Origin of the sequence: Micromonospora sp. WMMD736 (assembly GCF_049179015.1) — a bacterium.
Lineage (GTDB): Bacteria > Actinomycetota > Actinomycetes > Mycobacteriales > Micromonosporaceae > Micromonospora.
The window spans coordinates 3,229,751-3,344,091 of the sequence record NZ_JBMHMI010000001.1 but is presented as its reverse complement, the minus strand read 5'-3'; the positions used below and the strand labels follow the sequence as shown (position 1 = coordinate 3,344,091).

The 114,341-nt window shown below is 71.8% G+C and carries 104 protein-coding genes, 1 tRNA gene and 2 pseudogenes (2 of these 107 running past the window's edge); 71 read left to right on the top strand and 36 right to left on the bottom strand.

Features of this window, described 5'->3' with window-relative positions:
- Positions 1 to 558 carry the 5' portion of a hypothetical protein gene (locus tag ACN269_RS14625; protein ID WP_421472971.1) on the bottom strand. Its footprint begins 87 nt before the window's first position, so the window shows 558 of its 645 coding nt (coding positions 1-558); its start codon is at positions 556 to 558; its stop codon lies beyond the left edge, outside the window.
- 151 nt (positions 559 to 709) lie between these two features.
- Here ACN269_RS14625 and ACN269_RS14620 point away from each other — a divergent pair, with 151 nt between their 5' ends.
- From ACN269_RS14620 to ACN269_RS14580, 9 genes are all read left to right on the top strand, one after another.
- On the top strand, positions 710 to 1,483 hold the full coding sequence (locus tag ACN269_RS14620; protein WP_421472970.1) for a GNAT family N-acetyltransferase: 774 nt from the start codon (positions 710 to 712) through the stop codon (positions 1,481 to 1,483).
- Positions 1,480 to 2,412 carry a lysophospholipid acyltransferase family protein gene (locus tag ACN269_RS14615; RefSeq protein WP_421472969.1) on the top strand — a complete coding sequence of 311 codons (933 nt, stop codon included), beginning with the start codon at positions 1,480 to 1,482 and terminating at the stop codon, positions 2,410 to 2,412. The genes ACN269_RS14620 and ACN269_RS14615 overlap by 4 nt, the downstream gene beginning before the upstream one ends.
- A gap of 287 nt (positions 2,413 to 2,699) precedes the next feature.
- Positions 2,700 to 3,524 (top strand): DUF4097 family beta strand repeat-containing protein, encoded by an 825-nt coding sequence (locus tag ACN269_RS14610; RefSeq protein WP_421472968.1) that lies wholly within the window; start codon positions 2,700 to 2,702, stop codon positions 3,522 to 3,524.
- On the top strand, positions 3,521 to 4,132 hold the full coding sequence (locus ACN269_RS14605) for a PadR family transcriptional regulator (RefSeq protein WP_421472967.1): 612 nt from the start codon (positions 3,521 to 3,523) through the stop codon (positions 4,130 to 4,132). Before ACN269_RS14610 ends, ACN269_RS14605 begins: the two co-directional genes overlap by 4 nt.
- Before the next feature lie 74 nt (positions 4,133 to 4,206).
- The gene (locus ACN269_RS14600) at positions 4,207 to 4,908 is read left to right on the top strand and encodes a response regulator transcription factor (protein ID WP_355052798.1); all 702 of its coding nucleotides are present in this window, start codon (positions 4,207 to 4,209) and stop codon (positions 4,906 to 4,908) included.
- On the top strand, positions 4,905 to 6,461 hold the full coding sequence (locus ACN269_RS14595; protein WP_421472966.1) for a sensor histidine kinase: 1,557 nt from the start codon (positions 4,905 to 4,907) through the stop codon (positions 6,459 to 6,461). The genes ACN269_RS14600 and ACN269_RS14595 overlap by 4 nt, the downstream gene beginning before the upstream one ends.
- A gap of 62 nt (positions 6,462 to 6,523) precedes the next feature.
- A complete protein-coding gene (locus ACN269_RS14590) occupies positions 6,524 to 8,116 on the top strand; it encodes a trypsin-like peptidase domain-containing protein (protein WP_421472965.1) in 1,593 nt (530 codons plus the stop codon).
- Between the two features lie 168 nt (positions 8,117 to 8,284).
- The gene (locus tag ACN269_RS14585; protein WP_421472964.1) at positions 8,285 to 8,944 is read left to right on the top strand and encodes a BON domain-containing protein; all 660 of its coding nucleotides are present in this window, start codon (positions 8,285 to 8,287) and stop codon (positions 8,942 to 8,944) included.
- Positions 8,945 to 9,085: 141 nt separating this feature from the next.
- Complete coding sequence (locus tag ACN269_RS14580) at positions 9,086 to 10,141, top strand: glycosyltransferase family 4 protein (protein ID WP_421476350.1); 1,056 nt, start codon at positions 9,086 to 9,088, stop codon at positions 10,139 to 10,141.
- Positions 10,142 to 10,156: 15 nt separating this feature from the next.
- Here the strand turns inward: ACN269_RS14580 and ACN269_RS14575 are convergent, their stop codons facing one another.
- Positions 10,157 to 11,650, bottom strand: a complete 1,494-nt coding sequence (locus ACN269_RS14575; RefSeq protein WP_421472963.1) for a serine/threonine-protein kinase — start codon at positions 11,648 to 11,650, stop codon at positions 10,157 to 10,159.
- A gap of 165 nt (positions 11,651 to 11,815) precedes the next feature.
- Here ACN269_RS14575 and ACN269_RS14570 point away from each other — a divergent pair, with 165 nt between their 5' ends.
- The 7 genes from ACN269_RS14570 to ACN269_RS14540 all read left to right on the top strand — a co-directional run bounded on the left by ACN269_RS14570 (position 11,816) and on the right by ACN269_RS14540 (position 20,077).
- The gene (locus ACN269_RS14570; RefSeq protein WP_421472962.1) at positions 11,816 to 12,649 is read left to right on the top strand and encodes a patatin-like phospholipase family protein; all 834 of its coding nucleotides are present in this window, start codon (positions 11,816 to 11,818) and stop codon (positions 12,647 to 12,649) included.
- Positions 12,649 to 13,653: a 1-acyl-sn-glycerol-3-phosphate acyltransferase gene (locus tag ACN269_RS14565; RefSeq protein WP_421472961.1), complete on the top strand. Its 1,005-nt coding sequence runs from the start codon at positions 12,649 to 12,651 to the stop codon at positions 13,651 to 13,653. The genes ACN269_RS14570 and ACN269_RS14565 overlap by 1 nt, the downstream gene beginning before the upstream one ends.
- A 37-nt stretch (positions 13,654 to 13,690) precedes the next feature.
- A complete protein-coding gene (gene cutA / locus ACN269_RS14560; RefSeq protein ID WP_421472960.1) occupies positions 13,691 to 14,011 on the top strand; it encodes a divalent-cation tolerance protein CutA in 321 nt (106 codons plus the stop codon).
- A 48-nt stretch (positions 14,012 to 14,059) separates the two neighbouring features.
- Positions 14,060 to 17,494: an SCO7613 C-terminal domain-containing membrane protein gene (locus ACN269_RS14555; protein WP_421472959.1), complete on the top strand. Its 3,435-nt coding sequence runs from the start codon at positions 14,060 to 14,062 to the stop codon at positions 17,492 to 17,494.
- 136 nt (positions 17,495 to 17,630) lie between these two features.
- Positions 17,631 to 18,683: a fatty acid desaturase family protein gene (locus tag ACN269_RS14550; protein WP_421472958.1), complete on the top strand. Its 1,053-nt coding sequence runs from the start codon at positions 17,631 to 17,633 to the stop codon at positions 18,681 to 18,683.
- Between the two features lie 69 nt (positions 18,684 to 18,752).
- Positions 18,753 to 18,926, top strand: a complete 174-nt coding sequence (locus ACN269_RS14545; protein ID WP_421472957.1) for a hypothetical protein — start codon at positions 18,753 to 18,755, stop codon at positions 18,924 to 18,926.
- Positions 18,923 to 20,077, top strand: a complete 1,155-nt coding sequence (locus tag ACN269_RS14540; protein WP_421472955.1) for an FHA domain-containing protein — start codon at positions 18,923 to 18,925, stop codon at positions 20,075 to 20,077. Before ACN269_RS14545 ends, ACN269_RS14540 begins: the two co-directional genes overlap by 4 nt.
- Positions 20,078 to 20,207: 130 nt before the next feature.
- Here ACN269_RS14540 and rocD read toward each other — a convergent pair whose 3' ends face one another.
- The 3 genes from rocD to ACN269_RS14525 form a co-directional block, all read right to left on the bottom strand.
- On the bottom strand, positions 20,208 to 21,422 hold the full coding sequence (gene rocD, locus ACN269_RS14535; protein WP_421472954.1) for an ornithine--oxo-acid transaminase: 1,215 nt from the start codon (positions 21,420 to 21,422) through the stop codon (positions 20,208 to 20,210).
- Positions 21,419 to 22,234, bottom strand: coding sequence for a dimethylargininase (gene ddaH / locus ACN269_RS14530; RefSeq protein WP_421476349.1), 816 nt, complete (start codon positions 22,232 to 22,234; stop codon positions 21,419 to 21,421). The genes rocD and ddaH overlap by 4 nt, the downstream gene beginning before the upstream one ends.
- A 509-nt stretch (positions 22,235 to 22,743) precedes the next feature.
- Complete coding sequence (locus ACN269_RS14525) at positions 22,744 to 23,577, bottom strand: thrombospondin (protein WP_421472953.1); 834 nt, start codon at positions 23,575 to 23,577, stop codon at positions 22,744 to 22,746.
- 163 nt (positions 23,578 to 23,740) lie between these two features.
- On the opposite strand from ACN269_RS14525, the gene ACN269_RS14520 reads away from it, so the two are divergent.
- On the top strand, positions 23,741 to 24,550 hold the full coding sequence (locus tag ACN269_RS14520) for an Fpg/Nei family DNA glycosylase (protein ID WP_421472952.1): 810 nt from the start codon (positions 23,741 to 23,743) through the stop codon (positions 24,548 to 24,550).
- Positions 24,551 to 24,559: 9 nt separating this feature from the next.
- Here ACN269_RS14520 and ACN269_RS14515 read toward each other — a convergent pair.
- Positions 24,560 to 25,425 (bottom strand): annotated as a pseudogene (locus ACN269_RS14515) (aminoglycoside phosphotransferase family protein).
- Positions 25,426 to 25,493: 68 nt separating this feature from the next.
- Between ACN269_RS14515 and ACN269_RS14510 the strand changes: the two are divergent.
- The 4 genes from ACN269_RS14510 to ACN269_RS14495 all read left to right on the top strand — a co-directional run bounded on the left by ACN269_RS14510 (position 25,494) and on the right by ACN269_RS14495 (position 29,257).
- On the top strand, positions 25,494 to 26,375 hold the full coding sequence (locus tag ACN269_RS14510) for a fructosamine kinase family protein (RefSeq protein ID WP_421472951.1): 882 nt from the start codon (positions 25,494 to 25,496) through the stop codon (positions 26,373 to 26,375).
- Positions 26,376 to 26,388: 13 nt separating this feature from the next.
- Positions 26,389 to 26,814: a nucleoside deaminase gene (locus tag ACN269_RS14505; protein ID WP_421472950.1), complete on the top strand. Its 426-nt coding sequence runs from the start codon at positions 26,389 to 26,391 to the stop codon at positions 26,812 to 26,814.
- Positions 26,815 to 27,041: 227 nt separating this feature from the next.
- Complete coding sequence (locus ACN269_RS14500; RefSeq protein ID WP_421472949.1) at positions 27,042 to 28,307, top strand: AGE family epimerase/isomerase; 1,266 nt, start codon at positions 27,042 to 27,044, stop codon at positions 28,305 to 28,307.
- Positions 28,304 to 29,257, top strand: coding sequence for a carbohydrate kinase family protein (locus tag ACN269_RS14495; RefSeq protein ID WP_421472948.1), 954 nt, complete (start codon positions 28,304 to 28,306; stop codon positions 29,255 to 29,257). The genes ACN269_RS14500 and ACN269_RS14495 overlap by 4 nt, the downstream gene beginning before the upstream one ends.
- Positions 29,258 to 29,523: 266 nt before the next feature.
- Here ACN269_RS14495 and ACN269_RS14490 read toward each other — a convergent pair whose 3' ends face one another.
- The 3 genes from ACN269_RS14490 to ACN269_RS14480 all read right to left on the bottom strand — a co-directional run bounded on the left by ACN269_RS14490 (position 29,524) and on the right by ACN269_RS14480 (position 33,104).
- Entirely contained in the window at positions 29,524 to 30,492 is a 969-nt protein-coding gene (locus ACN269_RS14490; protein ID WP_421476347.1) for a LacI family DNA-binding transcriptional regulator, read from the bottom strand.
- A gap of 72 nt (positions 30,493 to 30,564) precedes the next feature.
- Entirely contained in the window at positions 30,565 to 31,944 is a 1,380-nt protein-coding gene (locus ACN269_RS14485; RefSeq protein WP_421472947.1) for an FAD-dependent oxidoreductase, read from the bottom strand.
- 23 nt (positions 31,945 to 31,967) lie between these two features.
- Positions 31,968 to 33,104 (bottom strand): carboxylate-amine ligase, encoded by a 1,137-nt coding sequence (locus ACN269_RS14480; RefSeq protein WP_421472946.1) that lies wholly within the window; start codon positions 33,102 to 33,104, stop codon positions 31,968 to 31,970.
- Positions 33,105 to 33,277: 173 nt separating this feature from the next.
- Between ACN269_RS14480 and ACN269_RS14475 the strand changes: the two genes are divergently transcribed.
- Together ACN269_RS14475 and ACN269_RS14470 are read left to right on the top strand one after the other, a co-directional pair.
- Positions 33,278 to 33,571 (top strand): DUF6412 domain-containing protein, encoded by a 294-nt coding sequence (locus ACN269_RS14475; protein ID WP_421472945.1) that lies wholly within the window; start codon positions 33,278 to 33,280, stop codon positions 33,569 to 33,571.
- 102 nt (positions 33,572 to 33,673) lie between these two features.
- Positions 33,674 to 34,432, top strand: a complete 759-nt coding sequence (locus ACN269_RS14470; protein WP_421472944.1) for a YidC/Oxa1 family membrane protein insertase — start codon at positions 33,674 to 33,676, stop codon at positions 34,430 to 34,432.
- Positions 34,433 to 34,450: 18 nt separating this feature from the next.
- On the opposite strand, the gene ACN269_RS14465 is transcribed toward ACN269_RS14470, so the two are convergent.
- Together ACN269_RS14465 and ACN269_RS14460 are read right to left on the bottom strand one after the other, a co-directional pair.
- Complete coding sequence (locus ACN269_RS14465) at positions 34,451 to 35,122, bottom strand: DedA family protein (RefSeq protein WP_421472943.1); 672 nt, start codon at positions 35,120 to 35,122, stop codon at positions 34,451 to 34,453.
- A 94-nt stretch (positions 35,123 to 35,216) separates the two neighbouring features.
- Complete coding sequence (locus ACN269_RS14460) at positions 35,217 to 35,831, bottom strand: DUF1349 domain-containing protein (RefSeq protein WP_421472942.1); 615 nt, start codon at positions 35,829 to 35,831, stop codon at positions 35,217 to 35,219.
- Between the two features lie 68 nt (positions 35,832 to 35,899).
- On the opposite strand from ACN269_RS14460, the gene ACN269_RS14455 reads away from it, so the two are divergent.
- Together ACN269_RS14455 and fabG are read left to right on the top strand one after the other, a co-directional pair.
- Positions 35,900 to 37,552, top strand: coding sequence for an alpha-amylase family protein (locus ACN269_RS14455; RefSeq protein WP_421476345.1), 1,653 nt, complete (start codon positions 35,900 to 35,902; stop codon positions 37,550 to 37,552).
- Between the two features lie 43 nt (positions 37,553 to 37,595).
- On the top strand, positions 37,596 to 38,354 hold the full coding sequence (gene fabG / locus ACN269_RS14450) for a 3-oxoacyl-ACP reductase FabG (RefSeq protein WP_421472941.1): 759 nt from the start codon (positions 37,596 to 37,598) through the stop codon (positions 38,352 to 38,354).
- A gap of 33 nt (positions 38,355 to 38,387) precedes the next feature.
- On the opposite strand, the gene ACN269_RS14445 is transcribed toward fabG, so the two are convergent.
- Together ACN269_RS14445 and ACN269_RS14440 are read right to left on the bottom strand one after the other, a co-directional pair.
- A complete protein-coding gene (locus tag ACN269_RS14445; protein WP_421472940.1) occupies positions 38,388 to 38,804 on the bottom strand; it encodes a hypothetical protein in 417 nt (138 codons plus the stop codon).
- Positions 38,797 to 39,189: a hypothetical protein gene (locus ACN269_RS14440; protein ID WP_421472939.1), complete on the bottom strand. Its 393-nt coding sequence runs from the start codon at positions 39,187 to 39,189 to the stop codon at positions 38,797 to 38,799. The genes ACN269_RS14445 and ACN269_RS14440 overlap by 8 nt, the downstream gene beginning before the upstream one ends.
- 807 nt (positions 39,190 to 39,996) lie before the next feature.
- Here ACN269_RS14440 and ACN269_RS14435 point away from each other — a divergent pair.
- Positions 39,997 to 40,899, top strand: a complete 903-nt coding sequence (locus tag ACN269_RS14435) for a Gfo/Idh/MocA family protein (protein ID WP_421472938.1) — start codon at positions 39,997 to 39,999, stop codon at positions 40,897 to 40,899.
- 146 nt (positions 40,900 to 41,045) lie between these two features.
- Here the strand turns inward: ACN269_RS14435 and ACN269_RS14430 are convergent, their stop codons facing one another.
- Complete coding sequence (locus ACN269_RS14430; protein WP_421472937.1) at positions 41,046 to 41,237, bottom strand: DUF2795 domain-containing protein; 192 nt, start codon at positions 41,235 to 41,237, stop codon at positions 41,046 to 41,048.
- Between the two features lie 100 nt (positions 41,238 to 41,337).
- Here ACN269_RS14430 and ACN269_RS14425 point away from each other — a divergent pair, with 100 nt between their 5' ends.
- Positions 41,338 to 42,594: an erythromycin esterase family protein gene (locus ACN269_RS14425; RefSeq protein ID WP_421472936.1), complete on the top strand. Its 1,257-nt coding sequence runs from the start codon at positions 41,338 to 41,340 to the stop codon at positions 42,592 to 42,594.
- A gap of 57 nt (positions 42,595 to 42,651) precedes the next feature.
- On the opposite strand, the gene ACN269_RS14420 is transcribed toward ACN269_RS14425, so the two are convergent.
- Positions 42,652 to 44,856: an MMPL family transporter gene (locus ACN269_RS14420; RefSeq protein WP_421472935.1), complete on the bottom strand. Its 2,205-nt coding sequence runs from the start codon at positions 44,854 to 44,856 to the stop codon at positions 42,652 to 42,654.
- Positions 44,856 to 45,443, bottom strand: a complete 588-nt coding sequence (locus ACN269_RS14415; RefSeq protein ID WP_421472934.1) for a TetR/AcrR family transcriptional regulator — start codon at positions 45,441 to 45,443, stop codon at positions 44,856 to 44,858. The genes ACN269_RS14420 and ACN269_RS14415 overlap by 1 nt, the downstream gene beginning before the upstream one ends.
- 192 nt (positions 45,444 to 45,635) lie before the next feature.
- On the opposite strand from ACN269_RS14415, the gene ACN269_RS14410 reads away from it, so the two are divergent.
- The 3 genes from ACN269_RS14410 to ACN269_RS14400 all read left to right on the top strand — a co-directional run bounded on the left by ACN269_RS14410 (position 45,636) and on the right by ACN269_RS14400 (position 49,565).
- Entirely contained in the window at positions 45,636 to 46,595 is a 960-nt protein-coding gene (locus ACN269_RS14410) for a DNA polymerase domain-containing protein (protein ID WP_421472933.1), read from the top strand.
- Between the two features lie 104 nt (positions 46,596 to 46,699).
- Positions 46,700 to 47,149, top strand: coding sequence for a helix-turn-helix transcriptional regulator (locus tag ACN269_RS14405; protein ID WP_421472932.1), 450 nt, complete (start codon positions 46,700 to 46,702; stop codon positions 47,147 to 47,149).
- 34 nt (positions 47,150 to 47,183) lie between these two features.
- The gene (locus tag ACN269_RS14400; protein ID WP_421472931.1) at positions 47,184 to 49,565 is read left to right on the top strand and encodes an ATP-binding cassette domain-containing protein; all 2,382 of its coding nucleotides are present in this window, start codon (positions 47,184 to 47,186) and stop codon (positions 49,563 to 49,565) included.
- Between the two features lie 616 nt (positions 49,566 to 50,181).
- Here ACN269_RS14400 and ACN269_RS14395 read toward each other — a convergent pair.
- From ACN269_RS14395 to ACN269_RS14380, 4 genes are all read right to left on the bottom strand, one after another.
- Positions 50,182 to 50,253: transfer RNA gene (locus ACN269_RS14395), tRNA-Arg, on the bottom strand.
- A 92-nt stretch (positions 50,254 to 50,345) separates the two neighbouring features.
- Positions 50,346 to 51,038, bottom strand: a complete 693-nt coding sequence (locus tag ACN269_RS14390; RefSeq protein ID WP_355052838.1) for a winged helix-turn-helix domain-containing protein — start codon at positions 51,036 to 51,038, stop codon at positions 50,346 to 50,348.
- 1,066 nt (positions 51,039 to 52,104) lie between these two features.
- The gene (locus ACN269_RS14385) at positions 52,105 to 52,773 is read right to left on the bottom strand and encodes a DUF305 domain-containing protein (RefSeq protein WP_421472930.1); all 669 of its coding nucleotides are present in this window, start codon (positions 52,771 to 52,773) and stop codon (positions 52,105 to 52,107) included.
- Positions 52,774 to 52,781: 8 nt separating this feature from the next.
- Positions 52,782 to 53,582 carry a DUF3105 domain-containing protein gene (locus ACN269_RS14380; protein WP_421472929.1) on the bottom strand — a complete coding sequence of 267 codons (801 nt, stop codon included), beginning with the start codon at positions 53,580 to 53,582 and terminating at the stop codon, positions 52,782 to 52,784.
- A 98-nt stretch (positions 53,583 to 53,680) separates the two neighbouring features.
- On the opposite strand from ACN269_RS14380, the gene argS reads away from it, so the two are divergent.
- The 11 genes from argS to prfA all read left to right on the top strand — a co-directional run bounded on the left by argS (position 53,681) and on the right by prfA (position 70,115).
- Complete coding sequence (gene argS, locus ACN269_RS14375) at positions 53,681 to 55,348, top strand: arginine--tRNA ligase (RefSeq protein ID WP_421472928.1); 1,668 nt, start codon at positions 53,681 to 53,683, stop codon at positions 55,346 to 55,348.
- A 1-nt stretch (position 55,349) separates the two neighbouring features.
- Positions 55,350 to 56,735, top strand: a complete 1,386-nt coding sequence (lysA, locus tag ACN269_RS14370; RefSeq protein ID WP_421472927.1) for a diaminopimelate decarboxylase — start codon at positions 55,350 to 55,352, stop codon at positions 56,733 to 56,735.
- A gap of 8 nt (positions 56,736 to 56,743) precedes the next feature.
- Positions 56,744 to 58,054 carry a homoserine dehydrogenase gene (locus tag ACN269_RS14365; RefSeq protein ID WP_421476343.1) on the top strand — a complete coding sequence of 437 codons (1,311 nt, stop codon included), beginning with the start codon at positions 56,744 to 56,746 and terminating at the stop codon, positions 58,052 to 58,054.
- Between the two features lie 159 nt (positions 58,055 to 58,213).
- Positions 58,214 to 59,263 (top strand): threonine synthase, encoded by a 1,050-nt coding sequence (gene thrC, locus ACN269_RS14360; protein ID WP_421472926.1) that lies wholly within the window; start codon positions 58,214 to 58,216, stop codon positions 59,261 to 59,263.
- 118 nt (positions 59,264 to 59,381) lie between these two features.
- On the top strand, positions 59,382 to 62,663 hold the full coding sequence (locus tag ACN269_RS14355; RefSeq protein WP_421472925.1) for an efflux RND transporter permease subunit: 3,282 nt from the start codon (positions 59,382 to 59,384) through the stop codon (positions 62,661 to 62,663).
- A gap of 149 nt (positions 62,664 to 62,812) precedes the next feature.
- Complete coding sequence (locus ACN269_RS14350) at positions 62,813 to 63,628, top strand: polysaccharide deacetylase family protein (RefSeq protein WP_421472924.1); 816 nt, start codon at positions 62,813 to 62,815, stop codon at positions 63,626 to 63,628.
- Positions 63,629 to 63,639: 11 nt separating this feature from the next.
- Positions 63,640 to 64,884, top strand: a complete 1,245-nt coding sequence (locus tag ACN269_RS14345) for an MFS transporter (protein WP_421472923.1) — start codon at positions 63,640 to 63,642, stop codon at positions 64,882 to 64,884.
- A 66-nt stretch (positions 64,885 to 64,950) separates the two neighbouring features.
- Positions 64,951 to 65,895 (top strand): homoserine kinase, encoded by a 945-nt coding sequence (thrB, locus tag ACN269_RS14340; RefSeq protein ID WP_421472922.1) that lies wholly within the window; start codon positions 64,951 to 64,953, stop codon positions 65,893 to 65,895.
- A 295-nt stretch (positions 65,896 to 66,190) separates the two neighbouring features.
- Positions 66,191 to 68,290 (top strand): transcription termination factor Rho, encoded by a 2,100-nt coding sequence (rho, locus tag ACN269_RS14335; protein WP_421472921.1) that lies wholly within the window; start codon positions 66,191 to 66,193, stop codon positions 68,288 to 68,290.
- Between the two features lie 397 nt (positions 68,291 to 68,687).
- Complete coding sequence (rpmE, locus tag ACN269_RS14330) at positions 68,688 to 68,912, top strand: 50S ribosomal protein L31 (protein WP_007464546.1); 225 nt, start codon at positions 68,688 to 68,690, stop codon at positions 68,910 to 68,912.
- A 114-nt stretch (positions 68,913 to 69,026) separates the two neighbouring features.
- Positions 69,027 to 70,115, top strand: a complete 1,089-nt coding sequence (gene prfA / locus ACN269_RS14325) for a peptide chain release factor 1 (RefSeq protein WP_421472920.1) — start codon at positions 69,027 to 69,029, stop codon at positions 70,113 to 70,115.
- 114 nt (positions 70,116 to 70,229) lie between these two features.
- Here prfA and ACN269_RS14320 read toward each other — a convergent pair whose 3' ends face one another.
- A complete protein-coding gene (locus ACN269_RS14320; protein ID WP_421472919.1) occupies positions 70,230 to 71,777 on the bottom strand; it encodes a diguanylate cyclase domain-containing protein in 1,548 nt (515 codons plus the stop codon).
- Between the two features lie 73 nt (positions 71,778 to 71,850).
- Here ACN269_RS14320 and prmC point away from each other — a divergent pair, with 73 nt between their 5' ends.
- The 4 genes from prmC to ACN269_RS14300 all read left to right on the top strand — a co-directional run bounded on the left by prmC (position 71,851) and on the right by ACN269_RS14300 (position 76,278).
- A complete protein-coding gene (gene prmC, locus ACN269_RS14315; protein ID WP_421472918.1) occupies positions 71,851 to 72,798 on the top strand; it encodes a peptide chain release factor N(5)-glutamine methyltransferase in 948 nt (315 codons plus the stop codon).
- On the top strand, positions 72,798 to 73,445 hold the full coding sequence (locus tag ACN269_RS14310; protein ID WP_421476341.1) for an L-threonylcarbamoyladenylate synthase: 648 nt from the start codon (positions 72,798 to 72,800) through the stop codon (positions 73,443 to 73,445). Before prmC ends, ACN269_RS14310 begins: the two co-directional genes overlap by 1 nt.
- The gene (locus tag ACN269_RS14305; protein ID WP_421472917.1) at positions 73,446 to 74,057 is read left to right on the top strand and encodes a phosphotyrosine protein phosphatase; all 612 of its coding nucleotides are present in this window, start codon (positions 73,446 to 73,448) and stop codon (positions 74,055 to 74,057) included.
- Between the two features lie 106 nt (positions 74,058 to 74,163).
- Positions 74,164 to 76,278: a transglycosylase domain-containing protein gene (locus tag ACN269_RS14300; protein ID WP_421472916.1), complete on the top strand. Its 2,115-nt coding sequence runs from the start codon at positions 74,164 to 74,166 to the stop codon at positions 76,276 to 76,278.
- Positions 76,279 to 76,437: 159 nt separating this feature from the next.
- Here the strand turns inward: ACN269_RS14300 and ACN269_RS14295 are convergent, their stop codons facing one another.
- Positions 76,438 to 77,901 (bottom strand): SDR family oxidoreductase, encoded by a 1,464-nt coding sequence (locus tag ACN269_RS14295; RefSeq protein WP_421472915.1) that lies wholly within the window; start codon positions 77,899 to 77,901, stop codon positions 76,438 to 76,440.
- Positions 77,902 to 77,936: 35 nt separating this feature from the next.
- Between ACN269_RS14295 and ACN269_RS14290 the strand changes: the two are divergent.
- A pseudogene (locus ACN269_RS14290) lies at positions 77,937 to 78,113 on the top strand (serine hydroxymethyltransferase); the annotation flags it as partial.
- Positions 78,114 to 78,643: 530 nt separating this feature from the next.
- On the opposite strand, the gene ACN269_RS14285 reads toward ACN269_RS14290, so the two are convergent.
- Entirely contained in the window at positions 78,644 to 78,934 is a 291-nt protein-coding gene (locus ACN269_RS14285; RefSeq protein ID WP_421472914.1) for a hypothetical protein, read from the bottom strand.
- A 466-nt stretch (positions 78,935 to 79,400) separates the two neighbouring features.
- On the opposite strand from ACN269_RS14285, the gene glyA reads away from it, so the two are divergent.
- From glyA to ACN269_RS14220, 13 genes are all read left to right on the top strand, one after another.
- Complete coding sequence (gene glyA, locus ACN269_RS14280; RefSeq protein ID WP_421472913.1) at positions 79,401 to 80,714, top strand: serine hydroxymethyltransferase; 1,314 nt, start codon at positions 79,401 to 79,403, stop codon at positions 80,712 to 80,714.
- Positions 80,707 to 81,129 carry a hypothetical protein gene (locus ACN269_RS14275; protein WP_421472912.1) on the top strand — a complete coding sequence of 141 codons (423 nt, stop codon included), beginning with the start codon at positions 80,707 to 80,709 and terminating at the stop codon, positions 81,127 to 81,129. Before glyA ends, ACN269_RS14275 begins: the two co-directional genes overlap by 8 nt.
- 189 nt (positions 81,130 to 81,318) lie before the next feature.
- The gene (locus ACN269_RS14270; protein ID WP_421472911.1) at positions 81,319 to 81,555 is read left to right on the top strand and encodes an AtpZ/AtpI family protein; all 237 of its coding nucleotides are present in this window, start codon (positions 81,319 to 81,321) and stop codon (positions 81,553 to 81,555) included.
- A gap of 11 nt (positions 81,556 to 81,566) precedes the next feature.
- Entirely contained in the window at positions 81,567 to 82,364 is a 798-nt protein-coding gene (atpB, locus tag ACN269_RS14265) for a F0F1 ATP synthase subunit A (RefSeq protein ID WP_421472910.1), read from the top strand.
- Positions 82,365 to 82,427: 63 nt separating this feature from the next.
- Positions 82,428 to 82,670 carry an ATP synthase F0 subunit C gene (locus tag ACN269_RS14260; protein ID WP_357246371.1) on the top strand — a complete coding sequence of 81 codons (243 nt, stop codon included), beginning with the start codon at positions 82,428 to 82,430 and terminating at the stop codon, positions 82,668 to 82,670.
- A 27-nt stretch (positions 82,671 to 82,697) separates the two neighbouring features.
- The gene (locus ACN269_RS14255) at positions 82,698 to 83,237 is read left to right on the top strand and encodes a F0F1 ATP synthase subunit B (protein WP_421472909.1); all 540 of its coding nucleotides are present in this window, start codon (positions 82,698 to 82,700) and stop codon (positions 83,235 to 83,237) included.
- On the top strand, positions 83,237 to 84,058 hold the full coding sequence (locus ACN269_RS14250; RefSeq protein ID WP_421472908.1) for a F0F1 ATP synthase subunit delta: 822 nt from the start codon (positions 83,237 to 83,239) through the stop codon (positions 84,056 to 84,058). The genes ACN269_RS14255 and ACN269_RS14250 overlap by 1 nt, the downstream gene beginning before the upstream one ends.
- Before the next feature lie 141 nt (positions 84,059 to 84,199).
- Positions 84,200 to 85,852 (top strand): F0F1 ATP synthase subunit alpha, encoded by a 1,653-nt coding sequence (gene atpA, locus ACN269_RS14245; protein WP_421472907.1) that lies wholly within the window; start codon positions 84,200 to 84,202, stop codon positions 85,850 to 85,852.
- 4 nt (positions 85,853 to 85,856) lie between these two features.
- A complete protein-coding gene (locus tag ACN269_RS14240) occupies positions 85,857 to 86,786 on the top strand; it encodes a F0F1 ATP synthase subunit gamma (RefSeq protein WP_421472906.1) in 930 nt (309 codons plus the stop codon).
- Positions 86,786 to 88,222 (top strand): F0F1 ATP synthase subunit beta, encoded by a 1,437-nt coding sequence (gene atpD, locus ACN269_RS14235; RefSeq protein WP_421472905.1) that lies wholly within the window; start codon positions 86,786 to 86,788, stop codon positions 88,220 to 88,222. Before ACN269_RS14240 ends, atpD begins: the two co-directional genes overlap by 1 nt.
- Before the next feature lie 223 nt (positions 88,223 to 88,445).
- The gene (locus tag ACN269_RS14230; RefSeq protein ID WP_421472904.1) at positions 88,446 to 89,588 is read left to right on the top strand and encodes an LCP family protein; all 1,143 of its coding nucleotides are present in this window, start codon (positions 88,446 to 88,448) and stop codon (positions 89,586 to 89,588) included.
- An 89-nt stretch (positions 89,589 to 89,677) separates the two neighbouring features.
- The gene (locus ACN269_RS14225) at positions 89,678 to 89,959 is read left to right on the top strand and encodes a F0F1 ATP synthase subunit epsilon (RefSeq protein WP_421472903.1); all 282 of its coding nucleotides are present in this window, start codon (positions 89,678 to 89,680) and stop codon (positions 89,957 to 89,959) included.
- 12 nt (positions 89,960 to 89,971) lie between these two features.
- The gene (locus ACN269_RS14220; RefSeq protein WP_421472902.1) at positions 89,972 to 90,427 is read left to right on the top strand and encodes a DUF2550 domain-containing protein; all 456 of its coding nucleotides are present in this window, start codon (positions 89,972 to 89,974) and stop codon (positions 90,425 to 90,427) included.
- A 401-nt stretch (positions 90,428 to 90,828) separates the two neighbouring features.
- On the opposite strand, the gene ACN269_RS14215 is transcribed toward ACN269_RS14220, so the two are convergent.
- On the bottom strand, positions 90,829 to 91,401 hold the full coding sequence (locus tag ACN269_RS14215; protein ID WP_421472901.1) for a cob(I)yrinic acid a,c-diamide adenosyltransferase: 573 nt from the start codon (positions 91,399 to 91,401) through the stop codon (positions 90,829 to 90,831).
- Here ACN269_RS14215 and murA point away from each other — a divergent pair.
- Positions 91,400 to 92,842 (top strand): UDP-N-acetylglucosamine 1-carboxyvinyltransferase, encoded by a 1,443-nt coding sequence (gene murA, locus ACN269_RS14210; RefSeq protein WP_421472900.1) that lies wholly within the window; start codon positions 91,400 to 91,402, stop codon positions 92,840 to 92,842. The genes ACN269_RS14215 and murA overlap by 2 nt on opposite strands.
- Before the next feature lie 24 nt (positions 92,843 to 92,866).
- Here the strand turns inward: murA and ACN269_RS14205 are convergent, their stop codons facing one another.
- Entirely contained in the window at positions 92,867 to 93,415 is a 549-nt protein-coding gene (locus ACN269_RS14205; protein ID WP_421472899.1) for an RNA polymerase sigma factor, read from the bottom strand.
- Between the two features lie 44 nt (positions 93,416 to 93,459).
- On the opposite strand from ACN269_RS14205, the gene ACN269_RS14200 reads away from it, so the two are divergent.
- Positions 93,460 to 94,905, top strand: a complete 1,446-nt coding sequence (locus tag ACN269_RS14200; protein WP_421472898.1) for a serine/threonine-protein kinase — start codon at positions 93,460 to 93,462, stop codon at positions 94,903 to 94,905.
- Here the strand turns inward: ACN269_RS14200 and ACN269_RS14195 are convergent.
- A complete protein-coding gene (locus ACN269_RS14195) occupies positions 94,896 to 95,522 on the bottom strand; it encodes a hypothetical protein (protein ID WP_421472897.1) in 627 nt (208 codons plus the stop codon). The two genes, ACN269_RS14200 and ACN269_RS14195, sit on opposite strands and share 10 nt — an antisense overlap.
- Before the next feature lie 168 nt (positions 95,523 to 95,690).
- Between ACN269_RS14195 and ACN269_RS14190 the strand changes: the two genes are divergently transcribed.
- Positions 95,691 to 96,539 (top strand): 3-hydroxyacyl-CoA dehydrogenase family protein, encoded by an 849-nt coding sequence (locus ACN269_RS14190; RefSeq protein WP_421472896.1) that lies wholly within the window; start codon positions 95,691 to 95,693, stop codon positions 96,537 to 96,539.
- A 44-nt stretch (positions 96,540 to 96,583) separates the two neighbouring features.
- Here ACN269_RS14190 and ACN269_RS14185 read toward each other — a convergent pair whose 3' ends face one another.
- Both ACN269_RS14185 and ACN269_RS14180 read right to left on the bottom strand, forming a co-directional pair.
- Entirely contained in the window at positions 96,584 to 97,429 is an 846-nt protein-coding gene (locus tag ACN269_RS14185; protein WP_421472895.1) for an ABC transporter permease, read from the bottom strand.
- Entirely contained in the window at positions 97,426 to 98,277 is an 852-nt protein-coding gene (locus tag ACN269_RS14180) for an ABC transporter ATP-binding protein (protein WP_421472894.1), read from the bottom strand. Before ACN269_RS14180 ends, ACN269_RS14185 begins: the two co-directional genes overlap by 4 nt.
- Positions 98,278 to 98,428: 151 nt before the next feature.
- On the opposite strand from ACN269_RS14180, the gene ACN269_RS14175 reads away from it, so the two are divergent.
- Positions 98,429 to 100,429 carry a protein meaA gene (locus tag ACN269_RS14175; RefSeq protein ID WP_421472893.1) on the top strand — a complete coding sequence of 667 codons (2,001 nt, stop codon included), beginning with the start codon at positions 98,429 to 98,431 and terminating at the stop codon, positions 100,427 to 100,429.
- 16 nt (positions 100,430 to 100,445) lie between these two features.
- Here ACN269_RS14175 and ACN269_RS14170 read toward each other — a convergent pair whose 3' ends face one another.
- Positions 100,446 to 100,742, bottom strand: a complete 297-nt coding sequence (locus tag ACN269_RS14170; protein WP_421472892.1) for a DUF1540 domain-containing protein — start codon at positions 100,740 to 100,742, stop codon at positions 100,446 to 100,448.
- Positions 100,743 to 101,425: 683 nt separating this feature from the next.
- Between ACN269_RS14170 and ACN269_RS14165 the strand changes: the two genes are divergently transcribed.
- On the top strand, positions 101,426 to 101,989 hold the full coding sequence (locus ACN269_RS14165) for a hypothetical protein (protein ID WP_421472891.1): 564 nt from the start codon (positions 101,426 to 101,428) through the stop codon (positions 101,987 to 101,989).
- 159 nt (positions 101,990 to 102,148) lie between these two features.
- Here the strand turns inward: ACN269_RS14165 and ACN269_RS14160 are convergent, their stop codons facing one another.
- Complete coding sequence (locus ACN269_RS14160) at positions 102,149 to 102,766, bottom strand: DUF4126 domain-containing protein (RefSeq protein WP_421472890.1); 618 nt, start codon at positions 102,764 to 102,766, stop codon at positions 102,149 to 102,151.
- A gap of 71 nt (positions 102,767 to 102,837) precedes the next feature.
- On the opposite strand from ACN269_RS14160, the gene nucS reads away from it, so the two are divergent.
- A complete protein-coding gene (nucS, locus tag ACN269_RS14155) occupies positions 102,838 to 103,497 on the top strand; it encodes an endonuclease NucS (RefSeq protein ID WP_421472889.1) in 660 nt (219 codons plus the stop codon).
- Between the two features lie 6 nt (positions 103,498 to 103,503).
- On the opposite strand, the gene ACN269_RS14150 is transcribed toward nucS, so the two are convergent.
- Complete coding sequence (locus ACN269_RS14150) at positions 103,504 to 104,163, bottom strand: methyltransferase domain-containing protein (protein WP_421472888.1); 660 nt, start codon at positions 104,161 to 104,163, stop codon at positions 103,504 to 103,506.
- A gap of 79 nt (positions 104,164 to 104,242) precedes the next feature.
- A complete protein-coding gene (locus ACN269_RS14145; RefSeq protein WP_421472887.1) occupies positions 104,243 to 105,739 on the bottom strand; it encodes an aldehyde dehydrogenase family protein in 1,497 nt (498 codons plus the stop codon).
- Positions 105,740 to 105,996: 257 nt separating this feature from the next.
- Between ACN269_RS14145 and ACN269_RS14140 the strand changes: the two genes are divergently transcribed.
- The 5 genes from ACN269_RS14140 to ACN269_RS14120 all read left to right on the top strand — a co-directional run bounded on the left by ACN269_RS14140 (position 105,997) and on the right by ACN269_RS14120 (position 110,802).
- Positions 105,997 to 106,413, top strand: a complete 417-nt coding sequence (locus ACN269_RS14140) for an FHA domain-containing protein (RefSeq protein WP_421472886.1) — start codon at positions 105,997 to 105,999, stop codon at positions 106,411 to 106,413.
- A 93-nt stretch (positions 106,414 to 106,506) separates the two neighbouring features.
- Entirely contained in the window at positions 106,507 to 107,607 is a 1,101-nt protein-coding gene (locus ACN269_RS14135) for an alpha/beta fold hydrolase (RefSeq protein ID WP_421472885.1), read from the top strand.
- Between the two features lie 120 nt (positions 107,608 to 107,727).
- Positions 107,728 to 109,518, top strand: a complete 1,791-nt coding sequence (locus tag ACN269_RS14130) for a 3-hydroxyacyl-CoA dehydrogenase family protein (protein WP_421472884.1) — start codon at positions 107,728 to 107,730, stop codon at positions 109,516 to 109,518.
- 62 nt (positions 109,519 to 109,580) lie between these two features.
- A complete protein-coding gene (locus ACN269_RS14125; RefSeq protein ID WP_421472883.1) occupies positions 109,581 to 109,904 on the top strand; it encodes a hypothetical protein in 324 nt (107 codons plus the stop codon).
- 100 nt (positions 109,905 to 110,004) lie between these two features.
- Positions 110,005 to 110,802 (top strand): alpha/beta hydrolase, encoded by a 798-nt coding sequence (locus ACN269_RS14120; RefSeq protein WP_421472882.1) that lies wholly within the window; start codon positions 110,005 to 110,007, stop codon positions 110,800 to 110,802.
- Between the two features lie 27 nt (positions 110,803 to 110,829).
- Here the strand turns inward: ACN269_RS14120 and ACN269_RS14115 are convergent, their stop codons facing one another.
- From ACN269_RS14115 to ACN269_RS14105, 3 genes are all read right to left on the bottom strand, one after another.
- The gene (locus tag ACN269_RS14115) at positions 110,830 to 111,924 is read right to left on the bottom strand and encodes an AI-2E family transporter (RefSeq protein ID WP_421476339.1); all 1,095 of its coding nucleotides are present in this window, start codon (positions 111,922 to 111,924) and stop codon (positions 110,830 to 110,832) included.
- Positions 111,925 to 112,046: 122 nt separating this feature from the next.
- On the bottom strand, positions 112,047 to 112,235 hold the full coding sequence (locus ACN269_RS14110; RefSeq protein WP_421472881.1) for a DUF397 domain-containing protein: 189 nt from the start codon (positions 112,233 to 112,235) through the stop codon (positions 112,047 to 112,049).
- Positions 112,226 to 113,005 carry a helix-turn-helix domain-containing protein gene (locus tag ACN269_RS14105; protein ID WP_421476337.1) on the bottom strand — a complete coding sequence of 260 codons (780 nt, stop codon included), beginning with the start codon at positions 113,003 to 113,005 and terminating at the stop codon, positions 112,226 to 112,228. Before ACN269_RS14105 ends, ACN269_RS14110 begins: the two co-directional genes overlap by 10 nt.
- Before the next feature lie 344 nt (positions 113,006 to 113,349).
- Here ACN269_RS14105 and ACN269_RS14100 point away from each other — a divergent pair, with 344 nt between their 5' ends.
- The gene (locus tag ACN269_RS14100) at positions 113,350 to 113,679 is read left to right on the top strand and encodes a hypothetical protein (protein ID WP_421476335.1); all 330 of its coding nucleotides are present in this window, start codon (positions 113,350 to 113,352) and stop codon (positions 113,677 to 113,679) included.
- Positions 113,680 to 113,771: 92 nt separating this feature from the next.
- On the opposite strand, the gene ACN269_RS14095 is transcribed toward ACN269_RS14100, so the two are convergent.
- Positions 113,772 to 114,341, bottom strand: partial view of a hypothetical protein gene (locus ACN269_RS14095; RefSeq protein WP_421472880.1) — the final stretch only. Its footprint extends 1,602 nt past the window's final position; only the last 570 of its 2,172 coding nucleotides appear in the window; its start codon lies beyond the right edge, outside the window — the gene reads right to left on this strand; the stop codon is at positions 113,772 to 113,774.

The following is a 114,341-nucleotide window of genomic DNA, read 5'->3' as shown; positions in this document are numbered from 1 at the left end:
GTCGACACCGATCAGCGCGCCGGTCACCACGCACTCGTCGCCGGGCGCCGGCCGGGCCGTGACCACGGCGGCCATCCGGCCCAGCAGGTACGGGCGCTCCGGCGCGAGCACCGTCCAGCCGCCGGGGCAGTCCAGCGCGGCCCAGACGGTGGCCTCGTCGACCCGCGCGGGCGCGCGGAACGGCGCGGCGGTCCGGCCGTCCGGCAGCCGTCCGGGGAAGATCCGCAACCCGTCGGTCCGGCTCGGACCACAGACGAAACACCCGGGGTACGGGTGCGCGACGAAACCGGGGTAGCGGGTGGCCGCCTCCGCCGCCACCTCGGCGTCGACAGGCGGTACGACGGCGTCCACGGCACCTGTCGGGCGGACCTCGGCCACTAGGTCGCCGGCCGGGTCTCGGACCTCGCCGTCGACGAGGGTCAACTCCGTGTCCAGCGGCGGTGGCCGGCGCAGCGTCACCTCGACCGGTCCGGGCCCCGCCGCGGTGGCGAAGAGCCCGGCGCTCCAACCGCCGTTGCCGGAGCCGGTGGGCCCGTTGTAGCGGGACTCGACGCGCATGGGTGACCTCCGTGGGGCGTGGCCCGGCGTCGTCGCCGGCCCGTCCCGCAGCCTCGCACGGAGACAGCCCGCGAGCATCCGCCGGCCGGCGTTCACCCGTCCGACACCAGCGGTGCCCGCCGATGGCACCCGGGGCCCTTACACAGATCCCATGGCCGTTCTGCATGTCGCTGGCACGCCACTGACGACCAGCGGATACACCCTGCTGATCGCCGACGACCCCACCCAGGTCGCGGCCGCGCAACGCCTGCGCCACGAGGTGTTCGCCACCGAGTTGGGCGCCACCCTCGCACCCGGCGCGGCCGGGTTGGACGTGGACCCCTTCGACGCCCACTGCGACCACCTCATCGTCCGGGAGGACAGCACCGGGCAGGTGGTCGGCACGTACCGGCTGCTGCCGCCGGGGCGTACCGACCGGCGGTACGCCGAGAGCGAGTTCGACCTCGCCGCCCTGGACCCGCTGCGCGACGACCTCGTCGAGACGGGCCGGTCCTGCGTGCATCCGGACCACCGCTCCGGCGCGGTGATCAACCTGATGTGGGCGGGGCTCACCCGCTATCTGCACCTGCGCGGCTCCCGCTGGCTCGGCGGCTGCGCCTCGGTGCCGGTCGACGACGGCGGTCGTACGGTCGCCGCGGTGTGGGCCCAGGCCGAGGCCCGGCACCTGTCGCCGCCGCCGCTGCGGGTCCGGCCGCTGCGTCCGTGGTTCGCCGAGCCGGCCGCCGCCCTGGCTCCCGCCGCCGATCCGGCCGCCCGGGTGGCGGTCCCGCCGCTGCTGCGCGGTTACCTGCGCCTCGGCGCGTGGATCTGCGGTGAGCCGTCGTACGACCCCGACTTCGGGTGCGCCGACTTCTACGTGCTCTTCTCCCTCGACCGGATGAACCCCCGCTACCTGCGCCACTTCCTGGGCGGGGACGAACGGTGAGCGTCGCGGCGCACGACCTGTGGCGGCCCTCGTCGGGCTGCGACGACGACTGCCTACCGGCGACCGGCGAGGTGCCCACGGTGCCGGTGGCCCGCCGGGTGCTCCGGCTGGTCGCGGCGGGCGGCATGATGCTGGCCGGGGTGGGCGTGGCGGTGCTGCTGCCCGTGCTGCCGGCGCCGGAGCGGCAGGCGTTGCTGCGCGGCTGGGCCCGGGGCACCGTGCGCGCCTTCGGCGTCCGGCTGGTGATCAAGGGGCGGCTGCCCCGGCGGCGCGCGCTGCTGGTCGCCAACCACGTGTCCTGGCTGGACATCCTCGCCGTCCTGGCCGTCGCGCCCACCCGGATGGTGGCGAAGCGGGAGATCCGGTCGTGGCCGGTGGTCGGGCTGCTGGCCGCCGTCGCGGGCACGGTCTTCGTGGACCGGTCGCGCCCGCGCGCGCTCCCGGCCACCGTGCGCCGGCTCGCCGACGCGCTGCGCGCCGGCCGGTCGGTCGCGGTCTTTCCCGAGGGTACGACCTGGTGTGCCGGGGACGGCGCGGCCGCGTGTCGCCCCGGGGGCGGGTTCCGGCCGGCCATGTTCCAGGCGGCCATCGACGCGGGTGCTCCGGTGGTGCCACTGCGGCTCGGGTACCGGATCGCGGACGACGGGGCGTGCACCACGGTCGCCGCGTTCCTCGGCGCGGACACCCTGCTGCGTTCGGTGGCCCGGGTGGTCGCGGCCCGGCATCTGGTGGTGTCGGTGACGATCGCCGCCGCGCTGCACCCGGGGCAGGACGCCGACCGGCGGTTGCTGGCCCGGGCCGCCGAGTCGGCCGTACACCTGGTGGCGGCCGTTCCGGCGCGGACCCGGCTGCGGCCGGTCGCCACTTCGCTCCCGACGGTCCCGACGCCGACGGCGCACCCCGGCCGGGAGTTGGACCTGGCCGCCTGACCCGGCGCCGCCGCGCCCGGCGTGCCGCGCGTTTGCTGGCCGTCCGCGTCAGCCCGCCGCGCCGCGTCCGTCTACCCGCGCCGTGCTCGGGCGGGAACCCGTCAAGATCCGCGCAAAAACAGGGATGTTGCTGCTTCCGGTGCGCCTGAGGCAGCAACATCCCTGAAGTTGCGCGGATCTTGGCGGGTGTCGCCCACATCTCGCGACAGTCTTGTCGTATCGCGATGTATCGCGTTACTGTCTCCTCGGGAGGCGCGCTGCGGCGTGCCGTCGAGAGGAGCGCAGCCATGGCCGGATGGACGGTCGAGAGACCGCAGCGGCTCACCCTGGACGGCCCGGTCGACCGGCTGGACGTCCGCCTCGTCAGCGGGCGGCTCAACGTGGTCGCCGCCGACGGGCCGACCCGGATCGACGTCACCGAGGTCGGCCGCCGGCCGGTCCTGATCGACCATTCGGACGGCCGCCTCAGCATTCGCCAGGAGCGCGAGTGGGGCTGGTCGGGCTTCCTGCGCGGGCTCCGCGCGATCCACCGCTTCCCCCGGGTGGACGTCTCGGTGGCTGTGCCCGCCGACGTGCTCGCCGATCTGGGCCTGGGCACGGGCTCGGTGGTCGTCTCGGGGCTGCGCCGGCAGACCACCGTCGACCTCGCCGCCGGTCAGATCACCCTGATGGGGCTGCGCGGCACCACCTCCGCGAAGATCACCTCGGGGCCGGTGGAGGCGCTGGGCGTTCGCGGCGACCTCACCCTGGAGACCGTCTCCGGGGAGGTGATCCTCGCCGACAGCGCCGCCGAGCGGGTGCGGGCGCAGACGGTCTCCGGTGCCATCACCTGCGACCTTGGTGGACGCCGGCACAGCGACATCCGGCTCTCCACGATCTCCGGCAGCATCACCGTCCGGGTCCGCGAGGACAGCGACCTCTCCGTGCGGTTGAACACCGCCGCCGGCCGGATCACCAGCGGCTTCCCGCAGGTACGCAGCGCGACGTACCCGCTGCCGAGCAGCGAGGGGGTGCTCGGCAACGGTGACGGTAAGCTCTGGGCCTCCGCGACCTCGGGCAGCATCGCTCTGCTCGCCCGCGCGGTCGACGACGATTCCGAGGAGCTGCCGTGACCGCCGTGTTCAGCCACGGACGGCTCCGGCTCTACCTGCTCAAGCTCCTGGACGACGGTCCCAAGCACGGCTACGAGCTGATCCGGCTCCTGGAGGACCGGTTCCTCGGGCTGTACGCGCCCAGCGCCGGCACCATCTATCCCCGGCTGCAACGGCTGGAGGCCGAAGGGCTGGTCAGCCACACCGCCGCCGGTGGCCGCAAGACGTACGCCATCACCGACGCCGGCCTCGACGAGCTGCGCCAACGCGCCGGTGAGCTGGCCTCGTTGGAGGCGGACATCGCGGCCTCGGTGGCCGACCTCTCCACCCTGGCCGGTGAGATCCGCAGCGAGGTGCGCGGCTCGACGCGTGACCTCAAGCGGGAGCTGAGCGAGGCCGCCCGGCAGACCCGGCGGGCGCGGTGGGCACCCGCCGCGTCGTCGCATCGACCGCCGCCGCCCGGCGCGCCACGCGCCACCCTGCTCGACGAGTTCGACGAGCGGCTCACGTCGTTCACCGCCGAGGTGAGCCGCCTGGCGCGCGGGCGGCAGTTCAGCGACACTCAGCTGCGCACGGCGATCCGGCTACTCGACGGGGCCCTGGACGGGCTGCGCCGGCTGCTGCGCTGACCGTTCGGCGACTCACAGGATTTTTCCAGGGAGTGTCCAGCGTCGGTGCAGTGAGGTCACCGATGATTGGGCCCATGCCCGCTACCCAGACCGAGGCGCGACTTCTCGTCGTCGAGGACGACCCCAACATCCTCGAACTGCTCTCCGCGAGCCTGCGCTTCGCGGGCTTCGACGTGGCCACCGCGACCAGCGGCAGCGCGGCCCTGAACGCCGCCAAGGACCACCGGCCCGACCTCGTCGTGCTCGACGTGATGCTGCCGGACCTGGACGGCTTCGAGGTCATCCGGATGCTACGGGAGGGCGGTACGCGTACCCCGGTGGTCTTCCTGACCGCGCGGGACGCCACCGACGACAAGATCCGCGGGCTCACCCTGGGCGGCGACGACTACGTCACCAAGCCGTTCAGCCTGGAGGAGTTGACCGCCCGGATCCGCGCCGTGCTGCGGCGCACCACCACCGGCGAGCAGGCGCCGTCCCGGCTCACCTTCGCCGACCTGGAACTGGACGAGGAGACCCACGAGGTGCACCGCGCCGGGCAGCGGGTGCAGCTCTCCCCGACCGAGTTCAAGCTGCTGCGCTACCTGATGCTCAACGCCAACCGGGTGCTGTCCAAGGCGCAGATCCTCGACCACGTCTGGAACTACGACTTCCGGGGCGACGACAACATCGTCGAGTCCTACATCTCCTACCTGCGCCGCAAGGTCGACACCGGTCAGCCCCGGTTGATCCACACCCTCCGTGGCGTGGGGTACGTGCTGCGCAAGCCGGCGGCGTGAACCCGGTCCAGCAGGCGAAGGTGCGGGTCCGCAGCGTGCCGCTGCGGCTGAAACTGGTCACCTCGGTGCTCACGTTGGTCGCCGTCGCGCTGCTGGTGATCAGCTCGCTGACCGCCTACTTCCTGCGCAACTACCTGCAGGGCCAGGTCGACGGGCAGGTCAGGTCGACCGCCCAGGGCCTCGGCCAGTTGCTCCCGAAGCTGCGCAGCGGTGAGGTCGGCGCGATGCTGCCCAGCGACTACGTCGTCATCGTGGCCGACGAGCAGCAGGTGTACCAGCCCAAATACGACGACCGCAGCTACGACCCCGACCAGCTGCCCGCGTTCCCCACCAGCCGGGCGGGCTTCGAGGCGCAGGAGGGCGAGCCGCAGACCGTCCTGTCCCACAACGGCTACACCCGCTGGCGGGTGTACTACGCCCCGCAACCGGACGGCTCCGTGCTGGCCGTGGGCCAGCCGCTGACCGACGTGGACCGGGCGGTGAAGCAGCTCGTCTGGATCGACCTGCTGGTCGGCGGCGCGGTGCTGATCATGCTGGCCTCGGTGGGCGCGGCGATCGTCCGGACCAGCCTCAAGCCCCTCGTCGAGATCGAACAGACGGCCGCCGCCATCGCCGGTGGCGACCTCACCCGCCGGGTGCCCGACCCCGAGCCCGGTCAGGAGTATCCGACCTCCGAGCTGGGCCGGCTCTCCCGTGCGCTGAACGCGATGCTCACCCAGATCGAGGCGGCGTTCACCGCTCGCGCGGCATCCGAGACGGCCGCCCGGTCGGCGGAGTTCAGCGCCCGGGACGCGGCCGCCGCCGCCCAGGCGTCCGAGGCGCGGGCGCGGCGCTCCGAGGAGCGGATGCGGCAGTTCGTGGCGGACGCCTCGCACGAACTGCGGACCCCGCTCACCACCATCCGTGGCTTCGCCGAGCTGTACCGGCAGGGCGCGGCCCGCGCACCGGAGCAGACCGCCGGTCTGCTGCGCCGCATCGAGGACGAGGCGGCCCGGATGGGTCTGCTGGTGGAGGACCTGCTGCTGCTGGCCCGGCTGGACCGGGAACGCCCGCTGTCGCTGGCCCCGGTGGAGCTGCCGGTGCTCGCCTCCGACGCGGTGCAGGCGGCCCGCGCGATGGCCCCGGACCGGCGGATAGACCTGGACATCGAGCCTGGGTCGGGTCCGCTCGTCGTCTTCGCCGACGACGCGCGCCTGCGCCAGGTCATCGGCAACCTCGTCACCAACGCCCTCACCCACACCCCGCCGGACGCCGAGGTTCTCGTGCGACTGCGCGCCGAGACGGGCAACCTCGCGGTCATCGAGGTCGCGGACACCGGCCCGGGGCTCTCGCCGGAGCAGGCGGAGCGGGTGTTCGAGCGGTTCTACCGGGCCGACGCGGCGCGGACCCGACGCGCCGACGGCAACACCGGCACCGGGCTCGGCCTGGCCATCGTGGCGGCTCTGGTGACCGCCCACCACGGCTCGGTCGAGGTGGCCGAGACGCCCGGTGGCGGGGCCACCTTCCGGGTCCGGCTGCCGCTGCTGCCGCCGGACGAGGGAAGCGGCGAGTGACTTTCAGCCAACTTCCAGGACGGTTCCAGCTTGATCGCAGTGCCGAGGGAGAAGGTAGGGACATGACCGAGTTCGAGTCCGACCCGCAGCGCCGGCCGGCCCCCACCGACGCCGAGCCGTCGCACCCCACCGCCGAGCTGCCGCGCGACGAGCGCGCGCAGTCCGACTCTCCGACCACCCCTGTGCCGGCCGGCGGCGACGCGACGCCGACCGCCGCCAGCCCGGCCGCCGACGACGCGCCGACCGCGCCGGTCGCGCACGTCGGCCAGCCCACCGGGTACGAGCAGCCGACCGCCGGGTACCAGCCGGCCGCCGGTCAGCCCACCGGGTACGAGCCCCCGGCCGCTGGCTCGTCCGCGCCGCCGTACCCGGTCTCCGGCCACCCGACGTCCGGCCAGCACGGCTACCCGCAACCGGCCGACGGCCGCTACCCGGGTGCCCCCTGGTACGCGGGCCAGCAGTCCGGCTGGGCCGGCGGGGGCCAGCCGGGCGGGGCCTACCCGCAGCACCCGGGTCAGCACGCCCAGCACGCCCAGCACCCGGGACAGCCCGTGCCGCCCTGGGGCCCGCAGGTCACGCCGCCGGGATCCGGGCCCCGGCCGAGCCGGATCGCCAAGTTCGCCGGTGCCGGTGTCGCGGTGTTCGCCCTGATGCTCGGCTCCGGCGTGGCCGGTGGGGCGCTCGCGCTCGCCCTCGACGGCGACCGCGGTGGCGTCACCCGCACCTACACGGCCGCCCCGGTGCTCAACAGCGCGGACCTGCCGAAGATCGCCGCCGCCGTACAGGACAGCGTCGTCTCCATCGCCACCGACAGCGGTGAGGGCTCCGGCGTGGTGCTCACCGCCGACGGGTACGTACTCACCAACAACCACGTGGTCGCCTCCGCGAGCGGGGACACCGTGCAGGTGGTCTTCGCCGACGGCAGGAACGTCCAGGCGAAGATCATCGGCACCGACCCGAAGACCGACCTGGCCGTGGTCAAGGCCAACGGGGTGAGCGACCTCAAGCCGGCGAAGTTCGGCGACAGCGACGCCATGCAGGTCGGCGACCAGGTCCTCGCACTGGGCAGCCCGCTCGGCCTCCAGGGCTCGGTGACCGCCGGCATCCTCAGCGCCCGGGACCGCACCATCCGGGCCGGTGAGGGCCAGCAGCAGGACCCGAGGCAGCAGGGTCAGGCCGTCAGCTCGATCTCCGGCCTGCTCCAGACCGACGCGCCGATCAACCCCGGCAACTCCGGTGGCGCGCTGGTCAACACCCGGGGTGAGGTGATCGGCGTCAACACCGCCATCGCCACCTCCGGGCAGAGCACCGGCAACATCGGCGTCGGCTTCGCCATCCCCAGCAACAAGGCCAAGGACGTGGCGGGCAAGCTCCAGCGCGGCGAGAAGGTCAGCCACCCGTCGCTCGGGGTCGGCGTCAACCAGGCCGAGGGCGGCGGCGCGCTGGTCGCCTCGGTCACCCCGGGCAGCCCCGCCGAGAAGGCCGGCCTCCAGCAGGGCGACGTGGTCACCCGCTTCGGCGACAAGCCGATCAACGACTCCGACGACCTGGTCGGCGCGGTGCAGGCCGGCAAGGTCGGTGACCGGGTCGAGCTGCACTTCAAGCGCAACGGTGCGGAGAAGACGGTGACCGTGACGCTCGCCGAGACGTCCTGACCGACACCAGAACCTGCCTCCCTCCGGCGGCGGGTGGCGGAGCCAAGGGGGTTGGCTCCGCCACCCGCCGCTTTTTCCACGGCGGTTCACCCCGTTCGGGTGAACCGCCGTCACCTGGGTGCCCGGCAGGCTCGGCGGGCGAGCCGGCGAGCGTACGGGGGTGGACCGATGAGCGGGGTGGACGATCAGCGGATCCAGCGGGACGTCCTGGCCGAGCTGGCCTGGGATCCGCAGGTGCTGCCGAACGAGATCGGGGTGACCGTCGACCAGGGGGTGGTGACCCTCAGCGGGTACGTCGACGGCGCTGCCCGTGGCTGGGCAGCCACCCGCTGCGCCCAGCGGGTGCGGGGCGTACGCGCGGTGGCCGACGAGATCGAGGTACGGCTACCGGGGACGCCGGGGCGTACCGACGGTGACATCGCCCTCGCGGCGTCCCGCGCCCTCGAATGGGACAGTTTCGTGCCCGCCGAGCGGCTGGACGTCAGCGTGGCCGACGGCTGGCTGATACTGCGCGGCGAGGTCGAGTTCGGCTGGCAGCGCCGGGCCGCCGAGGGGGAGTTGCGCAGGCTGGACGGCGTACGGGGGATCACGAACCTCGTCGAGGTGCGACCGTCGACGCCACCGCCGGACGAGCGGACGCGTCAGGAGGTCCTGCGCGCGCTGACCCGGACGCTCGGCGGCGAACGGGTGACGGTGGAGGTGGACGGTGACACGCTGGTCCTCGCCGGGGTGGTCCGCTCGTGGTGGGAACGGGACCAGGTGGAGCGGGTGGCGTGGTCGACGCCGGGTGTGCGGGTCGTGCACGACCAACTCCTGGTCGGCGGGTGAGCGTCCGTCTTGTCCGGTTTAGCGGAGGGCCTGGGGGGAACCCGCCGCGAACCATGCCGACCGGGGGACCAACGGGGAGGACTCGTGGCCGTCAACCACCCGCCCGCCGACCGCCCACCGGAGCGGTCGTTGCGCATCGCGATGGTGGTCCCGCCCTGGCTGTCCGTGCCGCCGCCCGGCTACGGCGGTCTGGAACAGGTGGTGGCCGGTCTGGTGGACGCGTTGACCGCGCACGGACACGCGGTGACGTTGTTCGGCGCGGGTGAACAGCACGGCACCGCCGCCACGGGCTTCGTCTCCACGGTGCCGGAGGTGCAGTACGAACGACTCGGCGAGTCACTGCCGGAGTTGGCGCACCTGGCCCGGGTGAACCGCCTGATCACGCCGGCCGACTTCGACGTGATCCACGACCACAGCACGATCGGTCCGCTGGTGGCCGGCCGGCGCTCGGTGCCGACGGTCGCGACCGTGCACGGCAACCCGGTGGGGGAGTACGGCGACGTGCTCGGCGACGTCGACGAGGACGTCGCCCTGGTGGCCATCTCGCACGCTCAGCGTCGACTCAACACGGACCTGCCCTGGGCCGGTACCGTGCACAACGCGCTGGACCTGCGGGGTTTTCCGCGCAAGACCGAGCCGGGCCCCGGGCCGGTGCTGTGGCTGGCCCGGTTCAGCCCGGACAAGGGCCCGGACGTCGCCATTCGTGCCTGCCGGGAGGCCGGCCTGCCGCTGGTGCTGGCCGGCAAGTGCAACGAGCCCGCCGAGCGGCGGTACTTCGAGCAGGTCGTCGCGCCGCTCGTCGACGAGGACGTGACGGTCGTCCTCAACGCCGACCGTGCCGAGACCCTGCGGATGCTCGTCGACGCCCGCTGCCTGATCATGCCGATCCAGTGGGACGAGCCGTTCGGCATGGTGATGCTGGAGGCGATGGCGACCGGTACGCCGGTGGTGGCGCTGGACCGGGGAGCGGTGCCGGAACTGGTACGGCCGGGACGAACCGGGCTGGTCTGCCGCGGGCCCGAGGAGTTGCCGGCGGCGTTGCTGGCCGTCTGGGAGCTGGACCCGCGCGACTGCGTCGAGCACGTGGCCGAGAACTTCTCGGTCGAGCGGATGGCGTACGGCTACGAGGAGGTCTACCAGCGTTTCGCCCTCGGCCGGCGGGACGTCCGACACACGGTCCCCGTCGCGGTGCGCTGACCGGTTCGCCCCGCGTCAGACCCGGGCCGCGCCCAGCTCGGCGATCGCGGCGTCGAGCCGCTGCGCGTACGCCGGGCTGATTCCCCCCTCGCCGAGCCGGACGGCGACCTTCGCGCGCAGCTGGGCCACCGACGGTGCCAGCTCGTCCCGGCCGGAGCTGACGGCGGCCAACATGTTGCCCAGCGCCTGGCGTAGGTCGAGGCCGACATCGCTGCGGATCTCCCCGTCGCGCACCCCGTCGTCGACGAGCCTGTTGACGCGAAGGCCGGCTTCGGCGAGGGTGCCCGGCTCGGCGGTGGACGCGACGGTGGGCGGCGCCGACGAGGGCGCCGGTTGGCGCGGTGCGGTTGTCGGCGGATCGGTCGGCGGAGCACTGGGTGCGGGCGTCGTCGGGCCGGCCGTGGGTTGGGCCTGACGGCCCGGCTGGTCGTCGGGGAGCAGGGCCACGCCGGCCAGCGCCACGGCGACGGCCAGGACCACGGGGATCAGCAGCAGCGCCGGACGTCGGAGCGACCGACCGGGACGGTCGCCGGGTGGCGTCAGCGGCCGGGGCACGTCGTCGGCGCGGACCGCCGTCACGACGCCGACGGCCGCGCCCGGAGCCGCACTCGGCGGTGGCGGCTGTGCCGGCAGGGCCGGGACCGGCACCGTGATCGCGGCGGTCGGCGGTTCGGGCGTCAGCAGGTGGCCGCGCAGCACGGTGGCGACCTGCCGGGCCGTCGGCCGGTCGGCCGGGTCGCGGGCGAGGCTGCGCAGGCAGATCCGGGCGACCTCGGCCGGCAACTCCGGCATGCCGGCCAGCGTCGGCGCGGGGCCGTCGGCGAGCGCGGCGCTGAGCTGTTCCCAGGTGTCCGCCGGGTACGGCACCCGCCCGGTCAACGCCTCGTACAGCAGGACGCCGAGCGAGTAGACGTCGGTGGCCGGCTGGGCGGGCGCGCCGTCGAGGCGTTCCGGGGCAACGTACGCCGGGGTGCCGAACGTGCCGCCGTCCTCGTCCTCGTCGGGCGCGCCGATCCGGGTGGCGATGCCGAAGTCGAGGACCTTGACCCCCATCGCCGTCATCATGACGTTGGCCGGGGTGATGTCCCGGTGGACGATGCCCAGCCGGTGCGCGGCGGCCAGCGCGTCGGCGACCTGGGCGCCCACCTCGACGGCCTCGGGCCACGGCAGCGGCCCCTCGGTGAGCCGCAGCTCCAACTCCTCGCCGCTGAGCAGCTCCATCACGACGAACGAGGTGATGGAGCCGTCCGGGTCGACCGTCTCGCCGTAGTCGTGCACCGACGTCACGTGCGGGTGCACCAGCTGTGCGGCGGCGCGCGCCTCCTCCCGCACCATGTCGCGGAACCGCGCGTCGGCGGCCAACGAGGCGGCGAGCACCTTGAGCGCCACGAAGCGGTCGAGCACCTCGTCCCGTGCGCGCCAGATGACCGACATGCCGCCGGCACCGATCTGGTCGATGAGTCGGTACCTGCGGGCCAGCAAGCGGCCCGGATGGAGCGCTGCCTTCACGGATCGCACCTGCCCTCGGGGTGGGAGCGGTATCAGGTTGCGCGAATGTGTCCACCCTGTCAACGCCGACGGTTCGGATCGTCGGCGGACGGTGGCTGGGGTGCGCCGACCGTCCGTTGGCGGCGGCCCGTGGGGTGGGCGGCGGGCCCGTGCCAGGATGAGGACATGGCTCCGGGACCGGTGGCGTTCGTACTCGGCGGCGGCGGGGTGCTCGGCGCCGTCGAGGTGGGCATGCTGCGCGCCCTGTTCCGCGCCGGCATCAAGCCCGACATGGTGCTCGGCACGTCGATCGGCGCGGTCAACGGCGCGCTGGTGGCCGCCGACCCGTCCGAGGCGGTGACCGACCGGCTGGTCCGGCTCTGGGCGTCACCCGAGGCCAGTGAGGTGTACGGCGACTCGGTCGCCCGACAACTGCGTCGCTTCGCCGCCCGTACCCATCTGCACTCGCCCCGGCCGCTGCGCCGGCTGCTGGAATCCGAGCTGGGCGTGGACACCACCTTCGCCGACCTGCGGGTGCCGTTCCGCTGCTGCGCCGCCCACATCGAGCGGGCCGCCGAGCACTGGTTCACCAGCGGCCCGGTCGTGCCGGCGGTGTTGGCGTCGGCGTCGGTGCCGGGCCTGCTTCCGCCCACGGAGATCGACGGCGCGCACTACATCGACGGTGGCATCGTCAACTCCATCCCGATCGGCGAGGCGGTGGCCGCGGGTGCCGGCCAGGTCTTCGTCCTCCAGGTGGGTCGGATCGAACGGGAGCTGACGCCGCCGCGTCGGCCGTGGGAGATCGCGCAGGTGGCGTTCGAGATCTCCCGCCGGCACCGCTTCTTCCGGGAGATGGCCGCGCTGCCCGAGGGGGTGGAGGTGCACGTCCTGCCGACCGGAGGGTTGAATCCGCGCGACGACACGCCGTGGGCGTACCGGGACATGGCGGCGGTGGGCCGCCGGATCAGCCGGGCGTACACCGCTTCCCGTCGTTACCTCGCCACCCACGTGGAACGCTGATGCCGCTGCCTCCCCGGTGGCTGCGGCGGCTGCTGATCGCTCCCGGCGTGGTGCTGCTGGCGTTTCTCGTGGTGACCACGCTGCCGGTGTGGGCGCTGCTGGCCGCGGCCGCGTCGCCGCTGGTCCCGGGCCGGCTGCGCCCGCTACGGCTGCTCTGGATCGGTTGCGTCTACCTGGTCTGGGACGCCGCCGCGCTGCTCGCGTTGTTCGTGCTCTGGCTGGCCTCCGGCTTCGGCTGGCGCAGCCGGTCGCCGGGGTTCCAGCGCGCGCACTACGTGCTGGCCGGCTGGTTCCTGCGGGTGCTGTTCTGGCAGGCCCGCTGGTCGCTGCGGTTGAACATCGACGTGGTCGGCACCGACCCGGACACTGCGCTGCCCGGCCGGCCCGAGCTGGTGCTGTGCCGGCACGCCGGGCCGGGCGACTCGTTCATCCTGATCCACGGGCTGGTCAACTGGTTCAAGCGGGAGCCCCGGATCGTCCTGAAGGACAGCCTCCAGTGGGACCCGGCGATCGACGTGCTGCTCAACCGGCTGCCCAACCGGTTCATCGCCCCCACGGCGGAGCGCGGCGAGGAGACCGTACGCCAGGTCGGGCACCTGGCCTCCGGCCTGGACGACAACGACGCCTTCGTGATCTTTCCTGAGGGCGGCAACTTCACCCCGAAGCGGCGACTGCGGGCCATCGCCCGGCTGCGCTCGCTGGGCCTCGAACGCATGGCGCGGCGTGCCGAACGGATGCGCCACGTGCTCGCCCCGCAGCCCGGCGGGGTGCTCGCCGCGCTGGACGCCGCACCGGACGCCGGGGTCATCTTCGTCGCCCACACCGGTCTGGACCAGCTGCTGACCGTCGGCGACGTGTGGCGGGAACTGCCCATGGACAAGCGGATCGTGATGCGGTTCTGGTCGGTGCCGCCGGAGGAGGTGCCGACCGAACGGCAGCAGCGCATCGACTGGCTCTTCGACTGGTGGGCGCAGATCGACACGTGGATCGCCGCCAACCGGTGAGCGGGCTCAGCACCTCGTCGCCGCGTAGGGTGCGCTCGTGGACCAGATCTGCGTGGTGACGACGGTGGTGGATGCGCGTTCGGTCGCGGACGTGCTGGCGGCCGCGGCCGTCGCCGGGCGGCTCGCCGCCTGTGCCCAGGTCGGCGGTCAGGTGGACAGCACCTACTGGTGGCGTTCCGGGGTGGAGACCAGCACCGAGTGGTCGGTGCAGTTCAAGACCGCGCCGGACCGGTTGGCCGCGCTGGTCGACCAGATCCGGGCCAGCCACCCGTACGAGGTTCCGGAGATCCTGGTGTCCAGGGTGGAGTGCGGTGACCCCGGGTACGCGGCCTGGGTACACGACCACACCCGCCCCTAGGTACGCCTACTCTGGGCGGTGCCCCACCGGCTTGTCGATGATGGCCGGGTGGACGACACCCGCTATCCCTGCCCCGCCTGCGGCGGCCCGGCCGATCTGAACGCCGGGTGCGCCGGATGCCAGCGCCCACCGGACCCGACGGCGGCCGAGGTGGTACGACTCGGCCGGGAGGTGGCTCGGCTCGAACCGGAGGTCGAGCGGGCCCGCCGGACGTACACCGAGTTGGCGGGCCTGCTGGCGGCGACCTCGCGGCGACGCGCCGAGCTGGCTGCCGTCGTGCGGGCACAGCGGGCGGCGGCGACCCCGGTCGTGCCGGCGACGCCGCTCGCCGCGTCGACGCCAGCGGTGGTTTCGCCGCCGCCCGGTGCGGCGGAGGCCTCGACCCGGACCGTCCAGGGGTTGCTGTTCGTCCTTGGTGGACTCCTACTCGGTACGGCGGCGGTGGTCTTCACGGCGGTGGCCTGGGCGGCCGTGGGGGTCGGTGGCCGGGCGATGATCCTGGCGGCGGTCACGGCTCTGGTCCTGGCCGTCCCGTTGCTGGTGGTCCGGCGGGGTCTACGGGGGACGGCGGAGACGTTCGCCGCGGTGGGCCTGCTGCTGGTGCTGCTCGACGGGTACGCCGCCTGGTCGGTGAACCTGGGCGGGGTGGCCGGTTGGCCGGGCACCCGCTACGCCGCGCTGGTCGGGGGGAGCAGCGCGGTGGTCGCCGTCGCGTACGGGCGGCTCAGCGGGTTGGTCGGGCCCTGGTTCACCGCGCTGGTGGCGGCCCAGCCGGTGCTGCCGCTGCTCGCGGTGGAGGCCGAGGTCGGCGCGTCCGGCTGGGCGCTGGTGCTGCTCGGGGTGGCCCTGCTCGACCTGGTGGTGCTGGTCGCGTTGCGCGACGGCGTGGCCGGCGCCCGGCTTGCCGGTCGGGTGCTCGCCGGAGTGGGTCACGTCGGCGCGCTGGTCGCCGCCGCCGCGTGTGCGCTGGTGCCGTTGTCGATCGGGCGGGCGGCGGGTACGCCGTTGCTGGCCGGGGGACCGTTGCTGCTGGTCGCGGTGACGGGGGTCGGTGCGGCGTGGCTGGTCGGTGGCGCGGCGCTGCGGACGGTGGCGGCCGGCCTGCTGGTTCCGGTGCTCGCCGCCGCGCTGCTGCGCCCGGTGGGTGAGCTGCGGCCGTCGCTGCTGCTGCTCGCGGCGTCGGCGGTGGCGGTCGTCCTGGCGGGGGTGGTGCGGCTGCTGCCCGCCGGTTGGCGTGCCGGGCCGCGTGCCGGCGCGCTGCTGGTGGCCGCCGGTACGGCGCAGATCGCCGCGCTGATCACCGGTGCGCTGGCGGTGGCCGCCGCCGCCCGGTCGCTGCCGCCGTGGCACGGTGCCGGTTGGGGGCCGGACCTGAGGTGGGGCTGGCAGGTGGCGCCCGCCGTGGCGTTGGCGCTGGCCGGGACCGCAGCACTGCTGCCTCGACGCGGGTGGGCGACGCTCGCCTCGGCCGTCGCGGTGGTGGTGCTGCTCGCCGTCCCGGCCGGCTGGACGGCGTCGTGGGCGTCGGTGGTGGCCGTGGACCTGGTGGGTGGGTCTCTGCTGCTGCTCGCCGTGCTGGCGCGTCCGACGAGCCGACCGGCGCTCCTGCTCGGCTGGGCGTCCGGCGGCGCGGTCCTGCTCGGGCACGCGCTGCTGGTGGCGCTCGCCGATCCGGTCGGCGTGGCGGTGGCGCTGGGCACCACCGGGGTGCTCGGGGTGGCGTTGGCGGCGCGGCGGGGGGTCGGGGCGTACCGCCGGGTGGCGGGTGTGGGCGTGCTGGTCGCGCAGCTCACGCTGCCCGGCGTCGCCGCAGTCGCGCTGTTCGCGGCCGGCGTGCCGCCGTGGTGGCAGGCCCGCGCGGCCCTGGCCGCCGCCGGGCTGTCGCTGGTCGCGGCGCTCGCGGTGCGCCGCCACCGGGTCGACCTCATCGGGTACGCGGTGACGGGCGCGGTGGTCGCCGTGTTGGCGGCCGGGGTCGCGCCGCTGGTGGCGGCGGGGGACGAGCCGGTCACCTGGTACGCCGCGCTGGCGGCGCTGGGTGTCGCGCTCGTCGTCCGCTGGGGCGGCCTGTCGACGACCGGTGCCGAGCCGGTCGGCCCGGGGGAGCGGTCGACGGTCGGGGGGCCGTCGGTGGTCGGCGCGTCGGGTGTGCTGGTGGCGGCGGGGGCCGTGCTGGCGGGGGTCGCGGTGCTGGCCGCGGTGCCGGCGGTGTGGGGGGCGCTGTTCGCGCCGTACGGCATCCCCGGGCCGGTCTGGTCCGGCGCGCCGACCGTCGTCGCCGACCGGGGGCTGCTCCCCGCCGGGTTGGCGCTCGTCACGCTGGCGCTGGCGGCGGTGCTGGCCGGTCGGCGGGTACGCCCACCGCTGCTGACCGCTGTGCCGTTCGCCGGTGCCGCGCTGCCGGTGCTGCTCGTCGCGGTGGGCGCGCCCTGGCCGGTGCTGCCGGCGGCCACCCTGCTCGTCGGGGTGTCCGCGCTGCTGCTCGCCGCGCTGCTGACGCCGCGGCGGGCGCTCGTGTCGCTCGTCGTACCCACGGGGGCGGTGCTGGTCGTGGCCGGGGTGACGGGGTTCCTGGCCACCCGGTCCGGCACGCTCGTGGCCGAGAGCACGCTCGTCGTGACGGCCGTGGTCGTCGGCGTCGGGGCGCGGGTGGCCGGGGTCCGCGTGGCCGGCAGCGTCGCGGCGGTGGCGGCGGCGTGCGCGTTGGCGGTGTCGGCAACGCTCGCCGGTGGGCTGCCGGTGCGGGCGGCGGCGTACCCGCTGCTGGGGGTGGCCGTGCTGGTCCTCGCCGCAGCCGCCGCCGCGAGCGGTCGACGGGCGCTCGTGGGGCGGGTGCTGGACGCCGCCGCGCAGGCGGTGGCGCTGGTGGCGGCGGTGCTCGCCGTCGAGTCGGCCCGGCATCTCGCGACCGTCTGCGTGCTGTGGGGGGCGGCCGTGGCGCTGCGGCTGCTGCGGCGTGGCGAACCGGCCGCTCGACGGTGGCGGTTCGCGGCCGTCGCCGCCGGCAGTGAGCTGCTCGGGGCGTGGGTGCTGCTGGCGGCGGGTGGGGTGACCGTGCTGGAGGCGTACACCCTGCCGGCGGCGGCGCTCGCCGTCGGGGCCGGGCTGCTGGCGTTGCGGACCCGGGCGGGCCTGACCAGTTGGCCGGCGCTCGGTCCGGGGCTGGTCGCGGCGCTGGTGCCGAGCCTGGTGTCGGTGCTGGCCGGGTCGGAGCCGCAGCCGTGGCGGCGGTTGCTGCTCGGGGCGGCGGCGCTGGGCGTCGTGTTGGCCGGGGCCCGCCGCCGCTGGCAGGCGCCGGTGGTGGTCGGGGGCGCGGTGCTGGCGGTCCTGGCGCTGCACGAGTTGGCCCGGGGCTGGGACCTGCTGCCCCGGTGGATCTACCTGGGCGTCGGCGGGTTGGCGCTGATCGGGCTGGCCGCGAGCTACGAGCGGCGGCGGCGTGACCTGGCCCGACTGCGTGCCGTGGTGGCCCGGCTGGGCTGACACCGAACCGGGGGTAGGGCGTGCCCTACCCCCGGTTCGGGGGTTTCCAGGGTTACTCAGCGCAACGGTTCCGGCGAGAGTTGACAGTGCGCCCGGACCAGCCGGTGTGGGCCCAACGTCGAACGGGGGAACAGCGATGGCGCTCGGAGCGGTGGCGGAACGGCCCGTACGACGGCGGGGTAGTGACTACGCACAGTTGTCCCGACGGATCAGTCAGGCCGGTCTGCTGGAGCGGCGGCCCGCCTCGTACGTGGCTCGGATCGTGCTCACCCTCGGCGCGTTCGTGGCCGGCTGGGTCGCCGTGGCCCTCGTCGGCGACTCCTGGTGGCAGGTGGCGCTCGCCGTCGTACTGGCGGTCGCCACCACCCAGGTCGCGTTCCTGGGCCACGACGCCGGACACCGCCAGATGTTCCGTCGTCGCCTTCCCAGCGAGCTGGTCGGGTTGGTCGCCGGCAACGCGGCGGTGGGGCTCAGCTACGGCTGGTGGGTCGACAAGCACAACCGGCACCACGCCAACCCGAACCACGAGGACGAGGACCCGGACGTCGGGGCGGGCGCCCTGGTGTGGACGCACGAGCAGGCGTCGGGCACCCGGGGATTCGGCCGGTGGTTGGCGCGACGGCAGGCGTACCTGTTCTTTCCGATGTTGCTGTTGGAGGGCCTGAACCTGCATGTGGCGAGTATCCGGGCGATCGTCGGTCGAGGGCCCGACGGCCGGTACGCCACCCCGATGCGGCACCGCGCGGTCGAGGCGGCGCTGCTCGTGGCGCACACCCTCGGCTACGGGGCGCTGCTGCTGGCGGTCATGTCGCCGGGCAAGGCGCTGCTCTTCGCCGCCGTGCACCAGGGGCTGTGGGGCCTCTACATGGGCTGCGCGTTCGCGCCGAACCACAAGGGCATGCCGATGCCGACCGCCGAGGACGAGTTGGACTTCCTCCGCAAGCAGGTGCTGACCTCGCGCAACGTGCGGGGTAGCCGGCTGGTCGACACCGCGCTGGGTGGGCTCAACTACCAGATCGAGCACCATCTGTTCCCGAACATGCCCCGGGCCAACCTGCGCCGGGCCCAGCCGATCGTCCGCGCCTACTGCGCCGAGCAGGGCATCTCGTACGCGGAGACACCTCTGGTGGAGTCGTACCGGCAGGCGCTCGCCCACCTGCACGAGGTGGGCCGGCCGCTGCGCGGCTGACGCGTCCCACCGTGCCGTCCACCGATGGCGCGTCCGACCCGACGGACGCGCCACCGGTAGGGTCTGGTCATGGCAGACCTGCTCACCGCGGACGCGGTGCGAGAAGAGCTGGGCGGGTTGTCCGACTGGTCGGGCGACCCGACCGGCATCGGCCGTACCGTCCAGCTCGGCAGTTTCCCGGACGCCATCGCGGTGGTGGACCGGGTGGCGCGGATTGACGACATCGTCCGGAGTGCGGCATGAGATTCGAGATCAGCAAGGTGCTCGACGCCATCGAGGGGCGGGTCTGCACGGACCCGTCGCTGGCCCGGGCGGTGCTCGACCTGGCCGAGATCATTCGTTACCAGGACATCGACGGTGGCCGGCCGGCGAGCCTGCTGCGCCTCGGCATGGTCATCGACGCGCTCTCCCGCGAGTTGGAGGAGGACAGCGTCCAGGTGTACGCGGTGGTGCACCGCGCGCTGCTCTCGGACGCCGACCTGACCTCCAACGAGCGGATGGTGGTGCGCCGCTGGGCGGACGACGGGCTGGTCGAGGTGCTCGACAATCCCGGTGACCGGATGCTGGAGGTGGCCGACCTGCTGGGCGTGCCGGTGCTCACCCGGGTGCGCTTCGACGGGTTGCGCGGGCGGTTCCCGTGGCTGGTCGAGCAGCCCGGCCGGGTGGTCGCCCCGGTGCCGGGCGCGGGTGGCCCGGTGTTCATCGCGCACGTCGGCGGCGGGCACGCCCCGGTCGCCGGCAAGCGCTCGCCCACCGGGGCGAAGCTGCTGGCCCGTCAGTGGCGGTGCCCGGAGTCGGGGTGCGCGCTGTTCGGCGGCGGTGGTGGGGGTGGCGCGTTCGCCGACCTCGCCGGCGGCGCGGACCGTAGCCCGGCCGCGCAGGCGCCGCCCTCGCTGCGCAACGGCGTACCGACCTGCCCCCGGCACGGCGCGCGGCTCGGTGACGTGGGCCCGCGTCCGCGTACGGAGGTGCTCGCGGTACGGGTCGGCGGCCTGGTTCGGCGGCGGTTCGTGCTGAGCGAGGAGCAGCCGGTGGTGGCCGGCCGGGCACCCGAGCAGGAGGGCGGGATCATGCTCGGGCAGTGGCTCAACGACGAGGCCCGGCGGTGGATCAGCCGTGGTCACGTCCACTTCGAGCTGCGGGTCGGCGAAGTCATCGTCACCGACATCAGCACCAACGGCTCGGGCATCCGGCCGGCCGGGTCGATGGCCGAGTCGGACCGGATTCCGCTCGCGCCGCAGCAGTCCCGGGTGCTCGGCGAGAACGACATGATCGAGCTGTACCCCGGCGTGCAGATCGGCCGCGCCGAGGAACTGCCCACCGGCGCCCCGTTCACCCCCACCTCGGTGATGGCCGAGGCCCCCACCATGGCGATGCGCCTACCCCGCCCCTGACCCACCCCGCGCCGACCGGGCGTCGCGCCCGGGAGCCCCGCGTCGATCATGAAGTTATCGCCACGACACGCCGATGTGGCGGGCAATAACTTCATGATCAACGCGGGGCGGCGGGGACCGGGAGCGCGGGTTACGCGGTCAGGACCTCGGCTAGCGTCGTCAGCGCCCGGTCGATCTCGGCTTCGGTGATGACCAGGGGTGGAGCCAGGCGGATGGTGGAGCCGTGGGTGTCCTTGGCGAGGATGCCGCGCGCCATCAGGCGCTCGCACGCCTCGCGTCCGCTCATCAGCGCCGGGTCGATGTCCAGACCGGCCCAGAGACCCCGGACGCGTACGCCGACCAGGCCCTTGCCGAGCAGCCCTTCCAGGCCGGCGCGCAGCCGCTCGCCCAGCTCGGCCGAGCGGCGCTGGAACTCGCCCGTCGCCAACAGCCGGACGACCTCGGTGGCCACCGCACAGGCCAGGGGGTTGCCGCCGAAGGTGGAGCCGTGCTGGCCGGGCTGGAGCACGCCCAGCACGTCGGTGTTCGCGGCCACCGCGGAGACCGGCACGATGCCGCCGCCGAGCGCCTTGCCCAGCAGGTACATGTCCGGCACGACGCTCTCGTGGTCACAGGCGAAGGTCCGGCCGGTACGCCCCAGACCCGACTGGATCTCGTCGGCGATGAACAGCACGTTCCGCTCGGTGCAGACCTGGCGTACGCCGGGCAGGTAGCCCTCCGGCGGGATCACCACGCCCTGCTCGCCCTGGATCGGCTCCAGCAGCACGGCGACGGTGTTCTCGTCGATCGCGGCGGCGAGGGCGTCCAGGTCGCCGTACGGGACCACCGTGAACCCCGGGGTGTACGGCCCGAAGTCGGCGCGGGCGTCCTCGTCGGTGGAGAAGCTGACGATGGTGGTCGTCCGCCCGTGGAAGTTGCCCTCGGCCACCACGATGTTCGCCTGACCGGCCGGCACGCCCTTGACCTGGTAGCCCCACTTGCGGGCCACCTTGATCCCGGTCTCCACGGCCTCGGCGCCGGTGTTCATCGGCAGCACGAGGTCCTTGCCGCACAGCTCGGCCAGCTCCCGGCAGAAGCCGGCGAACTGGTCGTGGATGAACGCGCGGCTGGTCAGCGTCAGCCGGTCGAGCTGGGCGTGCGCGGCGGCGACGAGCTGCGGGTGCCGGTGGCCGAAGTTGAGCGCCGAGTAGCCGGCGAGGCAGTCCAGGTAGCGCTTGCCGTCCACGTCGGTGAGCCACGCGCCCTCGGCCGACGAGATCACCACCGGCAGCGGGTGGTAGTTGTGCGCCGTCCAGCGCTCGGCGTCCCGGACCGCTCCCGGCGTACGCAGCATGTCGTCGATCACTTGCTTGCCTTTCCCTGACGGAGTCGCAGCGTGCAGCACTTCGGTCCGCCGCCGGCCTTGCGTAGCTCGGAGAGGTCGACCCCGATGGTTTCGTAGCCCCGGTCGCGCAGCTTGGCGGCTAGGTCGGTGGCCTGCGCGGACAGCACCACGTGCCGTCCGTCGCTGACCGCGTTCAGGCCCAGCACCTCGGCGTCGGCCATGGTGGCGTGTACGGCGTCGGGGAAGAGCCGGCGCAGCACGGCCTGGCTGCCGGGGGAGAACGCCTCCGGCAGGTACGCCACGGTCCGCTCGTCGAGGACGGTCAGCGCGGTGTCCAGGTGGTAGAAGCGCGGGTCGACGAGCTGCATGGTGATCACCGGGTAGCCGAAGACCTCCTGCAACTGGGCGTGCGCGGCGTGGGCGGTGCGGAAGCCGGTGCCGGCCAGCAGGCGGTCGCCGGCCAGCAGGACGTCGCCCTCACCCTCGTTGACGTGCTTCGGGTCGTACATCTCGAAGCCGGCGGCCTCGAACCAGGCCCGGTAGGCCGGCGCCTCGTCGGCGCGCTGCGGGTCGCGGAACTGCACGGCCATCGCCTTGCCGTCGATCACGGTGCCACCGTTCGCGGCGAAGACCATGTCCGGCAGACCGGGCACCGGAGTGATCTCCTCGACGGTGTGACCCAGGTCAAGATACGTCTGGCGAAGCTGCTCCCACTGCCGGACGGCCAGCGCGGCGTCGACCGGCGCGCTCGGGTCCATCCAGGGGTTGATGGCGTAGTCGACGGCGAAGTACGTCGGCCGGCACATCAGGAGGCGCTGGCTGGTGGCGTCCATCGTCATTGTCCTGCTCCCAGGGGTCGGGCGCGCCCGGCCACCGTGGCCCACGGGCTGGCGCCGTTGCTCAACGTTATGCGGCGTCAGCGGCAGGATCCACCACCGAGAGTTGCGCAGACCGTAGATCCGTTGCGTCTGGAGTCGGATCGGCCGCGATTCGTTGCGCCGACCGGCAGGTGAGGGGTGCATCAGGCGACCGGCGGGCGGGGGCGGTGGGTGGGTGCACGTCCTTTGCTCTGCTTCAGCGGGCGCAACACTTGCTGTCCGGTAATCGGACGCAGGGTGTTGCGTGGGGTGAAGCAGAGCAAAGGACGCGAGGGGAGGGGGGAGGGCGGAGGGCGCAAGGGAACGCCGGGCGCCAGGGGAGAGGGGACGGACCCCGGACACACTTCAGGGGCGGCGAATCGCCGCCCCTGAAAGGGTGTCGCCCTGCTGGTGAACCACCGTCGGGCTGCCGGCGAACCGCCGGCTTCTCGCCGGTGCACCACCGGCGAGCCGAACAGTGCCCGCTAGAAGCGGTCCACAAACTGTGAGTCAAGCCACTCTCGGAGACGCTGCACCCAGTCGCCGTCCGTGGTCGGCCAGACGAACTGGCCGGTCATCGCGAGCACGCCGACCACCACGGCCGCGAGCCCGATGAGGATGCCGAACAGCGCGTCGGTCTTGCCGGCGACGTGCCGGCGGCGGGTCGCCATCAGACCGAGCACCGAGAGCACCGCACCGACCGCGCCGAGCCCGATGCCGTACCCGGCCAGGGTGCCGCTCAGCACGAACAGAGCGCCGACGACGGAGACGATCAGGCCGAGGGTGGCGAGCAGGCTGGCCCGCGGCTTCGGGCCGCGCGTCACCGGGGTCGGCTCGGTGTCGCGAGCGGGGGTCGTGTCGACCGGCCGGTCGGTCACGTCGGGCCGCCGGGTCGTCGTCCGGTCGAGGTCCGTGTCGCGCTCCGGCCGTCCGGTCGTACCGTCGATGCTCTTGTCGCGTTCGATGGTCGGGGCCGCGACCGTCGCGGCGGCGGCGGACCTGGTCTCGCCCTCCGTCGCGCGGGCGGTGGCGGCGCCGGTCTGCGGCGTGCGACTGGCGTCGGACCGGGTCTCGGTCTCCGACGACCGGGCGGTGGCGGCGCGGGCCACGGCCGCGCGCTCCGCGGCCCGCCGCTCGGCCTCGCCGGTCCGTCCGGCGGTCGCGGTGGCGTCGCTGGTCGCCGTGCTGCTGGGGTACGTCGTCTGGTCGCCGTCCCGGTCGGTCAGCGGTGTATCACGGCCGTCGACCCGGCCGTCGAGGTTCTCGTCCCGTGTCGGCGTCTGCTCGGACCGCCGGGACAGCGAAGGAATCCTGACCACTACACACCTCCTGTTGAATGCGTGGTGGCCGATGTTCAGGGGTGGCACCCACGCGCTACGACCCCGAAATACCCACCTGGGCGTTTCCTGACACCGATTCCGGGTACGGCCGCCGATTCCGGCGTGGTGGCCGCCCCGGCGCGGCTGACTATCCTTGGCACCCGTGCCAGAGGGACACACCATCCACCGCCTGGCGGCCCGGCACGCCGAGCTGTTCGCCGGTGACAAGCTGCACGCTGCCAGCCCGCAGGGCCGCTTCGCCGAGGGCGCCGCGCGGCTCTCCGGCACCGTCCTGGACAGCACCGAGGCGTACGGCAAGCACCTGCTGCACCACTTCGCCGACGAGCTGACCCTGCACGTGCACCTCGGGCTGTACGGCAAGTTCACCGATGGTTCGGGGACGCCACCCGATCCCGTCGGCCAGGTGCGGCTGCGGCTCGCCAGTGACCGGCACTGGCTGGACCTGCGCGGCCCGACCGCCTGCGAACTGCTCACCCCACCCGAGGTCGACACCCTGCGGGCCCGCCTCGGCCCGGATCCGTTGCGCGCCGACGCCGACCCCGAGCGGGCGTACGCCCGGATCTCCCGCAGTCGAACGCCCCTCGCGGCGCTGCTGCTGGACCAGTCGGTGGTGGCCGGCACCGGCCTGATCTTCGTGACCGAGGCGCTGTTCCGGGCCGGGCTGCCGCCCACGATGCCCGGTCGGGCGCTGACCCGCCCCGGTTGGGACGCCCTCTGGGCCGACCTGGTCGCGTTGATGCGGCTCGCCCTGGAGCACGGTCGGATCGACACCGTCCGCGACGTCCACCTGCCCGAGGCCATGGGTCGGCCGGCGCGCGTCGACCGCCACGGCGGCGAGGTGTACGTCTACCGCCGCGCCGGCGCTCCCTGCCACATCTGCGGCACCGAGGTCAGTCGCGGCGAGTTGGTCGGCCGCAACCTCTACTGGTGCCGTACCTGCCAAGCGGGCTGATCGTCGGCGTCAGTCGCCGTCCAGCAGCCAGCGGACCACCTCGACCTGGTGCCCAAAGACGACCTGGTCGGCGATGCTCCAGGCCAGGCAGTGGGCGATCGTCCAACCCCGGACCCGCTCGACGTCCAGCCCGAGGTCGGTGCTGAGCCGGTCGAGCCGGTGCCGGACGACGGCCGGCGAGTGACCCAGCTCCGGACCGCGAACGCGTGGCACCACCGAGAACTCCCGCTCGCCGATCAGCGGCTTGGGGTCGATCGCCAGCCAGGGGAGCGCTCGGCGGCGAGCACGTTGCCGGCGTGCAGGTCCTGGTTGACGAGCACCTGCTCGCCCTGGCTCGCCGACAGGTCGACCAGGAGTGCGCACGCGGCGTCGAGGAGCCGCCGCTCGTACGGCCGGCCGGCCCGTTCCCAACTGCGCGGCATCCGGTCGAGCCAGCCGGCAGCCTCCTCGGTGACCGGGGTGAACGGCGCTCCGGCCGGCCGCCAGAGTCGGGGGAGCAGGTCGACCGCCGCGTCCAGCGCCCGGTCCATCGGCAGCTCGTGCAGGGGCGTACCGGGTCGGCAGCGCTCCACCAGCAGCGCGCGCCGTTCGACGTCGTGGGCGAGCAGCCGGATCGCGCCGTCACCGGCCCAGTGGGCGAGCGCGCGGGCCTCGTACCGACTGTCCTCGTCCGGAAACTGGATCTTGAGTACCGCCGCCGTGCCGTCGGGCAGGTCGGCGGGGAGTGCCAGCGAGGCGTACGCGTACCGGAACGGCGGACCGATCCGCAGCGACCACTGCTCGGCACACTCCGCCACCAGCGTCGGCAGCGCGGTCAGCCAGGCCCGGCCCGCCGCTGACGCTCGTACCCAACCAAGCCCCTCGGGCAGTTCCATCCCGTCATCCTGCCCGGAGCGCGACAGATGGGGTGGACACCGGATCGGGCATCCAGGAGCCTGTCCTGATGCGACGGGGGCCGTTCCTACGGGAGAGCTTGCTGCGCGCCGGGATGCGCGACGTCGTCGCCGTCGAGCCGACGGACGGTGGGCTCGCGGCGCTCGCGGGCATCGCCACCCGGCGGGACGCGCCGTCGGTGTTCGTCAAGGCGTTCGCCGAGACGCCGGCCGACGACGTCTTCCCCGCGGAGGCCGACGGGTTGGCCGCGCTGCGCGACCTGGGCGGCGTGGCGACGCCCGACGTGATCCTCGCGGACCGGGACGTGCTGGTGCTGTCGCTGCTGCGGCCGAGGCCGAGCAGCGAGGAGTTCTGGGAGCGGTTCGCGCATCTGTTGGCCCACCTGCACCTGAGTACGACCCATCCGCGCTTCGGGTGGCACCGGGACAACTGGCTGGGGCGTCGTCGGCAGGTCAACACCTGGCACGACGACGGGTTCGCCTTCTTCGCGCAGCACCGGCTGCTCCGCTGGCTCGGTGAGCCCCGGGTCGACGCCGCGCTCGACCGCGACGACCGGGCGGCGCTGGAACGGCTCTGTTCGCGGCTCCCCGAGCTGCTGCCGGCTCGGCCGGCGTGCCTCACGCACGGCGACCTGTGGGCGCAGAACGTCCTGGCCACGCCGGACGGGGAGCCGGCGCTGATCGACCCGGCGGTGTCCTACCTGTGGGCCGAGGTCGACCTCGCCCACGTCTGGACGACGTCGCCCCCGCCCGAGGCGCGGCGGTTCTTCGACGTCTACGCCGAGCTGACGTCGCTCGACGACGGTTGGCAGGCCCGGATGCCGATCGTCCAACTGCGACAGCACCTCGCGGTACTGGCCCAGTTCGACGACGATTGGGGCGCGGGCGATCAGATCCGCGCCACGCTCGCACCGTTCCGCAGCAGGACGTGACCCAGGAGGCCGTGTGACACCGGACGACGAGAAGTTCCTCCGCCGCGCCGTGGAGATCGCCAGTCAGGCCGGGGCGTCCGGCGAACGCCCGTTCGGCTCGTTGCTGGTCGACGCGGACGGTGTCGTCCTCGTCGAGGACCACAACACCGTGGTCTCGGAGTCGGACATCACCGCCCACCCGGAGTTGAAGTTGGCCCGCTGGGCCGCCCGGGAGCTGTCCGCCGAAGTGGCCGCCGGCAGCACCATGTTCACGAGTTGCCAGCCCTGCCCGATGTGCGCGACGGCGATCGACCGTTCCGGCCTCGGCCGGGTCGTGTACGCGCTCTCCAGCGAGCAGTTCGAGGAGGTCAAGCGGGCCACCCCGGCGCTGCCCCCGGTGCGCTACGAGGGGCCGGCCCTGTTCGAGGAGGCGCGTCGCCCGATCGACGACCACTACTGATGGTCTGGGCGCGAATTGACAGTGAGCCAGCCGTCGGAGCAGGGTTGGAGGGGTGACAACGATGTCAACGGGCAAACGGGATGATGTTCCTCATGATCCTTCTTGCGCTGCATCCCCTTCGGTCGACCGGCTCCGGGCGTACCGTTAGCGGGTTTTCCGGCGCGGACCCGGTCCGTCCGCCGATCCTTGCCGTATGCCCCTTCGCTCCTCGACGGTGACCAGCTGAGATGACCGACGCGCCCCGCTCCGACGCCGAACCGACCCCTGCCCCGGCAGGGGTGCCCGACCTGCCCGACCTGGACGGGTTCCTCGCCGACCAGACCCGCACGCTGCTCGACACGGCCCGCCGCTCGGTCCGGCCCGAGGGTGGCTTCTGGTGGCTGACCGACGACCGCACCCCGGACCGGGGCGAAGCCGTCTACACCTGGATCACCTGCCGGATGACCCACGTGGCCGCGCTCGCCCACCGCAACGGCGACCCGGACGCCGCCGCCATCGTCGACCACGGCATCGCCGCGCTCGACACGCTGCTGCGCGACGACCGGTACGGCGGCTGGTTCAACGCGGTGGACCAGCAGGGCACCCCGATCGACGAGCGCAAGGCGGGTTACGACCACGCGTTCGTGCTGCTCGCGGCGTCGAGCGCCGCACGGGCCGGGCGACCCGGCGCGGACCGGTTGCTCGCCGACGCGCTCAGCGTGGTTCTGGACCGGTTCTGGGACGACGAGGCGGGCGCGGTCCGCGAGTCGTGGAACCGGGACTGGACGGTCACCGAGGACTACCGGGGCGCGAACAGCAGCATGCACATGGTCGAGGCGTTCCTCGCCGCTGCCGCCGCCACCGGCGACACGAGCTGGACCGACCGGGCGCTGCGGATCGCCACCCACCTGGTGCACACCGAGGCAGCCCGGCACGACTGGCGGCTGCCCGAGCACTTCACGGCCGACTGGACGCCGCTGCTCGACTACAACCGGGAGCAGCCCGCCGACCCGTTCCGACCGTACGGCTCGACGATGGGCCACTGGCTGGAATGGGCCCGTCTGCTGCTCGAACTGGAAGCCGTGCTGCCGCAGCCGCCGGGCTGGCTGTTCGCCGACGCCCGTACCCTCTTCGCCGCCGCCCTGCGACGCGGCTGGGCGGTCGACGGCGCGGACGGCTTCGTCTACACGATCGACTGGGACGACCGGCCCGTGGTCCGCTCCCGGATGCACTGGGTGCTGGCCGAGGCCATCGGTGCGGCGGTCACCCTGCACCGCCGCACCGGGGACGCCGTCTACGCCGACTGGTACCGGGTCTTCTGGGCGTACGCGCGCCGCTACCTCATCGACGGCACCGGCTGGCGGCACGAGCTGGACCCGCGGAACCTACCCGCCGACACGGTCTGGCACGGTCGACCCGACGTGTACCACGCGTACCAGGCGGTGCTGCTGTCCCGCTCGGCCGACGCCCTCGGTGGCCCCGGCCCGCTCGCCCCGGGCACGGTGACCGCATGATCGTCGTGGCGGGGGAGGCCCTCATCGACCTGGTGGTCACCGCCGACGGGCAGCGGGCGGTCCCCGGCGGATCTCCGGCGAACGTGGCGGTCACCCTGGCCCGGCTCGACCAGCCGGTACGGCTGCTCGCCCGGCTCGGCCCCGACGAGTACGGCCGGCAGATCGCCGACTACCTGGCGGCCAACCAGGTGGACCTGCGGTGGGCCGTCCGCGCGTCCGAGCCCACCTCGGTGGCGGTCGCCACCCTGGACGCCACCGGCCAGGCCAGCTACGAGTTCCGGCTCGACGGCGCGGCGGACTGGCAGTGGACGCCGCAGGAGCTGCCCGACCTCGCCGACTCGTCGGCGACGGCCCTGCACACCGGATCTCTCGCCCTCGCGCTCGCCCCCGGGGCGCAGGCCCTTGAGGGACTGCTCGCCCGCGAACGCGACCGCGACGGGCTCACCCTCTCGATCGACCTCAACCTGCGCCCGAGCATCGTCACGGACCGGGCCGCCGAGCAGGAGCGGGTACGCCGACAGGTGCCCCTCGCGCACCTGGTCAAGGCCAGCGACGAGGATCTGGCCTGGCTCTACCCGGACCGGTCGGTGGGCGACGTGATGGCCGAGTGGCGCGAGGCCGGAGTGTCCTGTGCGGTGGTGACCCGCGGCGGTGAGGGCGCGTGGCTGCTCGCCCCGAACGGAGTGCTGCACGAGCAGCCGGCCGTACGCACCACGGTGGTGGACACCGTCGGCGCGGGCGACTCGTTCACCGGTGGCCTGCTCGCCGCGCTGGCCGACATCGACGCGCTCGGCGACCGGCCCGCCGACCGGCTCGCCGTCGTGACCGAGCAGCAGTGGTCGGCGGTGCTCCGCCAGGCGGCCACGGTGGCCGCCCTCACCTGCGCCCGCCGAGGCGCCAACCCCCCAACCCAAGCCGAACTAAAAGCCCTCCTAACACCCCCGCACTAATCCAGCCCCGCCCAGCCCGCCCCGCCCAGCCCCGCCCCGCCCGGGTCGATCATGAACTTGTAGTGGGCGTTCCGTGGTGTTTTGGGTGTGGGCGCGTGCACATCGCTCACCCCCGCGATCTTGCGCTTTCTGCTGCGACAAAGGGTGCATTTGTGCACAGATCAACGACAGGAAGTGCAAGATCGGCGCGGGCGCGGGCGCGGGCGCGGGCGCAGGCGCCGGCGCGGGGGCGGGCACGGGCCGGGGGCCAGGGGCGCGGGGGTTGGTTACGGGAGGCCTCGGGGTAGGAGGCGGGTGGGGAGGACCGTGGTCGACGGGGGAGAGTCGTCACCGGCGATGCGTTGGAAGAGGCGCTCGGTGGCTACCCGGGCCAGTTCGCGCGTGTCGTAGGCGACGACGGTCAGCGGGCGGGGCATCAGATGCGCCAGTTCGAAGTCGTCGAAGCCGACCAGTGCCGCGTCGTTGCCGCGGCGGTGCAACTCCTGCAACGCGCCCACGGTGAGCCGGTTGTTGCCGCAGAAGAAGGCGGTGGGCGGGTCAGGGGAGTCGAGCAGCCTGCCGACCGCCCGCCCGGCGTCCTCGGGGGCGATCAGGCGGTCACAGACCAGTGACTCGTCCGACGCGATCCCGGCTGCCGCCAGGGCCGTCCGCGCGCCGACCAGCCGCTCACGCATGGTGGGCACGCTCGGCGCACCCAGCAGGAGAGCCACCCTCCGGTGTCCCTCGCCGAGCAGGGCCTCGACCCCGGCCCGACCGCCACCGGAGTTGTCCAACAGCACGGTGTCGGCCAGCAGACCCTGCGGTGGCCGGTCCAGGAAGACCACCGGCATGCCCAGTTCGACCTCGCGGCGCAGGAACGAGTGGTCCGGGCCGGCCGGCACGACCAGCAGCCCGTCGACGCGGCGCTGGGTGAAGTCCTGCAGGACGGCGCGTTCGCGTTCCGGGTCCTCCTCGGAGGAGGCGGTGATCAGCATCGTGCCGTGCGCGGCGGCGATCTCGGCGGCCACGCTCGCGATCGTGGCGTAGAACGGGTTGGCGATCTCCTCGATCAACAGCCCGACGGTGGCGTTGAGCTGCCGCGAGCGCAGGTTGCGCGCGATGTCGTTGCGCCGGAAGCCCAACTCGGTGATGGCGGCCAGCACCCGGCCGAGCAGTTCCTGACCGACCGGCTCGTCGTTGACCACCCGGGACACCGTCTTCAGGCTTACTCCGGCGTGCCGGGCGACATCGACCATGGTCGGTCGTCGGCGCGCGGCGGACCTGGTCGGGGTCTGGGTCACGGGGTGGACCTCCACGGCGGGCGCGGTTCAGCGATCGAGCGCGGCGAGCGCGTCGACCGCCTTTCGGGCGGCGATCAGCACCGGATCCCAGACCGGCGCGTACGGCGGAGCGTAGCCCAGGTCCAGTGCGGTCATGTCGTCCACGGTCATGCCATTCCACAACGCGACGGCCAGAGTGTCGATCCGCTTGGCCGCCTCGGACCAGCCGACGATCTGCGCGCCGAGCAGCCGGCCGCTGGGTCGTTCGGCGATCAGCTTGACGGTCATCGGCCGGGCGCCCGGGTAGTAGCCGGCCCGGTTGGTCGATTCGGCGATCACCGAGACGAAGTCGAAGCCGGCCGCCGAGGCGTCCCGCTCCCGCAGGCCCGTGCGACCGACCTCGAGTTCGCAGACCTTGGTCACGGCCGTGCCGATCACGCCGGTGAACGTGGCGTACCCGCCGCCGATGTTGACGCCGGCCACCCGGCCCTGCTTGTTGGCGTGGGTGCCCAGCGGGATGTACACCGGCATCCCGCTGACCCGGTGCAGGGTCTCCACGCAGTCGCCGGCCGCCCAGACTCCGGGGAAGCCGGGTACCCGCATCCGCCGGTCCACCCGGATCGCGCCGGTCGGACCGAGGGGCAGCCCGGCGGCCTCCGCGAGACCGACGTTGGGGCGTACGCCCAGGCCCAGGACCACGACGTCGGTCGGGATCGGCCCTTCGGCGGTGACCACGGCGGACACCCGGCCGTCCCGCTGGTCGAGGCCGGTCACCGGCAGGCCGCTGCGGATGGTGATGCCCAGGCCGCGCATGGCCTCGGCGACGAGTTCGGCCATGTCCTCGTCCACCGTCGACATGGGTTGCGCGGCCTGCTCGACGAGCGTGACGGACAGGCCCCGCTGGATCATCGCCTCGGCCATCTCCACGCCGATGTAGCCGCCGCCCACCACCACCGCCCGGCGTGGCTGTGGTTCGGCGTCCAGCCAGTCGCGCAGCGCCGCGCCGTCGTCGAGGGTCTGCATGCCGAACACACCCGCGATGTCCGTCTGCGCCCACGGGGGTTTGGTGGGCGTCGCGCCGGTCGCGTACATCAGCTCGTCGAAGCGTTCGGAGACCTCGTCGCCGTTGTCCAGGTCCCGGGCGGTCACCTCGCGCCGTTCGAGGTCGATGGCCGTCACCTCGTGGCGCATCCGCACGTCGATGTCGAACTTGGTGCGGAACACCTCGGGGGTACGGGCGATCAGATGCTCCGGGCCGGGCACCAACCCCGAGATCCAGTACGGGATGCCGCAGGCCGAGTACGAGGTGAAGTGGCCCCGCTCGAAGACCACGATCTCCAGGTCGTCCCGGCCGCGGCGGCGCCGTGCCTGGGACGCCGCCGACATGCCGGCGGCGTCCCCACCGATGACGATCAGTCGTTGCGCCACGCGATCATCCTGTCACGCGGCGCTCAGCCGCGGGTCTGTCGCGCCACGTCCTGCACGACGTCGACGAGCCGTCCGGTACGGGCGTACACGGCGCGCTGCCGGGCCGCGCCGGTGCCGTGGCGGCGCAGCCCGCCCAGCAGGTCGGACACCTCGGCCCAGTCGCCGTGCCGCTCCAGCGCCGGCCGCAGCCGTTCCACGAACCGGTCTAGCAGCTCCCACGCGGGACGCACCTCGCCGGTGGTGACGTCGACTCCGTCGCCCTCCAGGCCGTCGTGCGCGGCCCGCCAGTGCGCGCCGACCAGCAGGTGGTGGTCGGTCCGCAGCGCGGGGCGGCCGGCCGCGACGTCGTCCATGGCGGTGGCCACCAGGGCCCGGACCAGCGCGGCGACCAGCACCGCGTCGTCCACCGTCGGGCAGACGTCGCCGATCCGCAGCTCGACGGTCGGGTACTTGGCCGACAGCCGGGCGTACCAGTAGAGCATCCCCTCGTCGAGCATCACCCCGCTGGAGATCAACTGACGGATCAGCCGCTGGTAGTGCTCGTGCGACTCCAGGAACGGCGTCGGCGCCACCGACGGCCAGCGCTCCCACTCCACCGACCGCCAGCTCGCGTAGCCGGTGTCCTCGCCACCGGCGAACGGCGAGTTGGTGGTGACGGCGTGCAGCGTCGGCAGCCACGGCCGGACGTGGTTGAGCACCTGCACGCCGGTCTCCGGGTCGGGGACGCCCACGTGCACGTGCATGCCGTTGTTGCCGGGGCCGGGTACGAGCAGCCGGAAGCGTTCGATCATCCGGTCGAACCGGGGCTTGTCCACGACCGGCGGCACCGGGCCGCCCACCGGGCCGGTGCCGATGGCCAGCAGCCGCACGCCGGCCCGCTCGGCCGCGTCGGCAAGAGCTTTACGGAGTACGCCGAGAGAGTGCCGGATGGAGGACAGCTCCAGCCCGGGCGGCGAGCCGATCTCGATCTGGCTGGTCTGGAACTCGCGCTCCACCTGACCGCGCAGTTCGGCCGGTACCTGTTCCAGCACGAGGTCGACAGCGGGCACCGCGGCGCCGGTGTGTGGGTCGACGAGCAGGAACTCCTCCTCGACGCCCACGGTGAGCATGTCGGTCCCCGCGGTCGTCCCGCCGGGCGCCTCCGCCACCTGCCCCGTCATCGCGCACCACCGTCCGTTTCTGCCGCTCGCGGTCCGTCCGCGCCGGTCGGACGAGTGGTTACCCACGGTGGTAACGCCCGGAAACGTGGTGACGGCACGGCGTCCCCGCGTGTCGGCCCCGGGCCGTCAGCGATCCGGCCGGGAGACGTGACACCGGGTCCTATGCTGAGCCCGTGCCGGTGCTGCTGGGATTCCTCTGGGCCACGTGGATGTCCGCGTTCGCCCAGCTCGGCGTGCTCGCCGCCCGTCCGGCCGACCTGCTGGCCGGGGCTGCCCTCACCGCCCTGGTCCTCGTCGCCGCGCTGCTCGCCGCGTACCCGCTCGACCCGTCCCGCGCACCCGGTGTCGCGCGCCGCTGGGCCGGGCTGCGCGCCCGGGCCCGGAGCCGCCGGACACCCCGCCAGATCGATCCGGACGCCGCCGGACGACCCCGCCCCCGCGCACCGGGAGACCTCCTCGCCGCGTAGCGACACCTCGCCGCGCGGCCGATCCCAGCGTCATCGGTCCTTCGTGCCCTCCGCTACGGCTGCGGCGCAAGGACCCACCGGAATCGGACCGAGGGGTTTCCCATGCTCGCCTTCGCACCACTGCACACCGTCGTCGGCGTCGCCGGCACGGCGTTGTCCTGGCTCACCGATCTGCTCGAACCGCTGGCCGGTGGCGCGGCGACCGTCGCCGCCATCGTGCTGCTCACTGTCGCCGTCCGGCTGCTGATCACACCGTTGACCGTCGCGCAGGTCCGCGGGGAGCGACGCCGCGCGGCGCTCGCCCCGCAGGTCCGCGAGCTACAGCAGCGGTACGCCGACGACCCGGCGACCCTCCAGCGCGAGGTGTTCGCGCTGTACCGCTCGGCCGGCGCGAACCCGGTCGCCGGCTGCCTGCCGCTGCTGATCCAGGCGCCGTTCCTCCTGGTCCTGTACCGACTCTTCGCCACCGACGAGGGCGGTACCGGACTGCTCGACGAGCGGCTGGCCGGCGTACCCCTGGGTCATCACCTCGGCGACGGCCTGGCCGGCGCGGCCGGACCGCTCTTCGCCGGTCTGCTGGTCCTGCTGCTGGCGTTGGCCTGGTGGTCGTCGCGGCGGGCACGTCGTGCGTCAGCGGCGGTCGGCACGGTGGCCGGCACGCCCACCGAGGGGCCGGGCGCGGCCACGCTCGGCCGGCTGCTGCCCCTGCTGCCGTTCACGAGCGTGCTGGTGGCGCTGGTGCTGCCGCTCGCCGCCGTGATCTACCTGGTGACGACGACGGCGTGGTCGGCGCTGGAACAGGTGGTGCTGCGCCGGCCGCAGGCGGCGCCGACACCGGTCGCCGGGCAACAGGTGCCCTGATCGCGGCGCGGACGCGGATCAGCGACCGGCGGTCACCGACCGCCGGTCGTCGCGTTGCCGGCGGCGGCGGATCTTGCGGGCCACCCAGCTGACCACCATGACGACGAAGACCGCGCCGATGGCGTAGTTGAACCAGTCGCTGTACCGCTCGACGTTCTGCCACCGACTGCCCAGCGCGTAACCGGAGCCGACGATCAGGGCGTTCCACACGCCGCTGCCGATCGTGGTGAGCAGGACGAACTCACCGAGCGGCATCCGGTTGGCCCCGGCCGGGACGGAGACCAGACTGCGGACCACCGGTACCACCCGGCCGATCAGCACCGCCCAGCGGCCGTGCCGCTCGAACCAGCGGTCGGCCTTCTCCAGGTCGTCGCTGTCCACCAGCGGGATGTGGTCCAGCCAACGCTTGAGCCGTTCCTCGCCGAGCGCCGCGCCGAGCCAGTAGAGCACCAGCGCGCCGATCAGCGAGCCGACCGTCGCGGCGACCACGACGAGGACGACGTTGAACTGACCCTCGTGGGCGAGGAAGCCCGCCATCGCGAGCACGATCTCGCTGGGGATCGGCGGGACGATGCTCTCCAACGCGACCAGCAGGGCCACGCCGACCGGACCCATCGCCTCGATGACGGACGCCACCCACCCGGTCAGGCCGGTGAACTCGGACGGGTCGCCGGTCTGGGCGTACGCCATTGGTCGTCCTTCCGGAAGTGGCCGACGAGAGGATCGGACTGTCTTACCCAATGATCGGCGCGGCACACCTGCGGGTGAGCCGCGCCACGACGGCTCAGTCCTCCGGGTGCAGCGCGGTGTCGGCCGGGCCCTGCCGCCAGGCGGTGAACGTCACCGTGAGGCCGCCGCGCGTCGGCGCGCAGCAGAACGGGCCGGCCGTCGCCTCGGCCGCCGGGTCCAGCGGGGCGAGTCGGACCAGCCGCCACGGCGCGTCGCCCACCCGCGCCCGTACGGTCAGCGCGTCACCGGCCCGACTGACCCGTACGGTCACCTCCTGACCCGCCCACCCCGGCACCGGGGCCACCGACCAGTCGGAGAACTCCCGGGTCACCACGGCGCCGAGCTGCGACTCGCCGTCGCTAACCTCGACACCCGCCTTGACCCAGGTCCGCTCGTCCACCCGGACCAGCGCGCCGGCCTGGTCGAACTGCGCGGCGAAGTCGAGCACGAAGCTCACCTCCATCGCCACGCCGACGGGTAGCGGCGCGAGCAGCGCCGGCCCGTTGTCGTGGACGAAGCCGTAGCTGGTCCGCCGCCAGAAGTCGGTCTCCGCCCCGGCTTCGACGATCAGCTCACCAGCGGGGCCCTGCTCGGCGCGTACCGGCGGGTGCAGCCACTCGCCCCGGGACCAGTCCAACTCGTCGCTCGGCGGTACGAGATCGATGTCCATGTCGGGCAGGGTACCGATCGCCGTCCGTGAGGTTTGCCATGGAGATCAACTGGAGAGTTTTTCGCGGCATGGGTGACCGTTGGTATTCCGAAGCCGTCGTCTACTGCCTCGACATCGACACGTACGCCGACTCCGACGGCGACGGTGTGGGCGACATCCGTGGTCTGATCGGCCGGCTGGACTACCTGGCCCGGCTGGGCGTGACGTGCCTGTGGCTGCACCCGATCCACCCGTCGCCCAACCGCGACGACGGGTACGACGTCACCGACTTCTACAACGTGGACCCCCGCTTCGGCACCCTCGGCGACTTCGCGGAGCTGCTGCACCAGGCACAGAACCGTGGCATCCGGGTGATCATCGACCTGGTGGTCAACCACACCTCGGACGAGCACCCCTGGTTCCAGTCCGCCCGTTCCTCGCCCGACTCGCCGTACCGGGACTGGTACGTCTGGTCCGACACCGAGCCGGACGACCGCCACCAGGGCATGGTCTTCCCGGGTGAGCAGAAGGAGACGTGGAGCTACGACCGCACCGCGAAGGCGTGGTTCTACCACCGCTTCTACAAGTTCCAGCCGGACCTGAACTTCGCCAACCCTCAGGTCCGGGCCGAGGTCAAGAAGATCATGTCGTTCTGGCTCCAGCTCGGGGTCTCCGGCTTCCGGATGGACGCCGTGCCGTTCATCATCGAGCTGACCGAGCCGGGCAACCCGGACTCCCCGAAGGACTTCGAGTTCCTCACCGAGATGCGCCAGCACGTGCAGTGGCGGCGCGGCGACGCCGTCCTGCTCGCCGAGGCCAACGTCGAACCGGACCAGCTCCCGACGTTCTTCGGCGACGCCAGCGGCTCCGGCAACCGGATCCACATGCTCTTCGACTTCATGCTCAACGGCCGGCTCATGCTCGCCCTGGCGCGGCAGGACCCGGAGTCGCTGATCGAGGCGTTGCGGGACACCCCGAAGCTCCCCGTCGGCGGGCAGTGGGCCACCTTCCTGCGCAACCACGACGAGATCGACCTGTCCCGGTTGACGACCGAACAACGCAACCAGGTGTACGCGGAGTTCGGCCCGGACGAGAACATGCGCATCTACGACCGGGGCATCCGCCGCCGGCTCGCCCCGATGCTCGGCAACGACCGACGGCGCATCGAGCTGGCGTACGCCCTGCAGTTCTCCCTGCGCGGCACTCCGGTGCTGCGGTACGGCGAGGAGATCGGGATGGGCGAGGACCTGTCGCTACCCGGGCGGGAGGCGATCCGTACGCCGATGCAGTGGTCGTACAAGCCGAACGCCGGCTTCTCCACGGCGGATGCGGAGAAGCTGGTCCGGCCGGTGATCGACAAGGGTGAGTTCGGCTACCAGAACGTCAACGTCACCGCCCAGCGCGGCGACCCGAGGTCGCTGCTCGGCTGGTTCGAGCGCATGATCCGTACCCTTCGGGAAGCCCCCGAGATCGGGTCCGGCTCCACCACGCACATCGACGTGGCGATGCCGCCCGGGGTGCTGGCGCACCGCGCGGACGGGCCGACCGGCACGATGGTCTTCCTGCACAACCTGGGTACCGACGACGTCGAGGTGGACCTGAGCAGCCTCGAAGCGGAGGCCGACCTGCCGATCGACGTGCTCACCGATCGTGGCTACGGCGAGCTGGACAAGCTCGGCGCGGTGAAGGTCTCCGGGTACGGATACCGGTGGATTCGCCTATGCCGGGGCCGGGGGTTCTGAGGCTAAGCTCCTCCGATCACCCCAAAGTTACCCGGAGGTAATCATGTCGGAGGAGCACCGCATCGCCATCGTCACCGGAGCCGCACGCGGTATCGGTGCCGCCACCGCCCGGCGGTTGGCGGCTGACGGGATGGCAGTGGCGGTCGTCGACATCGACGAGGCAGCCACCAAGGAGACGGTGGACGCCATCTCCGGTGCGGGCGGCCGCGCGCTCGGCGTGGGTGCCGACGTGTCCGACCGCGACCAGGTCGAGGCCGCCGTGGAGCGGGTCGCCGCCGAACTGGGCGCCCCCACCGTCCTGGTCAACAACGCCGGTGTGCTGCGCGACAACCTGCTGTTCAAGATGACCAACGCCGACTGGGACACGGTCATGGGCGTCCACCTGCGGGGCGCCTTCCTGTTCAGCCAGGCCACCCAGAAGCACATGGTGGACCGCAAGTGGGGGCGGATCGTCAACCTGTCCAGCACCTCCGCGCTGGGCAATCGGGGGCAGGCGAACTACGCCGCCGCCAAGGCCGGCCTCCAGGGCTTCACCAAGACGCTCGCCATCGAGCTGGGGCCGTTCGGGGTGACCGTCAACGCCGTCGCGCCCGGCTTCATCGTCACCGACATGACGGCGGCCACCGCCGCCCGGATGAAGGTCGACTTCGAGGACCTCCAGAAGCACGCCGCCGCCGAGATCCCCGTGCGCCGGCCGGGACGCCCGGAGGACGTCGCCCACACCATCTCGTTCCTGACCAGCGAGGGTGCCGGCTTCGTCTCCGGTCAGGTCATCTACGTCGCCGGCGGCCCACGGGCCTGAGCGCTGTCACCCGCGCCCCGCGGCCCGGTCGCCTCAGGCCGGGTCGCGGCGGGTGCGCCAGAGCCAGAGGAGGCCCAGCACCGGCAGGACGAGCGGGATGTAGCCGTACCCGCTCCCGAACTGCGACCACACCGTCTCGTCGGGGAAGAGGGCCTTGTCGGCCAGGCTCAGGATGCCGACCGCGACGACACCGACCAACTCCACCGAACAGCACGCCAGCGCCACCCGCCGACCGGTGTGCCCGGCCCGGGCCAGACCCACCGCGGCCACGATGTAGATGAGCGCGGCCAGGGCGGAGAGCAGGTACGCCACCGGCGCCTCGTCGAACTTGGTGGCGATCTGAAGGCCCGCCCGGCTGGTCGCCGCGACGGCGAAGAGCAGGTAGACGGCGATCAACAGTCGGCCGGGGCCGGAGTTCGTGCGTTGCCGGGCGGGCCGTGTCTCAACCACCGAGGACCTCCCAGGTCTGCTGCAACCGCACCACCACGACCGGCGTCACCAGGCAGACCGCGCAGACGATCGCCGATCCCCACCGGGTCGGTTCCATCCGGGCCAGCACCCAGGCCAGCGGTGGCAGGCAGACCAACGTGACCAGGTAGCCGAAGAACGCGCCGGGCTCGCCCGGCCGGTCGCCGCCGCCGACCGCCACCAGCGCCAGCACCCCCAACACGAGCAGAAGCACCTCGAGTACGGCCAGACCGGCGTACTGCACCCGGTCCGGCGGCCGGTGGCGTACCGCCGCGACCAGCGCCCACACGGCGACGAGCAGCGACAGCACTATCGACGCCGTCGCGAGGAGCCCGTCCACCGGCGAGCCGGCCGCCGCGCTGGTCATCGGCCCCACCTGGTCGTCGCCTCGGTCACCGGCACAGCCTACTAACCGTCGTAGTACCCGCCGCGCGCTGCCCGGCCGACGGGCCCGGCGGGTCCCGGCTGACGGGTCCGGCGGGTCGGGTCGTGCGCCCGGCTGGTTCTGGCCGGCGGGTCCGGCGGGTCGGGTCGTGCGCCCGGCTGGTCCCGGCCGACGGGCTCGGTTGGTCCGGGCGCGCGGCCGTGTGCGTCCGGGCGGCCGGCTGCCCGAGGGGTGCGCAGGCACTGTCGAGCTGCCCCAGAAATGGGGCAACGCAATCCCGGATCCTGCGTCGGCCGTGGGGCGGTGCGTCGGGTGTCGCGTGTCTAGGGCTGCGTCGCGTGTCTAGGGCTGCGTCGCGTGTCTAGGGCTGCGTCGCGTGTCTCGCGGTGCGTCGCGTGTCTTGCGCTGCGTCGCCTGTCCCGCGGTGCGTTGCGTGTCCCGCGGTGCGTTGCGTGTCCCGCAGTGCGTCGCGCGTCTCGGGCTGCGTCGCGTGTCTCGCGCTCGTCGCGTGTCTCAAGGTGCGTCGGCCGTCTCGGGGTGCGTCGGGTGTCTCGGGCTGCGTCGGGCGTCTCGTGGGGTACGGGGCGTCGGGCGGAGCGTCGGAGGTCGGGTAGCGCGCCCCGGATCTGGGGCAGCTCGACAGGCACCGGTCGGACCATGGCCACCCCCAGCTGGCGCAGCACGCGGGCTGCTCCGGTTGGCGACCCGCCGCCGACGGACCTGCTGGGGCGACTAGCGTGGATCACGTCCGTGGGGTCGCCACGGTGGGGGGAAACAGCGGAGGTACACGTGCTGCGGTTCGGCTTGTTCGGCACCGGTCACTGGGCGATCGAGACGCACGGGAAGGCGCTGCACGCACACCCGGACGCGGAACTGGTCGGGGTGTGGGGGCGCAACCCGGAGCGGGCTTCCGCGCTGGCCGAGCGGTACGGGGTGCCCGCCTATGCCGACGTCGACGCCCTCATCGAACAGTGCGAGGCCATCGCCGTCGCGCTGCCGCCGGACGTGCAGCCCGACATCGCGGTCCGGGCCGCCAATGCGGGCCGGCACCTGCTGCTGGACAAGCCGTTGGCGCTCAGCGTGGACGACGCCGACCGGGTGGTCGCCGCCGCCGAGGCGTCGGGAGTGGCCTCGGTGGTGTTCTTCACCCAGCGGTTCCTGCCGAACGTCACCGCGTTCCTCGCGTCGGCCGCCGCCGCAGGTGGCTGGCAGCACGGCCGCACCACCGCGTTCGCGTCGATCTTCCAGGATGGCAGCCCGTACGGCGGCTCGCTGTGGCGTCGCGAGCACGGGGCGCTCTGGGACATCGCCCCGCACGCGCTCTCGATCCTCCTGCCCGTGCTGGGGAAGGTGACCCAGGTGGCCGCGATGGACGGCCCGAGCGGGATGGTGCACCTGCTGCTCACCCACGAGGGCGGTGCGACCAGCAGCGCCTCGCTCTCCCTCGACGCGCCGACCGAGGCGATGACCAGGGAGTTCGTGTTCTACGGGGAGAACGGCATCGAGACCGTGCCGCGCGGCGAGAACGACCCCGTGACGGCGTTCGGTGTGGCGATCGACCAGCTCGTGGAGCAGGTCCAGAGCGGTGCCCGCGATCACCGCTGCGACGTCCGCTTCGGCCGCGAGGTGGTCACGATCATCGCCGCCGCCGAGAAGGCCCGCCAACAATCCCGCACCATCCCCCTCCCGTAACCCCCTGCCCCGCCCAGCCCCCGCTTCACCCGGTCGATCATGAAGTTATTGCCATCGATAGCGGCGTGTCCTGGCAATAACTTCATGATCAACGGGGATGGGTGTGTGGGGGAGGGGGGAGGGGGGAGGGAGGGAGGGTGGGGCGGTTAGGTGGGGGTTGTTAGGGCTTCGGTTAGTTCTTCGGGGGTTTCGAACTGTTCGGGTTGTAGGGCCTGGAGCAGGTGCAACGTGGCCGTGCTGGCGCCGTTCTCCTGCGCCCAGCGGACCAGGTCCGCACGGGAGACCGGGTAGTCGAGCCCGGCCAGATACTCCTGCAACTGCACGCCCGACACGGTCATGTCGACGGGCTACCCGGTCAGGTGAGGCGTACACCCCCACGGCGTGTCGGCTCGCGACGCGCCGACGGTTTGTCGGCGCGAGCGTCGGGTAGCCGCTGCCATGCTGGTTCAGCGGCTCGGCGCACCGAGCGACTTCGACCCGTTGCTGGAGCGCGTCCGGGACGCCCGGGTGGTGATGATCGGCGAGTCGACGCACGGCAGTTACGACTACTACCGGCTACGGGAGCAGTTGACCCGTCGGCTGATCGCGGAGTGCGGCTTCTCGTTCGTGGCCGTCGAGGGCGACTGGCCGGACTGCGACCGGGTGCACCGCTCGGTCACCGCCGCCCCCGGCGGGGCGCTCGATCCGCAGAGCGCGCTGGAACGCTTCGAGCGGTGGCCGACGTGGATGTGGGCCAACGCCGAGGTGGCACGCTTCTGCCGGTGGCTGCGGGCGTGGAACCTCCAACGGCCGGAGGACGAGCGGGCCGGCTTTCACGGGCTCGACGTCTACAGCCTCTGGGAGTCGATGCAGGCGATCTTCGACTACCTGGGGGAGGAGGACCCGACCTCGCTGGAGGCGGCGCAGGACGCGTACCGGTGCTTCGAGCCGTACGGCAAGCGGGTCGAGGAGTACGGCGCGGCGAGCCGGTTCGTCTCCGCCCGGTGCGAGGAGGAGGTGGTCCGGCTGTTGGCGCGTACCCGGGAACAGGCCATGTCGGACGGCCCGGACCGCTTCTCGGCCTGGCAGAACGCGGAGGTGGTGGCCGGCGCGGAGCGCTACTACCGGGCGATGGTGGCCGGCGGCCCGGACTCGTGGAACATCCGCGACACCCACATGCAGGACACTTTGGACCGGCTGCTGCACCGCTACGGCCCGGACGCCCGAGGGATCGTCTGGGCGCACAACACGCACGTGGGGGACGCGCGGGCCACCGACATGGCCGCCGACGGGATGGTCAACATTGGTCAGTTGGCCCGCGAACGGCACGGTGACGACGCGGTGGCGCTGATCGGGTTCGGCACCTACCGGGGCACGGTGATCGCCGCTCCCCGGTGGGGTTCGCCCTCAGAGGCGATGGTGGTGCCGCCGGCACGGGAGGGCTCGGTGGAGCGGCGGCTGCACGAGTTGATGCCCGAGCGGGCGGTGCTCGTGTTCGGCGGCGACGACCAGCCGGGCTGGGTCACCGAGCCGGCGGACCACCGGGCGATCGGGGTGGTCTACGACCCGTCGTTCGAGTCCTGGGGCAACTACGTGCCGACGCGCCTGGGCGCGCGCTACGACGCGCTCATCTGGTGCGACGAGACGACGGTCCTGCATCCGCTGGCCGTCCCGGCCGCTCCCGGCGAGATGGAGACGTACCCGGCCGGTGTGTGACGGTCACGAAGAAGGTGCGGTGCCCGCAGCGGGCACCGCACCTTCAGATGGTGGGTCCTAGACCCGCGTCGGCTCCTGCGCCGTCAGGTGGTCGCGGAGGCCTTCGCCTTCGATGTCGACGTTCGGCAGGGCGCGCGACAGCCAGCGGGGCAGCCACCAGGCGCGGTCACCGAGCAGGGACATCACGGCCGGGACGATCGTCATGCGGACCACGAAGGCGTCGATGGCCACGCCGATGGCGAGCGCGAAGCCCATCGACTTGATCACCGGGTCGTCGAGGAAGACGAAGCCCCCGAAGACCGACATCATGATCAGGGCGGCGGCGGTGACCACCCGGGCGCCGTGCCCCATGCCGCTGATCGTGGCCGCCCGGGCGCTCTCGCCGTGGACGAAGTCCTCCCGCATCCGGGACACCAGGAACACCTCGTAGTCCATCGCGAGCCCGAACAGGATGCCGATGAGCAGGATCGGCAGGAAGCTGATCAGCGGGCCGGGCGTGTCCAGGCCGACCAGGTCGGCGAGGTGCCCCTGCTGGAACACCGCCACCGTGATGCCGAACGTGGCGGCGACGGTGAGCAGGAAGCCCAGCGCGGCCTTGATCGGGACCAGCAGCGAGCGGAACACCAGCATCAGCAGCAGGACCGACAGCCCGACCACCAGTAGCAGGTAGATCGGTAGCGCGTCGGAGAGCTTCTCGGAGACGTCGATGCCGATCGCGGTGACGCCGGTGAGCAGAACGTCCGCGCCACGGATGCCGCTGACCGAGTCGCGGACGTCGTGCACCAGCGTCTCGGTGGCCTCGTCGGTCGGGCCGGTCTTGGGCACCACGCCGAGCAGCGCCGTCCGGCCGTCCGGGCTGAGCTGCGGCGGCGCCACCGCGAGGACGTTCTCGGTGCGTTGCAGCAGCGCGGTGACCTGCGGTACGGCGGCTGCGGTCGCCTGTGCGTCGTCGCCCGCGACGACCACCGCGAGCCGTCCGGTGAAGCCCGGGCCGAAGCCCTCGACGGTCAGGTCGTTCGCCACCCGCGCCGGAGAGCCGACGGCGGCCGTCGCCGCGCCCGGCAACGCCAGCCGCATGTCGGGCGTGGGCAACGCGAGCAGCCCCAGGCCGAGCAGCCCGACCAGGATCACGGGTACGCGGAAACGGGTGACGAACCGGGCCCAGCGGAAGCCGAACGCGGACCGGTCCTCGGTCGGGGCCGGCCGGTCGACGTCCGCGTCGGTGCCCGGCGTGCCGTCGGTGCCGACCGCCCGGAGCCGGCGGGGGAGCACTCGGCGACCGGCGAAGCCGAGCAGGGCCGGCTGGAGGGTGATGGCGACGAGGACGGCCACGGTGACGGTGCCGGCGGCGGCGAGACCCATCACGGTGAGGAACGGGATGTCCACCACGGCCAGTCCGGCGAGCGCGATGACGACGGTGGCGCCCGCGAAGACCACGGCGGAGCCGGCGGTGCCCACGGCCCGGCCGACCGCCTCGTCCGGCGGCAGGCCGTCGAGCAGGTTCTGCCGGTGCCGGGAGGTGATGAACAGCGAGTAGTCGATACCCACGGCGAGGCCGAGCATCAGCGCGAGGATCGGCGCGGTGCTGGTCAACTCGATGACGCCGCTCAGCGCGAACAGGCCGGCCATGCCGACGCCCACACCGATCAGCGCGTTGAGCATGGTCATGCCGGCGGCCACCAGCGAGCCGAACGTGATGATCAGGACGATCGCGGCGACCAGGACGCCGAGCGCCTCGGTCGAGCCGACCTCCGGCTCCCCGCCCAGCACCTCACCGCCCGGGGCGACCTGCCAGCCCTTCGCCTTGGCCGCCGCGCCGACCTCCTCGTACGCGGTCTTCTGCGCGTCGGTCACCTCGTCCGCCCCGGTGGCGAACTGGACCTGCACCAGCGCGTACCGGCCGTTGGGCGAGACGGCACCGACCTGGAGCGGGTTGACCGCGCCGACGACGCCGGGCAGCGTCCCGGCCTGCTGGACCAGCTCCTGCACCACGGCCTGGCCCTCCGGGGTGGCCAGTTGGCCGTCCGCGGGCGCCTTCAGCGTGATCGTGCCCGTGGCGCCGCTGGCTGCGGGAAACTGCTCGGCGAGCAGGTCGAGCGCGCGCTGGCTCTCGGTTCCGGGCATGGTGAAGTTGCTCGCCGTCGGGCCGCGCAGGGTCGCCGCGGCCAGGCCGGCGCCGACGAGTACGACGAGCCAGAGCGCGACGACGAGCCGTCGCCGGCGCAACGCGCCCCGGCCGAGCCGGTAGAGCAGGGTGGCCATCAGGAGTCCTTGTCCTCGGTCGTGGGTGGTTGGGGCAGGGGTGTCCCGACGGGCTCGACGGCCCGCCGGACGAGGGTGAGCAGGGCGGGACGCAGCTCGTCGTCGGGGATGTCGACGAACTCGGCGCACGCCTCGGAGATGCCGGCCAGCAGCACCAGCGCGGCGATCCGGGCGCCCGGGCGGTCGGAGTGGCCGGCCAGCGCGTCGCGGAGCCGCTCGGAGATCTGCTGGATGTGGGCGAAGGCCGGCTGGCACAGCAGTTCCGGGAACTCGCCGCGCAGGACGGCGATCTCGCGTCGGAACCGGACCGCGAGGTCGACGAAGCCGACCGCGGCGACCTCCTGGGCGGCCGCGCCGGTCAACCCGCTGAGCTGGTCGTCGAGGTTCGTCAGCACCGTGATGGCCGGTGCCATCAGCTCGGCGAGCAGCGCTTCCTTGTTGGCGAAGTGGTAGAGCACGGTGGCCTTGGAGCAGCCGACCTCGCGGGCGATGTCCTGCAACGAGGTGCCCCGGTAGCCGGTCACCGCGAACCGTCGCGCCGCCGCGGCGAGGATCTCGCCGTGCGTCTCGGACACCGCTCTTGCCATCACCGGTCCACCTCCGTGAACCAGCATGCCTGACCGATCGGTCAGACCCTGACCGATCGGTCAGACGAACGGGGTGGCGTTCCCCACACCCGTCGCTCGTTTAGTCCGCGTGCTCCGTGTCGTACCTGGTCCGCGCCCCGGCGATGGCCGCGTCCGGTTGACCGAGGACGGCGAGGGCGCGAGGGTGATCGGGTGACCGAGGCTGACGAGACCCGCGACGGTGTGGCCCTGAGCAACCTGGACCAGCCGCTGTCCGACCGTGACGACGCGACCAAGCGCGACCTCGTCGACTACCTCGACGCCGTGCGGGAGCCGATCATCGGGCAGCTCCGGGACCGCCCGCTGTCGGTGATCCGGGTCCGCCCCGGCCAGCCGCCGTTCATGCAGAAGAACCTGCCCCGCTACACCCCGGACTGGGTACGCCGGACGCCGGTCTGGGCCGAGGCGTCGCACCGGGAGATCTCGTACGCCCTCTGCGACGACCGGCGGACCCTGCTCTGGTTCGCCAACCAGCGCGCGGTCGAGTACCACCCGACCCTGGCCACGGTCGCCGACCTGCACCGACCGACCCACCTGGTGCTCGACCTGGACCCGCCGGAGGGCGACGGGTTCCGCGCGGCGGTCGACGCGGCGTTGCTGGTCCGCCAGGCGCTCGCCGACGCCGGCCTGGTCGGGGCGGTCAAGACCAGCGGCGCCAAGGGCGTGCACGTCTTCGTCCCGGTCACGGGCGACGCCACCGCCGAGGAGTTGGCCGCCGCCACCAGGGCGCTCGCCGTCCGCGCCGAACGGCTCGACCCGGCGCTCGCCACCACCGCGTACATCCGCGAGGACCGGGGCGGCAAGGTCTTCGTGGACGCCACCCGTTCCGGCGGGGCGACGGTCGTCGCCGCGTACAGCCCGCGACTGCGGCCGGCGATGCCGGTGTCCTTCCCGGTCGACTGGGCCGACCTGACCCGGGTGACCCCGGCGGACTTCACCATTCGGACGGTCCCGGCGCTGCTCGCCGGGACCGACCCGTGGGTCGCGCTGCTGCCGGAACCCCAGCAGATCCCCGCCGACCTGGTCGCCGAGGGCCGCACCATCCCGGTGGCCCGCGTGCAGGCCATGCACGAGGGCAAGCGCCGGGCCCGCGCCCGCCGCGAAACCACCTGACGGTACGCCCCAGACGACTGCCCCACCCACCGCCGCGCGGCTCGGGTCCGCCTCGGCCGTCCGGCGGTCCTTTCTTGTCGGGGTTCTGTGGCACGATTTTCCGGGTGACCAGCCGATCGACCGAGAGTCAGCGCCTCAGCGACCTCGCGCGGCTGCGTCGCGTCCGCGACCGCATCGACCGGGAGTACGCGCAGCCCCTCGACGTCGAGGCGCTCGCCCGGGGTGTGCACATGTCGGCCGGGCACCTCAGCCGGGAGTTCCGGCTCGCCTACGGCGAATCTCCGTACAGCTATTTGATGACGCGGCGCGTGGAGCGCGCCATGGCCCTGCTGCGTCGTGGTGACATGAGCGTCACCGATGTATGTTTCGCGGTCGGCTGCTCCTCGCTCGGCACCTTCAGCACCCGCTTCACCGAACTGGTCGGCATGCCGCCCAGCACCTACCGGCGGGAGGCGGCGCTGTCGACGGTGGGGCTGCCGTCCTGTACGGCGAAGCAGGTCACCCGACCCGTCAGGAATCGAGAAGCGCAGGTCACGCCGCCACCCGTAGCGTGATCCGGGCCCGCCCACCCGAGCAGATGGAGAGACGATGAGCAAGGCCACGGACTCGCCCGCGGCACACGTCGCCGACCGCCACGACCTGATCCGGGTGCAGGGCGCTCGCGTCAACAACCTCAAGGACGTCACGGTCGAGCTACCGAAGCGCCGGCTCACGGTGTTCACCGGTGTCTCCGGCTCGGGCAAGAGCTCGCTGGTGTTCGGCACCATCGCCGCCGAGTCGCAGCGGATGATCAACGAGACCTACAGCGCCTTCGTCCAGGGCTTCATGCCGACGCTGGCCCGGCCCGAGGTCGACGTGCTGGCCGGGCTCACCACCGCGATCATCGTCGACCAGGAGCGGATGGGGGCCAACGCCCGCTCCACCGTCGGCACCGCCACCGACGCCAACGCGATGCTGCGCATCCTGTTCAGCCGGCTCGGGCAGCCGCACATCGGCTCACCGAACGCCTTCTCCTTCAACGTCCCGTCGGTCCGGGCGACCGGCGCGATCACCGTGGAACGCGGCGCGGGCAAGACGAAGACCGAGAAGGCGACCTTCAACCGTCTGGGCGGCATGTGCCCGCGCTGCGAGGGGATGGGCGCGGTCACCGACTTCGACCTCTCCGCGCTCTACGACGACAGCAAGTCGCTCAACGAGGGCGCGATCACGATCCCCGGCTACAGCATGGAGGGCTGGTACGGCCGGATCTACCGGGGCTGCGGCTACTTCGACCCGGACAAGCCGATCAGCAAGTACACCAAGCGGGAGTTGCAGGACCTCCTCCACCGGGAGCCGACGAAGATCAAGGTCGAGGGCATCAACCTGACGTACTCGGGCCTGATCCCGCAGATCCAGAAGTCGTTCCTCTCCAAGGACATCGACACGTTGCAGCCGCACATCCGTGCCTTCGTCGACCGGGCGGTCACGTTCACGACCTGCCCCGACTGCGACGGCACCCGGCTCAGCGCCGAGGCCCGCTCGTCGAAGATCGCCGGCAAGAGCATCGCCGACGTCTGCGCCATGCAGATCAGCGACCTCGCGGCCTGGGTCCGGGGCATCGAGGAGCCGTCGGTCGCGCCGCTGCTCAGCGGGTTGCAACACCTCCTCGACTCGTTCGAGGAGATCGGCCTGGGCTACCTGTCGCTCGACCGGCCGTCCGGCACGCTCTCCGGTGGCGAGGCGCAGCGCACCAAGATGATCCGTCACCTCGGGTCGTCGCTCACCGACATCACGTACGTCTTCGACGAGCCGACCATCGGGCTGCACCCACACGACATCGCCCGGATGAACGGCCTGCTGCTGCGCCTGCGCGACAAGGGCAACACCGTCCTGGTCGTCGAGCACAAGCCGGAGGCCATTGCCATCGCCGACCACGTCGTCGACCTCGGTCCCGGCGCCGGCACCGGCGGTGGTGAGGTGGTGTTCCAGGGCACCGTCGACGGACTGCGCGCCAGCGACACCCTGACCGGGCGGCACCTCGACGACCGGGCCGCGCTGAAGTCGTCGGTGCGTACACCGTCCGGCACGCTCGCTGTGCGCGGTGCGAACACCCACAACCTGCGCGACGTCGACGTCGACATCCCGCTCGGCGTGCTCGTGGTGGTGACCGGTGTGGCCGGTTCGGGCAAGAGCTCGCTCATCCACGGCTCGGTGTCCAGCACCGACGGCGTGGTGTCGGTCGACCAGAGCGCGATCCGCGGCTCCCGGCGGAGCAACCCCGCGACGTACACGGGTCTGCTCGACCCGATCCGTAAGGCGTTCGCGAAGGCCAACGGTGTCAAGCCCGCGCTGTTCAGCGCCAACTCCGAGGGCGCCTGCCCCGGCTGTAACGGCGCCGGTGTCGTCTACACCGACCTGGGCATGATGGCCGGTGTCGCCGCCACGTGCGAGGAGTGCGAGGGACGCCGGTTCCAGGCGTCCGTACTGGAGTACCGGTTCGGCGGCCGCGACATCAGCGAGGTGCTCGCCATGTCGGTGACCGAGGCGGAGGCGTTCTTCGGCACCGGCGAGGCGCGTACGCCGGCCGCGCACGCCATCCTCGCCCGGCTCGTCGACGTCGGGCTCGGCTATCTCAGCCTCGGTCAGCCGTTGACCACCCTGTCGGGCGGCGAGCGGCAGCGGCTGAAGCTGGCCACCCGGATGGCCGAGAAGGGTGGCATCTACGTCCTCGACGAGCCGACCACCGGCCTGCACCTTGCCGACGTCGAGCAACTGCTCGGTCTGCTGGACCGGCTCGTCGACTCCGGCACGTCGGTCATCGTCGTCGAGCACCACCAGGCGGTCATGGCGCACGCCGACTGGATCATCGACCTCGGTCCGGGTGCCGGCCACGACGGCGGCCGGATCGTCTTCGAGGGCACCCCGGCCGACCTGGTAGCCGCCCGCAACACCCTCACCGCAGAACACCTAGCCCAATACGTCAACCCCTGACCCACCCCCACCCCACCCCCCGCCCCTCTCTGCTCCGCGCTCGGCCCCTCTCTGCTCCGCGATCTTGCACTTTCGTTGGCGACAAAAGGCGCATCCCGCCTACAACGACAACCGAAACTGCAAGATCGCGGAGCAAGGGGTTCGGAGTCAGGGGCAGAAAGGCCCGGAGCGGTTCGACGCGACCGGCGCGCTGGCCGGTGCGTCCGGCCTGCCGGCCCGCTGGGTCGCCCCGCTGCGCAACCGGCTGGGCAGCAGCATCGCCGGGTTCGACGGGATCGGCTTCGACGGGGGTTCGACGCGAGCTGGCACCGGGGAGCGTGGGGTCCGGGGCTCGGGCGGGGAGGGGTTCGACGCGAGCTGGCGGCGAGGGCGTGGGTCACAGGCTCGGGCGGGGAGGGGTTCGACGCGAGCTGGCGGCGAGGGCGTGGGTCACAGGCTCGGGCGGGGAGGGGTTCGACGCGAGCTGGCGGCGAGGGCGTGGGTCACAGGCTCGGGCGGGGAGGGGTTCGACGCGAGCTGGCGGCGAGGGCGTGGGGTCCGGGGCTCGGCCCCGGAGCAGAAATGACAAGCGCCCCAGGTCCGCGTTCTTCAGCGGACATGGAGCGCGAAAAGCTTGTGCCCCCGGCAGGATTCGAACCTGCGCCCCCGCCTCCGGAGGGCGGTGCTCTATCCCCTGAGCTACGGGGGCTCAGCGACTGGAGAAGACTAGCAAACCTCCCCCGCGTACGCCGAATCGGTATCGGGTGGGCCGATCGTGTCGGCGACCGGCCCACCCGATACTCAGGCCGCGACCGCCCGCCCGCAACTGGGCAGCGGGTGCAGGACGATCCGCCGGGGCAGCCGGCGCGGCCACTCGTTGCGGGGCCAGGAACCGTCCACGATCAGGTGCACGGTGCGCTGTTCCTCGCCACTGAGTCGCAGTACGAAGTCGCGGGGAAGCGGCGGATCGACCGTCGGCGTCGTGATCATGAAGCGCACCCGGCCCCGGGACGACACGGCGGAGATCACGTCGGCGGCCGGCATGGTGCCCCGCAGCCGGACCCGTCCGATCCAGTAGACCTCGGCCAGGTGCTCCTGGGCCGTCCGGGTGATCGCCGGGTACTCGCTGCGTACCCACCGTTCGACCGCGCTGACGCAGAGCCCGCAGGCGCGCTCGCGCGGCTCGCGCGGACCCAACCCCCAGGCCCGCAGGTACGCCCCGACGGCCCCCACGTCCAGCGGAAGGTCGAACCGGCGCTGGATGAGCGTGGTGAGGCTCTGCCGCGTCCACAGCTCCTCGTCCAGGCCGAACTCGTCGGGGTGGACGCCCCGGAGTGTGTCGATCAGTTCGAGTTCCTGCTCGCGGCTGAGCATTCCCGGCTCGCCCTGCCGCTGTCCGCGACGGACGGCTGCCACCGCCCCGTCACCGCCGATGGTGTGGCGTCGGCACCAACTGGTGACCGAGCGCCGTGCGTCTCTGAGTGCAACCCCCACGTCTTGCGCAACGAGCCCGAATCACAACTGGTCACGATATGTGTGGAGAAAACTCTCTAAGCAACGTAATCGCCTGTCCAACGCAAAACGCCCATAGACAATGAATCGGCAGGTATGGGACATGGCGGCCTTCGGGTGGGCGCTGCGGCCTCGGCAGGCAGCGCGGCTCGATAGGCAGCGCGGCTCGGCAGGCAGCGCGGCTCGGCGTCGACGCACCGCGGTGCTCGATCAACTCGAACTCGACGGGCCGGACGTGATCCGTCGCCAGCTCGACGGGCTTGACGCGATCCGCGGCCGTCGCCAACTCGCTGCATGGGGCCGCGATGGTCGCCAGCTCGCCGATCTGGCGGTATCCGCACGCCACGACACCGCGACATCGCCGACCTCGTGTGGATCATGGGCATCCGACGGCGTGGGTTGCCGTGATCGACTCGGGTTCTTGAAAGCCGGGGTGTCCCGGTCGCGCCGATAGCCCTCTTTGCAGGAACCCGAGTCGATCATCGAGCCCGCGCCCCCGCCCCGCGCCGCCGCCCGCCCCCCGCCCCGCGCCGCCGCCCGCCCCCCGCCCCGCGCCGCCGCCCGCCGCCCCGCCACGGCCGCGCCCCGCCCGCCGCCCGCCACGGCCGCGCCCCGCCCGCCGCGCCGCCCGCCGCGCCGCGCCGCCCGCCCGCCGCTCCGCCCCGCCGCGCCGCGCCGCCCGCCCGCCGCTCCGCCCCGCCGCGCCGCGCCGCCCGCCGCGCCGCGCCGCCCGCCCGCCGCTCCGCCCCGCCGCGCCGCGCCGCCCGCCGCGCCGCGCCGCCCGCCGCGCCGCGCCGCCCGCCGCTCCGCCCCGCCCGCCGCTCCGCCCCGCCGCTCCGCCCCGCCCGCCGCTCCGCCCCGCCGCTCCGCCCCGCCGCTCCGCCCCGCCGCTCCGCCCCGCCCGTCGCCCCGCCCGCCACGGCCGCGCCGCGGCCGCCGCGCCCCGCACGCCCGCCCGTCCCGGGCGGGGTGGCGGCCGGATACGGGTCGGGCCCGCGTCCCGCCCAGGTGCGGCGGTGACGCGGGCCCGGTGTGCCCGTGGAGTGGATCAGCCCTTGGCCTGCGCCTGGAGCTGCCGGAGGTTGTTCAGCTCGGACTGCTGGGTGGACTTCATGGTCTCGGCCACGCGGACCACCTCGGCGTTGTCGGTCTCGGCGAGCGCCGCGTCGATCATGTGGATCCCGCCCAGGTGGTGGTTGTACATGAGGGCCAGGAACTCGCGGTCGACCTCGATGCCCTTGGCGTCGCGCAGGGCGGCCATCTGCTGCGGCGTGGCCATGCCCGGCATCAGTCCGTCCTTGACGGTGGCGCCGTCGGACATCCACGACATCGGCGGCTGCGAGCCGGTCGGGCTCAGCCCCCATTCGCGCAGCCAGGTCTGCATGGCGCCGATCTCGCCCTGCTGGCCGGTGGCGATGTCGACGGCGATCTGGCGGACCTCGGGCAGCGTCGCCGACCGGTACGCGATCAGGCTCATCTCCACGGCCTGGGTGTGGTGGGTCGTCATGTCCCGGGCGAAACCCGCCTCGACCGAGGCGTCACCGGGGCGGGTGAGTCGGGGGGTGAGCAGACCGCCGGCGTACCCGAGCAACAGCCCCACCACCAGCAGGACGGTCAACGCGAGCAGCCCGTAGCGCCGTGCCGGCGCCCGGCCGTCCTCGTCCGGGACGGCCTGGGTCTCGTCGTACTCGCTGTCGGTGGTGGTGGGGGCTGTCATCGACGTCCTTACTGGGTGGGCGGCTGCTGCTGGAGCTCACGCGGGGTGGTGCCGGTGGCGGTGACGCCCTGGTTGCAGAGCGCCGTGGGGCCCTCGACCGAGGCGTTCACCCGCAGGTCCTTGATGAACTCGTCGATCCGCTTGTCGTCGGCGTTGTCGAGCTTGAGCTGGTAACCCCACGCCTGGAGCGAGATCGGCTTGTCCAGGCCCTCGTACGGGCTCATCAGCATCTTCTCGACGCCACGCACCTTGCCGGCGAGCTTGTCGACCTGGTCCTTGGGCAGGTCCGGGCGGTAGGTGATCCACACCGCGCCGTGCTCCAGGCTGTGCACGGCGTGCTCGCTGGCGATCGGGGCGTCGTACACGTCGCCCATGCAGTTCTGCCAGGCGGCGTTGTGCACGCCACCCACCGGCGGCGAGTACTTGTAGGTCAGCGGGCCGGACTTGTGCGACTCGTAGTCGAGGCTCGTCTTGTCGGTCTTGCGGATGTTGACGATGCCGTCGATGGCGTTGGCCCGCTTGTCCCACGGCTTGGAGCCCTGGAACGCCGCCCAGGCGCCGTACCCGATGATGCCGGCGGCCAGCACGCCCACCGCGACGAAGAGCGCGATGGGACCCCACGCCCGGCCCTGGCTCACCTTGACCGGGGCGACCGGCTTGCGCGGACCCTTGCCGCCGGCCCGGGGGGAGCCCGTCGGCTTGCCGGAACCGGCCTTGGCGCCGGACGTCGGCCGGCCCGCAGCCGGCTTCTTGCCGGTGCTGACCACGGTCGGGCGGCGCTCCGGGCCACCCGGGGTGCTGATGCTCATCGTGCCTCGTCAAGTCGGTCGGTCAGGGGAGATGGCGGGCCGGTTGACGCGCAGGGTAGCCGCCGAGTGCCCGAGTCTACCCCCGATAACATGGTTGGGTGACTCCTGCAGAACTCGCCTCGGTCGTCCTCACCGCCGCCCACGCCGTCTTCACCGACCGTGGCCTGGATCACGCCGCGCTTCCGGAGCGCACGGTGGTGGAGCGACCGCGCAACCCCGAGCACGGCGACTACGCCTCCACGCTCGCTCTGCAGTTGAGCAAGAAGGTGGGCGTCCCGCCGCGTGAGCTGGCCAGTGCGCTCGCCGACGAGCTGGGCCGCGCGCCCGGGATCAAGTCGGTGGAGATCGCCGGGCCGGGCTTTCTCAACATCCGGCTGGACGCCGCCGCCGCCGGCCAGCTCGCCCGGGTGATCGTCGAGGCCGGCGCGGAGTACGGCCGCAGCGACCGGCTCGCGGGCGAGAAGATCAACCTGGAGTTCGTGTCGGCCAACCCCACCGGCCCGGTGCACATCGGCGGCGTCCGCTGGGCGGCCGTCGGCGACGCGCTGAGCCGGCTGCTGCGGGCCACCGGCGCCGACGTCGGCACGGAGTACTACTTCAACGACGCCGGTTCGCAGATCGACCGGTTCGCCCGGTCACTGCTGGCCGCCGCGAAGGGCGAGGCCGTGCCGGAGGACGGCTACGGCGGCGCGTACATCGCCGAGATCGCCAATGAGGTGCAGGCCCGCCGGCCCGACGTGCTCGGCCTGGATGACGCCGCTGCCCAGGAGGTGTTCCGCGTCGAGGGCGTCACGCTGATGTTCGACGAGATCCGCTCGTCGCTGCGGGACTTCGGCGTGGAGTTCGACACCTACTTCAACGAGAAGGACCTGCACGACCGGGGCGAGCTGGATCTCGCGCTGGCGCGGCTGCGCGAGCAGGGCCACCTGTACGAGTCCGAGGGCGCGACCTGGCTGCGGACCACCGACTTCGGTGACGACAAGGACCGGGTGCTGCGCAAGTCCAACGGCGAGTGGACGTACTTCGCCGCGGACTGCGCCTACTACCTCGACAAGCGCGAGCGGGGCTTCGAGCGGGTCGTGATCATGCTGGGCGCCGACCACCACGGCTACATCGGCCGGATGAAGGCGATGGCGGCGTGCTTCGGCGACGACCCGGACCGCAACCTGGAGATCCTCATCGGGCAGCTGGTCAACCTGCTGCGCGACGGCGCCCCGATGCGGATGAGCAAGCGGGCCGGCACCGTGATCACCCTGGAGGACCTGGTCGAGGCGATCGGCGTGGACGCCTCCCGGTACGCGCTGGCCCGCTACTCCAGCGACTCCCCGATCGACATCGACATCGAACTGTGGACGCGGGCGACCCGCGACAACCCGGTCTACTACGTGCAGTACGTGGCCGCGCGCACGGCGGGCGTGGCTCGCAACGCCGCCGAAGTGGGCCTGGTTCCGGGCGACGCCGACGCGTTCCGCCCCGAGCTGCTCGACCACGAGAAGGAGAACGAGCTGCTCAAGGCGCTCGCCGAGTTCCCGGCGGTGGTGGCCACGGCCGCCGAGCTGCGCGAACCGCACCGGGTGGCCCGCTACCTGGAGGAGAGCGTCGCCGCCTCCTACCACCGGTTCTACGACAACTGCCGGGTGCTGCCGTTGGGCGACGAGGAGGTCACCGACCTGCATCGCGCCCGGCTCTGGTTGAACAACGCCACCCGCACGGTGATCGCCAACGGTCTGCACCTGCTCGGCGTCTCCGCTCCCGAGAGGATGTGACATGCGGGCTCACGAAGCCGGCGCGCTGCACGCGGACATCAGCAACCAGGGGCCGGCGTGGCTGCGTACCCCGGCCGACGTCAACGCCCTCGTGCCGGCGCTGTGGCCGCGCAGCGTGGCGCGCGGCGCGGACGGCGCGGTCGCCGTCGCGGGCCTGAGCGTCCGCGACATCGCGGCCGAGTTCGGGACCCCGGTGTACGTCCTCGACGAGGCCGACCTGCGCTCGCGCTGCCGCGACTTCCGGGCGGCGTTCCCGACCGAGGACGTCTACTACGCGGGCAAGGCGTTCCTCTGCCGGGCGGTGGTCCGGATGATCGCCGAGGAGGGCCTTTTCCTCGACGTCTGCACCGGCGGCGAGCTGGCCACCGCGCTGTCGGCCGGGATGCCTCCGGAGCGGATCGGCTTCCACGGCAACAACAAGTCGGTGGCCGAGCTGGGCCGGGCGCTGGACGCCGGGGTGGGCCGGATCATCGTCGACTCGTTCACGGAGATCGACCGGCTCACCGCGCTGGCCCGTGAGCGCGGGGTCCGGCCCCGGGTGCTGGCCCGGGTCACCGTGGGCGTCGAGGCGCACACCCACGAGTTCATCGCCACCGCCCACGAGGACCAGAAGTTCGGCTTCTCGTTGGCCGGTGGGGCCGCCGCGAACGCCGCGTTCAAGATCCTCGACGAGGGCGTGCTGGAGCTGCGCGGTCTGCACTCGCACATCGGCTCGCAGATCTTCGACGCCAGTGGCTTCGAGGTCTCGGCCCGTCGGGTGCTCGCCCTGCAGGCGCAGATCCGCGACGCGCGCGGGGTGGAGCTGCCCGAGCTGGACCTGGGCGGCGGCTTCGGCATCGCGTACACCACCCAGGACGACCCGGCGACACCGCAGGATCTGGCCAAGCGGCTGCGCAAGATCGTCGACTCGGAGTGCGCGGCGGAGAACCTGGCCGTGCCGCACCTGTCGATCGAGCCGGGCCGGGCCATCGTCGGTCCCGCCGTGTTCACCCTCTACGAGGTCGGCACGGTCAAGGATCTCGACGGCATCCGGACGTACGTGAGCGTGGACGGCGGGATGAGCGACAACATCCGTACCGCGCTTTACGACGCCTCGTACTCGGCGACCCTGGCCTCGCGCGCCTCGGACGCGGCGCCGTTGCTCGCCCGCGTGGTGGGAAAGCACTGTGAGTCCGGGGACATCGTGGTGAAGGATGAATTCCTGCCCGCCGACGTGCAGCCCGGAGATCTTGTCGCGGTGCCCGGCACCGGCGCGTACTGCCGGAGCATGGCCAGCAACTACAACCATGTGCCCCGGCCGCCGGTCGTCGCGGTACGTGACGGCCAGGCGCGCCTGATCGTCCGGCGGGAGACCGAAGAGGACCTGCTGGCATTGGATGTGGGATGACGTCACCTGTGCGCTTGGCTCTGCTCGGCTGCGGCACGGTCGGCCAGGAGGTGGTCCGGCTGCTGCACGAGCAGTCGGCCGACCTGGCCGCCCGCATCGGCGCTCCACTGGAGATCGCCGGCATCGCCGTCCGCCGACTCGGCCGCGACCGGGGTGACCTGCCGGTCGACGAGAGCCTGTTCACCACCGACGCGCTCGGGTTGATCAAGCGCGACGACGTGGACGTGGTCATCGAGGTCGTCGGCGGGATCGAGCCGGCCCGGAGCTGGCTGGTCGAGGCGCTGCGCGCCGGCAAGAGCGTGGTCACCGCCAACAAGGCGTTGCTCGCCGAGGACGGCGTCGCGCTGCACGAGGCGGCCGCCGAGGGTGGCGGGGACCTCTACTACGAGGCGTCCGTGGCCGGCGCCATCCCGTTGCTGCGTCCGCTGCGCGAGTCGCTGCACGGCGACCGGATCAACCGGGTCACCGGCATCGTCAACGGCACCACCAACTTCATCCTGTCCGCGATGGACGCCACCGGCGCCGGCTTCGCCGAGGCCCTGGAGGAGGCCACCGAGCTGGGGTACGCCGAGGCCGACCCCACCGCCGACGTGGAGGGCTTCGACGCGGCGGCCAAGGCCGCGATCCTCGCCTCGTTGGCGTTCCACACCCGGGTCGGTGCCGCCGACGTGCACCGCGAGGGCATCACCGAGGTGACCGCCGCGGACATGGCCAGCGCCCAGGCGATGGGCTGCACGATCAAGCTGCTCTGCATCGCGGCCCGGGGCGTCGACGCGGCCGGTCAGGAGACGGTCAGCGTCCGGGTGCACCCGGCGATGATCCCGCGCAGCCACCCGCTGGCCAGCGTCGGCGACGCGTTCAACGCGGTCTTCGTCGAGGCCGACGCGGCCGGGCAGCTCATGTTCTACGGCCGGGGCGCGGGCGGCGCACCGACCGCCAGCGCGGTGCTCGGCGACGTGGTGGCGGTGTCCCGCAACCGGCTCGCCGGTGTCCGCGCGGCGAGCGAGAGCGCGTACGCCGACCTGTCGGTGCGGCCGATGGGTGAGGCGCTGACCCGCTACCACGTCAGTCTGGACGTGGCCGACCGGTCCGGTGTGCTGGCCGCCGTGGCGAGCGTGTTCGCCCGGCACGACGTGTCGATCGCGACCGTGCGCCAGGGCTCGGCGGGTGGTGCCCCCGGTCGGGACGGCGACGCCGAGCTGGTCATCGTCACCCACGTGGCGCCGGACGCCGCGCTCGCCGCGACCGTCGAGGAACTGCGTGGGCTGGACATCGTCCGGTCGGTGACGAGCGTGCTGCGGGTCGAGGGCGGCGCCTGAGTCGTTGGACCATCGGGGGTGCGGGTGTCCCGCCAGGTGGGTAACCCGGGGTGTGCCATCGATGGCTGCGGCAGGGTGGTCCAGGGTGACCGGGTGCTCGGGTCGGTGCTGAGGTAGCGGCTCGGGTCGGTCCGGCGACGGAGAGGCGAGGAGAGCGACATGTGGCGGGGTCTGATCGAGGCGTACCGGGATCGGCTTCCCGTCACCGCGGCCACGCCGGTCGTCACGTTGCACGAGGGGAACACCCCGCTGCTGCCGGCGCCGGTGCTCTCGGCCCGGCTGGGTTGTGACGTCTACCTGAAGGTGGAGGGAGCCAACCCGACCGGCTCCTTCAAGGACCGGGGGATGACCCTCGCGGTGTCGAAGGCGGTCGAGGCCGGCAACAAGGCGATCATCTGCGCCTCCACCGGAAACACCAGCGCGTCCGCCGCGGCGTACGCGGCCCGGGCCGGGCTGACCTGCGCGGTGCTGGTGCCGCAGGGCAAGATCGCGCTGGGCAAGCTGGCCCAGGCGTTGGTGCACGGAGCGAAGCTGCTCCAGGTCAGCGGCAACTTCGACGACTGCCTGGCGCTCGCCGCCAAGCTGGCCCAGGACCACCCGGTCGCCCTGGTCAACTCGGTCAACATCGACCGCCTGCACGGGCAGAAGACGGCCGCGTTCGAGATCGTCGAGGCGCTCGGCGACGCGCCGGACATCCACTGCCTGCCGGTCGGCAACGCCGGCAACATCTCCGCGTATTGGATGGGGTATGCGGAGGAGCAGGCTGCCGGCGCCACCACGCGCGCGCCCAAGATGTACGGCTTCCAGGCGTCCGGCGCGGCGCCGATCGTGACCGGCCAGGTGGTGCCGGAGCCGTCCACCATCGCCACCGCGATCCGGATCGGCAACCCGGCGAGCTGGACGAAGGCGCTCGACGCGCGGGAAGCCTCCGGCGGCCTCATCGCGGCGGTGACCGACCGGGAGATCCTGTCGGCGTACCGGCTGCTCGCCCGTGAGGTGGGCGTGTTCGTCGAGCTGGGCAGCGCGGCCAGCGTGGCCGGTCTGCTCCAGCAGGCTGCTGCGGGCGCGGTGCCGGCCGGTTCGACGGTGGTCTGCACGGTGACCGGTCACGGCCTGAAGGACCCGGAGTGGGCGATCTCCACCGCGCCCGCCCCGCTGACCATCGGCAACGATCCGCTGGCCGCGGCCCGCGCCCTCGACCTGGCCTGAGCGCGTCGCCGCCGCCGGCGGTGGGGCCGCCCTGGGGGCGGCGGGGGTTCCGGTGATCGAGTCCGGCACACTTTCACGTATCCCCGCCCGCATTCTCTTTCAGGAGTGAGCCAGGCCGATGTCGCTGCTCGCCAGATTCAGCCTCGCCAACCGAGGGCTGGTCGCCCTCATCGCGGTGGTGACCACGGCGTTCGGAGCGTTCGCCGTGCCGTCGCTGAAGCAGCAACTGCTGCCGTCGCTCGAGTTCCCGGCCGCGTTCATCGTGGCCGCCTACCCCGGCGCCGGACCCGAGATCGTCGAGTCGCAGGTGACCGAACCGATCGAGAACGCCCTGCAGGGCATTCCGGGGCTGGACAAGGTCACCTCCACGTCCCGCGAGGGGTCGGCCACGGTCCAGGTCGCGTACGAGTTCGGCACCGACCTGGACGGCGTGGTCAACAAGATGCAGACCGCGCTGAGCCGGATCGACGCCCAGTTGCCGGACAGCGTCGATCCGCAGGTCATCGCGGGCAGCACCGACGACCTGCCGGCGGTGGTGCTGGCCGCGGCCGGTGGCGCGGACGAGCGGGCGCTCGCCGAGAAGCTGCGCGCCACGGTGGTGCCGGAGCTGGAGGGCATCGAGGGCGTCCGCACGGTCGAGGTGACCGGCACCCGCGACGACGTCGTGGTGGTCACCCCGGACCCGGCGAAGCTGGCCGCTGCGAAGCTCGCGCCGACCGCGATCGGCGCCGCCCTGAAGACCAACGGCGTCGCCATCCCGGCCGGCGCGGTGGCCTCGGGCGGCCTGGCCCTGCCCGTGCAGGTCGGAACGCCGGTCGCCACCCTGGACGACCTGCGCGGCATCGTCGTCGCGCCCGGCGCGGCGCCGGTGCGCCTCGGTGACGTGGCGACGGTCGAGCAGCAGCTCGCCCCGGCTACCGCGATCACCCGGACCAACGGCAAGGACAGCCTCGGTATCGCCGTCACCGCTTCGCCGGACGGCAACGCGGTAGAGATCTCCCACGAGATCCGCGACCGGCTGGCCGACCTGAAGAACGCCTCCGGCGCGGACCTGACGGTGGTGTTCGACCAGGCGCCGTTCGTGGAGAAGTCGATCGAGTCGTTGACCACCGAGGGACTGCTGGGCCTCGTGATGGCGGTCATCGTCATCCTGGTCTTCCTGCTGTCGGTGCGCTCGACCGTGGTCACCGCGGTCTCCATCCCGCTCTCCGTGCTGGTCGCGCTGATCGCCCTCTGGATCGGCGACTACTCGCTCAACCTGCTCACCCTCGGCGCGTTGACCATCGCGGTGGGCCGGGTGGTGGACGACTCGATCGTCGTGCTGGAAAACATCAAACGGCATCTGGAGTACGGCGAGGAGAAGCAACACGCGATCATCACCGGCGTCCGTGAGGTGGCCGGCGCGGTGACCGCGTCCACCCTCACCACGGTGGCGGTGTTCGCCCCGATCGCGCTGGTCGGCGGGTTCGTGGGGCAGCTCTTCGCGCCGTTCGCGATCACCGTGACGGTGGCCCTGCTCGCCTCGCTGCTGGTCTCGCTGACGGTGATCCCGGTGCTGGCGTACTGGTTCCTCAAGCCGCGCGGGGGCACCCCCGACGACGAGGCGGTGCGTCGTGCGGCGGAGGAGAAGGAGCTGCACAACCCGTTGCAGCGGGCGTACCTGCCGGTGATCGGCTTCGCCACCCGTAAGCGGTCGACCCGCTGGATCACGGTCGGGCTCGGCCTGCTGGTGCTCTTCGCCACCTTCGGGCTGGCGCAGAAGCTGGAGACGAACTTCCTGGACGATTCCGGCCAGGACACGCTCAGCTTCCGGCAGGAACTGCCGGCGGGCAGCAGCCTGGCCACTACCGACGCGGCGGCCAAGCAGGTCGAGGCGGTCCTCGGCCGGACCGACGGGGTCGAGACGTACCAGGTGACGGCCGGTGGTGGCGACACGCCGTGGGCGGGCGGCGGCGGTAACAACATCGCGAGCTGGTCGTTGGCGCTCGGCGGCGACAAGGACGCCAAGCAGGTACGCGAGGAGCTGCGCCGGGAGTTCGACAAGATCGGCGCCAGCCTGGGCGAGGTCAGCTTCAGCGGCGGCCAGGACGCGTCGACCAGTCAGCTGGAGGTGATCGTCCAGGCCAGCGACCCGGAGGTGCTGACCCGCGCCGCCGAGGCGGCCCGTACGGCGATGGACGGCGTCCCGGACGTCGAGGACGTCACCACGAGCCTCGCCGCGCGCGTGCCGCGGGTGGACGTGACCGTCGACCGGGTCGCGGCCGGTCGGGTCGGTCTCACCGAGGCCGCCGTGGGTCAGCTCGTGTCGCAGGCTTTCCGTGGCGCTCCGCTGGGTCAGGTGGCGCTCGACGGGCGTCAGCAGGACGTGGTGCTGCGGCTGAGCGCGACCGCTCCGGTGTCGGTGGAGGAGCTGCGCGCCCTTCCGGTCGGGCCGGTGAAGCTGGACGACATCGCGGACGTCACGCAGGCCGAGGGGCCGCAGCAGGTTACCCGGATCGACGGTGAGCGCAGTGTCTCGGTGACGGGCGCGGCGACCGGTTCCAACCTGGGCGCGACCACCAAGGAGCTGCAGAAGCGGCTGGACGGCATCGACGTTCCGGGAGCGACCTTCACCATCGGTGGGGTCAGCGCCGACCAGTCGGACGCCTTCGGCGACCTGGGCCTGGCGGTGCTCGTCGCCATCGCGATCGTGTTCCTGATCATGGTGGCGACGTTCCGCAGCCTCACCCAGGCGTTGATCCTGCTGATCTCCATCCCGTTCGCGTCCACCGGCGCGATCGGTCTGCTGCTGATCACCGGGACGCCGCTGGGCGTGCCGGCGTTGATCGGTGTGCTGATGCTGGTCGGCATCGTGGTGACCAACGCGATCGTGCTGCTCGACCTGATCAACCAGTACCGGGCGCGGGGCATGGGGGTCCAGGAGGCGGTGGTCGAGGGTGGCCGGCGTCGGCTGCGACCGATCCTGATGACCGCGGTCGCGACGATCTTCGCGCTGCTGCCGATGGCGTTCGGGCTGACCGGCGAGGGTGGCTTCATCTCGCAGCCGCTGGCGGTCGTGGTGATCGGTGGCCTGCTCAGCTCGACGCTGCTGACGCTGATCCTGGTGCCGACCCTCTACTCGATGGTGGAGCACACCAAGGGGTCGCTGCGGGAGCGGCGTCGTCGGCGGCGCTCCGGCGACGCCACGCCGAGCGGGCCGGCGGACGTCGAGCCGGATGGCCCGAACCAGGTGGCGGTGCCGACGGGCGCACCGGCGGCTCCGTCGGCCGAGGGCGCGCAGCCGTCGGCGACGCGCCCCGCGCCGTCGGGTGCGCTGGTGGACGGCACGGACCAGTTCGAGGTGTTGCGACTGCCGCGCAGCCGCAGGTCGCCGCTGCCTCCGTCGGAGCCGACCGAGTAGTCGACCGACGTCACGGGCAGCGCCCCCGGCAGGGTTTCCTGTCGGGGGCGCTGCTCTTCGTGCCCGCCGATCGAACGACCTGACCTCGGCTTTGCGTCACGTCTTGCATACTCCTGGTAGATATCGGCGGTGACGAGCGGGGCAGGCGGATGACCGAGGGCGCGCGCGGGTGGTCCCGGCGCGACCTGCTGCGCCGAAGCGCCCTGCTGGTGACCGGAGCGGCCGCCGGGGCGGGTGTGACCGACATCTGGTTGACCCACCGGCGGCTGCCGCTGGCCGGCGGTCCGGCCAGCGCCACCGTCGGCAACGGAGCGCAGGACGTCGGCGCAGGCGTCCTTCCGGTCGTCTGGTCGGGATCGACCACCCAGCGGCTGGTCGCGCTCACCTTCGACGACGGCCCGGCGCCACAGTGGACGCCCATGGTGCTGGACACTCTCGCCCAGCACCGGGTGCCCGCCACGTTCTTCCTGGTCGGTAGCCAGGTTCGACAGCACCCCGACCTCGTCCGCGACCGGCTCGCCGAGCACGAGGTCGGCAATCACAGTTGGGCGCACCGGGATCTCGCCCAGTTGGACGCCGCGGCGGTGTACGACGACCTGAGCCGCACCCACGACGCGATCACCGAGGTGACGGGCCGGGCGCCCCGGCTGGTCCGCCCGCCGTACGGCCACCTGGGCGGGGCCGTGCTGCACGCGGCCGCCCGGTTGAACTATCGGCTGGTGCTCTGGTCGTTGCAGATGGTCGAGCGGGAGTTTCCCGACGACCCGGCCGGTCATGCCCGGCGGATCGTGGACGGCGTCCGGCCCGGGACGATCCTGCTCGGGCACGACGTCGGTCAGCGGCGGCGCCTGGTCGCGCTGCGCGGCCTTCCCGACATGATTCGCGGACTCCGGGAGCGCGGGTACACCTTCGTCACCGTCTCGGCGCTGCTGGGAGCGGGTGTGGCCGCCACGCCCACCGGGTAGGGTGCCGGTCCGTGGCGTCCACCCTTTCGGTCCTTACCGGCAATCGGAGCTTCCGTAACCTCTTCCTCGCCGAGCTGGTGGTCTTCGGGGCCGACTGGTTCGTCATGGTGCCGCTGCTGGTGCTGCTGCCCCACCTCACGGGAAGCGGCGTCTGGGGCGCCCTGGTGCTGGCGGTGGACACCGGCATCGTGGCGCTGCTGCTGCCGTACACCGGCACCATCGCCGACCGGTTCGACCGACGCAAGATCATGATTGTCGCGAACGTGGCCGCGCTGGCCGGTGTGTTGCTGCTGCTCGGTGTCCGCGACCGTGGCACGGCCTGGTTGGCGCTGGTGGCGATCGGGGCCGTCGCGGTCGCCAAGGCGTTCTACTCGCCCGCCGCCCAGGCCGCGCTGCCCAACGTGCTGGAGCCGCACGAACTGGCCGCCGGCAACGCCGTGGCCGGCTCGGCCTGGGGCACCATGACGGTGGTGGGCGCCTCACTGGGTGGAGTGCTCAGCTCGGCCGCCGGCCCGTACGCCTGCTTCTGGGTGGCGGCGGCGGGCCTGGCGCTGGCCGCGGGCCTCGCCACGCGGATCCGCCGGCCGTTGCAGGCGGCCCGCGACCCGTTGTTGCCGGCGCAGCGGACCTGGTCGGCGGTCCGCGAGGCGCTCGGCTACATCGGGCACCGACCTCGGGTGCTGGCGCTGGTGACGGTCAAGTCGGCGGTCGGCCTGGGCAACGGGGTGCTGACCGTGTTTCCGCTGCTCGCCGGCTTGTACGGGGTCGGCTCACTGGGCGCGGGTCTGCTCTTCGCGGTACGCGGCGCGGGTGCGTTGGTCGGGCCCATCCTGATGCGTCGGGTGTTGACCAACCGGTCCTGGCTGCTGCCCGGGCTCGCGCTGTCCATGTCGCTCTACGGTCTGTCCTATGTGGGCACGTCGGTGGTCCGCTGGTTCCCGCTGGTGCTGCTGCTGGTGTTCGTGGCGCACTTCGCGGGCGGCAGCAACTGGGTGATGTCGAACTTCGCCCTCCAGGGCGAGGTGCCGGACCGGCTGCGCGGACGCGTGTTCGCCACCGACATGATGCTCGCGACGCTGGCCATCTCGGTGAGTCAACTGGCGGTGGCCCTGGTCGTGGACGTGGTGGACGAGCGGGTGGTGCTGGCCGGCTGCGGGCTGGTCACCGTCGTGTACGCGGTCGGTTGGCGGATCGCCACCCGTCGTCTGTCGCTGACCGATCCGGCCGCCGAACCGGTCCCCGACGCCGCCGGCTGAGACCGGGCCGGTCCCACGGTGCGGGCGAGCGGCCGGATCGTCGGTGTCGGGTCCTAGCATGAGCGCGTGCCGACGAACTTCACCGCCGGGCCGGTCCGGGTCCGGGTTCCCGCGACGAGTGCCAATCTCGGTCCGGGCTTCGACGCGCTGGGGCTCGCCCTCGGGCTCTACGACGACCTGGCCGCCGAGGTGTCGTCCGGCGGGGTCCGGGTGACGGTGACCGGTCAGGGCGCCGGTGAGCTGCCGGCCGACGATCAGCACCTGGTGGTGCGGGCCATGCGTGCCACGTTCGACGTCCTCGGCGTGCAGCCCACGGGTCTGCGCGTGGAGTGCGTCAACCGGATACCGCAGGCGCGCGGCCTCGGTTCGTCGTCGGCTGCCATCGTCGCCGGGGTGCTGCTGGCCCGTGCCCTGGTCGCCGACGGCGATGAGCGGCTCGACGAGCCGGCTCTCCTCCGGCTGGCCGCCGAGATCGAGGGCCATCCGGACAATGTCGCGCCGTGCCTGCTCGGCGGCTTCACGCTGGCCTGGACCGAGACGGATGGCGCTCGTGCGGTGTCCCTGCCGGTCGCCGACGCCGTACGCCCCACGGTCTTCGTGCCCTCCGAGCGCGGCCTGACCGCGACCGCGCGGGCGGCCCTGCCGGCCACCGTGCCCCACGCCGACGCCGCGTTGACCGCAGGACGGGCGGCGTTGCTGGTGCACGCGCTCACCACGGACCCGGCGCTGCTGATGCCGGCCACCGTCGACCGGCTGCACCAGGATTACCGCGCGGCGGGGATGCCGGGCACATCGGCGCTGGTCAGCGCGTTGCGAGAGGCCGATGTGGCGGCTGTGGTCTCCGGGGCCGGGCCGAGTGTGCTGGCGTTCGGCGAGCCGCCAGCGGGCTTCGACGCGGGAACAGACTGGCAGATCTGGAAGTTACCGATAGACGTCAGCGGTGCCCGGGTCGCCCGGGGTAGACTTGGACACGCCGAGCGGGACCCTGTTGCCGCAGGTCGGAAGAGTTGATTACGCTCTAGACCTAGCACAGCCGCGAAGCACGCGATCTCCTGCGGGGCGGCGCACCCCCGAAGCTCTCGGCGGTCAGCCCGTCACCCCTGCCAAGGCCCACGCCGCACCGCAGTTTCCACAGGTCGCCGCAGACGGCGAGACCTGCCCACCGACGTTTGGTGGGTCGGGAAACCACCGGCTGCTGTGTCACAGACTCCCGCGACGCGTCCTTGCGAGGCGGGTGCACCGAGGCCGCCCGGCCACCTGAGTTCCGACTCCGGGCAGTCCCGGCCTTATCGAGGGAAGGAATCCATTGAGCGACACCACCGACGTGACGTCGGATGTTTCCAACGTCGCTGGCGATGCCACCGCTGCCGCTCCCGCCCGTCGTCGGCGCAGCGGTACCGGTCTGTCGGCGATGCTGCTGCCAGAGCTGCAGAGCCTGGCCGCGTCGCTCGGCATCTCCGGCACTGCTCGCATGCGCAAGGGTGAGCTGATCGCCGCGATCTCCGAGCGGCAGGGCGGCAACGCGGCCGGAACCCCTCGACCGCGGGCCGAGGTCGCCGCGGCGGCCGCTCCGGCCCGTGAGGAGGTGCGGGAGACCGTGGACCGCCCGGCGGCCGAGGGTCGCAGCACCGACCACGCGCCGGCCGAGCCGGCCACCGAGACCGAGAGCCGCGGTCGTTCGCGGCGCAGCCGGACCGCCGCTGCGGAGGCCCGTACCTCCGAGGTCGGCACCTCCGAGCCGCGTGCCGCCGAGGCCCGCACCGACGAGGTCGAGAGCGGCGAGCGATCCGAGCGTGGCGAGAACCGCCGTGACCGGGCCGAGCGCAACGACCGCTCCGAGCGTGCCGAGCGCAACGACCGTTCCGACCGGGGCGAGCGCAACGATCGGGGCGAGCGCGGTGAGCGTGCCGAGCGCAACGACCGGGGCGAGCGTGCCGAGCGGGGCGAGCGGGGCGAGCGCAACGACCGTGCCGAGCGGGGCGACCGCAACGACCGTTCCGACCGGGGCGAGCGTGCCGAGCGCAACGACCGGGGCGAGCGTGCCGAGCGGGGCGACCGTAACGAGCGGGCCGAGCGCAACGACCGGGGCGACCGCAACGACCGTGGTCAGCGCGTCGAGCGCGACAGTGACGACGACGACGGCGAGGGCGGCGGTCGGCGTGGCCGGCGCAGCCGCTTCCGGGACCGTCGGCGTGGTCGTGGCGAGCGCGGGGAGACCGGCGGGGACACCGGCGGCGGCCGTGAGCCGCAGGTCGGCGAGGACGAGGTCCTCGTCCCCGTGGCCGGCATCATCGACGTGCTCGACAACTACGCCTTCGTGCGGACGACCGGCTACCTGGCCGGCCCGAACGACGTCTACGTCTCGATGTCCCAGATCAAGAAGTACGGCCTGCGTCGTGGTGACGCGATCACCGGCGCCGTGCGGGCGGCCCGCGAGGGCGGCAACAGCGGCGACCAGCGGCGGGACAAGTACAACCCGCTGATGCGGCTGGACACGATCAACGGGATGGAGCCGGAGGAGGCGCGGCGTCGGCCCGAGTTCTACAAGCTCACGCCGCTCTACCCGCAGGAGCGCCTGCGGCTGGAGACCGAGCCGCACATCCTGACCACCCGGGTCATCGACCTGGTCATGCCGATCGGCAAGGGCCAGCGGGCACTCATCCAGTCGCCGCCGAAGGCGGGTAAGACGATGGTGCTCCAGGCGATCGCCAACGCGATCACCCGCAACAACCCGGAGTGCCACCTCATGGTGGTGCTGGTCGACGAGCGGCCCGAAGAGGTCACCGACATGCAGCGGTCGATCAAGGGCGAGGTCATCGCGGCCACGTTCGACCGTCCGCCGCAGGACCACACCACGGTGGCGGAGCTGGCCATCGAGCGGGCCAAGCGCCTGGTCGAGCTGGGGCACGACGTCGTCGTGCTGCTCGACTCGGTGACCCGGCTCGGTCGGTCGTACAACCTGGCGGCGCCGGCCAGCGGCCGGATCATGTCGGGTGGTATCGACTCCACCGCGCTCTACCCGCCGAAGCGTTTCCTCGGCGCGGCCCGCAACATCGAGAACGGCGGCTCCCTGACCATCATCGCCACGGCGCTGGTGGAGACCGGTTCCATGGCGGACACGGTCATCTTCGAGGAGTTCAAGGGCACCGGTAACGCGGAGCTGAAGCTGGACCGGAAGATCGCCGACAAGCGGACCTTCCCGGCCATCGACATCAACCCGTCCGGCACCCGTAAGGAAGAGGTCCTGCTCGCGCCCGAGGAGCTGGCCATCATCCACAAGCTCCGCAAGGTCCTGCACTCGCTGGACTCGCAGGCGGCGATGGACCTGCTGCTGGACCGCCTCAAGCAGTCCCGCACCAACATCGAGTTCCTGATGCAGATCGCGAAGTCGACGCCGGGGGAGTGAACCTCCGTCGCTGACCAGCCGACGAGAAGAGGCGTGGCCGTTACGGCCGCGCCTCTTCTCGTTCCCCGCCTCAGCCGGACGTCACCCCGTCCCACCCCGTCTGCGCGCCACACGGTGGCGAAGGGGAGGCTGGTGGGGTCGGTGAGGGCACAGCCGTGCTCCGGGCGGGCACGCGCCGGCCCGGACGAATGCCCGCCCGGACGGCGGGAATGCGGACAGGGAGACCTGTGTTGACGATGCCGGACGAGGTGTGCGGCCCGCTTGCCGGGCCGGCTCAGGCCCATGGCACACTGGTCAATCGGCCACACCGGTTCCGGTTCACGCCCGAGCCCGTCGCGTACGGCGCGACGAGTGATGACGGCGACCCGGCGACCACCAACGAGAGGACCGAGGCGAGATGAAGGCAAACATCCACCCGGAGTACGTGACCACCGAGGTCAGCTGCTCCTGCGGTAACACGTTCACGACCCGCAGCACCGCCAAGGGCGGCGCGATCCACGTCGAGACCTGCAGCGCCTGCCACCCGTTCTACACCGGTAAGCAGCGCGTTCTCGACACCGCCGGTCGGGTCGCGAAGTTCCAGCAGAAGTACGCCAAGGTTCAGGCCAAGAAGGCCAAGTAACTCCCCGTTCGGCGCCCGTGTCCGGTTTCGTACCGGACACGGGCGCCGTCCGCGTTTCGCCCGCCAACACCCTCGGCCCTCCCGGTGCCGCGTCGTCGAAGGAGCATCCGCAGCATGAGCAGCGAGCGTCTGGCCGGACTCCTCGACGAGTACGCGGAGCTGGAGAAGCGGTTGGCCGACCCGGCCATCCACGCCGACCAGGCCACCGCGCGCCGGGTGGGTCGCCGGTACGCCGAGCTGGTGCCGCTGCACAAGGCCGCCGGTGAGCTGGAGCAGGCCCGCGCCGATCTGGCCGCGGCCCGCGAGCTGGCCGACGAGGACCCGTCGTTCGCCGCCGAGGCGGACTCCATCGCGTCGTCCCTGCCGGCCCTGGAGGAGCGCCTCGCCGAGTTGCTCATCCCGCGTGACCCGCACGACGCCAAGGACGTGATCGTCGAGATCAAGGCCGGTGAGGGCGGCGAGGAGTCGGCGCTGTTCGCCGGTGACCTGCTGCGGATGTACACCCGGTACGCCGAGCGGCACGGCTGGGTCACCGAGGTGATCGACGCGCAGGATTCCGACCTCGGCGGGGTCAAGGACGTGTCGCTGTCGATCAAGACCAAGGGTGTGCCGGACGGCGGGAACGGTGTCTGGTCGCGGCTCAAGTGGGAGGGCGGCGTGCACCGGGTGCAGCGCGTTCCGGTGACCGAGTCGCAGGGCCGGATCCACACCAGCGCGGCCGGGGTGCTGGTGCTGCCGGAGGCCGAGGACGTCGACGTCACCATCGACCAGAACGACCTGCGCATCGACGTGTTCCGGTCGTCCGGGCCGGGCGGCCAGTCGGTGAACACGACCGACTCGGCGGTACGGATCACGCACGTACCGACCGGCATCGTGGTCTCCTGCCAGAACGAGAAGTCCCAGTTGCAGAACCGGGAGCAGGCGATGCGGATCCTGCGGGCGCGGCTGCTCGCCGCCGCCCAGGAGCAGGCCGACGCCGCCGCCTCGGACGCCCGCAAGGCGCAGGTACGCACCGTGGACCGCTCGGAGCGCATCCGCACCTACAACTTCCCGCAGAACCGGATCACCGACCACCGGATCGGCTACACCGCGTACAACCTGGACCTGGCGCTCGCCGGCGACCTGGACGGTGTCCTGGACGCCCTCGCGGAGGCCGACCGCGCCGCCCGCCTGGCCGGCGACACGGAACTGACCCGCCGCTGACCGTCCGCCCGCCGGTCCCTTGTCGATCATGGAGTCGTGGTGGGTGGATTGTCCCGTCTAGAGCACTTTGTGCGGCACCACAAGTCCATGATCGACCCGAAACGGGGGCGGGGGTCAGCTCGCGCGGGGGCGGGACTTCGCGCGCAGCATCTCCCGGTCGGCCTGCTCGAAGGCGACGCTGAGCGCGTCGCGTAGCCCGCTACCGCCGGATACCTCGGCGAAGCCGATGCTCACCCCGACCGGAGTGCCGGGCACCAGCGACTCCCAGTCCTCGTTGCGTACCGCTGCCTCGATCCGGCGGGCCACCTCGGCGGCCTCGGCCATCCCCGTGTCCGGGAGCACCACGACGAACTCGTCGCCGCCGTAGCGGGCCACGAAGTCTCCCCGGCGCATCACCCGGTTGATCACCCCGGCGATGCGTTGCAGCACCAGGTCACCGGAGTGGTGGCCGTGCCGGGTGTTGACCGCCTTGAAGCCGTCCAGGTCGCAGACGCCAATGACGACCCGCTCGCCCCGGGTGACGACGGCGGTGATGTACCGCTCCAGACGACGCCGGTTCGGTAGGCCGGTGAGCGGGTCGGTCAACGCCTCACCCTCGTACCGTGCCGCCTCCCGGCGCATCTCCTCGTGGTCGATCCGGGCGGCGATGCCGTCGATGTAGACGTCGCGCAGCCGGTCGTTGCGCTGGGCGGCGAGCCGGAACGCCAGCCGGTCCGCCCGGTGGGCCGCGACATGGTCGCCGGCGCGGGCGAGCGCGATGCTGCGCAGCCGGGCCGGCTCGGCCGCCCCGAGCGTCTCGGTGGACACCCGGATGGTGTCCAGCCGGGCGACCGCCTCGATGGGCCGACCGTCCGCGACGGCCAGGCAGACCATGCCGAGTTGCCGCAGGTCCCGCGCGCGGGCGCTGTCACCGCCGTGGGTGAGCAGCCGGGACGGGACGGCGTCCCCGATCGGTTCCAGGGTGTCGCCGAGCGCGGCCTGCCGGGCCGCCGAGTACCCGTACGCGGCGAGGCTGCTGGGACGTAGTCGCCCGGCCCGGCCGCTCTGCACGAACTGGGCCAGGTCGGCCGCCACGTCCCGCAGCACGCGCAGGCAACCGTCGCTGTCACCGTTGTGGTCCAGCGCCACGGCGTTGCGCAGCCGGATGCCCGGCGCGGCGAACGCCTCCTCCGGAATCCCGGCGGTCAACCCGAGCTGCCGTGCGCGTTCGATCGCGCCCAGGGCGTACCCGTGGAAGCTGAGGTAGCTGTAGGCCATCGCCAGGTCGTGCCAGCCCCAGGCGGTGTCCCGGTCCGGGTCGTCCACGGCGTTCAGGGCCCGCGCTGCCTTGACGAGGTGGGTGACGCAGCGGTCCAGCGCGCCCTGGTGGTGGGCGGCGAGCGCGGCCAGCGCGTTGAGGTGCCCGTGCAGGTAGGGCTCGGCGAGGTCACGGACGGCCGCCGACGCCTCCTCGATGGCCCGGGTGAACTCCGCCGTCCGGCCGAGATTGATCAAGGCGGAGAGACGCTGGACCATGGCGTCCGCGCGGGCCGCAGGGTCCGACGTGGTGCGGATCACACGCTCCAACAGGGTGTACGACTCCGCGGAGCGACTTGCTTCCTGCAAAGCGCGGGCGTGCGAGAGAGTGTCAACCTGGTCATGGACCCGGTCGAGCCAGCCCACCCACAACCTCCTGTCGTGTGCGCCTCGACGCACCCGTTCGTGGCGTCACCCCGCGACGCCCCATGATTATCGTGTGACCACTCTGCCGCAACACCCCCCCGAAGGGACAGGTCGTACCCGTCCGTCCGCCGCGGTGGCCCGGGCGGCCCGCGTACTCGCCGCGGCCGGCGTGGGGCCCGCGCGCGTGGAGGCCGAGTTGCTGACGGCGTACGTGCTGGACGTGCCCCGGGGTCGGCTGGTCCTCGCCGACGACCTGGACGACGCGCAACTGGCCCGACTGGACGACCTGGTCGGGCGTCGCGCCGGCCGGGAGCCGTTGCAGCACCTGACGGGTCGGGCGGGTTTTCGGCACCTGGAGCTGGCGGTCGGTCCGGGCGTCTTCGTGCCCCGCCCGGAGACGGAGTTGCTGGCCGGATGGGGTGTCGAGCAGGGGCGGGGCAGATCCGAGCCGCTGGTGGTGGACCTGTGCAGCGGCACCGGCGCGATCGCGTTGGCGGTGGCGCAGGAGCTGCCGGGAGCGCGGGTGGTCGCGGTGGAGCGGTCCCCGGAGGCGCTGGCGTGGCTGCGTCGCAACGCGGCCGAGCGGGCGGCGGCGGGCGACCGGCCGATCGAGGTGGTCGAGGCCGACGTGACCGCGCCCGACCTGCTCGCCGACCTGGTGGGTCGGGTGGACGTGCTGCTCTGCAATCCGCCGTACGTGCCGGTCGACGTGGTGGTGCCGCCGGAGGTGGCCGCGCACGATCCGGCGGAGGCGGTCTTCGGAGGCGCCGACGGCCTGGTGGTGATCCGGCCGGTGATCGACCGGGCAGCGGCGCTGCTGCGACCCGGGGGTGTGCTCGGGGTCGAGCACGACGACACACATGGCGTGGCGGTGCCGGAGTTGTTGGTCCGCGACGGCCGGTTCGACGCCGTCGCGGAGCATCCGGACCTCACCGGTCGCCCCCGGTACGCCACCGCGTCCCGACGGGCGGACGGCCAGCACACCGGGTCCGGGCCGGCGTGGCAGACTGACTCCCCGTGATGCTTTACGACTGCCGATCGCCCGCCGATCGGGACCGCGGCATCGCTGCGGCCATCGAGGCGGTCAAGAACGGCGAACTGGTCGTCCTTCCGACGGACACCGTCTACGGGATCGGCGCGGACGCGTTCACCCCGTACGCGGTCAAGGCGCTGCTGGACGCGAAGGGTCGGGGTCGGCAGATGCCGCCGCCGGTGCTGATCGGTTCGCGGCACACCCTGGACGGCCTGGTCTTCTCGCTGCCCTCGGCGGCGCGGGACCTGGTGGAGGCGTTCTGGCCGGGCGCGCTGACGATCGTGGTCGAGCACTCGCCGAGCCTCCAGTGGGACCTGGGCGACAAGACCGGCACGGTGGCGGTGCGGATGCCGCTGCACCCGGTGGCGCTGGAGGTGCTGCGCGAGACGGGCCCGATGGCGGTCTCCTCGGCCAACAAGACGGGCCAGCCGGCGGCGGTGACCGCCGAGGAGGCGCGCGACCAGCTCAGCTACTCGGTGCGCGCCTACCTGGAGGCCGGGCCCTGTCCCGATCCGGTGCCGAGCACGATCGTGGACCTGACCGGCGAGGTGCCGCAGTTGCTGCGGGCCGGCGCGATCCCGTTGGAGAAGCTGCGCGACGTGGTACCGGACCTCCTCGACATCCAGGGGGCCTGAGTGCCCCCGTTCACCGTCCTGCACGTCTGCATGGGCAACATCTGTCGCTCGCCCATGGCCGAGCGGCTGCTCGCCCTCGCGGTGCGGGAACGGTTGGCGCGGCGTTCGCAGGACCCGGCCACGGCCGAGGAGTTGCTGCACAGCCACAGCGCCGGCACCGGTGGCTGGCACGCGGGCGAGGAGATGAACCCGCCGGCGGCTCGGCAGGTCATCGACCGTGGCGGTGACGTCGACGGGTTCGCGGCGCGCAAGCTGCGCTCGGACCACATCGACGCCGCCGATCTGGTCCTGACGGCGACCGCCGACCAGCAGGAGTACGTGGTGGCGCTCCGCCCGGACGCGGCGGCCCGCACCTTCGTGCTGGGTGAGTTCGGTCGGTTGTTGGCCGCGGTGGATCTCACCGCGCTGCCGGCGGCCGAGGTCACCCCGGAGGCGGTGTACGCGCGAGGTGTGGCCCTGGTGACGGCGGCGCACGACGAACGACTGGGCGCCTCGGCGCTGCCCACCGACGATCTCGACGATCCCTGGGGTCGCGGCGACCAGTGTTTCACCAGGGTCGCCGACGAGATCGAGGAGACGGTCCACCCGCTGGCCGCCGCGTTGCTGCCCTGAGCGTCCTGCGAGTTTCCTCCGGGTTTGGGGAAAACCAGGGGCGAAAGGGGCGTTCCGGGTCATTCTGAACGGGTCCTAGCGTGACCGGCTCCTGCGGGGAGAGCTGATGATCCGGGCCCGACTCGACAAACTGCTGACCGTGGTGATCGCCGGCGTGCTGGCCGGACTGGTGCTGGCCGGTGCCGCCCTGCCCGCCGCCCTGGTCTTCGGGATCGGTTTCAGCGCCCTCAGCACGCCCTACTCGGAGCTGCCCAACACGCTCCGTACGCCGCCCACGGCGCAGCGCTCCAACCTCTACGCCAACGACGGCACCACCCTGATCACGTCCTTCTACCAGGAGGACCGGGTGGACGTCCCGCTGCACGAGGTCGCCCCGGTGATGCGCGAGGCCATCGTGGCCGCCGAGGACGTCCGGTTCTACCAGCACAGCGGGGTGGACCTGCGCGGTGTGGTGCGCGCCTTCACGGTGAACAAGCGCGACGGCAAGACCCGGCAGGGCGCCTCCACGCTGACCATGCAGTACGTCCGCAACGTGCTCAGCAGCGACCCCCGGCTCACCGAGCGCCAGCGCCAGGCGGCCACCGAGGTCACCACCGCCCGCAAGCTCCAGGAGATGCGGTACGCGCTGGCGTTGGAGCGGGAGCTCAGCAAGGAGGACATCCTCACCCGCTACCTCAACATCGCCTACTTCGGCGCCGGTGCGTACGGGATCGGGGCCGCCAGCAAGCGCTACTTCTCCGTCTCGCCGGCGGAGTTGACCCTGCCCCAGGCCGCCCTGTTGGCCGGTCTGGTCCGGTCGCCGGACAGCGACGACCCGATCCACGGGGACGCCGACAGCGCCCTGCGTCGACGGGCGTACGTGCTGGAACGCCTGGTCGAGACGGGTCGGGTTCCCGCCGACGCGGCGGCGGCGGCACAGGCCGAGCCGCTGCAGTTGCGGCCCAGCGAGACGCCGAACGACTGCACCGGGGTACCCGACGGGCACACGGACTGGGGTTTCTTCTGCGACTGGTTCACCCGCTGGTGGAGCAGCCAGTCAGCGTTCGGTTCGAGCGCCGACGAACGGCAGCGCACGCTGCGCCGGGGCGGGTTCTCCATCGTCTCGTCGCTGGATCCGGCCGTACAGCAGGCCACCACCGAGCAGGTCCTGCGCATCTACCGGCCCACCGAGGCGCGGGCGGTACCCACCGCTGTGGTGCAGCCCGGCACCGGCCGGGTGCTGGCGATGTCGGTGAACCGCAGCTACAGCGTCCAGGACAACCCGGTTGGGCAGAAGAACCACCCGAACACGGTCAACCAACTCGTGGCCGGTGGTGGGGCCATCGACGGCTACCAGGCCGGTTCGACGTTCAAGCTCTTCACCATGCTGGCGGCCCTGGAATCCGGCATGCCGCTGTCGACCGAGTTCACGGCGCCGACGCAACTGCTCACCCGCTTCCCGGCCACCGGCGCGGGTAGCTGTGACGGTCGCTGGTGCCCGGCGAACGCCAGCCCTTCGTCGATGGATGGCCTCCGCACGATGTGGACCGCGTTCGGCCGGTCGGTGAACACCTACTTCGCCTGGCTGACCGAGCGGGTCGGCGCCGACCGGGTGGTCGAGATGGCCGAGCGGCTGGGCATCGTGCTGCGGGCCGACTCCGACGAGCGGCTGGCCCGCTACGGCGCGAAGGACTGGGGGCCGTTCACCCTGGGCGTGGCGGCGACGACCCCGCTGGACCTGGCCACGGCGTACGCCACGGTGGCCGCGGAGGGGACGTGGTGCGCGCCGCTGCCGGTGGTCTCGATCAGCGACTCGGCCGGCCGCCCGGTGGATGCCGCGAAGCCGGACTGTCGGCAGGTACTCGACACCGACGTGGCCCGGGCGGCGGCGGACGCGGCCCGCTGCCCGGTGGGCGACCAGTCGATGTACGGGCGGTGCGACGGCGCCACGGCACCTGATCTGCGATCCCGGCTGGGCCGCCCGGTGGCCGGCAAGACCGGCAGTTCCGAGCGGTACGAGACGGAGACGGTGGTGGCCTTCACCCCGCAGTTGGTGGTCGCCTCCATGGCGGCCAACCCGGACGATCCGCGCGACGCGGTCGGTCAGGCCGTGCAGGCCCAGATGGTGACCGGGGTCGGCCAGGTGCTCGGCGTGGCCCTCCGCGACCAGCCCGTACGCGACTTCGTCCCGCCCAGCGAACGCGCCGCCTTCCAAGTAACCCCCGCCCGCACCACCAACTAACCCCACCCCCCACCCCCACCCCCGCCCGCCACGCCGGTCCCCGCCGCGCCCCCCGCCGCGCCGATCTTGCACTTTCTGCGGGGACTTAGGGTGCCAAGGCCGCAAACCGCCAACACAAAGTGCAAGATCGGCGGGGGCGGGAGCGGGAGCGGGGGGCTGTTAGGGGGTTTGTTCGGCGTTGCGGGCTATGTTGCGGGCCATGCCGCCGAAGATCACGGCGTGGAACGGGGTCACCGAGCCCCAGTAGGCGTGTCCGGCCAGGCCGCGGGGGAGGAATACGGCACGTTGCTGGTAGCGGCTGCGGCCGTCGTCGGCCGGCAGCGCCCGCATCTCCAGCCAGGCGCGGCCGGGCAGTCGCATCTCCGCGCGCAGCCGCAACAGCTCGCCTGGAACGATCTCCTCGACCCGCCAGAAATCCAGCGCCTCGCCGACCTGGAGGCGGTGCGGGTCGCGCCGGCCCCGCCGCAGTCCCACACCGCCGACCAGCCGGTCCAGCCAGCCGCGTACGGACCAGGCGAGCGGGAACGAGTACCAGCCGTGCTCGCCGCCCACACCCTCGATGACCCGCCAGAGCGCCGCTGGCGACGCGTCCACCGCCCGTTCCCGCATGTCCGTGTACACGGTGCCGCCGGACCAGTCCGGGTCGCTGGGCAGCGGCTCGGCGGGCGCGTCGGGGCCGCTCGCGGTGGACCAGCGGGTCTCCACCTGGGCGTCGCGCACCTTGGCCAGGGCCAACGCCACCGCCTCGTCGAAGCCGGTGAGGCCGCCCGGCGGGTCGGGCACGTACCGGGCGATGTCGTGTTCGTGGGCCACGGCCTCGTGGATCAGGCTCTCCACCAGCGGCCGGGCGATCTTGTTCGGCACCGGGGTGATGAGGCCGACCCAGTGCGACGAGAGCGACGGCGTGAGGGGCCGGACCGGGACGATGATCCGTCGCCGTAACTCGGCCACCCGGGCGTAGCGCTGCATCATGTCGCGGAAGGTCAGCACGTCCGGTCCGCCGATGTCGAAGCCGCGGTTGACCTCGGGCGGCAGGGTGGCGCAGCCGGCCAGGTAGCGCAGCACGTCGCGGACCGCGATCGGCTGGATCCGGTTACGGACCCACCGTGGCGTGACCATGGCGGGCAGCCGTTCGGTCAGGTAGCGCAGCATCTCGAACGACGCCGAGCCGGAGCCGATGATCACCGCAGCGCGCAGCACCGCCGTGGGCACGCCGCTGCCGAGCAGGATCCGGCCCACCTCGGCCCGGGACCGCAGGTGCGGCGACGGGACCTCGGCGTCGGCCGCCGGCTCCGGACCACCGAGGTAGACGATCCGGCGTACGCCGGCCGCGCGGGCCGCCGCCGCGAAGTTCGTCGCCGCCGTCCGGTCGGCCGCCTCGAAGTCCTCCCGACCGAGCGAGTGCACCAGGAAGTACGCAACGTCGACGTCGGCGAACGCGGCGGGCAGCGTCTCCGGCCGGCTCAGGTCGCCCTCGACGATCTCGGCCGCCGACGCCCACGGCACGTCACGTAGGCGGACGGCCTTGCGGGCCAGGCAGCGGACGGTGTGCCCATCGGCGAGCAGCAGCGGCGTCAGCCGCCCGCCGATGTATCCGGTGGCTCCGGTGACGAGGCATCTCACGGCTCCCAGTGTGCGGCCCCCTGGACTCGTTTGCTGTGGAGACCGCGACGAGCACCTTCTGGGGGCCGGATTTCGCCAAGCTCAGGGCCACCGATCCGGAGATCGCCGGGGTGGTCCTCGGCGAGTTGGACCGGTTGCGGGGTGGCCTGCAACTGATCGCGAGCGAGAACCTGACCTCACCGGCGGTGCTGGCCGCGCTCGCAGTTGCACTGCTCCCGGAGTCTTCACCTGTCGCGACACCGCACCGGCCGGCTTGCCGTCAGCCTTCATTATCCCTAAATTCGTGCATGCGGTTCTGGAATCCGAAGTGCCACCATTCTTGCACATCAAGCAGAGCTGGCTCGCGCATTTTTCGGTTCAGGCATGCTCATTGAAGCGTCGTGCGGTGACTTTTCTAAGTGGGACGCCGTGTTGCCACCCACGACTCTGATGCCGAAGGTGGAATCCTGCATTTCGTTTGTACGCTCGATCGTGCGATCCGGAATTGCCCGGCCATCCGCCAATCGCAACCTTCAGGTCAGATAAGCAAATGAAATGAGCCGCGCGGTGCTAGGGATACCGTCTCACGCGGTATGGCTACGATCTATGCGACCCTGAGTCGTCTTGAGCGCGATCCGATGCCGTGCCCGGGAAGTGCGGTGCGGCGCAGCTTTGTGGGCGGCTTCAAGTATTCCGCCGCCAATACGCCAGGGTGGCGGGTGCCTGCGGGAAAGCTGGCACCCGCCACCAATGCTTGGCCTGATCAGCAGGTTACGACCTTGTCGTACTGGGCGAGCGGCTGGTTGTAGGCGTTGACGTCCTTCGAGCCGCCGGCTGCGACGGTGAAGCAACCCGAATCGCGGGCGTAGCTCCACACCACCTTGAGCTTCTGGCTGCTTGAGCAGTTGTTGTACATGATGACGTGGTTGAAGCTCCGCACGTCGACTGAAACGCAGCTGGGCTTGGCGCCGGCGAAAGCAGGCGTCGCGACAGTGGCGAGTGCTGCGCCCGCAAAAGTGGCAACGAGTGCAGCTCGAGCGATGGTCTTGTTCAAGGTTTTCCCCGTTCCTCTGAACTCCGGACACCTCGAACGTTACCGATGTCGTACGAGGCGCGCTACCCCGGTTTCCGGGCGTCATCGCGAGCAACATCGGCCTTCACTCCACCAGGGCCCCGCTGACCTGCAGATTCAAGACCCGTAGACGTGGGTCGAAGTTGACGCTATTTGCCGCCGGTGCCATCGCCATGGTCGTGTACGAAGCCAAGGGCCGTGGACGGTACTTCCTGGCGAAGGCGTCCCTGACGTGTGTTGCCGATCTCGCGATCGGGGAAGCGTCATTGCGAAAACGCGTTGACGCCACGCTCCAGATTGTTCCTGGAGTCTTGAGCTCGTCCATCCGCAGAGCCGCCCGGACGATCCGACCGCAGTCGATCCACCCAGCGCTGGTGCCCGCGTGGTGTTCGGCTCGCGGTCGTGCCAGGGGCGCTAGCTGCTAAAGGACGAGGCTAGACTTCGCACCGTGATTGCAGCATCCAGGCAAGCCGAAACCGGCCAGAGTTCCACCTTCTGGGGGCCGGATTTCGCCCAGCTCGAGGCTACCGATCCGGAGATCGCCGGGGTGGTCCTCGGAGAGTTGGACCGGTTGCGGGGTGGTCTGCAACTCATCGCGAGCGAGAACCTGACCTCACCGGCGGTGCTGGCCGCACTCGGCTCGACGTTGACCAACAAGTACGCCGAGGGCTACCCGGGTCGGCGTTACTACGGCGGCTGTGCCGAGGTGGACCGGGCCGAGGAGATCGCCATCGCCCGGGCCAAGGAGCTGTTCGGGGCGGAGCACGCCAACCTCCAGCCGCACTCCGGTGCGAGCGCCAACCTGGCCGCGTACGCCGCGCTGGTGCAGCCGGGGGACACGGTCCTGGCGATGGACCTGCCGCACGGTGGGCACCTCACCCACGGCAGCCGGGTGAACTTCTCCGGCAAGTGGTTCCACCCGGTGGGTTACCCGGTCCGGCCGGACACCGAGCTGATCGACTACGACGAGGTCCGCGACCTGGCCCGCGCGCACCGGCCCAAGCTGATCATCTGTGGGGCCACCGCGTACCCCCGGCTGATCGACTTCGCGCGGTTCCGGGAGATCGCCGACGAGGTCGGTGCGTACCTGATGGTGGACGCCGCGCACTTCATCGGCCTGGTGGCCGGTCGGGCGATCCCGTCGCCGGTGCCGTATGCCGACGTCGTCTGCGCCACCACCCACAAGGTGCTGCGCGGTCCCCGGGGTGGCATGATCCTCTGCCGCGAGTCGCTGGCCCAGCGGATCGACAAGGCGGTCTTCCCGTTCACCCAGGGTGGTCCGCTGATGCACGCGGTCGCGGCCAAGGCGGTCGCGCTGCGCGAGGCGGCCCAGCCCGAGTTCCAGACGTACGCCGCCCAGGTGGTCCGCAACGCGCAGGCGCTCGCCGCCGGGCTGGCCGACGAGGGCATGCGCCCGGTCTCCGGTGGCACCGACACCCACCTCGCGCTGATCGACCTGCGGGAGCTGGGGGTGACCGGCGCCGAGGCCGAGCGTCGCTGCGACGCCGCCTCGATCACCCTGAACAAGAACGCCATCCCGTACGACCCGCAGCCGCCGCTGGTGGCCTCGGGTATCCGGGTGGGCACGCCGAGCGTCACCACGCAGGGCATGCGGGAGGGCGAGCTGCGGCAGGTGGCCGCCCTGATCGCGCGGGCGGTACGCACGGACCCGGGTGAACCGGGTGGCGCCGACGCGCTGACCGCGGTCGGCGCGGAGGTGGCCGAACTGGTCGCGGCTTTCCCGGCGTACCCCCGTGGCTGAGCCCGGGGTGGTCGAGGCCGAGACCGACGGACGGTGGCGGTTGCGGCACCTCCCGGTGCTGCTGGCCGCGTCGGCGGCGCTGGCCGTGGTCGCGGCCGTGGTGGGCGGGGTGACGGGTGGCGTGACGGCCGCGCTCGGCGCGGCGGCCGGGGTGGGCGTGACGGTGCTCAGCTACACCCTCACGACGGTGGTGCTGGCACGGGCGGACCGAATCAACCCGCAGTTGCTGCTGCCGCTCGGCGTGGGGCTCTACGTGCTGAAGTTCACCCTGTTGGGTGTCGTCCTGGTGACCGTGGCGTCGACCGGTTGGGCGGGGTTGATCCCGCTCTGCCTCGGCATCGTCGCCGGGGTGGCAGTGTGGACGGCGGCGCACATCTGGTGGCTCGCCACGGTGCACGCCCGCCGGGTCGGCTGACCTGGCCAGCGGCCGGGCGTCCCACGTTTCGGACACGCGGCAATGTGTCGGCCACCGGTCATTTTCCGACGGGCGGAAGGGGAGTACCGTGCCCACAGACGACGCGAGCCCCGAGATGCCCACACAACGACGGTTGTGCGGGGGGTGAGGCACAGCCTCGTCTTCCCGGCTGATATCGTTCGCCCCGTCATGGCTGATGACCAAACCCCCCGTCCCGCCGGTCAACCGGACGACTATCCGTCCGGTGCCGGTCAGGGTTGGACCGCGCTCAGCTACCTCGTCGGAGGCATGCTCGTGTGGGGTTTCATCGGCTGGCTGGTCGACCAGTGGCTCGACACCGGTGGCGTCGCCACCGGGATCGGCTTCGTGCTCGGCATGGCTGGGGGCGTCATCCTGGTCATCCGCCGACTCGGCACGCCTACTTAGGAAGGGACGCGGTGTTCGGACAGGCGAACGTCCTGGCAGCGGGCCAGGCAGAATTCCCACCTAGCAAGGAGGACTTCTACCTGCCCAGCATCCTGCCCTGGGGTGTGGAAAACTCGTACTGGTTCACCAAGTTCACGTTGATGGTCTGGATCGCCGTCGGCGTTCTGATCATCTTCTTCCTGGCGACCTACCGGAACCCGAAGCTGGTGCCGACCAAGAAGCAGTGGTTCGCCGAGTCGATCTACGGCTTCGTGCGCAACAACATCTCGGTCGACATGATCGGTCACCAGGGGGTGCGGTTCGCGCCGTACTTCACGACGCTGTTCTGCTTCGTGCTCGTGACGAACGCGTTCGCGATCATCCCGGTCTTCCAGATCTCGCCGAACTCGCACATCGCCTTCCCGGCGATCCTCGCGGTGATCAGCTACGTGCTGTTCAACTACATCGGCATCCGGCACCACGGCTTCGTCAAATACTTCAAGCACGCCCTGATCCCGCCGGCACCGTGGTACATCCTGCCGCTGCTGATCCCGATCGAGGCGTTCTCTACCTTCATCATCCGGCCGTTCTCCCTGGCCGTCCGTCTCTTCGCGAACATGTTCGCCGGCCACATGCTCCTGCTGGTTTTCACGCTCGGCGGCTTCGCGATGATCAACGCCAACGCCTGGCTGGCACCGATCTCGGTGGTCTCCTGGGTGATGACCGTGGCGCTGACCCTTCTCGAAGCGCTGGTCATCGTCCTGCAGGCCTACGTCTTCACGGTGCTGAGCGCCAGCTACATCCAGGGCGCGCTCGCCGAAGAGCACTGATCTACGCACCATCCGTTGTCGTCCCGCGTGAGAGACACGCGTGATAACCAGGAGGAACCACTAATGGATTACGTCGCCGCCGCAGAAGGTGTCGTTGGCAGCACCGCCGCCATCGGCTATGGCCTTGCGGCCATCGGCCCGGGCATCGGCGTTGGTCTGGTCTTTGCCGCCTACATCCAGTCGACCGCCCGCCAGCCGGAGTCGTCCCGGATGACCCTGCCGTACGTCTGGATCGGCTTCGCCGTCATCGAGGCGCTCGCGCTGTTCGGCATCGCCTTCGGCTTCATCTGGCAGGGAGAGCTCTAATCCCGCTCGTCGACCGGGAGGTCACCTATGTACTTCCTCGCCGCTGAGGGTGGTGAGTCAGACCACAACCCGATCATCCCCATTCCCGAGGAGATCGTGGTCGGCACGATCGCCTTCGCCGTGCTCTGCTTCGTGCTGATGAAGTTCGTCTTCCCGCGCATGGAGCAGACGTTCCAGGCTCGGGTGGACGCGATCGAGGGCGGCATCAAGCGCGCCGAGGCCGCTCAGGCCGAGGCGAACCAGCTGCTCGAGCAGTACCGTGCCCAGCTCGCTGAGGCCCGGACCGACGCGGCCAAGATCCGCGACGACGCGCGGGCCGACGCCGAGGGCATCCGGCAGGACATCCTCGCCAAGGCGCGGGAGGAGTCCGACCGGGTCATCCAGGCCGGCAAGGACGCGCTCGCCGCCGAGCGGGCCACCATCGTGCGCGAGCTGCGCGCGGAGGTCGGCACCATCGCGGTCGACCTGGCCAGCAAGATCGTCGGCGAGTCGCTCGCCGACGAGGCGCGGCGCAAGGGCACCGTCGACCGGTTCCTGAGCGGTCTCGAGAGCACGGGGGCCCGCTGATGCAGGCCGCCAGCCGGGAGTCGTACAAGGTCGCGGCCGAGCGCCTCGACGCGTACGTCCGCGGCGCGGAGCCGTCGGCGGTGGCCGCCACCGCCGACGCCATCCTCTCCGTGGCCACCCTGCTGCGGCGTGAGCCGCGGCTGCGTCGGGCGCTCTCCGACCCGGCCCGTCCCGGCGCGGACCGCGGCGCGCTGCTCGGTGACATGCTGGGTGGGCGGATCGGCGCGGACGCGCTCGACCTGCTCGTCACGCTGGTCTCGGGCCGCTGGTCGGCACCGTCGGAGTTGCTCGACGGCGCCGAGCGCCTCGGCGTGGAGGCGCTGCTGGCCAGCGCCGACTCCGCCGGTGAGCTGGGCGAGGTGGAGGACGAGCTGTTCCGCTTCGGTCAGGTCGTGTCCGGTCAGTCGGCGCTGAGCAACGCGCTCGCGGACCCGGTCGCCCCGGTCGAGCAGCGGGCCACCCTGGCCCGCGAGCTGCTCGCCGGCAAGGCCCGGCCGGTCACGGTGGGCCTCGTCGAGGCGGCGCTCGCCGGATTCGGCGGGCGTTCCTTCACCGGAGCGCTCACCCGGCTGGTCGAGCTGGCCGCCGACCGGCGTGACCGGCAGGTGGCGTACGTGACCGTCGCGGCCCCGTTGAGTGACGAGGACGAGCGTCGACTGGGTGCCAGCCTCGCCGCGATATACGGTCGAGAGGTGTCCGTCAAGCAGACGGTCGACCCCGCCGTTCTCGGTGGCGTGAGTGTCCGGGTCGGTTCCGACCTGTACGACGGCACCATCCTGCGCCGCCTCAACGAGACCCGCAACGCGCTCGCGAAGCGCTGAGCGGCTCGCCGCCAGCAATGCGGTGGTTCCGCCGCCTCACCGTTGGGGCGGCTCCGCCGCCGCAGCGCCCGGATTGACAGACGCCATTCGGACCGGTTGGTACTAGGTATCCCGGGCCCCTGAACTTTAAGGAAGCAGAGGATGGCCGAGCTGACCATCTCGACGGAGGAGATCCGCGGCGCTCTGGAGCGCTACGTCTCCTCTTACTCGTCCGACGTCTCCCGCGAGGAGGTCGGCACCGTCGCCGACACCGGCGACGGCATCGCCCACGTCGAGGGCCTGCCCTCGACCAAGACCAACGAGCTCCTCGAGTTCGAGGACGGCACGCTCGGCGTGGCGCTGAACCTCGACGTCCGGGAGATCGGCGTCGTCGTCCTGGGTGACTCCGCCAAGCTGGAGGAGGGGCAGCGCGTCAAGCGCACCGACCGGGTGCTCTCGGTTCCGGTCGGCGACGCGTTCCTCGGCCGCGTGGTCAACGCGCTCGGCCAGCCGATCGACGGCCTCGGCGACATCGCCGAGGAGGGTTACCGCGAGCTGGAGCTGCAGGCTCCGAACGTGATGGCCCGGCAGTCGGTGTTCGAGCCGCTGCAGACCGGCATCAAGGCCATCGACGCGATGACCCCGATCGGCCGTGGCCAGCGCCAGCTGATCATCGGCGACCGCAAGACGGGTAAGACCACCGTCGCGCTGGACGCGATCCTCAACCAGCGGGACAACTGGCGCACCGGCGACCCGAAGAAGCAGGTCCGCTGCATCTACGTCGCCATCGGCCAGAAGGCCTCCACCATTGCCTCGATCAAGGGGCAGCTGGAGGAGGCGGGCGCGATGGAGTACACGACCATCGTCGCCTCGCCGGCGTCCGACCCGGCCGGCTTCAAGTACCTGGCCCCGTACACCGGCTCGTCCATCGGACAGCACTGGATGTACGGCGGCAAGCACGTCCTGATCGTCTTCGACGACCTGAGCAAGCAGGCCGAGGCGTACCGGGCCGTGTCGCTGCTGCTGCGTCGCCCGCCGGGCCGTGAGGCGTACCCGGGTGACGTCTTCTACCTGCACTCCCGCCTGCTGGAGCGCTGCGCGAAGCTCTCCGACGAGCTGGGTGGCGGCTCGATGACCGGTCTGCCGATCATCGAGACGAAGGCCAACGACATCTCGGCCTTCATCCCGACCAACGTCATCTCGATCACCGACGGCCAGATCTTCCTGGAGACCGACCTGTTCAACCAGGGCGTCCGTCCGGCGATCAACGTCGGTACCTCGGTCTCCCGGGTCGGCGGCGCCGCACAGGTGAAGCCGATGCGCAAGGTCGCCGGTTCGCTGCGGCTCAACCTGGCCCAGTACCGCGAGCTGGAGGCGTTCGCCGCCTTCGCCTCGGACCTGGACAAGGCCTCCCGGGCCCAGCTGGACCGCGGTGTCCGGCTGGTCGAGCTGCTCAAGCAGCCGAACTACTCGCCGTACCCGGTGCAGGAGGAGGTCGTCTCGGTCTGGGCCGGCACCGAGGGCAAGCTGGACGACGTTCCGGTCGGCGAGATCCGGCGCTTCGAGGCGGAGTTCCTCCAGTACCTGCGCCACAAGCACGAGGGTGTGCTCGCGTCGATCGCCGACAACCAGTGGGGCGATGACATCATCGACTCGCTGGACAGCGCGATCGCCGAGTTCAAGCAGGTCTTCCTCAACAAGGAGGACGAGCGCAAGATCAACGACGCGCCGGCCGCCCCGCTCGAGGGTGACGAGAACCGCGAGACGGTGACCCGCTTCCGCGACAGCGCTACCGACCGCCCGGCCGAGAGCTGATCCGATGGCGGCCCAGGTTCGCGTTCTTCGTCAACGAATCCGCTCGGCGAAGTCGATGAAGAAGATCACCAAGGCGATGGAGCTCGTGGCGACGAGCCGGATCGCCAAGGCCCAGGCCCGGGTGCAGGCGTCCCTGCCGTACGCCGAGGCCATCACCGGTGTGCTCACGGCGCTGGCGTCCAACGCGCGGATCGACCACCCGCTGCTCACCCCGCGCGAGCGGGTGCGGCGGGCGGGCGTCCTGTTGGTCACCAGCGACCGTGGCCTGGCCGGCGGTTACAGCTCCAACGCGATCCGGATGGCCGAGTCGCTGATCGCGCGGCTCAAGGCGGACGGCAAGGAGCCGGTGCTCTACGTCATCGGGCGTAAGGGTGTCGGGTTCTACCGGTTCCGTGACCGTCCGATCGAGGCGAACTGGACCGGCTTCAGCGAGCAGCCGTCGTTCGAGGACGCCCGTACCGTCGGTGAGACGCTGATCAAGGCGTTCACCGCCGGCGCGGACGACGTCGACGGTGGTCCCGGAGCGGACGGAGTGCTCGGCGTCGACGAGTTGCACATCGTCTACACCGAGTTCCACTCGCTGATGACGCAGAACCCGGTCACCAAGGTCATCGGTCCGATGCAGGTGGAGGACCGGCCGCGCTCCGAGGGGCTGCTGCCGGCGTACGAGTTCGAGCCGGAGGCGGAGGCGCTGCTCGACGCCCTCCTGCCGAGGTACATCAACACGCGGATCTACGCGGCGTTGATCGAGTCGGCGGCGAGTGAGTCGGCGGCGCGGCGGCGGGCGATGAAGAGCGCCACCGACAACGCCGAAGAGATGATCGAGAAGTACACGCGTGAGATGAACTCGGCCCGCCAGGCCGGGATCACCCAGGAGATCAGCGAGATCGTCGGCGGCGCCAACGCGCTGGCCGCGTCGGGAAGTGAAGTGTGATGACTGCCCCAGTAGAGACCAAGACGGCCACGGGTCGCGTGGTCCGGGTCATCGGCCCGGTCGTCGACGCCGAGTTCCCGCGCGACGCCATGCCGGCCCTGTTCAACGCCCTGAACGTCACCGTGAGCCTGTCCGGCGGTGAGAAGACGCTGACCCTGGAGGTCGCCCAGCACCTGGGTGACAACCTGGTCCGCGCCATCTCGATGCAGCCGACGGACGGTCTGGTTCGCGGCGCGGAGGTTCGTGACTCCGGTTCGCCGATCACCGTTCCGGTGGGCGACGCGGTCAAGGGCCACGTGTTCAACGCGATCGGCGAGGTGCTCAACCTCAAGGAGGGCGAGACCCTCACCCCGGACGACCACTGGGGTATCCACCGCAAGGCCCCGGCCTTCGCGGACCTAGAGCCGAAGACCGAGATGCTGGAGACCGGCATCAAGGTCATCGACCTGCTCGCCCCGTACGTCAAGGGCGGCAAGATCGGCCTGTTCGGTGGCGCGGGCGTGGGCAAGACGGTGCTCATCCAGGAGATGATCACCCGGGTTGCCCGTAACTTCGGTGGTACCTCGGTCTTCGCCGGCGTGGGTGAGCGCACCCGTGAGGGCAACGACCTCATCGCCGAGATGACCGAGTCCGGCGTCATCGACAAGACGGCCCTGGTCTACGGCCAGATGGACGAGCCGCCGGGCACCCGTCTGCGGGTCGCCCTCTCCGCGCTCACCATGGCGGAGTACTTCCGCGACGTGAAGAAGCAGGAGGTGCTGCTCTTCATTGACAACATCTTCCGCTTCACCCAGGCCGGTTCCGAGGTCTCCACCCTGCTCGGCCGGATGCCGAGCGCGGTGGGTTACCAGCCGACCCTGGCCGACGAGATGGGCGAGCTCCAGGAGCGGATCACCTCCGTCCGGGGCCAGGCCATCACCTCGATGCAGGCCATCTACGTGCCGGCGGACGACTACACCGACCCCGCTCCGGCCACCACGTTCGCCCACCTGGACGCGACCACCAACCTCGAGCGGTCGATCTCCGACAAGGGCATCTACCCGGCCGTGGACCCGCTGGCGTCCTCGTCCCGGATCCTCGCCCCGGAGTTCGTCGGCCAGGACCACTTCCAGGTCGCCACCGAGGTCAAGCGGATCCTGCAGCGCTACAAGGACCTGCAGGACATCATCGCCATCCTCGGTATCGAGGAGCTCTCCGAGGAAGACAAGATCACCGTGGCTCGGGCCCGGCGAATCGAGCGCTTCCTGTCGCAGAACACCTACGCGGCGGAGCAGTTCACCGGCGTGCCGGGCTCGACGGTCCCGATCAAGGAGACCATCGAGGCGTTCCGGAAGATCAGCGAGGGTGAGTACGATCACTTCCCCGAGCAGGCGTTCTTCATGTGCGGCGGTCTCGAGGACCTCGAGAAGAAGGCTGAGGAGCTGATGAAGGGCTGACAGCCCGCATCGGATCCGTACCGCAAAAGACTGCCCCGGCAACGTCGGGGCAGTCTTTTGTTCATCTTCACGTCCTACCATCGTCGCGGTCCGTTACTCGTGGTCGTCATTCGGGCGGCAGTCGAGATACGGTCGCTCCGCGCGTTCACGTTCCTGAGCGCGGACGAGTGCAACCTTTCGACGACGTGAGCCCGTCTCCTGTGCGTGGGCGTAGCGAACGGAGATGAGTGTGGGTAAGGCCGGCAAGAAGGGCCGCAAGTCGTCCATGTGGCGGGGTGTGCCGCGCTGGGCCAAGGTGTGCACCGTGTTCGGCCTGGTGCTGACCATGCTCAGCGGCGGCGTACTCGTCGGCACCGAGGTGCTGATGGCCCGCTACGAGGGCGCCGTCGGCAAGGCCGACCTCTTCGGCGACCAGGCGGCGGGCGCCAAGGAGAAGAAGAGCGACATCAAGGGTCCGCTCAACCTCCTGCTGGTCGGTATCGATCCGCGTACGCCGACGGCTGCGCCGCTGGCCGACTCGATCATGGTGCTGCACGTTCCGGCGTCGATGGACCGCGCCTACCTCTTCTCGGTGCCGCGGGACCTCTACGTGCAGATCCCGGCCTTCAAGAAGGCCAACTTCCCCGGCGAGAAGACCAAGATCAACGCTGCGATGTCGTTCGGCAGTCAGGTGCCCGGCAAGAATCCCGACGCGGCGCGGGGGTTCGAGTTGCTGGCCAGCACCGTGCAGAACGTGACCGGCATCAAGCGGTTCGACGGCGGAGCAATCATCAACTTCACCGGCTTCCAGAAGATCGTCGACGCGATGGGCGGCGTCGACATGTACGTCGAGCGGGACGTCAAGTCCGAGCACAAGCAGCCCGACGGCACCCCGCGGCCGGGCAACCCGCGCGGCGAGGGCTACATCGGCCCGCAGGCGGTCTACAAGAAGGGCACCCACCACCTCAAGGGGTGGCAGGCACTGGACTACGTCCGACAGCGCTACCCGAAGAACGGCGTCCCGGACTCGGACTATGGCCGGCAGCGCCACCAGCAGCAGTTCGTCAAGGCGATGGTCGGTCAGGCGTTCAGCGCCGACGTGGTGGCCAACCCGATCAAGCTGGACAAGGTGCTGCGCGCCGCCGGCCAGTCGCTGATCTTCAACGGCCGGGGCAACAGCGTCGTCGACTTCGGGCTCGCCCTGAAGAACATCCGCCCGAACACCATCCAGATGATCAAGCTCCCCGGTGGCGGGGTCTACGAGGGTAAGAAATACCTGGGTGAGCAGTTCCAGGCAGGCGTCCCGGACTTCTTCACCGCCCTGCACAATGAACAACTGGACCCGTTCCTGCTCGAGCACCCGGAATTCCAGAACAAGACCAAGTAGCCGTGGCGCAGCTCTCGCCACCCGCGTTGGGGGCGGCGCGGCGGCACGACTAGACTTTCGGCAATCCGTCGCCGCAGCAAGGAGACAGCGTGGCACAGCAGCTTCACGTCGAGCTCGTCGCCGTCGAGGAGAAGGTCTGGTCCGGTGAGGCCGAGATGGTCGTCGCCCGGACCACCGAGGGCGAGCTCGGTGTCCTGCCGGGTCACGCGCCGCTGCTCGGTCAGCTCGCCGAGCCCGGCCAGGTCCGCATCAAGCTGGCCGGCGGGGAGCAGGTCGCGTACGAGGTGGCCGGCGGCTTCCTCTCGGTGAGCGCCCAGGGCGTAACCGTGCTGGCCGAGAGCGCTACCCCGGTTTCCGCGCAGAGCCGCTGAGCCACACCGGGGATGGAGATCGTCGAAGGGATCGGGATCGGCGTCGCCGTCATCCTCGTCGCGCTTCTCGTACTCTTCGTCCGGCGGGCCGTCGTCACCCGCACCGGTGGCATCATCCGGCTCAGCGTCCGGGTGACCACCGTGCTCGACGGGCGCGGCTGGTCACCGGGCTTCGGCCGGTTCGCCGGTGACGAACTTCGCTGGTACCGGATGTTCAGCTTCGCGCTCCGCCCCAAGCGGGTCCTGTCCCGCAAAGGTCTCGCGGTCGAACGCCGACGGCTGCCCGAAGGGCAGGAACGGCTCTCCATGCCGGCCGACTGGGTGATCCTCCGCTGTACGAGTCACCACGCACCGGTGGAGATCGCCATGGCGCGGTCGACCGTGACCGGTTTTCTCTCCTGGCTCGAGGCCGCCCCTCCGGGGGCGGTCTCGCCGCGTCTGGCCTCCCAGGACTGGCCGGCTGCCTGAGGCCTCTGTCTGTCTCTGGTCGCTGTTGGGGGTTTCCGGGGCAGCCCGCCACGCCGTCCGTGGTCGCTGTTTGGGTTTCCGGGGCAGCCCGCCCGGCTCCGGGCGGTCAGGCTTGATCCCTGCGCCGGACGGGCTGCCCCGGAAACCCGTCCGCGGCGCGGTGTGTCGGTCCGGTCCGGTTTTTGCTCACCTGCCGTTACCGGTTTTGCTGAGTCCCGCCTTCATGAGTCCTGCCTTCGGGCTGATCGACTCGGCTTTCTTGAGGTCGGGGTGTCCGAGGGCTTCGGATGCCGCGACTTCGTGGAACCCGAGTCGATCAAGGCTGGCTGAGGCGAGGTGCCCGCCCTGCGGACGCGTGACGGCGGCGAGAGCGGGAACCCACGCCTGCACGGTGCCTTCGGTCAGCGCTTGCCGCCTGGGATCCATAGCACATCGCCCGCCGGATTTGCCGTTCTTGACAGGATAAAGAGCAGATCGGAGAGCCGGTTGAGATACTTTGCCGGGAGCGGGCTGGTCCGGTCCGGATCGTGGCTGACCAGCGCCCACGCCGCCCGCTCGGCTCGCCGGGCGATGGTCCGCGCCACGTGCAGCAGCGCCGCCCCGGCGGTGCCGCCGGGGAGGATGAAGGAGTCGAGCTTGCTCAGGCGCGCGTTGTACTCGTCGCACCAGCCCTCCAGACGCTCGACGTACTCCTCGGTCACCCGCAGCGGCGGGTACTTGGGCTCCGGCTCGACGGGCGTGGACAGATCGGCTCCGACATCGAACAGGTCGTTCTGCACCGACGCCAGGACGGCCCGCAGCTCCTCGTCGAGCTGGCCCAGGGCGAGTGCGACACCGATCGCCGCGTTGCACTCGTCGACATCCGCGTACGCGGCGATCCGTGGATCGGTCTTCGGGACCTGCTCGTTGTTGCTCAGCCTGGTCATGCCGGCGTCGCCGGCCTTGGTGTAGATGCGCGTGAGGTGGACGGCCATGACGCACAGCCTACGGATACCGGAACTGACGATCCCCGCTCGGCCGGACACGACAGCCGGCTGGCCAGCGGTGGTGGGCCCGGGCGACGCCGGTGACACGGCGGTCAACGACGTCGACGTCATCCGGGTCTGCGGTGCGGCCCGACTGGCGGGCACCGTGCACGTCGTCGGCGCCAAGAACTCGGCGCTGAAGTTGATGGCCGCCGCGCTGCTCGCTCCGGGCCGCAGCGTGATCACCAACGTTCCGCGGATCACCGACATCGCGATCATGGGGGAGGTGCTGCGGCGGCTGGGTTGCGACGTCCGGTTCGACGCGGACGACCCCGTCGATCCGATGGTGGCGCGGGGCGGCGTCGCCCGGTCCCGTTCGGTCACCATCGACGTACCCGAACAGCCGGGCGCGGAGGCCGACTACGACCTGGTCCGGCGGCTGCGCGCGTCGATCTGCGTGCTCGGTCCCCTGCTGGCCCGCCGTGGCTACGTGCGGGTGGCGCACCCGGGCGGCGACGCGATCGGCTCACGTGGCCTGGACATGCACATCTCCGGGCTGACCCGGATGGGCGCGGAGATCTCCGGCGAACACGGGTTCGTCATCGCCGAGGCCCCGCACGGGCTGCGCGGCGCCGACATCGTGTTGGACTTCCCCAGCGTGGGGGCGACCGAGAACCTGGTCATGGCAGCGGTGCTGGCCCAGGGCGCCACGACGATCGACAACGCGGCCCGGGAGCCGGAGATCGTCGACATCTGCACGATGCTCAACCAGATGGGCGCGCGGATCTCCGGCGCCGGCACGTCCACCCTGCGGATCACCGGCGTGTCCGGCCTGCGCCCGGTCCGGCACGCCACCGTGGGGGACCGGATCGTCGCCGGCACCTGGGCGTTCGGCGCCGCGATGACGCGCGGCGACGTGACGGTGACCGGGTTGGACCCGGCCTACCTGGAGGTCGCGCTGGACAAGGTCGTCGCGGCCGGCGGCCTGGTCGAGACGCGGGGCGACGGCTTCCGGGTACGGATGGACGACCGGCCCCGCGCGGTGGATGTGGTGACCCTGCCGTACCCCGGCTTCGCCACCGACCTGCTGCCGATGGCGATCGGGCTGGCCTCGGTCAGCGACGGGGCTTCCCTGATCACGGAGAACATCTTCGACGGCCGGTTCATGTTCGCCAACGAGATGATGCGGCTCGGCGCGGACATCAAGACCGACGGGCACCACGCCGTGGTCCGGGGTCGGGAGCGGCTGTCCGGAGCGCCGGTACGCGCCACGGACATCCGGGCGGGCGCCGGACTGATCATCGCGGGACTCTGTGCGGACGGAGCCACCGAGGTCTCGCACGTGCACCACGTCGACCGGGGGTACCCGGACTTCGTGGCCGACCTGCGCGCGCTCGGCGTGGCGGTGGAGCGGGGGACCACGCCCGAGGAACCGTCGCTGGAGATCTGAGGCCCCACTGCGCCTCTCGCGGTCTCAGGTGGCCTGTAGCGAGGCACGCACGTGCCGTCGTGCGTCGTGGATGCGTGACTTCAGGGTGCCGACCGGAATGGCGAGGTGGTCGGCGATCTGGTCGTAGGTCAACTGGCACAGGTCGCGCAGTACCAACGGGGCGACCAGTTCGGGTCGGTGCGCCTCCAGCCGTTCCAGCGCGTCGAGCAGGTCGAGTCGGGAGCCTGCGATCACGCTCGTGGTGCGGGGGTCGGCGGTGTCGAGCGGGAGCTGTGGCATGGACTGCTCCTCGGCCCGACGCTTGAGGCTCCGGTACGTCTGCCGGGCGCAGTTGGCGGTGACGATGTGCAGCCAGGTGGAGAACTTGGACCGGCCAGCGAAGCTGTCAATCTTGCGGGCGACCTGCAGCAGAGCATCCTGGCAGGCCTCCTCGGCGTCCTGTCGGCAGGGGAGCAGGCGTAGGCACTGTCGCATGACCTGCGGGCCGATCCGGCTCAGCAACGCGTCGAGCGCGGCGGCGTCCCCCTTGGCGGCACGATCCGCGAGTTCCTCGATGTCAAGATCGTCTGGCATGCTCAGGCCCCGTTCCTCAGCGTTCAGTCGGCCATAATACGGGCGTGTCAGTACCCGGCAAGATCGGCCGATATCGCGTTGTAGGGCGTATCGGATCCGGGGCGTTCGCCACCGTGTGGCTCGGCGCCGACGATGCTCTGGACGCCTCCGTCGCGATCAAGGTGCTGGCCGACAACTGGTCGTACCACTCCGATCTGCGGGAGCGGTTCGAGCAGGAGGCACGGATCATGCGGCGGACGGATTCGAGTCTGCTCGTGCGTGTGCTCGACGTCGGTGAGCTGCCGGACGGACGGCCGTACCTGGTGATGCCGTACGCGGCCGGTGGCACTCTCGCGGATCGACTCGCCTCGGGACCGATGCCGGTCCGGGAGGCGCTGCTCGTCGCGGCCGACATCACCCGCGCCGTCATGGTGCTGCACGAGGCGGGCGTGCTGCACCGGGACCTCAAACCGTCAAACGTGTTGTTCCAGCCGGCGGCGGGCCGGGACCGGGTGCTCGTCGCCGACCTCGGCCTGGCCAAGGCGCTCGCCAACGCGTCCGGCTTTACGATCGCGGCCGGCACGCCCGGTTACATGCCGCCCGAGCAGGCCACCGCCGGTGGCGGTCTGGACATCCGCGCGGACGTGTACGCGATCGGCGCGACGACCTACCACATGCTGACCGGCCGCCCGCCCGAACCGGCACGGTCCTCCGGCAGCCGTCCGGGCCGGGCCGGGCGTGCCCTTCCCCGCCCATCCCAGGTTCGGCCCGGAGTTCCCTCCGAAGTGGATGACCTGGTGCGGCGGGCGCTGCATCCCGACCCGCGGCAACGCTGGGCGTCCGCCGCGGTGATGCTCGACGAACTGCACCGGGTCATCGCGTCGACGCAGCGGGAGGCGGGCCGTGGTCGGCTCGTGCGGCAGCTGGGGAGGGGTGTCGGCGTCGCGGTCGCCCTGGCCGCCCTGCTGGCGACGACGGGATCCAGTTCCACGTTGTCGGAACGGTCCGGGTGGGTTCGCGTACACGATGCCTCCGGTGCTCTCTCGGTCGCGGTGCCGGCGAACTGGGCCGGCCAGGTGAAGGACGCCGGCTGGGACCCTTCGGTGCTGCGCCTCCCGGCCGGTCAGGCGCCGGGTCTCGTCGTCGCCCCGGATCTCGCCGCCTGGCCGGATCCGGCCAGTGGGATGCCCGGTGTGTTCGTCGGCGTGAGCAGGGCCCTGCTCGGCGGCGACCCGGTCGCGGCGTTACCCAGCCACGCCTCCTGCGTCCAGCAGCCCGAGCGGACCGTGGGCGTGGGCGGTGACCGGGCGCTGGTCCGGCGGTGGACCTCCTGTGGCGGGTCGGTGTCGTTCAGCGAGGTCGTGATCGCCGTGCCGCAGCGCCGCTACGGCGTCTACCTCCAGATCAAGCAGGTCGGCGACGAGGACCTGACCGACGAGATCCTGGCCGGCCTGCGAATGTCCAGCGCGCTGGCGCCGCAGGCCGGCCGTTTCGGTTCGGTCTACTCGTAGCAGTCCTGGTTCGCGTACTGGAGGGTCAGGTCGATGACCTTGCCGTTCCGCGTCGCGATGCGGTAGACGGCCTTGCTGTTGCCAGGGGTCTTCGCGAAGCCGCGACCGTTCGTCGCGTCCCCGTCGGCGGTCTTCCAGCCCGGGTAGATCCGGAGCATCTCGGCGCTCGACATGCCGATGTGCACTCCTTCGGGCGTCTTGATCCCCTCGTACGCGTTGATGGTGGCGATACCCAACGTCGGCGAGAGGTTGACGATCCCCTCCTCGCTCGGAGCGGCCCGCAGGTGCGCCGGCGTGCAGCCGGCCGTGGTGTCCGCGAACGCCCGCAGCAGTCCCGTCCCGGTGGCCTGCTGACGGGTCATGCCGAGCTTGAGTGAACCGATGCCGTTCGGACCGAGGACGAGCGACGTGGGGCGGGTCGCGGCGCTGGACTGCCGGGCGGACGGCGTCGAGGAGGCGGAAGGGGCCGGCGGAGTGGGGCTGCCGGTGGTCGCCGCGCTGGTCGTCGGGTCGGGCGAGCCGGCCGGCGCGGCGTTGCCGTCCTGGTGTGCGGGCGACGAGCACGCCGCTACGAGCAGGAGGCAGGTGAGGGTTCCGACCATGGACGTTGCGCGCATCATGAGCTCCTGGCTGTTTCCACTTGTTGGTTGTCGTAGGGTTCGATGCACCCACTCGGGAGTTTGTTCGCTGCGGCGAGTCGTGGATCCGTCACCTGCCCTTAGTCATCGTTCAGGCTCGCCGACTAGGGTGCAGGCAGGCACTCAATCGCAGCGAGGGAGAACAAGATGGCGGGTCGACTCGCGGTCGTCGGGGCCGGGCTGATGGGCTCCGGCATCGCCCAGGTGGCGGCGCAGGCGGGCTGGCAGGTGACGCTGCGCGACCTGGACGACGCGGCCACCACCCGGGGGCTCGGCGGCATCCGGAAGTCGCTGGAGAAGTTCGCCGAGAAGGGCAAGATCGAGGCGTCCGACGTCGAGGCGACCCTCGCGCGGATCACGCCGACCACCGACCTGGAGGCCGCGGCGGACGCGGACATCGTGGTCGAGGCGGTCTTCGAGCGGCTGGAGATCAAGCACGAGGCGTTCCGGGCGCTGGACAAGATCTGCAAGTCCGACGCGGTGCTCGCCACCAACACGTCGGCCATTCCGGTCACCCAGATCGCAGCGGTCACCGAGCGGCCGGAGGCCGTCGTCGGCACCCACTTCTTCTCCCCGGTGCCGATGATGCAGCTCTGTGAGCTGGTGCGCGGCTACAAGACCAGCGACGCCACGCTCGACACGGCGCGTGCCTTCGCCGAGGAGATCGGCAAGACGGTCGTCGTGGTCAACCGGGACATCGCCGGCTTCGTCACCACCCGGCTGATCTCCGCCCTGGTCATGGAGGCGGTCAAGCTGGTCGAGTCGGGTGTGGTGTCCGCCGAGGACCTGGACACCGCCTGCCGGCTCGGCTTCGGGCACGCCATGGGTCCGCTGGCGACCACCGACCTGACCGGGGTGGACGTGCTGCTGCACGCCTCGAAGAACATCTACACCGACACGGCCGACGAGAAGTTCTTCCCCCCGGAGCTGCTCCAGCGCATGGTCACCGCCGGTGACCTGGGCCGCAAGACCGGCAAGGGCTTCTACACGTACTGAGACGGCGGCGTCGACCGGGGCGGGTGTCCGCCCCGGTCGGCCGCTCAGCCGTCGCGCTTGGTGGTCCAGCGGAAGGTGGTCAGGCAGAGCACCAGGCCGATCACGCACCACAGGGCCAGCACCAGCGCCACCCGCCCCAGCTCGAACGAGCCGCCCGGCTCCTGCGCTCCGAAGCTCTCCGGCAGGAAGACCGCCCGCAGCCCCTGGCACATCCACTTGAGCGGGAAGAACGCCGCCACCTGCTGCATCCAGGTGGGCAGGTCGGTGAAGACGAAGAACACGCCGGAGATGAACTGGAGCACCAGCGCGACCGGGGTCACCACGGCCGAACCGCTGCGGGCGGTGCGGGCCAGCGACGAGATGGCGATGCCGCACAGGGTGCAGGCGGTCACCCCGAGCACGGAGACCCAGCCGAAGGTGAACCACTTTCCGGCGGTGCCGGGCAGGTCGAGATCGAACAGCGCCACCGCGACGGCCAGCAGCAGCGCGGTCTCGGCGATCCCGATCGCCACCACCATGATCACTTTTCCGGCGAACCAGACCCACTTCGGCATGGGTGTGCCCCGGTAGCGCTTGAGCACGCCCCGGTCCCGCTCGATCGGGATCCAGATGCCCAGGTTCTGGAAGCTCACCGTCATCAGGCCGGTCGCGATCATGCCGGTGATGAAGTACTGGGTGAACCTGACCCCGCCGCCGATCGTCCCGTCGAAGATCGACGCGAAGATCAGAATCATGATGATGGGGAAACCCATCGTGAAGACCACGGACTCCCGGCTGCGCAGGAACTGGGTGATCTCCAGTCGGCCCTGGCGCAGGGCGAGCGCGCCCGCGCCCGGCCGTCGGCCCGAGGTCGCGGCGATCGGCGTGGCCGGCTTCGTCGTGGTCGTCATCGCGCGTGTCCGATCATCGTGAGGTAGACGTCCTCCAGGGTCGGCCGGGTCACCGTGAGCCCGGGGACCTCACCGCCGTAGCGCGCGGCCAGATCGGCCACCAGGGCCGTCGGCGTCGCGCTCTGCGCGCTCTCCCAAGCCCCTTCCGGGGTACGCCAGGAGACCGTCGCCAGGGCGTCCTGGCGGTTGCCCAGCCGGTTGGGCGCGGCAACCTCGACCAGCCGGCCGGCGGCGATCACGCCGACCCGGTCGGCGAGCGCCTCCGCCTCGTCCAGGTAGTGGGTGGTGAGCACGATCGTGGTGCCGGCTGCGGCGAGGTCGCGGATCAGCTCCCAGAACTCGCGGCGGGCCTCCGGATCGAAGCCGGTGGTCGGCTCGTCGAGGAAGAGCAGCTCGGGACGACCGATGATGCCCAGCGCCACGTCGAGGCGGCGCTTCTGCCCGCCGGAGAGGGTGTGCGTACGGGCCTTCGCCTTCGCCCCCAGCCCGACCCGCTCGATCACCTTGGCGGGGTCGTCCGCATCGGGATAGAAGCCGGAGAAGTGTCGGACCACCTCGGCCACGGTCAGCTCGTCGAACTCGCCGGTGCCCTGGAGCACGATGCCCACCCGGGAGCGCCAGTCGGCGTCGGGTCGGGCCGGGTCCGCCCCGAGTACGGCCACCTCGCCGGCATCCCGGTGCCGGTAGCCCTCCAGGATCTCCACGGTCGTGGTCTTGCCCGCGCCGTTCGGGCCGAGCAACGCGAACACCTCGCCCCGGTGGACGTCGAGGTCCACGCCCGCCACCGCCACGTTGTCGCCGTACGCCTTGCGTAGCCCTCGGACGGAGATGGCCAGCTCGTCATCCATGACGTCAAGTGTGCGTCCTGGCGTCGATCGGTGGGCGCCCGGGGTGTGGCGGTCCGCGCCACCGCGGGCGCTTCGCGCCCGGCCGTCCCCGACATGGACCTGTGTGGTTTTCCACAACCTCTTCTACTCGGCGGTAACTTAGACTCCGGCCATGGATGAGACGCCGAGCCGGCTGCCCGAGCGGGACCGCCCGTGGGTCATGCGCACGTACGCCGGCCACTCGTCGGCCGCCGCCACCAACGCGCTCTTCCGCCGCAACCTCGCCAAGGGTCAGACCGGCCTGTCGGTCGCCTTCGACCTACCCACCCAGACCGGCTACGACCCCGATCACGAGCTGGCCGCCGGCGAGGTCGGCCGGGTCGGCGTGCCGGTGGCCCACCTGGGCGACATGCGGGCGCTCTTCGACGGCATTCCGCTCGCCGAGATGAACACCTCGATGACCATCAACGCCCCGGCGATGTGGCTGCTCGCGCTCTACGGGACCGTGGCGGCGGAACAGGGATCGACCACCGACAGGCTCTCCGGCACCACGCAGAACGACATCATCAAGGAGTACCTGTCCCGGGGGACGTACATCTTTCCGCCGGCGGCCTCGCTGCGCCTGACGGCGGACGTCATCGCCCACACGCTGACGACGATGCCCAGGTGGAACCCGGTCAACATCTGCTCGTACCACCTTCAGGAGGCTGGCGCGACGCCCGTGCAGGAGGTCGGCTTCGCGCTGGCCACCGCCGTCGCCGTCCTCGATACGGTCCGCGACTCCGGGCAGGTGCCCGCCGAGCGGATGGGTGACGTGGTGCAGCGCGTCTCGTTCTTCGTCAACGCCGGGGTGCGTTTCGTCGAGGAGATCGCCAAGATGCGCGCGTTCGGAGTGCTCTGGGACGAGATCACCCGAGACCGGTACGGCGTGTCCGAGGCCCGGCAGCGACGGTTTCGCTACGGCGTACAGGTCAACTCGCTCGGCCTCACCGAGGCGCAGCCGGAGAACAACATCCAGCGCATCGTGCTGGAGATGCTCGGCGTGACGATGTCCCGGGACGCCCGCGCCCGCGCCGTGCAACTGCCCGCCTGGAACGAGGCGCTCGGCCTGCCCCGGCCCTGGGACCAGCAGTGGTCGCTCCGGATGCAGCAGGTCCTGGCGTACGAGTCGGACCTGCTCGAATACCCCGACCTCTTCGCCGGCTCGCACGTGATGACCGCGCTCGTCGACGAGATCGTCACCGGGGCGCGGGACGAACTGGACGCCGTGTTGGAGATGGGCGGTGTGGTGGCCGCCGTGGAATCCGGCTATCTCAAGAGCGCGCTGGTCGCCTCGCTGGCCGAGCGCCGCCGCCGGATGGAGTCCGGCGTCGACGTGGTGGTGGGCGTCAACCGCTTCGCCGAGACCGAACCGTCCCCGCTGACGGCGGCGGGCGCCGAGGCCGTCGTACAGGTCGATCCCATGGTCGAGGCGGCCGCCGTCGCCTCCGTACGCGAATGGCGTGCCGGACGCGACGGCGCGGCGGTCGACGCGGCACTGGCCCGGCTCCGCGCGGACGCCGCGACCACCACCAACCTGATGCCGGCGACCCTGGAGTGTGTGCGGGTCGGGGTGACCACCGGGGAGTGGGCCGGCGCGCTGCGTGCGGTCTTCGGTGAGTACCGGGCACCGACCGGCCTGTCCGGCGCCACCGGCAGCGGTGGCGACGCGGGTCTCGCCGCGGTCCGCGAGCGGGTCGCCGCGACCGCGCGCGAGCTGGGCAGCGGACGGCTGCGGTTGCTCGTCGGCAAGCCGGGCCTGGACGGGCACTCGAACGGCGCGGAGCAGATCGCCGTTCGCGCTCGCGACGCCGGCTTCGAGGTCGTCTACCAGGGCATCCGGCTGACCGCCGGGCAGATCGTCGCGGCCGCCGTCGAGGAGGACGTCGACCTGGTCGGGCTTTCGGTGTTGTCCGGCTCGCACCTGGCGGCCGTGCCCGCGGTGCTCGACGGGCTGCGGGCCGCCGGCCGCGCGGACCTGCCCGTGGTGGTCGGCGGCATCATCCCCGCCGGTGACGCGGATCTCCTGCTCACCGCCGGGGTGGCCCGGGTCTTCACTCCGAAGGACTTCGCCCTCACCGGGATCGTCGACGACCTGGTGACGGTCATCCGGCAGGCCAACGACCTGCCCTGACGGGTTGCCGAAGGGGTCAGCGACCCGCGTACGTCATGCAGTCGGCCAGGTCGTTGTCCGGCCCCACCTTGATCGACGAGGCGTGGCACTCCAACTGCTCGTTGTGCCGGCAGTCGGCACGCTGGCAGGCGCCCACCTGCGCGGTGAGGCCGTCCACCCCGCCCCGGACGGGTGACTCGACGAAGGTGTGGCAGTGCGCGTGGTCCATGCTGCCGATGGTGATCGCGAAGGCGTGGCAGTCACCGCCCTGGTTGTACGCGCACGCTGCGACGACACATTCCTGGACTCGGGGCATCTCCATTGCAGCGGTCATGCCGACCTCCTCTAGTGTCTTGCCCCGATATTAGGCTTTCGCGACCCTGCGCTGGGCATGATCGACTCGACACCGTCGATCTGGGGGTATCAACCGGCCTCGGATGCCCCCAGTTCGGCGATCTCGTGTGGATCACCACCCCGCAGGGTCGTCGACGGTGTCGGTTGGGCGTTATGTCCGTTGATGGTGGCCGGGTGCGCGGGTGTGCGGGGATCATCGCGGGTCGGTGATCCACCGCCCTGCGGGCCGTGCCTCCCCGTGTCGTGCCCTTTGCTCTGCTTCAGCCCAGGCGACACCCGCTGTCCGATTATCGGACGGCAGGTGTTTCCTCGGTTGAAGCAGAGCAAAGGCCCCGGCGAATGACCCCGGCCCGCCGGGCGTTACGCACCGACCGGCACGACGTCCCACGGGCCGCCGCCTGCGGGAATGGCCCCGACCCCCGGGTCGTTACACCCGGACCGGCCGCCGCGAGCCCCCCGGCTTGCAAGCCGCCACGCCCCCGGGAATGGCCCCGGCCCGCCGGTCGTTACACCCGGACCGGCCGCGCCGCGAACCCCCGGCTCGCAGGCCGCCCCCTCAAGACTTCGCATGAGCGCCCGGACGAGGTGCTGACACCCCGGCGTCACCGATCCCCCCGAATGGGTGACGCGGGGGTGTTTCCTACCCCCGAAGGAGCAACCCTGATGAACACGATCTTCCGCAAGAGCATGCTGTCCATTGCTGGTCTCGCGTTCGCCGGTGGCGTCTTCGCCGGCCCCATCGCCGCCCACGCCAACCCGGCCGTGGACACCAAGCCCGTCGCCGCCGCGGTGCAGAGCGCCGCGCCGAAGCCGCAGGGCACCCAGTCGCACATCGACCTCAACGACGAGCAGACCGCCAACGCCAAGGCCATCATCGCCGCCACGAAGAAGGCCGGTCTGCCCGAGCGGGCCGCGGTCATCTCCATCGCGACCAGCCTGCAGGAGTCCAAGCTGGAGAACCTGGGTCACCTCGGCGACGCCAACGACCACGACTCCCTCGGCCTGTTCCAGCAGCGCCCCTCCTCCGGTTGGGGCACGCCGGAGCAGATCACCAACCCCGAGTACTCGACGACCGCGTTCCTCAAGGGCCTGCGCCAGGTGGACGGCTGGCAGGACATGCCGCTGACCGACGCCGCGCAGACCGTGCAGGTCTCCGCCTACCCGGACGCCTATGCCCAGTGGGAGCAGCAGGCCACCGACCTCGTCGCCCACCACTGGAACAGCTAAGACCTCACACCGATGGCCGGCACCCTGAACGGGTGCCGGCCATCGGCGTACCTCCAGATCTTGGACACTTCCCGTCATCAGTTGACGGAAAGTGTCCAAGATCTGGAGATGCGAGAGCGCGCAGGCGGCGCAGCCTCGGTGAGGAGGGCGTACCGGAGGTCAGACGCGGAAGCCGGCGGCGCGGGCCGCCTCGCGTTCCCGGCGGCGTTCGGAGCGTCGACGGAGGAACCAGTAGACGAAGACGACCAGGCCCACCAGGAAGGCGAGTACGAGCACCGGCAGGATGACCGCGACCAGGGACATGATCACGCTCGTCGCGTCCTCGGCGGTGCTGGCCACCGGGGCGCCGAACCCAGCGGTGGTGGCGTTGACGACCGGGCGTGCGGCGGATTTGAGCAGGTGTACACCGAAGGCGAGGAGTACGCCCGTGGCGACCGGCACCCATTGGTGGCTGGAGAAGAAGCTCCCCGGGTCGCTGACGGTCACGGTCTCCGACGACGAGCCGGCCCCGAAGGCGAGACCACCGGCGGTGGGTCGGACGACGGTCTGCACCACGTCGTTGACGTGGTCGACGACCGGCACCTTGTCCGCCACCATCTCGACGGCGAGCAGGACGGCCAGGATGACGATGACCCAGCCGTTGCCGAGCCACGTCCAGCCGCTGGGCAGGTCGATCAGGTTGGTGTAGCGGCCGAGCAGGCCGAGGACGAGCAGGGGTATGTAGGCGTTCAACCCCGCCGAGGCGGCGAGGCCGGTGCCGGTGAGAACTTCGAACACGGTCTCAGCATCGCACCGACGCGCCAGTGCCGCTCGGTGGCGGTTGCGGGCTGCTCGGCTACCCTCGTCGGGTGCGGTTGGTCATTGCGAAGTGCTCGGTGGACTACGTCGGACGGCTCTCGGCTCACCTGCCGCCGGCGACCCGGCTGTTGATGGTGAAGGCGGACGGGTCGGTGTCGATCCACGCCGACGACCGTGCGTACAAGCCGCTGAACTGGATGAGCCCGCCGTGTCGGCTGGAGGAGGCCCCCGGCGTGTGGCGGGTGGTCAACAAGGCCGGCGAGGAGTTGCGGATCACCCTGGAGGAGGTCTTCCAGGACACCTCGTACGAGCTGGGTGTGGATCCCGGCCTGCGCAAGGACGGGGTGGAGGCGCACCTACAGGAGTTGCTGGCGGCCAACCCGAGCGTGCTGGGCGAGGGGTTCACGTTGGTGCGCCGCGAGTACATGACGGCGATCGGCCCGGTGGACCTGCTGTGCCGGGACGCGAACTCCGGCGCCGTGGCCGTCGAGGTCAAGCGGCGTGGCGAGATCGACGGCGTGGAGCAGTTGACCCGTTACCTCGAACTCATGAACCGTGACCCGCTGCTCAGCCCGGTCACCGGGGTGTTCGCCGCGCAGGAGATCAAGCCGCAGGCCCGGGTGCTCGCCGCCGACCGGGGCATCCGGTGCGTCGTCGTCAACTACGACCGGCTACGTGGCATCGAGAAGGACGAGCTGACCCTTTTCTGATCCGGCTCAGCGTCCGGTCCGTACGGCGATCAACGACTTCGGCAGGCCGAAGACCCGCTCGACGAGCATTGTCGAGTCGGGAAAGTAGTGACGCATCTGCGAACGGTCCAGCAGTTCGGTCCAGAGCACCTGGTGGATGGCGGCCTCGTGGCTGCGGGTCGGTTTGTGCCCGAGGGGCCAACGGCGAGCGAGCGCCGTGCGCATCCGGATCGGTAGGAACTGCATCCCGGGCGCGATCCAGTGCGGCTCGATGGGGAAGTAGCGGTAGGGCGTCTGCACCCAGTGCCGATCGGCCAGCGAACGGGCCGTGGCGGAGAACCGCAGCCGGCGTTCGTGGCCGCCGACGTGTTCCAGCACCGAGTTGGAGAAGACCAGGTCGTAGCCGCCCTTGGCGACGTGGGGTGGCAGGTCGCAGGCGTCGGCCTGCTCGACGTGGGCCCATTCGGGCACGGCGGCGGGCGGCTGCTCCAGGTTGACCACGGTGACGCGGGCCGGCCGCACGCTGGCGCGTTGCCAGGTACCGAGCCGGCCACCGAGATCGACGACGTGCATGTCGGCGATGTCGGGAAAGGTGCGCGCCAGCCATTCCGAACGACGACGCCGCTGTCGAGCGCTCCACGACTGGTCACTGTCGACAAGGCGGTGGCGCAATCGATTGGGGCCCATTTAACGCAATGTACCGCCGTGCCTACGATGACTAAACATGTGGATACGCCGATCGGGTCGGAGATCGGCTATCCGACACTCATCTGCCGTACATCACCTTGATGGCCTTGACGAGGCGCGCCACGTCGGACGGGGTGCGGTCGAAGGTCATCGACGGCAGCAGTGAACGCGCCCGACGCTTGGTGATGGCCTTGGCGCGGCCGAACTCGCGGAGGCCGTCCTCGCCGTGGATCCGCCCGAAGCCGGAGTCGCCGACCCCGCCGAACGGCAGCGTGGACATCCCGGCGAAGGTCAGGGTGGAGTTGACCGAGGTCATCCCCGAGCGCAGCCGCCGCGCGATGCGCACGGCACGCTGCCGGCCGAAGACCGAACCCCCCAGGCCGTACGACACGGCGTTGGCGCGGGCGACGGCCTCGTCGGCGTCGCGGACCCGGCTGATGGTCACGGTCGGACCGAAGGTCTCCTCGCGGACGGCGGCCGATTCCTCGGGTACGTCCACGAGCACGGTCGGATGCACGTACGGCGGTTGCACCGCGTCCGGGCCGCCGACCAGGGCGCGACCGCCGGAGCTGACCGCGGCCTCGATGTGGCGGCGGATCACGTCGATCTGGCCGGGCATGGTGATCGGGCCGATGTCGGCGCCCTCGGGGCCGACGGTGAGCCGGCCGGCGCGGGCGACCACCTTGTCGACGAAGGCGTCGAAGATCGTGTCGACGGCGTAGACGCGCTCGATGCCGATGCAGGTCTGCCCGGCGTTGGTCATGGCGCCCCAGACGCAGGCCTCGGCGGCGGCGTCGAGGTCGGCGTCGCTGTCGATGATCATCGCGTCCTTGCCGCCGCCCTCGATCAGCACGGGCGTCAGCGTCTCGGCACAGGCGGCCATCACCTTGCGGGCGGTCGCGGTGGAGCCGGTGAAGGCGACCTTGTCGACCCCGGAACGGCACAGCGCCGCACCGACGTCGCCGAGCCCGTGTACGGCGGTGAACACCGGCTGCTCGGGCACCACCTCCGCGAACGTGTCCACCAGCCACTGGCCGACCACGGGCGTGTACTCGCTGGGCTTGAGCACGACCGCGTTGCCGGCGGCCAGGGCGTACGCGGCGGAGCCCAGCGGGGTGAGGACCGGATAGTTCCACGGCCCGATCACACCCACCACGCCGTGCGGCTGGTATTCCAGATGCGCGGAGAACTCGGCGAGGACGAGCCGGGACCGCACCCGGCGTGGTCCGAGTACCCGGCGCGCGTTGCGGGCGGCCCAGTCGACGTGTTCGATCGCGCTGGCGATCTCGACGATGCCGTCGGCGACCGGCTTGCCGCCCTCGGCGTGCATCAACTCGGCGAGCTGCTCGACGCGTTGGGCGAGCAGCGCGCGCCAGCGCAGCAGCCGCCGACGACGGCCGGTGAAGCCCAGTCCGGCCCACCATTCGCCGGCGGGGCGGGCGCGCTCGACGGCCTGCCGTATGTCCGCGTCGGTGGCGACGGGGAGGCGGCCGGCCTCGACGCCGGTGGCCGGACTGGTGGAGACCAGCTTGTGCCCCTCGATCAGGGGGGTGCCGGGGACATGCACAGCCGTCATGGCGGAAGTCTAAACCCGAACATTACTCATGGGTAGGCCACGATTTCTCCGGTGCCGGGGTGGAGGTCGCGTCCACCCGTCCGCTCGTTGATCAGGGCAGGTCAGCTGCCGGTTGTCGGGTGGTGGCCGTCCGAACCGTCGAACAGCGGGTGACCGGGAGGTGACGAGGAGCTGACCGGCCGGTCGGTATTGACGATTACCGTCTGATGGCAGGCTGACGCGCGGAGTAATGGTGTGGGGTGGAGGGCTGACTGTCCATGGAGGACTATCCGGAACTGATGCCGTTGTTGACGGTCGCTGGTGGGCCGATGCGCGGAGCGAGCTTTCGTCTGCGGGTCGAGCCACAGGTGATCGGTCGGGCGCCGACCGGCCACGTGGTCATCAACGATCCGCATCTGAGTCGCCAGCACGCCGAGGTGTGGCTGGCTCCCGAGGGCGCGTCGCTACGCGACCTGGGCTCGACCAACGGCACCTGGCTCAACGACCGCCGGATCACCGAGGTGGAACGTCTCTCCGACGGTGACGTGATCCGACTGGGCCGCACCGAGCTGCGCCTCTTCGATCCGGGGGTCGCCCACACGGATCCGGTCGGGCTCAGCTTCGGGGTGTCCCGGCGGGACGTCCGACCGACGCTGCCACTGCCGCTGGCCACACCACCCGGGGCTCGCCGCTGACCCTGAGCCTGCCGCAGTTGGTGGTCGGCCACACCGTGCGGTGTCCCGGCGTGGCTGGTCGGCACCTGGACCGGTGGGAGCCGGCGTGGCAGCATGCCGCGGATGGAAATCGAGCAGCGTGTCGTGACGGCGAACGGCGTGACCCAGGCGGTACGGGTGGCCGGTCCGCCGGACGGGACTCCGGTGCTGCTGGTCCACGGCAACTGCTCCTCATCGCTGTTCTGGGAGCCGTTGATCCGTCGGCTGCCACCGACGCTGCGGGTCGTCGCTCCCGACCTGCGCGGGTTCGGTGACTCGGCGACCGCTGCGGTGGACGCCACCCGGGGCCTGCGGGACTTCGCCGACGACGTCGCCGCCCTGCTGGACGACCCGACGCTCTTCCCGGGCGTCGACGCCGGCAGCGCCGACGCTGCTGGTGGGGTCCGACCGGTCGTGGTCGGGCACTCCCTCGGTGGAGGAGTCGCCATGCGGCTGCTGGTCGACCATCCACACCGGGTGGGCGCGCTACTGCTGGCTGCGCCCGTGTCGCCGTACGGCTTCGGTGGCACGCGCGACCTGAGCGGCACGCCGACCACGCCCGACTTCGCCGGTACCGGTGCCGGCACCGCGAACGCGGAGTTCGTGGCCCGGCTCGCCGCGGGCGACCGGAGCGCCGAGGGGCCGGCCAGCCCGCGCGAGGTGCTGCGGGCGACCTACGTGGCCGACCCGGCCTCGCTCGGCGTCGACGAGGAGTTGCTGCTCGACAGTGTGCTGTCCACGACGATCGGCGAGGACAACTACCCGGGCACGTCGGCGGGGTCGGAGAACTGGCCCGGCACCGCGCCCGGGAAGCGGGGCGTGCTGAACGCGCTCGCGCCGACCTGGTTCCGGGTCGCCGACGAACTGGTGGCCGTCGCCGAGAAGCCCCCGGTCACCTGGGTACGCGGTGACGCCGACGTGATCGTCTCGGACACGTCGCTGTTCGACCTGGCTTACCTCGGTTCACTCGGTGCCGTACCCGGATGGCCGGGGGCGGAGTCCTGCCCGCCGCAGCCGATGGTCGGCCAGACCCGTGCGGTGCTGGAACGGTACGCGGCGGCCGGCGGCGCGTACCGTGAGGTGGTGTTGCCCGGCTGCGGGCACAGCCCGCACCTGGAGCGGCCGGCGGAGTTCGTGGCGGAGCTGCTGGCGCTGACCGACGCGCAGGCCGCGTAGGGCTGCGCCGTGGGTGAAATATCCCACGGCGTCTCGACAACCCGGCGGCGCGTGGCAGACTCGCGCGCAAAGCCTTAGCGGCCGTTCAGCGGCCGTGCGGAGTGTCTGGGGAGGCCCGTCGTGGCGCGCGAGTTCAGCACCGTCGGTGTCGTGGGGCTGGGCACCATGGGTGCCGGCATCGTCGAGGTCTTCGCCCGCAACGGCATCGACGTCGTCGCGGTCGAGATCGCCGAGTCGGCGCTGGAGCGCGGTCGGGCCACCCTGAAGGGCTCCACCGACCGGGCGGTCGCCAAGGGCAAGCTCGCCGAGGCGGACCGCGACGCCCTGCACGAGCGGGTGCACTTCGCGGTCGGGTTGGACGCGTTGCACTCGGTGGACCTGGTCATCGAGGCGGTGCCCGAGCACCTGGACCTCAAACAGCGGATCTTCGCGGAGCTGGACCGAGTCTGCAAGCCGGAGACCATCCTCGCCACCAACACCTCGTCGCTGAGCGTCACCGAGATCTCGGTGGCGACCAGCCGGCCCAACCAGGTGATCGGCATCCACTTCTTCAACCCGGCGCCGGTGATGAAGCTGGTCGAGGTGGTTCGCACCGTCGTCACCGCGCCCGAGGTGGTGGCCGACGTCGAGGCCCTGTGCGCCCGGCTCGGCAAGGTCGACGTCACCATCAACGACCGGGCCGGCTTCATCGCCAACGCGCTGCTCTTCGGCTACCTCAACCACGCGGTCGCGATGGTCGAGTCGCACTACGCGACCCGGGAGGACATCGACGCCGCGATGAAGCTCGGCTGCGGCCTGCCGATGGGCCCACTGGCGCTGATGGACCTGATCGGCCTGGACACCGCGTACGAGATCCTGGACACCATGTACCGGCGGGGCGGCCGGGACCGCCGACACGCCCCGGTGCCGCTGCTCAAGCAGATGGTCACGGCGGGGCTGCTCGGCCGCAAGTCCGGTCGGGGTTTCTACACCTACGAGCGGCCCGGCTCGCCGAGGGTCGTACCCGATGCAACGACGCCGCCCGCGACGGACGCCGCGCTCGCCGACGGCGCGCGCGCCATCACGAAGGTCGGCATCGTGGGTTCCGGGACGATGGCCACCGGGATCATCGAGGTGTTCGCCAAGGCCGGGTACGAGGTCGTCTCGGTGACCCGGGGCGCGGAGAAGTCCGCGTCGGTGTGCGAAGCCGTGAAGACGTCGCTGAACAAGGGCGTGGTCCGGGGCAAGCTCGCCGAGGCCGACCGGGACGCGGCGCTGGGCCGGATCACCTGGTCGGCGACCCTCGACCACCTTGCCGACGTCGACCTGGTCGTCGAGGCGGTCGTCGAGGAGCTCAGCGTCAAGAAGGCGCTCTTCGCCAGCCTCGACGAGATCTGCAAGCCGGGCGTGGTGCTGGCCACCACCACCTCGTCCCTGCCGGTGATCGACGTGGCGATGGCCACCCAGCGACCGGCCGACGTGGTGGGCCTGCACTTCTTCAACCCGGCGCCGGTAATGCCGCTGATCGAGGTGGTCCAGACCATCCGAACCTCGCCGGAGACCACCGCGACCGCGCGGGCGGTCTGCGCGGCGCTGGGCAAGACCGGCGTGGTCTGCGGCGACCGGTCCGGTTTCATCGTCAACGCGCTGCTCTTCCCGTACCTGAACGACGCGGTCAGGATGCTGGAGGCCAGCTACTCCACGGCCGACGACATCGACCACGCCATGAAGCTGGGCTGCGGCTACCCGATGGGCCCGTTCGAGCTGCTCGACGTGGTGGGACTGGACGTCGCGCTGGCCATTCAGCGGGAGCTGTACCTGGAGCTGCGCGAGCCGGGCTTCGCGCCCGCGCCGCTGCTGGAACACCTGGTAACGGCCGGCTACCTGGGCCGCAAGACCCGTCGCGGCTTCCGCGACCACTCGCACCGCTGACCGCGAGCGACCCGACGACCGCCCGGGCCGTCCCACCCGAGGTGACCGTACGCTTGGTGACTGTGAGCCCCCGTCGCAACCGCCCTCGCCGGGACGAGAACGCGAACCTGGACGCCGACCGGGTCCGCCAGGGCGTCGCCTCGGTGCAGCAGTGGACCGACGGCGCCTGGCAGGTACGCGGGATCGGGGCGGGGGCGTCGGTCAAGACGTACCGCTGTCCGGGGTGTGACCAGGAGATCCGGCCCGGGGTGGCGCATCTGGTGGCCTGGCCGGCCGACGGTCTGGGTGACCTGACCGACCGCCGGCACTGGCACAGCGGCTGCTGGCGTGCCCGGGAGCGGCGCGGCCCGTCGGTGCAGCGCGGCCGGGGCGCGCCGCGCTACTGAACCACCCTGCCGGTACGCCTGGCGTCACGGTTCAGCGACCTGGATCACGCTGTTCGTGCCTGGGCGGGCGGCGACGCCGACTTCGCGACAGACTATGGCGGTGAGCACAGCGATCCGCGCGTCGTCGATCCTGCCCGGCCGCCGGGAGGACATCGAGCTGCACACCGCCGACGGGCTGCGGCTGGTCGGCGAGCTGGCCCTGCCGGCCGACCGGCCGCCGGTGGCCACCCTCGTCTGCCTGCACCCGCTGCCCACGCACGGCGGGATGATGGACAGCCACGTGTTCCGCAAGGCAGCCTGGCGGCTGCCGGCGCTCGCCGACCTGGCCGTGCTGCGGTTCAACACCCGGGGCACCAGCAGCGTGCGCGGCACCAGCGAGGGCGCGTTCGACGGCGCGGTGGGCGAGCGGTACGACGTGGCCGCTGCCATCGAGTACGCGGAGTTCGCCGAACTGCCCAACATCTGGCTGGTCGGGTGGTCGTTCGGCACCGACCTGGCCCTCAAGTACGGCTGCGACCCGGCCGTGGCCGGAGCGATCCTGCTCTCGCCGCCGCTGCGCTTCTCGACGCCGGACGACCTGGCGACCTGGGCCACGTCCGGTCGGCCGCTGGTGGCGTTGGTGCCCGAGTTCGACGACTACCTGCGTCCCGCCGAGGCGCGGGAGCGGTTCGCGGCGGTGCCGCAGGCCGAGGTGGTCGGGGTGCCCGGCGCGAAGCACCTCTGGGTGGGCGACGCGGAGACGGTGCTCGACGAGATCGTCAAGCGGGTCAACCCCGGGGTCGACGTGCCACTGCCGACGACCTGGGACGGGCCGATGGAGGCGGGCGACGTCAGCGCGTACGCCGACCGGACGGTGGCCGCCTTCGCCGACACACCCGTCCCCGGCCCGGCCGACTGACCCTGCTCGGTTCCGCTCCTGGCGGCTTCAGTTGCGCTCCTGACGGGGGAGGACCACCTCGCGCAGGATCAGTTGCAGCGCGGCCACGGTGGGGATGGCGATGAGCGCGCCCACCACGCCCAGCAGCGCCACGCCGAGCAGCGCCGCCAGCAGGGCGGCGACCTCGTTGACCTCGACCGAGCGCCGCATCACCTTCGGGTAGATCAGATAGTTCTCGACCTGCTGGTAGACGAGGAAGAAGACCGCGCAGGCGATGCCGGTGGGCAGGTCGGCGGCGAAGCCGACCAGGCTCACGATCACCGCCCCCAGGGTCGCACCGATCTGCGGGATCAGATCGGTGACGGCGACGACCACGGCCAGTGCGAAGGGGTACGGCAGGCCGACGATCAGCGCGAAGACGAACGTGGTCGCGCCGGCCAGGACCGCGATGCTCAACGCGCCGACCATGTACGCGCCCACCTTGGTGAGGATGGCATCGCCGATCAACGCCGCCCGCTCGCGGCGGGACCGGGGCACCAGCGCGTAGCCCAGGGAACGCAGCTTGTCGAAGTAGGCCAAGAAGTAGATGGTCAGCACCAGCACGGTCAGCGTCCGGAACACCGTGCCGAAGATCAGTTGGGCGCCACCGAGGACCCCGCCGAGGGCCCGGCCGATGGTGTCGGCGTTGGCCGCGCCCTGCACCCGCTCCACCACGTCGTACCGCTCCACCAGGTCGTTCACCGTGGGATTGCGACGCAACTCGTCGAGCAGGCTCGGGATCTGGTCGATGAACTGCCCGGACTGCGTCACGATCGGCGGGACCAGCGCCACGATGCCGCCGCAGAGCAGCAGCACCACGGTCAGCGCCACCACCGCCACCGCCAGGCCGTGGGGCACACCCCAGGTGCGCAGGCGCACCACCGCCGGGTTGAGGCCCACCGCGAGGAAGAGCGCGATCACCACCAGCACCAGAATGCCGCCGGCATTCCGGATCCCCAGATAGAGGGTGTACGCCAGCAGCACGCCCAGCGCGCCGGTGAAGCCGACGAGGAAACTGCTGCGCCGCAGCGGACGCCCCGGCGTGCCGAACTTTCCCGACGGGACCGCCGGCGGCTCGTCCGGGTCGAATCCCGGGGCGGGCACCGGGACCGGCGGAGGCGTCCCAGGCTCGGCCGGAGGTGCTTCGGGCTGGGCTGAAGAGGACTCGGGGGTCGGGTCCGGGTCGTCGCCGGACGGGTCACGCTGCGGCACCAGGGCCTCCCGGCTCAGACGGTGGGACGACGGGTCGCCACCACGAACGCCCGCCACGCGGCCGGCGCGAAGAGCAGCACCGTGCCGGACGGGTCCTTGCTGTCCCGCACCCCCACCACGCCGGGTAGGTTGTCCGCCACCTCGACACACTCACTATTGCCGCTGCGAGTTGAGGTGCGCCAAACCGCGCCGCTCAGGTGCATGAATCCACTGCTTCCTTCATCAAGTCGATCGAGTGCCGATGGGAGAGCGCTTCGTTTCGGACCGTTTCCCATCGTGAGAGCAGCGTAGCTACGTCACCATCTCGGTCAACAACGACGCCGGCAAGCTGGTTTTCGAGGTTGCCGACCCAGCCGCCGTCCGCGCTGCGCGCGAGCGTGAAGGGTCCGGACATCCCGACGTGCACTCCAACATCGGCGGGAATCACATGCACGCTGACCGGTGGCCGCTGGGCGCAGGTGATCAGGTGGGTGAGTTGCTCGATCATGAGACCACGCAGGTGCTCGGCGGAGTGCGCCAACGCTCGCTCGTCGACTACGGCGATCAACTGCGGTGGGTCAGGCTGCGTGAGGATGGACTGGCGGTCCAGGCGGGCGTGGACTCGGCGTTCCACCTCGTCGTCGCTGAGCAGGTCGTCGCAACGGATCACGGCGCGGGCGTAGTTCTCGGTCTGGAGCAGCCCCGGGATCAGCGTGGGTTGGAAACACCGCAGTTGGCGGGCGCTTCGCTCGGCATCCAGCCACGGACGGAACCAGCTCGGCTGACCGTCCCGCTCGGCGAGCCTGAGCAGATGGACGAGGAGGCCGTCGGTGGTCAGCACCTCGTCGGCGCGGGCCAGGAAGAGCCGGTCCAGGGGCCGTTGGCCCAGCTCCAGCGCCGACACCATCGAGCCCGAATAGTGGACCAGCCGGCCGAAATCCTCCTGGCTCATCCCGGCGGCGGTCCGCAGCCGGCGCAACTGCGCGCGGATCATGTCGGCCGTCGGCGCGGTGTCGCCTTCCACAGTGCCTCCGCAGGTCGAGGGTCGATTCCACCGACCGTCCCGGCGTGCCACGCCGTCGACACAGTGCCGCCGCCGAACACGGTGATGCCTTCCGACCGTAGTGCTCTGATCAGCAGACTGTCACGTACCGGATGGTGCGGCTGTCGTCGCCCCGAGCCCCGTCTACGGCGGTGCAACCGTTTCCAGTCGAGGAGGTACCCATGCCCAGTTCTCGCCGTGCCGGTCGCGCGCTGCCCCGCACCGCAGCGTCCCGGTCGGGATGTACGCCGTCGGGCTCTGGATCGGGCGACCGGGGCCGTACGCCGGCATCCGGGCTGCCCCAGCCGCGACTTGGGCCGTACCCCGCCTTCCCCAGACCCTGCGGTGCGCGGACGCCGCACACTCCGCTGCGACCCATGTGGTGCTGCCGGGCCGACGGTCGACCGTGGCCGTGTGCGGACGCCCGGTTGCTGCTCAAGGCGGAGTTCGACGAAGACCCTGCCGCGCTGACCATCTACCTGGCCGGGCTCTACCACGAGGCAGCACACGACCTCTACCAGCTCAATCCCCACGACGGGCCGACGCCCAGGGAGTTGTTCGAACGTTTCGTGGCGTGGGGGCCGTTCCGCCGCCCGATCGTCGATCTACCCCCGGACGTCAGCTAGACCCGGCCGAAGCCGTACAGATCTTGGACACTTACCGTCACGAGCTGACGGTAAGTGTCCAAGATCTCGAAGTCAGGGGCGCGTTGGCCCTGTCAGTCCTTCTCCAGGGTGACCTTGCTGGGCTTGGCGCTGCGCTCGTCGGTGGTCGGCTTGGTGGGCCGCTTGCCGTTCTCGCCGGTACTGGTGATCTTGGTCGGCTTGGCGCCCCGGCCACCCTCCCCGGGTACGGCGGCCACCGTCGGCTCGCCGTCCACCCCGGCGCTGGCCGTGCCACCGTCGACAGTGGTCACCGGCTCGGCCACCGGCCGAGTGCTGGCCGGCCCGGCCTCGTCCGCGCTGGCGTTCGCCGGCTGCCGGACGTCGGTGGGCGAGGCCTTGAGGCCACCCGCCGCACCGCTACCGGCCGCACCGTCATTGGCGTCGTCACTGTCTCCCGGGCCGCTACCACCGCCGACCGCCACCGTCGCGGCCTCGGCCGACGCGTCGGAGCCGTCGCCCGGACCGGCCCCGCTGCCCGCCGTCACGGTCGCGGCACCGCCGCTGGCCCCCACGGTCGCGGCGCTGGCCGGGGCGTCGGGGCGGTCGCCGGTCGTCGGCGTCGGCGGACCGTCGATCGGGCCGGCGATCGTGTGCAGCCGCAGCTCCGCCATCTGGCGCTCGAT

Coding starts and splice junctions, on each gene's coding strand:
- ACN269_RS14415 (WP_421472934.1), bottom strand. CDS start 45,443: ATGGCAAGAGCGGTGTCCGAGACGCACGGCGAGATCCTCGCCGCGGCG.
- ACN269_RS14165 (WP_421472891.1), top strand. CDS start 101,426: ATGAACACGATCTTCCGCAAGAGCATGCTGTCCATTGCTGGTCTCGCG.
- ACN269_RS14150 (WP_421472888.1), bottom strand. CDS start 104,163: ATGGGCCCCAATCGATTGCGCCACCGCCTTGTCGACAGTGACCAGTCG.
- ACN269_RS14205 (WP_421472899.1), bottom strand. CDS start 93,415: ATGCCAGACGATCTTGACATCGAGGAACTCGCGGATCGTGCCGCCAAG.
- lysA (WP_421472927.1), top strand. CDS start 55,350: ATGCGGGCTCACGAAGCCGGCGCGCTGCACGCGGACATCAGCAACCAG.
- ACN269_RS14620 (WP_421472970.1), top strand. CDS start 710: ATGGCCGTTCTGCATGTCGCTGGCACGCCACTGACGACCAGCGGATAC.
- ACN269_RS14550 (WP_421472958.1), top strand. CDS start 17,631: ATGGCGCTCGGAGCGGTGGCGGAACGGCCCGTACGACGGCGGGGTAGT.
- ACN269_RS14480 (WP_421472946.1), bottom strand. CDS start 33,104: ATGACGGGGCAGGTGGCGGAGGCGCCCGGCGGGACGACCGCGGGGACC.
- ACN269_RS14250 (WP_421472908.1), top strand. CDS start 83,237: ATGCAGGCCGCCAGCCGGGAGTCGTACAAGGTCGCGGCCGAGCGCCTC.
- ACN269_RS14470 (WP_421472944.1), top strand. CDS start 33,674: ATGCTCGCCTTCGCACCACTGCACACCGTCGTCGGCGTCGCCGGCACG.
- ACN269_RS14400 (WP_421472931.1), top strand. CDS start 47,184: ATGAGCAAGGCCACGGACTCGCCCGCGGCACACGTCGCCGACCGCCAC.
- ACN269_RS14565 (WP_421472961.1), top strand. CDS start 12,649: ATGCCGCTGCCTCCCCGGTGGCTGCGGCGGCTGCTGATCGCTCCCGGC.
- ACN269_RS14105 (WP_421476337.1), bottom strand. CDS start 113,005: ATGATCCGCGCGCAGTTGCGCCGGCTGCGGACCGCCGCCGGGATGAGC.
- ACN269_RS14145 (WP_421472887.1), bottom strand. CDS start 105,739: ATGACGGCTGTGCATGTCCCCGGCACCCCCCTGATCGAGGGGCACAAG.
- ACN269_RS14495 (WP_421472948.1), top strand. CDS start 28,304: ATGATCGTCGTGGCGGGGGAGGCCCTCATCGACCTGGTGGTCACCGCC.
- ddaH (WP_421476349.1), bottom strand. CDS start 22,234: ATGGACGCCACCAGCCAGCGCCTCCTGATGTGCCGGCCGACGTACTTC.
- ACN269_RS14215 (WP_421472901.1), bottom strand. CDS start 91,401: ATGGCCGTCCACCTCACGCGCATCTACACCAAGGCCGGCGACGCCGGC.
- ACN269_RS14380 (WP_421472929.1), bottom strand. CDS start 53,582: ATGAGCATCAGCACCCCGGGTGGCCCGGAGCGCCGCCCGACCGTGGTC.
- ACN269_RS14170 (WP_421472892.1), bottom strand. CDS start 100,742: ATGACCGCTGCAATGGAGATGCCCCGAGTCCAGGAATGTGTCGTCGCA.
- ACN269_RS14500 (WP_421472949.1), top strand. CDS start 27,042: ATGACCGACGCGCCCCGCTCCGACGCCGAACCGACCCCTGCCCCGGCA.
- ACN269_RS14460 (WP_421472942.1), bottom strand. CDS start 35,831: ATGGACATCGATCTCGTACCGCCGAGCGACGAGTTGGACTGGTCCCGG.
- ACN269_RS14350 (WP_421472924.1), top strand. CDS start 62,813: ATGACCGAGGGCGCGCGCGGGTGGTCCCGGCGCGACCTGCTGCGCCGA.
- ACN269_RS14585 (WP_421472964.1), top strand. CDS start 8,285: ATGAGCGGGGTGGACGATCAGCGGATCCAGCGGGACGTCCTGGCCGAG.
- ACN269_RS14455 (WP_421476345.1), top strand. CDS start 35,900: ATGGGTGACCGTTGGTATTCCGAAGCCGTCGTCTACTGCCTCGACATC.
- thrC (WP_421472926.1), top strand. CDS start 58,214: ATGTGGCGGGGTCTGATCGAGGCGTACCGGGATCGGCTTCCCGTCACC.
- ACN269_RS14465 (WP_421472943.1), bottom strand. CDS start 35,122: ATGGCGTACGCCCAGACCGGCGACCCGTCCGAGTTCACCGGCCTGACC.
- ACN269_RS14140 (WP_421472886.1), top strand. CDS start 105,997: ATGGAGGACTATCCGGAACTGATGCCGTTGTTGACGGTCGCTGGTGGG.
- atpD (WP_421472905.1), top strand. CDS start 86,786: ATGACTGCCCCAGTAGAGACCAAGACGGCCACGGGTCGCGTGGTCCGG.
- ACN269_RS14270 (WP_421472911.1), top strand. CDS start 81,319: ATGGCTGATGACCAAACCCCCCGTCCCGCCGGTCAACCGGACGACTAT.
- ACN269_RS14600 (WP_355052798.1), top strand. CDS start 4,207: ATGCCCGCTACCCAGACCGAGGCGCGACTTCTCGTCGTCGAGGACGAC.
- fabG (WP_421472941.1), top strand. CDS start 37,596: ATGTCGGAGGAGCACCGCATCGCCATCGTCACCGGAGCCGCACGCGGT.
- ACN269_RS14255 (WP_421472909.1), top strand. CDS start 82,698: ATGTACTTCCTCGCCGCTGAGGGTGGTGAGTCAGACCACAACCCGATC.
- ACN269_RS14430 (WP_421472937.1), bottom strand. CDS start 41,237: ATGACCGTGTCGGGCGTGCAGTTGCAGGAGTATCTGGCCGGGCTCGAC.
- ACN269_RS14195 (WP_421472897.1), bottom strand. CDS start 95,522: ATGCGCGCAACGTCCATGGTCGGAACCCTCACCTGCCTCCTGCTCGTA.
- ACN269_RS14135 (WP_421472885.1), top strand. CDS start 106,507: ATGCCGCGGATGGAAATCGAGCAGCGTGTCGTGACGGCGAACGGCGTG.
- ACN269_RS14175 (WP_421472893.1), top strand. CDS start 98,429: ATGGATGAGACGCCGAGCCGGCTGCCCGAGCGGGACCGCCCGTGGGTC.
- ACN269_RS14240 (WP_421472906.1), top strand. CDS start 85,857: ATGGCGGCCCAGGTTCGCGTTCTTCGTCAACGAATCCGCTCGGCGAAG.
- ACN269_RS14310 (WP_421476341.1), top strand. CDS start 72,798: ATGCTTTACGACTGCCGATCGCCCGCCGATCGGGACCGCGGCATCGCT.
- ACN269_RS14510 (WP_421472951.1), top strand. CDS start 25,494: ATGCGACGGGGGCCGTTCCTACGGGAGAGCTTGCTGCGCGCCGGGATG.
- ACN269_RS14355 (WP_421472925.1), top strand. CDS start 59,382: ATGTCGCTGCTCGCCAGATTCAGCCTCGCCAACCGAGGGCTGGTCGCC.
- ACN269_RS14220 (WP_421472902.1), top strand. CDS start 89,972: ATGGAGATCGTCGAAGGGATCGGGATCGGCGTCGCCGTCATCCTCGTC.
- ACN269_RS14440 (WP_421472939.1), bottom strand. CDS start 39,189: ATGACCAGCGCGGCGGCCGGCTCGCCGGTGGACGGGCTCCTCGCGACG.
- prfA (WP_421472920.1), top strand. CDS start 69,027: ATGAGCAGCGAGCGTCTGGCCGGACTCCTCGACGAGTACGCGGAGCTG.
- ACN269_RS14300 (WP_421472916.1), top strand. CDS start 74,164: ATGATCCGGGCCCGACTCGACAAACTGCTGACCGTGGTGATCGCCGGC.
- ACN269_RS14580 (WP_421476350.1), top strand. CDS start 9,086: ATGGTGGTCCCGCCCTGGCTGTCCGTGCCGCCGCCCGGCTACGGCGGT.
- ACN269_RS14540 (WP_421472955.1), top strand. CDS start 18,923: ATGAGATTCGAGATCAGCAAGGTGCTCGACGCCATCGAGGGGCGGGTC.
- ACN269_RS14190 (WP_421472896.1), top strand. CDS start 95,691: ATGGCGGGTCGACTCGCGGTCGTCGGGGCCGGGCTGATGGGCTCCGGC.
- ACN269_RS14610 (WP_421472968.1), top strand. CDS start 2,700: ATGGCCGGATGGACGGTCGAGAGACCGCAGCGGCTCACCCTGGACGGC.
- ACN269_RS14545 (WP_421472957.1), top strand. CDS start 18,753: ATGGCAGACCTGCTCACCGCGGACGCGGTGCGAGAAGAGCTGGGCGGG.
- ACN269_RS14180 (WP_421472894.1), bottom strand. CDS start 98,277: ATGGATGACGAGCTGGCCATCTCCGTCCGAGGGCTACGCAAGGCGTAC.
- ACN269_RS14185 (WP_421472895.1), bottom strand. CDS start 97,429: ATGACGACCACGACGAAGCCGGCCACGCCGATCGCCGCGACCTCGGGC.
- ACN269_RS14230 (WP_421472904.1), top strand. CDS start 88,446: ATGAGTGTGGGTAAGGCCGGCAAGAAGGGCCGCAAGTCGTCCATGTGG.
- murA (WP_421472900.1), top strand. CDS start 91,400: ATGACGCACAGCCTACGGATACCGGAACTGACGATCCCCGCTCGGCCG.
- ACN269_RS14570 (WP_421472962.1), top strand. CDS start 11,816: ATGGCTCCGGGACCGGTGGCGTTCGTACTCGGCGGCGGCGGGGTGCTC.
- rpmE (WP_007464546.1), top strand. CDS start 68,688: ATGAAGGCAAACATCCACCCGGAGTACGTGACCACCGAGGTCAGCTGC.
- ACN269_RS14590 (WP_421472965.1), top strand. CDS start 6,524: ATGACCGAGTTCGAGTCCGACCCGCAGCGCCGGCCGGCCCCCACCGAC.
- ACN269_RS14260 (WP_357246371.1), top strand. CDS start 82,428: ATGGATTACGTCGCCGCCGCAGAAGGTGTCGTTGGCAGCACCGCCGCC.
- ACN269_RS14490 (WP_421476347.1), bottom strand. CDS start 30,492: ATGGTCGATGTCGCCCGGCACGCCGGAGTAAGCCTGAAGACGGTGTCC.
- ACN269_RS14385 (WP_421472930.1), bottom strand. CDS start 52,773: ATGACAGCCCCCACCACCACCGACAGCGAGTACGACGAGACCCAGGCC.
- ACN269_RS14420 (WP_421472935.1), bottom strand. CDS start 44,856: ATGGCCACCCTGCTCTACCGGCTCGGCCGGGGCGCGTTGCGCCGGCGA.
- ACN269_RS14425 (WP_421472936.1), top strand. CDS start 41,338: ATGCTGGTTCAGCGGCTCGGCGCACCGAGCGACTTCGACCCGTTGCTG.
- atpA (WP_421472907.1), top strand. CDS start 84,200: ATGGCCGAGCTGACCATCTCGACGGAGGAGATCCGCGGCGCTCTGGAG.
- ACN269_RS14110 (WP_421472881.1), bottom strand. CDS start 112,235: ATGCACCTGAGCGGCGCGGTTTGGCGCACCTCAACTCGCAGCGGCAAT.